The organism is Qipengyuania sp., from assembly GCF_964227205.1.
In the GTDB taxonomy this organism is placed as follows: Bacteria; Pseudomonadota; Alphaproteobacteria; order Sphingomonadales; family Sphingomonadaceae; genus Qipengyuania.
Map to the genome: position 1 here is coordinate 54524 of NZ_CAXQVB010000005.1, position 109020 is coordinate 163543.

At 65.8% G+C, this 109020-nt stretch carries 113 protein-coding genes and 2 tRNA genes (1 of these 115 running past the window's edge); 62 read left to right on the plus strand and 53 right to left on the minus strand.

From position 1 onward, the window contains the following. Positions 1-87: 87 nt before the first annotated feature. Positions 88-1575: a glycerol-3-phosphate dehydrogenase gene (glpD, locus tag ACEQZ0_RS11975; RefSeq protein ID WP_370191035.1), complete on the minus strand. Its 1488-nt coding sequence runs from the start codon at positions 1573-1575 to the stop codon at positions 88-90. Then, positions 1572-2444 carry an S-methyl-5'-thioadenosine phosphorylase gene (mtnP, locus tag ACEQZ0_RS11980; RefSeq protein ID WP_370191036.1) on the minus strand — a complete coding sequence of 291 codons (873 nt, stop codon included), beginning with the start codon at positions 2442-2444 and terminating at the stop codon, positions 1572-1574. The genes glpD and mtnP overlap by 4 nt, the downstream gene beginning before the upstream one ends. Before the next feature lie 213 nt (positions 2445-2657). Between mtnP and ACEQZ0_RS11985 the strand changes: the two genes are divergently transcribed. Then, entirely contained in the window at positions 2658-5438 is a 2781-nt protein-coding gene (locus ACEQZ0_RS11985; protein ID WP_370191037.1) for a phosphoenolpyruvate carboxylase, read from the plus strand. A gap of 61 nt (positions 5439-5499) precedes the next feature. After that, complete coding sequence (locus ACEQZ0_RS11990) at positions 5500-6849, plus strand: patatin-like phospholipase family protein (RefSeq protein ID WP_370191038.1); 1350 nt, start codon at positions 5500-5502, stop codon at positions 6847-6849. Between the two features lie 81 nt (positions 6850-6930). On the opposite strand, the gene ACEQZ0_RS11995 is transcribed toward ACEQZ0_RS11990, so the two are convergent. The 5 genes from ACEQZ0_RS11995 to ACEQZ0_RS12015 all read right to left on the minus strand — a co-directional run bounded on the left by ACEQZ0_RS11995 (position 6931) and on the right by ACEQZ0_RS12015 (position 11791). Further along, positions 6931-8457: an oligosaccharide flippase family protein gene (locus ACEQZ0_RS11995; RefSeq protein ID WP_370191039.1), complete on the minus strand. Its 1527-nt coding sequence runs from the start codon at positions 8455-8457 to the stop codon at positions 6931-6933. A 78-nt stretch (positions 8458-8535) separates the two neighbouring features. Further along, on the minus strand, positions 8536-9378 hold the full coding sequence (locus tag ACEQZ0_RS12000) for a cupin-like domain-containing protein (RefSeq protein WP_370191040.1): 843 nt from the start codon (positions 9376-9378) through the stop codon (positions 8536-8538). Between the two features lie 2 nt (positions 9379-9380). After that, positions 9381-10496: a GNAT family N-acetyltransferase gene (locus ACEQZ0_RS12005; protein WP_370191041.1), complete on the minus strand. Its 1116-nt coding sequence runs from the start codon at positions 10494-10496 to the stop codon at positions 9381-9383. A 268-nt stretch (positions 10497-10764) separates the two neighbouring features. Continuing rightward, positions 10765-10851: transfer RNA gene (locus tag ACEQZ0_RS12010), tRNA-Leu, on the minus strand. Positions 10852-10963: 112 nt separating this feature from the next. Next, positions 10964-11791, minus strand: coding sequence for a zinc-ribbon domain-containing protein (locus ACEQZ0_RS12015; RefSeq protein WP_370191042.1), 828 nt, complete (start codon positions 11789-11791; stop codon positions 10964-10966). Positions 11792-11946: 155 nt separating this feature from the next. On the opposite strand from ACEQZ0_RS12015, the gene ftsE reads away from it, so the two are divergent. The 5 genes from ftsE (at position 11947) to ACEQZ0_RS12040 (ending at position 15567) form a co-directional block, all read left to right on the plus strand. After that, complete coding sequence (ftsE, locus tag ACEQZ0_RS12020) at positions 11947-12672, plus strand: cell division ATP-binding protein FtsE (protein WP_370191044.1); 726 nt, start codon at positions 11947-11949, stop codon at positions 12670-12672. Continuing rightward, positions 12669-13601: a cell division protein FtsX gene (locus ACEQZ0_RS12025; RefSeq protein ID WP_370191045.1), complete on the plus strand. Its 933-nt coding sequence runs from the start codon at positions 12669-12671 to the stop codon at positions 13599-13601. Before ftsE ends, ACEQZ0_RS12025 begins: the two co-directional genes overlap by 4 nt. Then, positions 13598-14128, plus strand: coding sequence for a YdcF family protein (locus ACEQZ0_RS12030; protein WP_370191046.1), 531 nt, complete (start codon positions 13598-13600; stop codon positions 14126-14128). Before ACEQZ0_RS12025 ends, ACEQZ0_RS12030 begins: the two co-directional genes overlap by 4 nt. Positions 14129-14136: 8 nt before the next feature. After that, on the plus strand, positions 14137-14817 hold the full coding sequence (locus ACEQZ0_RS12035; RefSeq protein ID WP_370191047.1) for a lysophospholipid acyltransferase family protein: 681 nt from the start codon (positions 14137-14139) through the stop codon (positions 14815-14817). Between the two features lie 102 nt (positions 14818-14919). Then, the gene (locus ACEQZ0_RS12040) at positions 14920-15567 is read left to right on the plus strand and encodes a hypothetical protein (RefSeq protein ID WP_370191048.1); all 648 of its coding nucleotides are present in this window, start codon (positions 14920-14922) and stop codon (positions 15565-15567) included. A 34-nt stretch (positions 15568-15601) separates the two neighbouring features. Here ACEQZ0_RS12040 and ACEQZ0_RS12045 read toward each other — a convergent pair whose 3' ends face one another. Both ACEQZ0_RS12045 and hisC read right to left on the minus strand, forming a co-directional pair. Next, the gene (locus ACEQZ0_RS12045) at positions 15602-16507 is read right to left on the minus strand and encodes a prephenate/arogenate dehydrogenase family protein (RefSeq protein ID WP_370191049.1); all 906 of its coding nucleotides are present in this window, start codon (positions 16505-16507) and stop codon (positions 15602-15604) included. After that, the gene (hisC, locus tag ACEQZ0_RS12050; protein WP_370191050.1) at positions 16504-17619 is read right to left on the minus strand and encodes a histidinol-phosphate transaminase; all 1116 of its coding nucleotides are present in this window, start codon (positions 17617-17619) and stop codon (positions 16504-16506) included. The genes ACEQZ0_RS12045 and hisC overlap by 4 nt, the downstream gene beginning before the upstream one ends. 131 nt (positions 17620-17750) lie before the next feature. Between hisC and ACEQZ0_RS12055 the strand changes: the two genes are divergently transcribed. Further along, positions 17751-18839 (plus strand): homoserine O-acetyltransferase, encoded by a 1089-nt coding sequence (locus ACEQZ0_RS12055; protein ID WP_370191051.1) that lies wholly within the window; start codon positions 17751-17753, stop codon positions 18837-18839. Further along, complete coding sequence (gene metW / locus ACEQZ0_RS12060; RefSeq protein WP_370191052.1) at positions 18836-19417, plus strand: methionine biosynthesis protein MetW; 582 nt, start codon at positions 18836-18838, stop codon at positions 19415-19417. Before ACEQZ0_RS12055 ends, metW begins: the two co-directional genes overlap by 4 nt. Here metW and ACEQZ0_RS12065 read toward each other — a convergent pair. Continuing rightward, a complete protein-coding gene (locus ACEQZ0_RS12065) occupies positions 19414-19914 on the minus strand; it encodes a prolyl-tRNA synthetase associated domain-containing protein (protein WP_370191053.1) in 501 nt (166 codons plus the stop codon). The two genes, metW and ACEQZ0_RS12065, sit on opposite strands and share 4 nt — an antisense overlap. Beyond that, entirely contained in the window at positions 19914-20306 is a 393-nt protein-coding gene (locus ACEQZ0_RS12070; protein WP_370191054.1) for a VOC family protein, read from the minus strand. Before ACEQZ0_RS12070 ends, ACEQZ0_RS12065 begins: the two co-directional genes overlap by 1 nt. Before the next feature lie 117 nt (positions 20307-20423). Here ACEQZ0_RS12070 and ACEQZ0_RS12075 point away from each other — a divergent pair, with 117 nt between their 5' ends. The 4 genes from ACEQZ0_RS12075 (at position 20424) to ACEQZ0_RS12090 (ending at position 22494) form a co-directional block, all read left to right on the plus strand. Then, positions 20424-20780 (plus strand): hypothetical protein, encoded by a 357-nt coding sequence (locus ACEQZ0_RS12075; protein ID WP_370191055.1) that lies wholly within the window; start codon positions 20424-20426, stop codon positions 20778-20780. 72 nt (positions 20781-20852) lie between these two features. Next, entirely contained in the window at positions 20853-21278 is a 426-nt protein-coding gene (locus ACEQZ0_RS12080) for a hypothetical protein (protein ID WP_370191056.1), read from the plus strand. A gap of 76 nt (positions 21279-21354) precedes the next feature. Continuing rightward, the gene (locus tag ACEQZ0_RS12085; protein WP_370191057.1) at positions 21355-22026 is read left to right on the plus strand and encodes a glutathione S-transferase family protein; all 672 of its coding nucleotides are present in this window, start codon (positions 21355-21357) and stop codon (positions 22024-22026) included. Positions 22027-22149: 123 nt separating this feature from the next. Next, complete coding sequence (locus ACEQZ0_RS12090) at positions 22150-22494, plus strand: hypothetical protein (protein WP_370191058.1); 345 nt, start codon at positions 22150-22152, stop codon at positions 22492-22494. Between the two features lie 55 nt (positions 22495-22549). Here the strand turns inward: ACEQZ0_RS12090 and mutM are convergent, their stop codons facing one another. Continuing rightward, the gene (gene mutM / locus ACEQZ0_RS12095; protein WP_370191059.1) at positions 22550-23365 is read right to left on the minus strand and encodes a bifunctional DNA-formamidopyrimidine glycosylase/DNA-(apurinic or apyrimidinic site) lyase; all 816 of its coding nucleotides are present in this window, start codon (positions 23363-23365) and stop codon (positions 22550-22552) included. Positions 23366-23650: 285 nt separating this feature from the next. Between mutM and ACEQZ0_RS12100 the strand changes: the two genes are divergently transcribed. The 4 genes from ACEQZ0_RS12100 to ACEQZ0_RS12115 are packed head-to-tail and all read left to right on the plus strand — an operon-like array spanning position 23651 to position 28152. Beyond that, a complete protein-coding gene (locus tag ACEQZ0_RS12100; protein ID WP_370191060.1) occupies positions 23651-24382 on the plus strand; it encodes a class I SAM-dependent methyltransferase in 732 nt (243 codons plus the stop codon). A 1-nt stretch (position 24383) separates the two neighbouring features. Continuing rightward, complete coding sequence (gene ubiB / locus ACEQZ0_RS12105) at positions 24384-25952, plus strand: 2-polyprenylphenol 6-hydroxylase (protein WP_370191061.1); 1569 nt, start codon at positions 24384-24386, stop codon at positions 25950-25952. Further along, a complete protein-coding gene (locus ACEQZ0_RS12110; protein ID WP_370191062.1) occupies positions 25919-27058 on the plus strand; it encodes a hypothetical protein in 1140 nt (379 codons plus the stop codon). The genes ubiB and ACEQZ0_RS12110 overlap by 34 nt, the downstream gene beginning before the upstream one ends. Next, positions 27055-28152, plus strand: a complete 1098-nt coding sequence (locus tag ACEQZ0_RS12115) for a hypothetical protein (RefSeq protein WP_370191063.1) — start codon at positions 27055-27057, stop codon at positions 28150-28152. Before ACEQZ0_RS12110 ends, ACEQZ0_RS12115 begins: the two co-directional genes overlap by 4 nt. Here the strand turns inward: ACEQZ0_RS12115 and ACEQZ0_RS12120 are convergent. Next, positions 28106-28495, minus strand: coding sequence for a hypothetical protein (locus ACEQZ0_RS12120; protein WP_370191064.1), 390 nt, complete (start codon positions 28493-28495; stop codon positions 28106-28108). The two genes, ACEQZ0_RS12115 and ACEQZ0_RS12120, sit on opposite strands and share 47 nt — an antisense overlap. 126 nt (positions 28496-28621) lie before the next feature. Here ACEQZ0_RS12120 and ACEQZ0_RS12125 point away from each other — a divergent pair, with 126 nt between their 5' ends. Together ACEQZ0_RS12125 and dut are read left to right on the plus strand one after the other, a co-directional pair. Continuing rightward, positions 28622-30307: a bifunctional phosphopantothenoylcysteine decarboxylase/phosphopantothenate synthase gene (locus tag ACEQZ0_RS12125; RefSeq protein ID WP_370191065.1), complete on the plus strand. Its 1686-nt coding sequence runs from the start codon at positions 28622-28624 to the stop codon at positions 30305-30307. After that, the gene (gene dut, locus ACEQZ0_RS12130) at positions 30300-30761 is read left to right on the plus strand and encodes a dUTP diphosphatase (protein WP_370191066.1); all 462 of its coding nucleotides are present in this window, start codon (positions 30300-30302) and stop codon (positions 30759-30761) included. Before ACEQZ0_RS12125 ends, dut begins: the two co-directional genes overlap by 8 nt. A gap of 64 nt (positions 30762-30825) precedes the next feature. Here dut and ACEQZ0_RS12135 read toward each other — a convergent pair whose 3' ends face one another. The 4 genes from ACEQZ0_RS12135 to secB form a co-directional block, all read right to left on the minus strand. Beyond that, positions 30826-31530 carry a DUF4136 domain-containing protein gene (locus ACEQZ0_RS12135; RefSeq protein WP_370191067.1) on the minus strand — a complete coding sequence of 235 codons (705 nt, stop codon included), beginning with the start codon at positions 31528-31530 and terminating at the stop codon, positions 30826-30828. Between the two features lie 165 nt (positions 31531-31695). Beyond that, a complete protein-coding gene (gene trpS, locus ACEQZ0_RS12140; protein ID WP_370191068.1) occupies positions 31696-32748 on the minus strand; it encodes a tryptophan--tRNA ligase in 1053 nt (350 codons plus the stop codon). 4 nt (positions 32749-32752) lie between these two features. Continuing rightward, the gene (gene murJ / locus ACEQZ0_RS12145; protein WP_370191069.1) at positions 32753-34324 is read right to left on the minus strand and encodes a murein biosynthesis integral membrane protein MurJ; all 1572 of its coding nucleotides are present in this window, start codon (positions 34322-34324) and stop codon (positions 32753-32755) included. A 30-nt stretch (positions 34325-34354) separates the two neighbouring features. Beyond that, the gene (secB, locus tag ACEQZ0_RS12150; protein ID WP_370191070.1) at positions 34355-34888 is read right to left on the minus strand and encodes a protein-export chaperone SecB; all 534 of its coding nucleotides are present in this window, start codon (positions 34886-34888) and stop codon (positions 34355-34357) included. Between the two features lie 256 nt (positions 34889-35144). On the opposite strand from secB, the gene ACEQZ0_RS12155 reads away from it, so the two are divergent. From ACEQZ0_RS12155 to ACEQZ0_RS12165, 3 genes are read left to right on the plus strand one after another with little or no spacing between them, the layout of a single operon-like run. Further along, on the plus strand, positions 35145-35798 hold the full coding sequence (locus ACEQZ0_RS12155; RefSeq protein ID WP_370191071.1) for a Tim44/TimA family putative adaptor protein: 654 nt from the start codon (positions 35145-35147) through the stop codon (positions 35796-35798). Positions 35799-35827: 29 nt separating this feature from the next. Then, positions 35828-37012: a murein transglycosylase A gene (locus tag ACEQZ0_RS12160; RefSeq protein ID WP_370191072.1), complete on the plus strand. Its 1185-nt coding sequence runs from the start codon at positions 35828-35830 to the stop codon at positions 37010-37012. Further along, positions 37009-37578 carry a Smr/MutS family protein gene (locus ACEQZ0_RS12165; RefSeq protein ID WP_370191073.1) on the plus strand — a complete coding sequence of 190 codons (570 nt, stop codon included), beginning with the start codon at positions 37009-37011 and terminating at the stop codon, positions 37576-37578. Before ACEQZ0_RS12160 ends, ACEQZ0_RS12165 begins: the two co-directional genes overlap by 4 nt. A 69-nt stretch (positions 37579-37647) precedes the next feature. Here the strand turns inward: ACEQZ0_RS12165 and katG are convergent, their stop codons facing one another. Further along, a complete protein-coding gene (gene katG, locus ACEQZ0_RS12170; RefSeq protein WP_370191074.1) occupies positions 37648-39864 on the minus strand; it encodes a catalase/peroxidase HPI in 2217 nt (738 codons plus the stop codon). A 421-nt stretch (positions 39865-40285) separates the two neighbouring features. On the opposite strand from katG, the gene ACEQZ0_RS12175 reads away from it, so the two are divergent. Further along, the gene (locus ACEQZ0_RS12175; protein ID WP_370191075.1) at positions 40286-41140 is read left to right on the plus strand and encodes a questin oxidase family protein; all 855 of its coding nucleotides are present in this window, start codon (positions 40286-40288) and stop codon (positions 41138-41140) included. 32 nt (positions 41141-41172) lie between these two features. Here ACEQZ0_RS12175 and ahpF read toward each other — a convergent pair whose 3' ends face one another. From ahpF to ACEQZ0_RS12190, 3 genes are all read right to left on the minus strand, one after another. Continuing rightward, positions 41173-42762 carry an alkyl hydroperoxide reductase subunit F gene (gene ahpF, locus ACEQZ0_RS12180; protein WP_370191076.1) on the minus strand — a complete coding sequence of 530 codons (1590 nt, stop codon included), beginning with the start codon at positions 42760-42762 and terminating at the stop codon, positions 41173-41175. Positions 42763-43027: 265 nt separating this feature from the next. Then, on the minus strand, positions 43028-43594 hold the full coding sequence (ahpC, locus tag ACEQZ0_RS12185) for an alkyl hydroperoxide reductase subunit C (protein ID WP_370191077.1): 567 nt from the start codon (positions 43592-43594) through the stop codon (positions 43028-43030). Between the two features lie 296 nt (positions 43595-43890). Further along, a complete protein-coding gene (locus ACEQZ0_RS12190; RefSeq protein WP_370191079.1) occupies positions 43891-44274 on the minus strand; it encodes a winged helix-turn-helix transcriptional regulator in 384 nt (127 codons plus the stop codon). Between the two features lie 109 nt (positions 44275-44383). Between ACEQZ0_RS12190 and ACEQZ0_RS12195 the strand changes: the two genes are divergently transcribed. Beyond that, positions 44384-44824, plus strand: coding sequence for a GFA family protein (locus ACEQZ0_RS12195; protein ID WP_370191080.1), 441 nt, complete (start codon positions 44384-44386; stop codon positions 44822-44824). Positions 44825-44826: 2 nt separating this feature from the next. Here ACEQZ0_RS12195 and aroC read toward each other — a convergent pair whose 3' ends face one another. Next, entirely contained in the window at positions 44827-45924 is a 1098-nt protein-coding gene (aroC, locus tag ACEQZ0_RS12200; RefSeq protein ID WP_370191081.1) for a chorismate synthase, read from the minus strand. 156 nt (positions 45925-46080) lie between these two features. Here aroC and ACEQZ0_RS12205 point away from each other — a divergent pair, with 156 nt between their 5' ends. The 6 genes from ACEQZ0_RS12205 to ruvB are packed head-to-tail and all read left to right on the plus strand — an operon-like array spanning position 46081 to position 49341. Further along, complete coding sequence (locus ACEQZ0_RS12205; protein ID WP_370191082.1) at positions 46081-46251, plus strand: hypothetical protein; 171 nt, start codon at positions 46081-46083, stop codon at positions 46249-46251. 16 nt (positions 46252-46267) lie between these two features. Then, entirely contained in the window at positions 46268-46867 is a 600-nt protein-coding gene (gene ruvA, locus ACEQZ0_RS12210) for a Holliday junction branch migration protein RuvA (RefSeq protein WP_370191083.1), read from the plus strand. Then, on the plus strand, positions 46864-47262 hold the full coding sequence (locus ACEQZ0_RS12215) for a GFA family protein (RefSeq protein ID WP_370191084.1): 399 nt from the start codon (positions 46864-46866) through the stop codon (positions 47260-47262). The genes ruvA and ACEQZ0_RS12215 overlap by 4 nt, the downstream gene beginning before the upstream one ends. A gap of 13 nt (positions 47263-47275) precedes the next feature. Further along, positions 47276-47809: a DsrE family protein gene (locus ACEQZ0_RS12220; RefSeq protein ID WP_370191085.1), complete on the plus strand. Its 534-nt coding sequence runs from the start codon at positions 47276-47278 to the stop codon at positions 47807-47809. A gap of 58 nt (positions 47810-47867) precedes the next feature. Then, positions 47868-48263 (plus strand): hypothetical protein, encoded by a 396-nt coding sequence (locus tag ACEQZ0_RS12225; RefSeq protein ID WP_370191086.1) that lies wholly within the window; start codon positions 47868-47870, stop codon positions 48261-48263. Positions 48264-48315: 52 nt separating this feature from the next. After that, a complete protein-coding gene (gene ruvB / locus ACEQZ0_RS12230; RefSeq protein ID WP_370191087.1) occupies positions 48316-49341 on the plus strand; it encodes a Holliday junction branch migration DNA helicase RuvB in 1026 nt (341 codons plus the stop codon). Positions 49342-49936: 595 nt separating this feature from the next. Here ruvB and ACEQZ0_RS12235 read toward each other — a convergent pair. The 5 genes from ACEQZ0_RS12235 to ACEQZ0_RS12255 all read right to left on the minus strand — a co-directional run bounded on the left by ACEQZ0_RS12235 (position 49937) and on the right by ACEQZ0_RS12255 (position 55606). Further along, complete coding sequence (locus tag ACEQZ0_RS12235; protein ID WP_370191088.1) at positions 49937-50458, minus strand: hypothetical protein; 522 nt, start codon at positions 50456-50458, stop codon at positions 49937-49939. A gap of 75 nt (positions 50459-50533) precedes the next feature. Then, the gene (locus tag ACEQZ0_RS12240) at positions 50534-51253 is read right to left on the minus strand and encodes a prolyl hydroxylase family protein (RefSeq protein WP_370191089.1); all 720 of its coding nucleotides are present in this window, start codon (positions 51251-51253) and stop codon (positions 50534-50536) included. 32 nt (positions 51254-51285) lie between these two features. After that, the gene (locus tag ACEQZ0_RS12245; RefSeq protein ID WP_370191090.1) at positions 51286-51705 is read right to left on the minus strand and encodes a rhodanese-like domain-containing protein; all 420 of its coding nucleotides are present in this window, start codon (positions 51703-51705) and stop codon (positions 51286-51288) included. Beyond that, positions 51702-54377, minus strand: coding sequence for an aconitate hydratase AcnA (acnA, locus tag ACEQZ0_RS12250; RefSeq protein ID WP_370191091.1), 2676 nt, complete (start codon positions 54375-54377; stop codon positions 51702-51704). Before acnA ends, ACEQZ0_RS12245 begins: the two co-directional genes overlap by 4 nt. A gap of 359 nt (positions 54378-54736) precedes the next feature. Next, on the minus strand, positions 54737-55606 hold the full coding sequence (locus tag ACEQZ0_RS12255) for a DMT family transporter (RefSeq protein WP_370191092.1): 870 nt from the start codon (positions 55604-55606) through the stop codon (positions 54737-54739). Positions 55607-55763: 157 nt separating this feature from the next. Here ACEQZ0_RS12255 and ACEQZ0_RS12260 point away from each other — a divergent pair, with 157 nt between their 5' ends. Next, positions 55764-57185, plus strand: a complete 1422-nt coding sequence (locus ACEQZ0_RS12260) for a L,D-transpeptidase family protein (protein WP_370191093.1) — start codon at positions 55764-55766, stop codon at positions 57183-57185. 10 nt (positions 57186-57195) lie between these two features. On the opposite strand, the gene ACEQZ0_RS12265 is transcribed toward ACEQZ0_RS12260, so the two are convergent. Genes ACEQZ0_RS12265 through ispG form a run of 3 tightly spaced genes read right to left on the minus strand, consistent with a single transcriptional unit; the run spans position 57196 to position 59692 of the window. Then, positions 57196-57903, minus strand: a complete 708-nt coding sequence (locus tag ACEQZ0_RS12265; RefSeq protein WP_370191094.1) for a murein L,D-transpeptidase catalytic domain-containing protein — start codon at positions 57901-57903, stop codon at positions 57196-57198. A 60-nt stretch (positions 57904-57963) separates the two neighbouring features. Further along, a complete protein-coding gene (locus ACEQZ0_RS12270; RefSeq protein ID WP_370191095.1) occupies positions 57964-58500 on the minus strand; it encodes a TIGR02281 family clan AA aspartic protease in 537 nt (178 codons plus the stop codon). 43 nt (positions 58501-58543) lie between these two features. Further along, positions 58544-59692, minus strand: a complete 1149-nt coding sequence (ispG, locus tag ACEQZ0_RS12275; protein ID WP_370191096.1) for a flavodoxin-dependent (E)-4-hydroxy-3-methylbut-2-enyl-diphosphate synthase — start codon at positions 59690-59692, stop codon at positions 58544-58546. Positions 59693-59798: 106 nt separating this feature from the next. On the opposite strand from ispG, the gene ACEQZ0_RS12280 reads away from it, so the two are divergent. Beyond that, on the plus strand, positions 59799-60800 hold the full coding sequence (locus ACEQZ0_RS12280; RefSeq protein ID WP_370191097.1) for a zinc transporter ZntB: 1002 nt from the start codon (positions 59799-59801) through the stop codon (positions 60798-60800). Positions 60801-60812: 12 nt separating this feature from the next. Here ACEQZ0_RS12280 and ACEQZ0_RS12285 read toward each other — a convergent pair whose 3' ends face one another. The 5 genes from ACEQZ0_RS12285 to ACEQZ0_RS12305 form a co-directional block, all read right to left on the minus strand. After that, entirely contained in the window at positions 60813-62579 is a 1767-nt protein-coding gene (locus tag ACEQZ0_RS12285; RefSeq protein ID WP_370191098.1) for a DUF885 domain-containing protein, read from the minus strand. Positions 62580-62658: 79 nt separating this feature from the next. Beyond that, complete coding sequence (locus tag ACEQZ0_RS12290; RefSeq protein WP_370191099.1) at positions 62659-63300, minus strand: DUF1109 domain-containing protein; 642 nt, start codon at positions 63298-63300, stop codon at positions 62659-62661. Position 63301: 1 nt separating this feature from the next. Further along, positions 63302-63832 (minus strand): sigma-70 family RNA polymerase sigma factor, encoded by a 531-nt coding sequence (locus tag ACEQZ0_RS12295; RefSeq protein ID WP_370191100.1) that lies wholly within the window; start codon positions 63830-63832, stop codon positions 63302-63304. 24 nt (positions 63833-63856) lie between these two features. Continuing rightward, a complete protein-coding gene (locus ACEQZ0_RS12300) occupies positions 63857-64315 on the minus strand; it encodes a DoxX family protein (RefSeq protein WP_370191101.1) in 459 nt (152 codons plus the stop codon). A 21-nt stretch (positions 64316-64336) separates the two neighbouring features. Beyond that, positions 64337-64624 (minus strand): DUF2282 domain-containing protein, encoded by a 288-nt coding sequence (locus ACEQZ0_RS12305; RefSeq protein ID WP_370191102.1) that lies wholly within the window; start codon positions 64622-64624, stop codon positions 64337-64339. 188 nt (positions 64625-64812) lie between these two features. Between ACEQZ0_RS12305 and ACEQZ0_RS12310 the strand changes: the two genes are divergently transcribed. The 3 genes from ACEQZ0_RS12310 (at position 64813) to ACEQZ0_RS12320 (ending at position 66775) form a co-directional block, all read left to right on the plus strand. Beyond that, positions 64813-65097 (plus strand): hypothetical protein, encoded by a 285-nt coding sequence (locus ACEQZ0_RS12310; RefSeq protein ID WP_370191103.1) that lies wholly within the window; start codon positions 64813-64815, stop codon positions 65095-65097. 74 nt (positions 65098-65171) lie between these two features. Further along, positions 65172-66008, plus strand: coding sequence for a DUF692 domain-containing protein (locus ACEQZ0_RS12315; RefSeq protein WP_370191104.1), 837 nt, complete (start codon positions 65172-65174; stop codon positions 66006-66008). Continuing rightward, on the plus strand, positions 66005-66775 hold the full coding sequence (locus tag ACEQZ0_RS12320; RefSeq protein ID WP_370191105.1) for a putative DNA-binding domain-containing protein: 771 nt from the start codon (positions 66005-66007) through the stop codon (positions 66773-66775). The genes ACEQZ0_RS12315 and ACEQZ0_RS12320 overlap by 4 nt, the downstream gene beginning before the upstream one ends. Here the strand turns inward: ACEQZ0_RS12320 and ACEQZ0_RS12325 are convergent. Beyond that, positions 66769-67731, minus strand: coding sequence for an SDR family NAD(P)-dependent oxidoreductase (locus tag ACEQZ0_RS12325; RefSeq protein ID WP_370191106.1), 963 nt, complete (start codon positions 67729-67731; stop codon positions 66769-66771). The genes ACEQZ0_RS12320 and ACEQZ0_RS12325 overlap by 7 nt on opposite strands. A gap of 97 nt (positions 67732-67828) precedes the next feature. Then, positions 67829-69076: a mechanosensitive ion channel gene (locus ACEQZ0_RS12330; RefSeq protein ID WP_370191107.1), complete on the minus strand. Its 1248-nt coding sequence runs from the start codon at positions 69074-69076 to the stop codon at positions 67829-67831. 108 nt (positions 69077-69184) lie between these two features. Between ACEQZ0_RS12330 and ACEQZ0_RS12335 the strand changes: the two genes are divergently transcribed. Continuing rightward, the gene (locus ACEQZ0_RS12335; RefSeq protein ID WP_370191108.1) at positions 69185-70285 is read left to right on the plus strand and encodes an isoaspartyl peptidase/L-asparaginase family protein; all 1101 of its coding nucleotides are present in this window, start codon (positions 69185-69187) and stop codon (positions 70283-70285) included. A 41-nt stretch (positions 70286-70326) separates the two neighbouring features. Here ACEQZ0_RS12335 and ACEQZ0_RS12340 read toward each other — a convergent pair whose 3' ends face one another. Continuing rightward, positions 70327-71220, minus strand: coding sequence for a prephenate dehydratase (locus tag ACEQZ0_RS12340; protein ID WP_370191109.1), 894 nt, complete (start codon positions 71218-71220; stop codon positions 70327-70329). 136 nt (positions 71221-71356) lie between these two features. Between ACEQZ0_RS12340 and ACEQZ0_RS12345 the strand changes: the two genes are divergently transcribed. Further along, on the plus strand, positions 71357-72061 hold the full coding sequence (locus tag ACEQZ0_RS12345) for a cytochrome c family protein (RefSeq protein ID WP_370191110.1): 705 nt from the start codon (positions 71357-71359) through the stop codon (positions 72059-72061). A gap of 72 nt (positions 72062-72133) precedes the next feature. On the opposite strand, the gene ACEQZ0_RS12350 is transcribed toward ACEQZ0_RS12345, so the two are convergent. Next, the gene (locus tag ACEQZ0_RS12350) at positions 72134-72793 is read right to left on the minus strand and encodes an RlmE family RNA methyltransferase (protein ID WP_370191111.1); all 660 of its coding nucleotides are present in this window, start codon (positions 72791-72793) and stop codon (positions 72134-72136) included. Positions 72794-72907: 114 nt separating this feature from the next. Beyond that, positions 72908-74125 carry a Ppx/GppA phosphatase family protein gene (locus tag ACEQZ0_RS12355; protein ID WP_370191112.1) on the minus strand — a complete coding sequence of 406 codons (1218 nt, stop codon included), beginning with the start codon at positions 74123-74125 and terminating at the stop codon, positions 72908-72910. 191 nt (positions 74126-74316) lie between these two features. On the opposite strand from ACEQZ0_RS12355, the gene ACEQZ0_RS12360 reads away from it, so the two are divergent. The 11 genes from ACEQZ0_RS12360 to ACEQZ0_RS12410 all read left to right on the plus strand — a co-directional run bounded on the left by ACEQZ0_RS12360 (position 74317) and on the right by ACEQZ0_RS12410 (position 86058). Then, positions 74317-74390 (plus strand) — tRNA-Gln (locus ACEQZ0_RS12360). Positions 74391-74456: 66 nt separating this feature from the next. After that, positions 74457-75608, plus strand: coding sequence for an acyl-CoA dehydrogenase family protein (locus ACEQZ0_RS12365; protein WP_370191113.1), 1152 nt, complete (start codon positions 74457-74459; stop codon positions 75606-75608). A gap of 13 nt (positions 75609-75621) precedes the next feature. Beyond that, positions 75622-76701 (plus strand): CaiB/BaiF CoA transferase family protein, encoded by a 1080-nt coding sequence (locus ACEQZ0_RS12370; RefSeq protein ID WP_370191114.1) that lies wholly within the window; start codon positions 75622-75624, stop codon positions 76699-76701. A gap of 25 nt (positions 76702-76726) precedes the next feature. Continuing rightward, a complete protein-coding gene (locus ACEQZ0_RS12375) occupies positions 76727-78145 on the plus strand; it encodes an aldehyde dehydrogenase family protein (protein ID WP_370191115.1) in 1419 nt (472 codons plus the stop codon). Continuing rightward, complete coding sequence (locus ACEQZ0_RS12380) at positions 78145-78597, plus strand: MaoC family dehydratase (RefSeq protein WP_370191116.1); 453 nt, start codon at positions 78145-78147, stop codon at positions 78595-78597. The genes ACEQZ0_RS12375 and ACEQZ0_RS12380 overlap by 1 nt, the downstream gene beginning before the upstream one ends. Before the next feature lie 57 nt (positions 78598-78654). Further along, positions 78655-79281: an exopolysaccharide biosynthesis protein gene (locus ACEQZ0_RS12385; protein ID WP_370191117.1), complete on the plus strand. Its 627-nt coding sequence runs from the start codon at positions 78655-78657 to the stop codon at positions 79279-79281. A 71-nt stretch (positions 79282-79352) separates the two neighbouring features. Beyond that, positions 79353-81296 carry a DUF3604 domain-containing protein gene (locus tag ACEQZ0_RS12390; protein WP_370191118.1) on the plus strand — a complete coding sequence of 648 codons (1944 nt, stop codon included), beginning with the start codon at positions 79353-79355 and terminating at the stop codon, positions 81294-81296. Continuing rightward, positions 81293-82078, plus strand: a complete 786-nt coding sequence (locus tag ACEQZ0_RS12395) for a peptidyl-prolyl cis-trans isomerase (protein ID WP_370191119.1) — start codon at positions 81293-81295, stop codon at positions 82076-82078. The genes ACEQZ0_RS12390 and ACEQZ0_RS12395 overlap by 4 nt, the downstream gene beginning before the upstream one ends. Beyond that, positions 82075-83046 (plus strand): HupE/UreJ family protein, encoded by a 972-nt coding sequence (locus ACEQZ0_RS12400; RefSeq protein ID WP_370191120.1) that lies wholly within the window; start codon positions 82075-82077, stop codon positions 83044-83046. Before ACEQZ0_RS12395 ends, ACEQZ0_RS12400 begins: the two co-directional genes overlap by 4 nt. A gap of 80 nt (positions 83047-83126) precedes the next feature. Further along, on the plus strand, positions 83127-85085 hold the full coding sequence (ftsH, locus tag ACEQZ0_RS12405; protein WP_370191121.1) for an ATP-dependent zinc metalloprotease FtsH: 1959 nt from the start codon (positions 83127-83129) through the stop codon (positions 85083-85085). 64 nt (positions 85086-85149) lie between these two features. Further along, positions 85150-86058, plus strand: coding sequence for an aspartyl protease family protein (locus ACEQZ0_RS12410; protein WP_370191122.1), 909 nt, complete (start codon positions 85150-85152; stop codon positions 86056-86058). Positions 86059-86063: 5 nt separating this feature from the next. Here ACEQZ0_RS12410 and ACEQZ0_RS12415 read toward each other — a convergent pair whose 3' ends face one another. Both ACEQZ0_RS12415 and rpoZ read right to left on the minus strand, forming a co-directional pair. Further along, positions 86064-87149 (minus strand): DUF3667 domain-containing protein, encoded by a 1086-nt coding sequence (locus ACEQZ0_RS12415; protein WP_370191123.1) that lies wholly within the window; start codon positions 87147-87149, stop codon positions 86064-86066. A 106-nt stretch (positions 87150-87255) separates the two neighbouring features. Continuing rightward, the gene (rpoZ, locus tag ACEQZ0_RS12420) at positions 87256-87600 is read right to left on the minus strand and encodes a DNA-directed RNA polymerase subunit omega (protein ID WP_370191124.1); all 345 of its coding nucleotides are present in this window, start codon (positions 87598-87600) and stop codon (positions 87256-87258) included. Between the two features lie 111 nt (positions 87601-87711). On the opposite strand from rpoZ, the gene ACEQZ0_RS12425 reads away from it, so the two are divergent. After that, positions 87712-88899: a phosphatidylserine/phosphatidylglycerophosphate/cardiolipin synthase family protein gene (locus ACEQZ0_RS12425; protein WP_370191125.1), complete on the plus strand. Its 1188-nt coding sequence runs from the start codon at positions 87712-87714 to the stop codon at positions 88897-88899. 1 nt (position 88900) lies between these two features. Here ACEQZ0_RS12425 and ACEQZ0_RS12430 read toward each other — a convergent pair whose 3' ends face one another. Further along, positions 88901-90421 carry a replicative DNA helicase gene (locus tag ACEQZ0_RS12430; protein WP_370191127.1) on the minus strand — a complete coding sequence of 507 codons (1521 nt, stop codon included), beginning with the start codon at positions 90419-90421 and terminating at the stop codon, positions 88901-88903. 166 nt (positions 90422-90587) lie between these two features. On the opposite strand from ACEQZ0_RS12430, the gene ACEQZ0_RS12435 reads away from it, so the two are divergent. Genes ACEQZ0_RS12435 through ACEQZ0_RS12450 form a run of 4 tightly spaced genes read left to right on the plus strand, consistent with a single transcriptional unit; the run spans position 90588 to position 93264 of the window. Further along, positions 90588-91091: a UPF0262 family protein gene (locus tag ACEQZ0_RS12435; RefSeq protein ID WP_370191129.1), complete on the plus strand. Its 504-nt coding sequence runs from the start codon at positions 90588-90590 to the stop codon at positions 91089-91091. 13 nt (positions 91092-91104) lie between these two features. After that, on the plus strand, positions 91105-91833 hold the full coding sequence (locus tag ACEQZ0_RS12440; RefSeq protein ID WP_370191131.1) for a glycoside hydrolase family 25 protein: 729 nt from the start codon (positions 91105-91107) through the stop codon (positions 91831-91833). A gap of 10 nt (positions 91834-91843) precedes the next feature. Next, positions 91844-92248, plus strand: a complete 405-nt coding sequence (locus ACEQZ0_RS12445; protein ID WP_370191423.1) for a cytidine deaminase — start codon at positions 91844-91846, stop codon at positions 92246-92248. Then, the gene (locus ACEQZ0_RS12450; RefSeq protein WP_370191134.1) at positions 92245-93264 is read left to right on the plus strand and encodes an LD-carboxypeptidase; all 1020 of its coding nucleotides are present in this window, start codon (positions 92245-92247) and stop codon (positions 93262-93264) included. Before ACEQZ0_RS12445 ends, ACEQZ0_RS12450 begins: the two co-directional genes overlap by 4 nt. Positions 93265-93392: 128 nt before the next feature. On the opposite strand, the gene ACEQZ0_RS12455 is transcribed toward ACEQZ0_RS12450, so the two are convergent. Next, positions 93393-94532: a M14-type cytosolic carboxypeptidase gene (locus ACEQZ0_RS12455; protein WP_370191136.1), complete on the minus strand. Its 1140-nt coding sequence runs from the start codon at positions 94530-94532 to the stop codon at positions 93393-93395. Next, positions 94529-95134, minus strand: a complete 606-nt coding sequence (locus tag ACEQZ0_RS12460) for a hypothetical protein (RefSeq protein WP_370191138.1) — start codon at positions 95132-95134, stop codon at positions 94529-94531. The genes ACEQZ0_RS12455 and ACEQZ0_RS12460 overlap by 4 nt, the downstream gene beginning before the upstream one ends. A 142-nt stretch (positions 95135-95276) precedes the next feature. On the opposite strand from ACEQZ0_RS12460, the gene galE reads away from it, so the two are divergent. From galE to pal, 7 genes are all read left to right on the plus strand, one after another. Then, positions 95277-96287 carry a UDP-glucose 4-epimerase GalE gene (gene galE / locus ACEQZ0_RS12465; protein WP_370191140.1) on the plus strand — a complete coding sequence of 337 codons (1011 nt, stop codon included), beginning with the start codon at positions 95277-95279 and terminating at the stop codon, positions 96285-96287. Between the two features lie 88 nt (positions 96288-96375). Next, positions 96376-96840, plus strand: a complete 465-nt coding sequence (locus ACEQZ0_RS12470; RefSeq protein ID WP_370191142.1) for a YbgC/FadM family acyl-CoA thioesterase — start codon at positions 96376-96378, stop codon at positions 96838-96840. Further along, entirely contained in the window at positions 96837-97541 is a 705-nt protein-coding gene (tolQ, locus tag ACEQZ0_RS12475) for a protein TolQ (RefSeq protein ID WP_370191144.1), read from the plus strand. Before ACEQZ0_RS12470 ends, tolQ begins: the two co-directional genes overlap by 4 nt. Positions 97542-97659: 118 nt before the next feature. Continuing rightward, the gene (locus ACEQZ0_RS12480; RefSeq protein ID WP_370191147.1) at positions 97660-98136 is read left to right on the plus strand and encodes an ExbD/TolR family protein; all 477 of its coding nucleotides are present in this window, start codon (positions 97660-97662) and stop codon (positions 98134-98136) included. A gap of 9 nt (positions 98137-98145) precedes the next feature. Beyond that, positions 98146-99015, plus strand: a complete 870-nt coding sequence (locus ACEQZ0_RS12485) for an energy transducer TonB (protein ID WP_370191149.1) — start codon at positions 98146-98148, stop codon at positions 99013-99015. After that, complete coding sequence (gene tolB / locus ACEQZ0_RS12490) at positions 99012-100394, plus strand: Tol-Pal system beta propeller repeat protein TolB (RefSeq protein ID WP_370191151.1); 1383 nt, start codon at positions 99012-99014, stop codon at positions 100392-100394. Before ACEQZ0_RS12485 ends, tolB begins: the two co-directional genes overlap by 4 nt. A gap of 75 nt (positions 100395-100469) precedes the next feature. After that, positions 100470-100979 carry a peptidoglycan-associated lipoprotein Pal gene (gene pal / locus ACEQZ0_RS12495; protein ID WP_370191153.1) on the plus strand — a complete coding sequence of 170 codons (510 nt, stop codon included), beginning with the start codon at positions 100470-100472 and terminating at the stop codon, positions 100977-100979. An 82-nt stretch (positions 100980-101061) separates the two neighbouring features. Here the strand turns inward: pal and ACEQZ0_RS12500 are convergent, their stop codons facing one another. Continuing rightward, positions 101062-101211 carry a hypothetical protein gene (locus ACEQZ0_RS12500; RefSeq protein ID WP_370191155.1) on the minus strand — a complete coding sequence of 50 codons (150 nt, stop codon included), beginning with the start codon at positions 101209-101211 and terminating at the stop codon, positions 101062-101064. Between the two features lie 153 nt (positions 101212-101364). Between ACEQZ0_RS12500 and ACEQZ0_RS12505 the strand changes: the two genes are divergently transcribed. Beyond that, on the plus strand, positions 101365-101898 hold the full coding sequence (locus ACEQZ0_RS12505) for a J domain-containing protein (protein ID WP_370191157.1): 534 nt from the start codon (positions 101365-101367) through the stop codon (positions 101896-101898). On the opposite strand, the gene ACEQZ0_RS12510 is transcribed toward ACEQZ0_RS12505, so the two are convergent. The 6 genes from ACEQZ0_RS12510 to pdeM all read right to left on the minus strand — a co-directional run bounded on the left by ACEQZ0_RS12510 (position 101899) and on the right by pdeM (position 108096). Then, positions 101899-102699: an SDR family NAD(P)-dependent oxidoreductase gene (locus ACEQZ0_RS12510; protein ID WP_370191160.1), complete on the minus strand. Its 801-nt coding sequence runs from the start codon at positions 102697-102699 to the stop codon at positions 101899-101901. It lies immediately after the preceding gene. A gap of 1 nt (position 102700) precedes the next feature. Next, positions 102701-103411 carry a RimK family alpha-L-glutamate ligase gene (locus ACEQZ0_RS12515; protein WP_370191162.1) on the minus strand — a complete coding sequence of 237 codons (711 nt, stop codon included), beginning with the start codon at positions 103409-103411 and terminating at the stop codon, positions 102701-102703. Positions 103412-103590: 179 nt separating this feature from the next. Further along, positions 103591-104898 carry a cystathionine gamma-synthase family protein gene (locus ACEQZ0_RS12520; RefSeq protein ID WP_370191165.1) on the minus strand — a complete coding sequence of 436 codons (1308 nt, stop codon included), beginning with the start codon at positions 104896-104898 and terminating at the stop codon, positions 103591-103593. A gap of 297 nt (positions 104899-105195) precedes the next feature. Further along, positions 105196-106608, minus strand: a complete 1413-nt coding sequence (locus ACEQZ0_RS12525; protein WP_370191168.1) for a DASS family sodium-coupled anion symporter — start codon at positions 106606-106608, stop codon at positions 105196-105198. Between the two features lie 128 nt (positions 106609-106736). Beyond that, positions 106737-107255 carry a translation initiation factor IF-3 gene (infC, locus tag ACEQZ0_RS12530; RefSeq protein WP_370191171.1) on the minus strand — a complete coding sequence of 173 codons (519 nt, stop codon included), beginning with the start codon at positions 107253-107255 and terminating at the stop codon, positions 106737-106739. Positions 107256-107391: 136 nt separating this feature from the next. Further along, entirely contained in the window at positions 107392-108096 is a 705-nt protein-coding gene (gene pdeM / locus ACEQZ0_RS12535) for a ligase-associated DNA damage response endonuclease PdeM (protein ID WP_370191174.1), read from the minus strand. Between the two features lie 45 nt (positions 108097-108141). Here pdeM and hemF point away from each other — a divergent pair, with 45 nt between their 5' ends. After that, positions 108142-108999 carry an oxygen-dependent coproporphyrinogen oxidase gene (hemF, locus tag ACEQZ0_RS12540; RefSeq protein ID WP_370191177.1) on the plus strand — a complete coding sequence of 286 codons (858 nt, stop codon included), beginning with the start codon at positions 108142-108144 and terminating at the stop codon, positions 108997-108999. Here the strand turns inward: hemF and ACEQZ0_RS12545 are convergent, their stop codons facing one another. After that, positions 109000-109020: the 3' end of a family 16 glycosylhydrolase gene (locus ACEQZ0_RS12545; RefSeq protein WP_370191180.1), read on the minus strand. The gene runs 843 nt beyond the window's last position; 21 of the gene's 864 nt are visible here — the last part of the coding sequence; its start codon lies beyond the right edge, outside the window; it ends in the stop codon at positions 109000-109002.

Below are 109020 nucleotides of genomic sequence, written 5' to 3' on the forward strand. Positions count from 1 at the left end.
GTTAGGCAGGTAAGTATTTGCGGGCCCCTTGGACCCGGGCGTCTATCCTTTCAAGCTTTGTGAAAGGCGCTTGTTCCGTACGGTCGCCTAGGCGCGCGCGGCGAACCAGTCGGCCACCGCCTTTTGCGACTCCTCGGCAAGATGCATGCCCAGCTTGCTGCGCCGCCACAACACATCCTCGGCGGTGCGCGCATACTCGTTGGCAACGAGATAGCGCAGCTCCGCCTCGTAGAGCGTGCCGCCGAAGTCCTCGCCCAGTTCGGACAGGGCGGTCGCCTCGCCCAGCAGGTCGACGATGCGCGTGCCGTAGGCCCGGGCAAGGCGCTGGAGCATCTCGGGCGGAACCCAGGGCCAGCGTTCGCTCGCGCCCCACAAGAAGCCGGCGAAATCGCCGTCGACGTCTCCACCGGTCAGCGGGGTGCCCGCGGTCCAGGGCTTGCCCGGCACGGTCATCGCCTTGCCCAGCCGCTCGAGGGCATGCTCGGCGAGCCGGCGATAGGTTGTCAGCTTGCCGCCGTATACCGACAGGATCGGCGCGCCGCCCTCGGTCTCCAGCTCGAAGACGTAATCGCGGGTGACGGTCGAATTGCTCTTCGCATTGTCCTCGTAGAGCGGTCGGACCCCCGAATAGCTGGAGACGATCTCGTCCTCGGTCACCGCGCTGGCGAAATAGCGCGAAGCGGCAGCGCACAGATAGGCTGTTTCTTCGGGAGCGATCGCGACGTGGTCGAGATCGCCATCGTAGCGGACATCGGTCGTGCCGATCAGCGTGAAGTCGCGTTCGTACGGTATGGCAAAGACGATGCGCCCGTCGGGCTGCTGGAAGATATAGGCATGTTCGCCCGGATACGCGCGGCGCACGATGATATGGCTGCCCTTGACAAGCCGGAGATGCGCGGGCGTTCCGGCGCCCAGTGCCAGCCGCGCGACGCGGTCGACGAAGGGGCCGGTGGCGTTGACGATCGCGCGCGCGACCACTTGCTCTTCGCCGCCCTCGCCACGGAGCATCGCGCGCCAGTGGTCGCTGTGGCGTTCGAGCGCCGTGCATTCGCAGCGGGTGCGGATGGTCGCGCCGCGGTGCTCCGCATCCATGGCGCTCAGCACGACCAGTCGCGCATCCTCGACCCAGCAGTCCGAATATTCGAAGCCGCGCACGAAGCGGCCCTGCAGGATCGAGCGATGGGGGGCGTGGCGCAGGTCGATCGCGGTCGAGCCCGGCAGGCTGCGTGACCGCCCCCCCAGCCGGTCGTAAAGCATCAGGCCGAGCCTGAGCATCCACCGCGGCCGCATGCTCGGTTCGTGCGGGAGGACGAAGCGCAGCGGCCGGATGATGTGGGGCGCTGCGGCGAGCAGGATTTCGCGTTCGTGCAGGCTCTCGGCGACAAGCCGGAAGTCGTATTGTTCGAGATAGCGCAATCCGCCGTGGATCAGCTTGGTGCTGGCCGAGGAAGTGTGCGAGGCGAGATCGTCTTTCTCGACCAGCAGTACCTTTATGCCGCGGCCAGCGGCGTCGCGGGCGATCCCCGCGCCGTTGATGCCGCCGCCGACGACGAGCAGGTCGTAGTCCGCGTTCATTCCTGCCGGAACAGCCGCCCGGCGACGGCATCGAGCTTGGTCAGGACCGCCTTGTCATGCTTGGCAGGGGCGGTGATCACCGCATCGTCCAGCGCCCGGTCGATGGGCGATGGAGTACGCTTTTCGGGCAGGCCCTTGCAGAAGGCTTCCACCGCCTTGCGAGCGAGCTGCGAATTCGCCTCCATCTGCGTGACGACATGCGCAACGTCGACCGCCTCTCCCTCTTCGCGCCAGCAATCGTAATCGGTGACCATGGCAAGCAGGGCGTAGGGCAGTTCCGCCTCGCGCGCCAATTTGGCCTCGGGCATACCGGTCATCCCGATGACCTCCGCCCCCCAGTGCCGATAGAGCCGGCTTTCCGCGCGTGAGGAGAACTGGGGTCCTTCCATCGCGAGATAGGTCGCACCCTCGGCGCATTCGCCGCCGGCCTCGACAACTGCCCTGGCAGCATATTTCGAAAGGCGTTCGCAAACCGGATCTGCCATCGAGACATGCACGACGAAGCCATCGCCGAAGAAGCTCGAAGGGCGTCCCCTGGTGTTGTCGATGAACTGGTCGACGCTGACGAAGCGTCCGGGCGGCAGGTCCTCGGCCAGCGAGCCCACCGCGCTGATCGCCAGAATGTCCGTGCAGCCTGCGCGCTTCAAGGCATCGATGTTGGCGCGCGCGTTGAGCGTCGAAGGCGCGATCCGGTGTCCGCGGCCGTGACGGGGCAGAAAGCGCACGCGGACATGGCCGATGGTCCCGCACAGGATTTCGTCCGACGGTTCGCCCCAGGGTGATTGTACGGCAATCCATTGCGCATCCTCCAGCGCATCGATGGCGTAGAGCCCCGATCCTCCGATGATGCCGATGGTCCATTCGCTCATGTGCAGTATCTCGCAAACCCGGGCAGCTAACGTGTGACGAGGGGTGGCCGTTGGCGCTAAGGCTGTCCACCCCCGAGTGCATGATGACCGCAGCCGATCGCTGCGAATGCGCTGCCCGCATGCGTATTCACGCTCGCCCAGTCGACGCTCGTCTTGACAGAATTGCCCATTTGTCGCGGAACCGAGACCTTTGGCGGGGCATAAGGTAGAGTGATGACCGAAACGACAATCGAACCGACGCTGGCGAGCCTGAGCGAACGGCTCCGCGTGCTCCACCGCCAGACCCGCGAGACACCGCTGTTCAACCCGGTCTTCCAGCTTTCGTTGGATATCTCGCGCAAGCTCGAGAGCGGCGAACTCGATATCGGCGCGCTCGCCGGGCTGGTCGACGAACTCGAGGCGCAATCGCTCGACGCGCGCGCCGCGCGGCTCCGCAATCTGCTCCGCCCCGACGCCGCGAGAGAGCGGTTGTCGAAGCTCGCCGAGGAGGGCGAGGATTTCGAGGCCTTCCGCTCCTTCTGGGAACAGCCGCACATGCATGCGGTGTTTACCGCCCACCCCACCTTCCTGCTGTCGCCGCAGCAGAGCGCGGTCGTGGCCGAGGAAGTGGCCAGCGGGGATAGGGCCGCGACGCAGCAGCCGAGCGAGAAGCCCGAGATCACGCTGCGCTACGAACACGAATGCGCCATGGAGGCGCTCGTCAACGCGCAGGATGCGCGCGACCGGATCGTGAGTAGCGTCCTGCGCCGCGCCCGCGACGCCTTTCCCGATCGCTGGACCGAACTGAAGCCGCTGCCCTTCCGTTTTGCCAGCTGGGTGGGTTACGACATGGACGGGCGCACCGATATTACCTGGTACACCTCGATCGCGTTCCGCCTCGCCGAGAAGGCGCAGCGGCTGGCGCGTTATGCCGCCACGCTCGAGGCGATCGATCCCGCGCATGCGATGCTCGATACGCTGCGCGGCGCCCGGCAGCGCGCGCAGGCCAGCGCGGAGGAGTTTGCCGGCGACCTGTCCGACCCTTCCGATCTGTCGGCCGCCGCCAACCGGCTGACCGCCGACCATCCCGACAAGCTGCTCTCGCTTGCCCCGCTGATCGACCAGCTCGAAGACGAGGCGGCCGGGAGCGATGCCGATCGGGCCATCGCGCTGCGGACGCTCGCCGCGGCGATGCGTGCCGACGGGCTCGGCATGGGCTGGATCCATTTCCGCGTGAACGCCAAGCAATTGCACAATGCGATCCGCGCGCGGCTCGGCGATGCGGCGGATATCGATCTCTCCAGCCGCGGCGCGATCGCCGCCCTGCGCGAACTGCTCGCCGAGGTCACGCCGCAGAGCGCCAATTTCGCCAGCCTTGCTGTCGAGAGCTCGACCGCTGTGCGCCAGTTCCTCGTCATGGACCAGATCCTCAAGCACGTGGATGGCGATGCGCCGATCCGCATGCTGGTGGCCGAATGCGAACAGCCGGCGACGGTGCTCGCCGCGCTCTATTTCGCGCGCGCTTTCGGTATCGCCGACAAGGTCGATGTGTCGCCGCTGTTCGAAACCGAGACTGCGCTCGAACACGGCGGGCGGTTCCTCGACCTGCTGCTCGCAGAACCCGACTATCAGGCCTACGCCAAGCAACGCGGGCGGGTGGCCATCCAGACCGGCTTTTCCGATGCCGGGCGCTTTGTCGGGCAAATCCCCGCGAGCCTCGCAATCGAACGCCTGCAGGGCCGCCTCGCGGAGGCCATGGCCGAAAACGGGCTCGGCGACGTGTCGGCGCTGATCTTCAACACGCATGGCGAGGGCATGGGGCGCGGCGCGCACCCATCGAGCTTCGAAGACCGGATCGAATGGGCGCTCAGCCCATGGGCGCAGCGCCGCTTCGCGCGCGCCGGCATCACGCTCGAGCCCGAGGCGAGCTTCCAGGGCGGGGACGGCTATTTGCTCTTCGCCACGCCCGATATCGCGCTCGCCACGCTGACGCAGATCGTCGCGCACAGCCCGGCGCATACCGATCCCGACGTGCCCACCGATCCTTTCTATCGCCGCACCGATATCAGCCTCGATTTCTACCGTGCGATCAAGGAGCACCAGCGCGACCATCTCGAAAGCCGCACCTACAGCCGTGCGATCACCGCCTTCGGGCTGGGCCTGCTCAACGAGACCGGCAGCCGCAAGTCGCGTCGTCAGAGCGACCTTTCGGCCGACCGCGAGATGAGCCTGCGCCAGATTCGCGCGATCCCGCACAACGCCATCCTCCAGCAGCTGGGCTATCCGGTGAACATCATCGCCGGCGTCGGCAGCGCGGCGGAGAGCCAGATCGAGGAAGTCGGCGCCCTGCTCGCCGAAAGCCCGCGCGGGCGCCAGATCATGCGGCTGGTGCGGGCTTCGAACGCGCTTGCCAGTATCAAGACGGTCGCGGCTTTCGGCGAGCTGTTCAATTCGGCCTATTGGGCGAGCCGCACCTATCGCGGCACCGAAGAGCATCTGGCACAGGCCTGCGAGGCGCTCGCCGAGTACCTCATCAAGGATGATCGCAACGGCGTCTTCCGCCGGCTCGCCTCGCGTCTGCGCGTCGATGCCTTGAAGCTGCACCGCCTGTTCGAGTTCGTCCCCGACGAGGATCCCCATCCCGAGCGCGAGAGCACGCGTCGCGCGATCGGCGTGCTGCAGGCGGTACGCCTTGCACTGCTGCAGCACATGTTCCTCAAGATCGTCTCGGTTCCCGCCTTCAGCCGGGCCAACGATATCAGCCGGACCGATGTCATCGAAATGGTCTTCACGCTGCGCGTGGACGAGGCATTGGCGCAACTGCGTCGTGCCTTCCCCACCAGTTTCCCGCGCAAGGAGGATTTCACGCTCGACGAGCCGGGCGAATACCCGGTTGGCGTGGGCGAGGGCTATGCCGCGATCCGGGCAAACTATATCGACCCGATCGAGCAGGCCCATGCCCTGTGCTTGCGCATCTCCACTGCGATTGCCAACGAGTTCGGCGCACACGGCTGATTGAATTTACAGCCTTTTGCGCGCAAGGTCCCGCCCTGTTCGACCGGGGGAGGACGAGTCGATGGACAATTTCCTGTGGGGCGTCGCAGCCGGGATTCTGGGCGTGGCGGCATTGGTATTCTTTGCCTTCACGGTATTTCGGCGCGGGCCGCTCGCCTTCCGGGTCGACGGGTTCTACACCCATGTCGTCGACGGCGATGTGGGGCCATTCATCCGCGACGTGCAGGCCGACGTGCCCGATGGCGAAATCTGTCGGCTGGACGATCGCATGTCGTGCTCGATCCGCGATGCGGTCCAGCATCACAACCAGGCTGACCGGCCCGATTGCAACGTCCTGTTGCTCTCGGGCGGGGGGCAGTGGGGTGCCTATGGCGCCGGACTGTTCGATACGCTGAGCCGCAACAGCCCCGACGAACTCGCATTGCCCGGTCTCGGCGTCATCACCGGCATTTCGACCGGTTCGCTCCAGGCGCTGATGCTGATGGTCGCGCTCGATCCCAAGCAGGCGCCCGCCATGCGCCGTTTTGCGCTCGACCGGCTGGTGTGGGGGTATTCGCCCCGGCGAGAGCGCGACGTGGTCAACAACACCGGGCTGATCAGCGTGCCGCTGTTCGGTTCGGCCGCGGGCACTGCGCCGCTGCGCCGACGGGTGATCGAGGCGCTGATGCCCGGAGGCGACGAAAGCCTGATCGAGGCGATCGGGCAGTCGAGTATCGACGGCTTCGTCGGCTTCGTCGAAGCCGAGCGCGGCGTGTTCCGCTATGCCGAGGTCAAGGAGCTGGTGAACAGCGCCCCCAGCGCCGCCGCTGCGGCAGAGGCGCTGGCGGCAGCCACCATGGCCTCGTCCGCCATGCCGGTGTTCCACCAGCAGCTGCGGGTTGCGGGCAGCGACGGCAAGGCCCTGTCGCTCTACGATGGCGGGGTGCGCCGCTCGGTCTTCTTCGACCGTGCGATGGCCGCCGTCGACCAGGAGGTGCGCGCAATGATGACCAGTGCGCACAGCGGCGAAACGGCGCTGGCAAGCATGGAGCAGGCGAGCTTCGCGCAGGAATACGAGGGTATGGCGCCGACCGTCTATGTCGTGCGCAATGGGCCAACCGCACGCAAGAAGGATAGCCGTCTCAACGCCAGTTCGGGCCCGCTCAAGAATGGCCAGCGCGGATACGACCTGCTCGTCAACGAAAGCGAAATCGGCGCGATTGCGGGCCTGCGGCTCAACAACCCCTATGGCCGGATACTGCTGACCAGCGCCGACCGCTACGACACTTTTCCCAGCGATGTGGGCGAGAATTTCAAGAAGGACGAGATGTTCAAGCCCGCATTTATGGCCCGGCTGCGCGATCTCGGACGCCACAAGGCCGAAAGGCCCGAGGGGCCATGGTGGCCGCTCAGCCCGATTGACAGCATCTGACGGAATCGGGTCCCAAGTTCGGGCTGCGGGCCGCGCTTGCTCCGCGACAGTGGGTAGGGCTGGCCGCTGGCCTACCCGTTGTTAACGGGCGAAATGGTCGAGAAAGATCTTCCTCGATCGCTCGAGTAAGGTCGCAACCATGATCTTCTCGGCGCCATCGGGACTTCCACTGACGAGCCACAGTGCGATGGCAGCGATTCCGAAAATTGCTGCGCCCGCCGGTGCCTTGATCGCCATGGATGCCAGCGGTCCCAAGGAACCCGAATCGATGGCTTGCACCGCCACCATCATGAGCGCAGCAGCGGCGAATGGTCTCGCGACTGCGGCGAGCAAGCCTGCAAGGCGGGTTTCAGCCTTATGCGAAAGCAATAGCAGCCCGCTCGTAAGAAGCGCGGCGGTGGTGATGAGGGCACCCACGGCCACGTTGCCAGCGCCATAGCCGTTCACGCCAAGCGTCGCCGCGACCGTGACCATTGCCGCTGCGCCGGCCAACGAGAGAAATGCAGAAGCGCGGGCGTCTCCGGCAGCTTGGAGCGTAATGATGATCAGCTTGTAGACGGCGTAGAGCGCGCAGGTCGGGGCGATGATCGCAAGCAGCGGTGCCGCGGCCGTCCATTGCGAGCCTAGCAGTAGCGGCAGGACCTCGTTCGCCGTTGCGGCCAGTCCGAAGCCGAGCGGGGCGGCAATGAGGCCGTAGGCGCCCAGCATCGCCGGCAACCGTTCCGGATCAGCGCTGAGTGGCCGCCCCGTCCGCGCAGTCGTCACGAACGATACGCGGTTGAGCGCGGTTCCGATCTCATCGGTGAATATCGACGAGAGATCCCTCGAAACCGAATAGAAGCCCACGGTGTTGCGGCTTGAGATGCGGCCCACCACGATCTTTTCGATCTGGTTGTGCACCGTCTGGCCTGCCGAGGCAAGGAACATCCACAGGGAGACGCCGAGCAATTCCCTGCGCTTGGCTAGCGAAAAGCGGGGTCGGAAGGGGTGGAAGACATAAGATGCTACCGCGTTAAGCACCGACTGCAGCACCGTGCCGATGACCAGTGCCCAGTAGTTCCGAAGAATCAGCGCGGCCGCCAGCGTGACGACGAATGCCGTCAGCCGCACGCTGAGCCGCATCCTCAGGTCCCGCCCAAAATCGAAATGCCGTTCGAAATCGACGACCCCGATGTTGGCGAGCCCGTCGATGACGAAGCAGCTCGCCAGCACAGCGATCAGAAGGCCGAGCGCGGGCTCCTCGTAAAACCAGGCCGCCACGGGGGCTATGACGACGAGAACACCGGCCAGCACGGCGAGGACCAGTAGCTGGATCGTCCAGGCGGTATCGTAATGGGCGCGTTCCGGCACGGCGATCCTCAGCAGCGCCTGCCGCAGCCCGAGCGCGGAGAAGATGTCGACCAGCGCGAGCACCGAAGTGGCCAACGCTACGATCCCGAAGTCTTTCGGCGTGAGCACGCGTGCCAGCACGAGCACCGACATCAGCCCGATCAGGCGGAGGGACCAGGCAAGGGCGATGGCGGTCGCGGCGCTGCGGTATACGCCCCTGACCGGCGGAGGTTGCCCTTCGGGTGGCAGGGATCCGGAAGGAGGATAGTCGACCGTCACTTTATGGCCCGGAATACTCGATGGTTTGTAGAATCACTGGTGCAGACTGGCGCGCGGCCTGCTGTCGCAGCGTTCCGCTCAGCTGGCAAACTCGCGTAGCTTGCGAACCATTCTCCAGCCATAGGCTTTTGCAAGGTTTCGTCCCGGCCAACGCTCGGGTGCCTTGGGCTTGATGCCCAGCCGCCGCACCATGCCATTGAAACAGCGGGCATCGGATTCGATGTAACTCCATTCGGAACGCCAGGTAATCGATGCCGAGATCGATATTTCCGGCCCGTTAGTGACGTAGTGGGGTGCCATGACGGGGACATAGACCGCCTCGCCGGCACCGATCTCGAAATCGGTGCCGTGCTGCGCCATTTCGTCTTTCCACGGCAGTTCGGGCCTTCCGCCGGCGTGAAATGTCTCGTGGATTTCATCGGGTGCGCAAACCGGATTTCCTGCCGGAAACACGGTCATCACCTTCGACCCGCGCAGCTGCAAAAGGATATTGTGCTCGGGGTCGAAATGATAGGGTGTCACACCGCCGGGGGAGGTCGCGAATAAAAAGCTCTGCAGGTTGATCATCGGCCCCGTCTTGGCCTCGATCTCCGGGCGCAATTCGGCGAGCAACTGCTCCAGCAGCTCCGCATATTCGGGTTGCTGCTCGACATTGCGGAGGCAGACCCAGCGCCCTGCTTCCGCGATGTCGAGAATGGTATCGGCGGCCTGTTCGCGCAATTGCTCGGGTACCTGGTCCACCCCGATCGGTTGGTCCCCGCTGTTGCATTCGATCGACCCAAGCGGAAGGCGTCTGGCAAGGTCGGCGAGCGCATCGAGTTCGAGCAGGGGATGATGGTCGAGGCCATGCTGCAAAATATGCGGGACCTCGGGATAGTTCTCGGCGAACTTTTCATGGGTGGATTGCGGAAATATCGCCATCGCTAGACTCCTGAAGGGGCGTTGGCCATTTCGCGTCGCAGGACCTGGCCAAATGTTGTGCGGCGCAGCGGGCCGCCGATAGAGATCGAGATCCGACCAAGCCGTCGGCGTTCCTGCCACATGCGGTTCATGACACTGTGGTTCGGGGCGGCGCAGCTGTCGCACCAATCGATATCGAAACGTTTCAAGGCGTTGAGGAATTCGCGTTCCAGCAACAGACCCGGAGAAAAACGCGCATAGTTTTCATCGAAGGCGGTCTTGAAACCGAATGCGCCGGGCGGCGTCAGAAAGGTGGAAAGCATGGCGATCGGCTTGCCATCTACCCTGAGCGACAGGCGCACCAGCCGCTCACTTTCGGCTGCACCGATGAGACTCTTGCGAAACATCTGGTTGGTCGAGCTGTCGCATGCCAGCGCCGAAGACGCCTGACCCTTCCAGCCCGAGGCCTCGAGCGCGAGGAACTCGTCGGTCCATCGCTCGATGCCGGCGATGCCGGTTTTCCATTCGAATGAATATGGCCCGATCTCGGACAGCCGGCGCGCGCGCCGGTTGAGATCCTTGCGGGTCCGGGCCGAGACCGATCGCGCCAGATAATCGGTCGCAGGCAAATCGGATGCCAGCAGCGCGCGCTCCTTGTCTTCCACGACACCCCAGTTGCGCTCCTCGCTGGCGAGGACCGCTGTCAGGCCTTCAAAGACCGGCCCCGAAAGTGCGAACTCCTGCAGATGCAGGAACAGCGACATCCTTGTCTGCCGGTCAGCCCACTCGAGCATGGCGCGCCAGAACTGGGTTTCCATGCCCTTGGCGATCAAGGGCGTGCCGAAGAAGATATTCGAATGGAGCCAGTTGCGTACATGGACAAGCGGCCAGCGCTCGTACTTCGACTGCCGGACGATCGGCATAAGCGCGTGCAACTTCCCGTTCCGCTTGAGCCGGAGGATGGTAACGGTGTTGTCCCGGTCGAAGCTGGCAAGTGAGGGCAGCAGGTACCAGCCCTCGTAGAACGGATTGGGTTCTGTCGCGCAGCGAGCCAGCTCCTCCCACGCCGCGGTTTCTGCGGACATGGCACGCCAAGGCACGCAGTCCAGCTCCGCGCGAGAGACCGGCTGCTCGAACATTCTCGATTTTGATCGTGCCCTGTTGCCCACGACCTCCCCCAGCTTGAATCGTACGATGTGGGAAGGATCCTAGCAAGCAGACCTCAGTTTATGGTTAATGCCGGACGGGCGCGTAGATGCGCATTCATCCAGAGGGTCGCGGGGCAGGCAGGTGGAGCTGGCCGTGCATGTCCGGCCGACAGGGCGTGCTGCGCGGGCAGTACCGAGGAACCGGCCATATCTCGGGCCGTCTCATCCGCCGTGCTGGAGATGCCACATTTCAGAAGATTGGTGCGGTCGAGAAGACTCGAACTTCCACGGCCTTGCGGCCACAACGACCTCAACGTTGCGCGTCTACCAGTTCCGCCACGACCGCACACAGTCTGCACCGGGAGCGAATCCGCGAAGGGCGGCTCCCGTCGGTAGGAGCGCGCCACTAGCAGCGAGGCTGCGCCCCCGCAAGCATCTTTATTGCGCGAATGGGAAAGCTAGCGCGGGGCCCAGCCGATATCGGCGAATACCGCCGATTTGGGGACGTCGGTGACCGCCTCGTTGATGGTCAGTTCCTCGCCCGGAGCGAGGCTCGACTGCGGCGGCTGGACCACCCAGCTGTAGACCTGCCGCTCGCGCTGGTCGCGTAGCACGATCAGGATCGGCGGTATGGCGCGCGATTCGCGCGCGGTGTTCTTGACGATGATCCGCGCCCCGAAAAACTCCGTACCGTTGGGCAGCGTGCGCCGTTCCTGCTGTTCGACCGGAAAGCTCAGCTCGAGGTCGGGCTGGGCCGCGCCGAACAGCGGGCGCGAGACCGGGACCCAGTCCGGCAGGCCGACAAAATTGACCGCCGCCACTGTCGCGAGCGCGACCACCGCGAAGACCGTTGCCGCCCAGGTCCACAGCCGGGTGAGGTTGCGTCGCGGGCGGAAGGGTGGCGCGTGGTCGAAGCGCGATGGCCCAACGTCTTCCTGCGGCTCGGGCGGGGGCGGGAGATCGTCCTGGACCTCGCCATAGGGAGGCGCGGCCTCATCGAAATCGGGCCCGTCGCGCCGCGCATCTGCAGGAGCGGTATCGTCGTAGGTGAAGCCGGGCTTGGCGTGCGGCGCAGGCTGCTCCGGTGCCGGAGGCGGTACCGGCGGGGGCGGCGGCGGAGCGGGAGTGACCGGCACCTCTTCGAGCGCGGCGAGCCGTTCGGCATCGGGCCCATCCTGAAACCAGCTGTGCTTGCATTTCGCGCAGCGCACGGTGCGCCCTTCGATTCCGATGGCGCTGTCGGGCACGACATAACGCGTGGAACAGGCGGGGCAGGCAATGATCATGGTGACCCAAGGCCTTAGGCTGCGCCGCGAATCACGACAAGCGACAGCCCTGTTCGCAAACCCCGAGAGCGGCTTTTTTCCACATGCAAGCGCGGTTATAGGCTGTTCGCGACGATGACGGGCGCCTCTTTCCTCTTGATCCACCGGGCCGGGCGATGAGCGTGTCCGAAGAGGAGATCGTCCGCTTCGACAATGTCGGCCTGCGTTACGGCACCGAGCGCGAGGTGCTGTCGAACATCTCTTTTACACTGTTTCCCGGGCGGTTCTATTTCCTCACCGGCGCCAGCGGCGCGGGCAAGACCTCGCTGCTCAAGCTGCTCTATCTTGCCCAGCGCCCCTCGCGCGGGGCGATCCGCATGTTCGGCACCGATGTGATCACGCAACCGCGCGAGCGGCTGCCGGCCTATCGCCGGCGTATGGGAGTCGTGTTCCAGGACTTCCGGCTGGTCGACCACCTCTCGGCCTTCGACAATGTCGCCCTGCCCCTGCGCGTGTCGGGTGTGCGCGAGGCCGACCTGCTCGGCCCGGTCGCCGACATGCTCGAATGGGTCGGACTCGCACACCGCGCCGATGCCCGTCCGGCGACGCTGTCGGGCGGCGAGCAGCAGCGCGTCGCCATCGCTCGCGCGGTCATCGGGCGGCCCGACATGCTGGTGGCCGACGAACCGACCGGCAACGTCGACCCGGAAATGGCGCTCAAGCTCATTCGCCTGTTCGAGGCGCTCAACCGGCTGGGAACCACGGTGGTGGTGGCGACGCACGATGTCCACCTGCTGCGCAAGGTGCCCGATTCGCTGATCATGCGGCTCGACAAGGGGGTGCTCTCCGATCCCACCGGCGCGCTGCGCTATCCGCCGCGCCGGGTGGGGGCGGGCGAATGAAGAAGCCACCGGTGCTGAGCCGCCGGGCGGCCCGCGGTCCCGCTCCGCTGCGCGGCAAGCGCGCGGCGCACCTGCTGCCGCAGACCCGCCTCGGCGGACCCATGCCCTGGGTGATCGCGATCATGGTCGCGCTGACCGTGCTGGCGGCGGGAGGCGGGCTGGCGCTGGATAACCTGGCCGATCGGGCGCGTGGCGAGCTCGCCGGCAGCGCGACCGTGCAGATCCTCGCCGTCGATCCGGAAAACCGCGCTCGGCAGGCCGAGGCGGTGGCGGAGATTCTGGTCCAGGACCCGGACGTCGCCGGGCTCGCGCTGGTACCGCAGGATACGGTCGAGAGGCTGCTCGAACCCTGGCTCGGGTCCGGCAATCCCGAAGATGCGGTGCCGATCCCGGCGCTGATCGACCTGCGTCTGCGCGGCGGTGCCGACCAGGCGACGCTCGATCGATTGCGCGGCCTCCTCGCCGAGCGTGCACCCGACGCGCGCATCGATGCGCAGGGCAAATGGCTCGCTCCGGTCCTCGCCGCATTGTCGGCACTGGGTTGGATGGCGCTGGGGCTGATCGCGCTGCTCGCCTTCACCGGCGCGGCGGCGGTGTGGCTCGCGGCGCGCAATGCGCTGGGCAGCAATCGTGACACGATCGAAATCGTCCACCTGCTCGGCGGCAGCGACCACCAGATCGCGCGGATCTTCCAGCGCTCGATCCTCTTCGATGCGCTGCTCGGCGGCGTGCTCGGCCTGGTCCTCGGAATGGCCGCGGTGTGGTTGATGGGAGCGCAGTTCTCGGCGCTGGATTCGGGCCTGGTTTCGGGCGGCGGGCTCGAAAGTAGCGACTGGCTGGTCTTGGCCCTTGTCCCGGCGGGGGCGGTTGTTCTAGCGGTCTTCACGGCGCGGTTCACCGTCCTCGCGTCGCTCAGGAAAATGCTGTGATCCTCCGCTTCTTCGCCGCCGTCGTGCTGATCTATGCGCTGGGCTTCCTCGGCTTTGCGGTTGCCCTGCCCAAGCCCGCCGCCGACGAGAAGACCGATGCGGTGGTGGTGCTGACCGGCGGACCCGGACGGATTTCGCGCGGGCTCGAGGTGGTCGGGCAAGGGCTGGCCAGGGAAATGTTCGTTTCGGGAGTCGATCCCGAGGTCAAACCGGCCGAATTCGCCGCCGAATTCGACGTCTCGCGGCGGACGATGGAATGCTGCGTCAAGCTCGGCTACCTCGCGGTCGACACCCGCAGCAATGCGGGCGAGGCGGCGCAATGGCTCAAGGAAAACGACTTTACTACCGTGCGATTGGTGACGACGGACTGGCACATGGCGCGCGCGGCATCCGAGTTCAGCGAGACGCTGCCTTCCGATGTCGAGGTGATCAAGGACGCGGTTCCCTCGCACCCCGACCTCGCCACGCTCTATCTCGAATATAACAAGCTGCTGGCGGCGGCGGTTTCGCAGGGACTGCCGCGGTGAGGGGGCCGATGCGTCTGCTGCGAAACCTCGCCTTCTATCTCGCCTTCTATCTCGGAAGCCTGCTGATCACCACGGCCTCGCTGATCGCATTGCCCTTCAGCGTCACGGCATTTCGCGCGCGGGTCCGCAACTGGGCGCAATGGCAACGCTGGTGCCTGACCCGCCTGCTCGGCTGCGAAATCGTGCACGAGGGCATGCCGCTGGCCGAGCCGGTGCTCTACGCGATCAAGCATGAAAGCTTCTTCGAGGCGATCGATGCGCCGGCGCTGTTCGATACGCCCAGCGTCTTTGCCAAGCAGGAACTGTTCAACATCCCGCTGTGGGGCCGCGCGGCGGCCGCATTCGGGCTGGTCCCGGTCGAACGCGATGCAGGCGCCAGGGCGCTGATGAAAATGATCCGGTCGGCCAAGGCGCTGGTAGCCGACGGACGCCCGCTGGTGATTTTCCCCGAAGGCACCCGCGTCCCGCATGGCGAGAAGCGCGAGCTGCAATCGGGCTTTGCCGGGCTATACAAGATGCTCGGCCTGCCGGTGGTGCCGGTCGCGGTAGATAGCGGCCCGGTCTACCACCGGCGGCTCAAGAAGCCGGGACGGATCACCTACCGCTTCGGCGAACCGATCCCGCCGGGCCTGCCGCGCCCCGAGGTGGAGGAGCGGGTGCTGACCGCGATCAACGCGCTGAACGACTGAGCGGCTCGCAGTGGCGAAGTCGCGCCAGGCCGCAAGCCGCCTGTGTGGCACCTGACCGGGATATTCAGCCTGCAGCTAGCCGACATAAAGTAACAAGGCGCCATGAACCGTCGCCATTTCCTCGCCTCGAGCACGGCTTTCGCCTGTGTCGCCGCAGCCCCGTTGCGCGCCGGCGGCAGGCCCGTGCCGATGTGGGAAATCGGCCCCGTCATCAACGGCCGCAACTTCTCCGTTGGCATGCCGCGCTTTCCCGAACCTTCGGCCGAGGGCTGGTTCTTCGACTTCCCCGGACCGCGCCGCAGCGACGGCCATGTCCATTATCTCACACGCCGCACCGGGCGGCTCGACCAGGCGCGCGGCCTTCGCCTGCGCTATCGTATCGATGCCAGCCCGGCGACGCGCTTCGTGCCGCAGGAGTTTCCCGACCGGACCGCCACCCTGTCGCTATTCATTCAGCGCGCCGGCGATGATTGGACGGCGCGTGGTCGCACGCGATTTCATCGGTGGTATTCGCCCGAGGAACGCGTGATCGCGCTCGAACCGGGCGAGCACGAGCTGGCTATACTGTTCGACGAGAACTGGATCAGCGTGATGGGTTCCGATCAGGCACGCAGCCCGCGCGCTTTCGAAGACACGCTGGTCGAAGCCTCGCGGATCGGCTTCACGCTCGGCAGCGCGGGCGGCCGCGGGCACGGCGTCTACGCCACGGGTCCCGCGCGCTTTACCGTGCTCGATTTTTCGGTGTTGTGAGCGCGCGCCGGCGGCACTTCGTCCCGCTTGCCCTTCAGTGGTCCTTGCGCCCGAAGTCGGGGCGCGCGTCGTCCTGGCCTTGCTCGATGATCGAGCGGCGGATGGTACGGGTCCGCTCGAACAGGTCGAACAGCGTGTCGCCGTCGCCATTGCGGATCGCGCGCTGGAGGAGGCTGAGGTCTTCGGTGAAGCGGCCGAGCACTTCGAGCACGGCGTCGCGATTGGCCAGGAAGACGTCGCGCCACATGGTCGGATTGCTCGCCGCGATACGGGTGAAATCGCGGAAACCGCCGGCCGAATATTTGATCACCTCGCCGCGGGTCACGTCTTCCAGATCCGATGCGGTGCCGACGATCGTATAGGCGATGAGATGCGGGATATGGCTGGTCACCGCGAGCACGACATCGTGGTGATCGGCATCCATTATCTCGACCTTGGCGCCGAGCCCTTCCCAGAAAGCCGCTAGCGCATCGACAGCCTCCTGCGGCGCATCCGCACCCGGGGTGATTATGCACCAGCGGTGGCGGAAGAGCTCGGCAAAGCCCGCGTCCGGCCCGCTGTTCTCGGTCCCCGCCACGGGGTGCGCGGGGATCACCACCGCCTCGGGCAGCGCGGCGCGCAAAGCCTCGCCGACGCTGCGCTTGGACGAGCCGACGTCGCTGACGATCGTGCCGGGCTGCAGATGCGGGGCGATCGCCTCGGCAGCATATCCCATCGCGCCGACGGGGACGCAGAGGATAACGAGGTCGGCCTCGCGCACGGCATCGGCAATCGTGTCGCAGACCTCGCCGGCGAGGTCTCGCTCGGCAGCGCGGCTGCGCACGTCGGCGTCGGCATCCCAGCCGGTGGTCGCGACATCGGGAAGCATGTCGCGCACCGCCAGCCCGATCGATCCGCCGATCAGGCCGAGGCCGACGATCGCGACGCGCGCGATGCTCATCCTGTTACCCCGCAGAGCGCGCGCAGCACGGCGGTGATTTCGTCCATCTGCTTGGCGGTTCCGATGGTGATGCGCAGGCCGTGCGGCAGGCCCTGCCCGGGCAGGTGGCGCACGGCATATCCCGCCTCGCCGATCGCGGCTAGCGCGGTCTCGGCGCTGACAGCGCCCTCGAACAGCACGAGCACGAAATTCGCCTTGCTCGGAACGGCACGCAGGCCGTGGTTGCCGAGCGCTTCGATCGCATCGGCGAAGCGAGCCCGCTCGATCCGGTTGGCTTCGCGCGAGCGCGCCAGGAAGACATGGTCAGCCAGCGCCGCCAGCGCCGCGCGCTGTCCGCTGGCGGTGACGTTGAACGGCCCGCGAATGCGGTTGAGCACATCGATCAGATGCGGCGCACCCGTCGCCCAGCCGATCCGTTCGCCCGCCAGACCGTAGATCTTGGAAAAGGTGCGCGTGACCAGCACGTTTTCGTGACGCGCCGCGAGCTCGAGCCCGCCATCGTCCTCGTCCGCCTCGAGATATTCGGCATAGGCCTGGTCGACCACCAGCAGTACATCGTCCGGCAGTCCGGCGTGCAGCCGCGCCACCTCCTCGCGCGGAAGATAGGTGCCGGTGGGATTGTTCGGATTGGCGAGGAAGACGACGCGCGTCCGCTCGGTCACCGCGGCGAGCAGCGCGTCGACATCAGTGGCATAGTCGCTGTCGGCCGCCTCGACCGGGGTCGCGCCGCAGCGCCGCGCGGCGATATCGTAGACCGCGAAGCTGAAGCGGCTGAACAGCACCTCGTCGCCCGGCCCGGCGAAGCCCTGCGCGGCAAGATTGAGCAATTCGTCCGATCCCGTCCCGCAGACGATCCGCGCCGGGTCGATCCCGTGCTGCCGGCCGAGCGCGGCGCGCAGCGCGCTTGCGTCGGGATCGGGATAGGCGGCGGGCGCATGATCGGTGGCCAGCGCAGCGAGAGCGGAAGCGCTGCAGCCGAGGGGATTTTCGTTCGCCGAGAGCTTGACGAGCGAGCGCCCGTCCTTGCCGGTAGACTTGCCGGGCACATAGGCATGTATGCCCTCGATCCAGGGCTTCATGGTCGGGCGGTTCATCGTATCGTCTGCTGCCATCTCAGCTTCGTCGCATGAAAGAAATACGGCCCTTCGACAAGCTCGGGGCGAACGGATAGGGAGGTTGGCTCTAAACCCGTTTGTGCTGAGCTTGTCGAAGCACCGTACTTTCTTGATGGCCAAGGCGTAGTTTGAGCACGAGTTCGCACAAGATCGTATTGACCGCCCCGCTGCCGCTCGACGGTGGCGGCGAGCTGGCGCGCGTCGAAGTGGCCTACGAGACCTATGGGGCGCTCAATGAAGATCGCTCGAACGCGATCCTGCTATGCCATGCGCTGACCGGCGACCAATATGTCGCCTCGCCCCACCCGATCACCGGGAAGCCCGGCTGGTGGGAACGGATGGTGGGGCCGGGCAAGCCGATCGACACGGGCCGCTTCCACGTCATCTGCGCCAATGTCATCGGCAGCTGCATGGGGTCGAGCGGCCCGGCCAGCCTTGCCGAGGACGGCCAGCCCTACGCGATGCGCTTCCCGGTCATTACGATCCGCGACATGGTTCGCGCGCATGTCGGCCTGCTCGATGCGCTGGGGATCGCGCAGCTGCATGCGGTCGTCGGCGGGTCGATGGGCGGGATGCAGGCACTCAGCCTCGCGGCGAACTGGCCCGAGCGGGCTGAGCGCGTGCTTGTCATCGCCTCGACCAGCCGCCACTCGGCACAGAACATCGCCTTTCACGAACTCGGCCGGCAGGCTATCATGGCCGATCCGCGCTGGAACGGGGGCGAGTATTACGGCGGCGAGGCGCCCGACAACGGGCTCGCCGTGGCGCGCATGGCAGCGCATATCACCTACCTCTCCGAAGAGGCGCTGACCGAGAAATTCGGGAGGAATTTGCAGGACCGGGCGGCGAAGAGCTTCGGCTTCGATGCCGATTTCCAGGTCGAGAGCTATCTGCGCTACCAGGGCAGCGGCTTCACCCGCCGCTTCGACGCCAACAGCTATCTCTATATCACCCGTGCGATGGACTATTTCGACCTCGCCGAGGAGCATGGCGGCAGGCTGGCCGATGCTTTTGCCGGAACACCCGCGCGTTTCTGCCTCGTCAGCTTCGACAGCGACTGGCTCTATCCCACGAGCGAGAGCCGCCACGTGGTCCATGCGCTCAACGCCGCCGGCGCGGCAGTGAGTTTCGTCGAGCTCTCGGCCCCGCATGGCCACGACAGCTTCCTGCTCGACGTGCCCGCGCTCGACCGGGTTGTCGGGGGATTTCTCGGATGAGCTTGCGACCGGACCTCGCGGTGATTGCGCATCACGTGCTGCCCGACAGCCGCGTGCTCGATATCGGCTGCGGCGACGGTGCGCTGATGCTCGCGCTGCGCGATACCGGCTGCGACGTGCGCGGGATCGAGATCGATCCGGACAGCGTCGAGCGCTGCGTCAGCCAGGGGCTCTCGGTGGTGCAGGGTGATGCCGATCGCGACCTCGCCGATTATCCCGACAAGGGTTTCGACTACGCCGTGCTCAGCCAGACGCTGCAGACCGCCGCGCGCCCCGACCGCATGCTCGACGAGCTCCTCCGCGTCGGCACGCGCGCCTTCGTCAGCTTCCCAAATTTCGCGCATTGGCGCACGCGCGCCGCGCTGATGTTCGGCGGGCGCATGCCGGTGACGCGCAGCATCCCGGTGAGCTGGTACGAGACGCAGAACATCCACCACGTGACGGTGAAGGACTTTCGCGAACTGGCGCGCGAGAAAGGCGCGCGGATCGAGCGCGAATGGTTCTTCGCCGGCGAGCGGCCCTTGGCGGGCGCGGCAAACTGGCGCGCCGAATTCGCGGTGTTCGAACTGTCGCGCTAGCTCGCTTTCGGCGGGATATCTGCCACCACCGGCCGATGGCCCCAATGGCGCAGGAGCCGCAGCACCGCTGCTCCCGCCAGCCCGAGCGTGCCGGTGTTGCGCAGCGGGTGGACGTTCACGCGTTCGGCCGCGGCGAGACGGGCGTCGATCACCACCGTCACGCTGCCCGGCTCGGCATCGATCATCGCCAGCGGCGTGACCGACCCCGGCGCAATGCCGAGTAGCCGTTCCATGTCCTCTGCCTTGCCGAAGCTCACGCGCCTGCAGCCGATGGCGCCGGGCAGCGCCTTGAGGTCGACGCGCGCCTCGGCCGGGACGGTCACCAGCCAGAAGGTGCCGCGGGAGTCCTTGAGGAACAGGTTCTTGGTATGCGCACCGGGCATGTCGGCATCGATCCTGCGGCTTTCCTCGACCGTGAACACCGCCGCATGCTCATACGTCTCGAACGGGATTGCCAGCGCGCGCAGATCGGCCAGCAATCCCGCTTCGCCGCGCATCAGGCGGGGCGGTGGATGCCGCAGATCTTGTGGCCGTCGAGGTCGCGGAAATAGCACAGGTGGATCGCACCCATGGTGGTTTCGCGCAGGCCCGGCGGGTCTTCGATACTGGTGCCGCCCGCCGCGACCGCGACATCGTGCAGTTCCTTCACCTGTTCGGGCGAATCGCACTTGAAGCCGATGGTCATCCCGTTGGCGCAGGTTGCAGGCTCGCCGTCGATCGGCTGCGACAGGGCGAGCACGTCACCATCGTGCATGAAGAACACGCGCTTGGTGCCGCTGTCGGTGGTGTTGTCCATCGACCCTTCGACGCCCACGACCTTGAGCACCTTCTCGTAGAAGGCCTTCGCCTTGTCGATGTCGTTGGTGCCGATCATGATGTGATTGAACATCGGATACTCTCTCCTTTGGGTTTCGATTCGCCACCTTAAGCGCGACGGGGGGGCTGGCAAGCGGCGATTGGCGCTTCGTCGCTTGCGGTTCAGCCTGGCCGGTCTAGAAACGGCGCAATGCTCGCAATCCTCGCTCCGCTCGCCCTTACGCTCGCGCAGGCCACCACTGCGCCAGCGCTGCCCGCGCTCACCCTCGAACAGGCCAGCGCATTGCGCTGTTCGGTCGCCTTCGGGCTGGTTCACATGGGCCAGAGGCAGGGCGTGCCCGCCTTCGACGAATACCCGGCCATGGACAAGCGCGGGCAGGAGTTCTTCGTCCGCACCGCGGCGCAGCTGATGGATGAACTCGGTGCCGACCGCGAGACGATCGTGGCGCTGGTGAAGCGCGAATCGGAAGATCTGGGAGCCTCGCCTGAGCGCGTGGGCGAGGTCATGCCCGCCTGCCTCATGATGCTCGACGCCTCGGCGCTCTAGCTGCGTTCAGGATCGGGTCACGGATTGCGCGCTAGTCAGGCGCCCGATTCGAAATCCGACCGGGGATTGTCCATGCGTATATTCGTTCTGCCCGCCGCGCTTGCGGCTTTTGCGCTCCCGGTGCCAGCCCTGGCGCAGGATGCAGCACCCGCTACGCCGCCGCTCGCCGAGCTGGCCGACCAGATGCGCGATCCCGCCAGCCAGCGCGAGATGGCGCTGATGCTCCAGGCGATGACCGAAGTCCTGCTCGACATGCCGATCGCCCCGCTGGCGCAGGCTGCCGCCGAGATGGCGGGCGAGAAGGCCGAGGCCATCGATCCCGACACGACGCTGCGCAGCATGGCGCCCGATGCGGGCCGCGTGAGCGAAGAGGTCGCGCGCAATGTTCCGCGCGCCATGCAGGCCGCAGGGGCGATGGCCGAGGGAGTGGCCGCGATGACCCCGATGCTGCGCGAAATGGCCAGGCGCATGCGCGAGGCCATGCCCGCACGCGACTGATCCACCGCTAAATTCGCCTCTTGTGTCCGCGCGCCAGTGGACGCGCGCCCGGCGTGTGTGGCAAGGCGGACTATCCATGTGGCAGCTTTACCAATTCCCCCTGTGCCCCTTCAGCCGCAAGCTGCGTCTGCTGATGGGCGAGAAGAACATCGCCTACGAGCTCGTGCGCGAGAACCCGTGGGAGGGGCGTGACGAATTCTGGCATCTCAATCCGGCGGGGCGCACTCCGGTGCTGCACGATCCGGCGCGCCATGCCGCGCTGTCCGACAGCCAGGCGATCTGCGAATTCCTCGAGGAAACGGTCGATCGCAATCCGATGATCAACGGATCGGCGCTGCAACGCGCCGAGATTCGCCGGCTGGTCGCGCTGTTCGACGAGAATTTCCACGCCGACGTCACCGGGCCGCTGCTGCACGAGCGGATGAAGAAGCGCCTCGTGCTGCGCCAGCCGCCCGATTCGCGGATGCTGCGCGAGGCGATGAAGAATGCGCATGCGCATCTCGACTATGTCGACTGGCTGATCGACAACCGCCAATGGCTCGCCGGGCCCACGCTGAGCCTCGCCGATCTCGCCTGCGCGGCGCAGCTCTCGGTGGCCGACTATCTCGGCGGGATCGACTGGAAGGGGCACGACCAGACGCGCCACTGGTATTCGGTGATGAAAAGCCGCCCGAGTTTTCGCCCGCTGCTCAGCGAGAAGATGGAAGGCCTACCCCCGCCGCCGCATTACGCGCTGGTGGATGCGTAACTGGCGACGGCACCATTTATCCGCAGAAAAACGCATTTAAGCACTTGTAAATAATTGAATAAATGTAGCTTGGGCGATCGCTGTTGAGCCAACTTCTCGGCGGCGCGCATCAAGGAAAATCGTATGTTGCAAATCATTGGCTGGATGGGGTGCCTCTATCTCGTCGTTAAGGCGTTCGAACTGTGGAGCCTTGGCAAGGCCCGTCGGGATGAGCGGGGTTTGCACGATGTCCCCGCCACGATCGGCGCAGGTCTGGCAGTTTTGGGAGCCTTCGGGTTCTTGGTGACGATCAACGCGCAGTCGGCAGCTTCGGACCACCTTTTCGGAAGCGCATCCACCCCCGGCAGCGATCCCTTGGGATACGAGGCCGAAGCCACAATGGAAGAAATCGCTGGAGAGATGGAGGCTGCGACAGGCGAATGGGACGCCGAGCTCGACTCTCTCGAGTCTGACCCTTCGACCGAGTAGTGTTATTGCGCGCCTGATTGACCGGCAGATCGTCTTCTGTCGGTATCCACGCCTGCTACCGCTGACAAACCGGGCAGAACCAGGTGCTGCGTCCGCCCTGGATGATACGGCGGATCGTGCCGCCGTCCTCATGGTGGCACGCCTCGCCCTCGCGGCCGTAGACGTGGAAGCGGGTGGCGAAATAGCCGAGTTCGCCGTCGGGCTGGGCGAAATCGCGCAAGGTGCTGCCGCCGTCGCGGATCGAGCGCTCCAAGACGTCCTTGATCGCGGGGACGAGGCGGCGAAGCTGCGGCATGGTCACCTTGCCGCCAGGTTTTCGCGGATGGATGCCGGCGTGCCACAGCGCTTCGCAGACATATATATTGCCGAGGCCCGCCACGATCCGCTGGTCCAGTAACAGCAGCTTGATCGCCTGCTTGCGCTCGCGCGTGGCTGCGCGCAGGTGCTCCGGGGTGAGGTCATCGCCCAAGGGCTCCGGTCCCAGCGCGGCAAAGGGCGGCCACAGATCGAGTTCGGGCGCGAGCAGCAGGTCGACCGAGCCGAAGCGCCGCGGGTCGTTGAGCGCGAAGACATGGGCCTCTGTCGCCAGCACCAGATGATCGTGCTTGTCGGATTCTTCGGGATCGATCCGCCAGCGCCCGCTCATGCCGAGGTGGAACACCATCGCGTGACCGCGGTCGGTGTGGAGGATGCCGTATTTCGCCCGCCGCGACAGCCCCGAAACGGTCGCGCCGGTCAGCGCCTGGACGAGATCGGGCGGGAAGGGCCGCCGCATGTCGGGCCGGTTCACGCGCACACTGACGATCCGCTCGCCCTCGAGAAAGCGCGCGAGGCCTCGGACGGTGGTTTCGACTTCGGGCAGCTCGGGCAATTCTTGGTTTTCCGGCGAGTGGCAAGGTGTCGCAGGTGGAAATGGCAGATCGCCGGACGCCGCACCAGCCCTCACCCCCACCCGGCCACCCATCAGTATAATTCCGTGGGTGGCCGGGTGGGGGTGAGGGCTGGTGCCGAAGGGACGGACGGATGTCCGGCACGCACGCAACAAGGACTTCGGGTGGGGGAGCGGGACGGCACAGCAAGCGTTCGACGGATGTCGAAGGCGCACGCAGCAAGGACTCATGGACTGCGCTGAAAACATTCCCTAACGCCACCTCCCATGAACGACACCGTATCCTTCGGCTACGAAGACATCGACGCCTCGGAGAAAACAGGCCGCGTGGGCGAAGTCTTTTCGAGCGTTGCCGCCAAGTACGACATCATGAACGATGCCATGTCGGGCGGCATGCATCGCCTGTGGAAGAACCGCTTCGTCGCCCGCGTGAAGCCGCAGCCGGGCGAGGCCATCCTCGACATGGCGGGCGGTACGGGCGACATCGCCTTCCGCATGGCGGCCAAGGGCGCGAGCGTCACCGTCTCGGACATCAACCAGGACATGCTCGATGTCGGCATCGAACGCGCGATGGAGCGCGGGATCGACGGGCTCGTGTGGAGCCGCCAGAATGCCGAGGAATTGACCTTTTCGAGCCGGATTTTCGATGCCTACACCATCGTCTTCGGCATCCGGAACGTCACCTTCATCGACAAGGCGCTGAAGGAAGCGCACCGTGTGCTGAAGTTCGGCGGGCGCTTTTACTGCATGGAATTCAGCCAGACCGACTGGCCGGGGTTCAAGGAGATCTACGACCTCTATTCGCACAAGGTCATGCCGCAGATCGGCAAAGCGATTGCGGGCGACGAGGACAGCTATCGCTACCTCGCAGAATCGATCCGCCGCTTCCCCAAGCCGCCCGAATTCGAAGCGATGATCCGCAATGCGGGCTTCGAGAACACGCGGGTGGAGAAGATCCTCGGCGGCGCGGTGAATATCCACTCGGGGTGGAAGGTCTAGGGTGGCACGCCCTGCAACGCATATCTGGCGCCTCTTCAAATGGGGCATCACGCTGGCGCGGCACCGTGCGCTGGTGGGGATCGAGCAGGACCCGAACGCCCCTGTCCCGGTGAAAAGGCTGGTCAAGCTCGCGCGCTGGGTCTCCTTCACCGGCACGAAGGGTGAGCGCGATTACGCAGGGGCTTTCCGCGATATAGGCCCGGCGGCGATCAAGCTGGGCCAGACGCTTGCGACGCGACCCGATCTTGTGGGTGAGGAACCGGCGCGCAACCTGCTGAAGCTGCAGGACGACCTTCCGCCGGTCGGCTTCGAGCAGATCAGGCAGAGCATCGAGGCAAGTTTCGAGGCGCCGCTCGAGAGCCTCTATGCCGAATTCGATCCCGTGCCCGTGGGCGCGGCCTCGATCGCGCAGGTCCACCGCGCGGTGACCACCGAGGGCCGCCGGGTCGCGGTCAAGGTGCTGCGCCCCGGCGTGCGCGAGCAGTTTGCGCGCGATATCGACACCTACGAATGGGCCGCCGCGCATGTCGAGGCGATGGGCGGCGAGGCTGCGCGCCTGCGCCCGCGGCTGGTCATCGCCAATTTCAAGCGCTGGACCAATCGCGAACTCGACCTGCGGCGCGAGGCGGCCAGTGCCTCGGAACTCGCCGAACATATGGTCGGCACCGAAGGCTACGAGATTCCCGGTATCGACTGGGACCGCACCAATGGCCGGGTGATGACGGTCGACTGGATCGACGGTATCAAGATCAGCAATGTCGAGGCGCTCAGGGCCGCCGGGCACGATACCGAAGAGCTGGCGAGCCGCCTTGTCCTCGCCTTCCTCAAGCAGGCGATCGCGGCTGGTTTCTTCCACGCCGACATGCACCAGGGGAACCTGTTCGTGAAGGCGGACGGGACCATCGCCGCGATCGACTTCGGCATCATGGGCCGGATCGACCGCCGTGCGCGGATGTGGCTGGCGGAAATCCTCTACGGGCTGACGACGGGCAATTACAAACGCGTCGCCGAGATCCATTTCGAGGCGCAATATGTGCCGAGCTATCACAATGTCGACGAGTTCGCGACGGCGCTGAGGGCGGTGGGCGAGCCGATGCGCGGCAAGCCGGTGAGCGAGCTGTCGGTCGGCCAGATGCTCGACGGGCTGTTCGCCATCACCCGCGACTTCGACATGCAGACGCAGCCGCATCTGCTGCTGCTGCAGAAGACCATGGTGATGGTCGAAGGCATCGCCACCCAGCTCAATCCCAGCATCAACATGTGGGATACCAGCGCGCCCTATGTGCGCAGCTGGATCCGCGACGAACTGGGGCCGGAAGCCGCCATCGCCGACCGCATCCGCGAGGATACCGAAACGCTGCTGCGCATTCCCGAACTGGTGCGCCGGATAGAGGATCGCTTCCCGGCCAAGGGCGGAGCCCCCGAACCGCCGCCGTTGCCAAAGGTCGAATTGATGTGGGAAAGGCGCCGCCGCAGGGCGCGCGGCTCCGGGCTGCTCGGCTATATCGGCGCGGCAGTGGCAGGGGGGCTCGCGGCATGGGCAGCGTTGACGCAGGGGTGGATCGGCTAGCCGACCCCGCAGCGGCGCCCGGCTGGGACCGCTTCGCCCATTGGCGCCCATGGCCCGCGCGCCTGCTGCTGGCAGCGCTCGCCGCGCTGCTGGTGCTTGCCGCCCTCGCGCCGCTCACCGCCAGCATGGACGGAGCATCCGCCGATGTGCCCGCGCTGGTTGGCGATGACGTGAAGGCGGTCGAGACCGAACGCGACGACGACCTCGCCTTTTACGACAGGGTGATCGCCCGGATCGCGGGGGGCGAGCGCTATTACGACTTCATCGTCGAGGAACAGCGCGCGAGCGACTATCCGGTGCGTCCGGGCCTCGCGGTGAGGTTGCCGACGCTCGCCTATCTCCATGCCTGGCTGGGCGAAGCTGGGATGCTGGTGCTCGCGGTGCTGCTTCTCGGAGCCTGCGTCTGGGCATGGTGGAAGCGGCTGGGCGAGGAGCCGGGCGGTCCGCCCCGGCAGCGGATCGGCGCTGCGCTGATGCTGATGGGCGGATCGCTCGGCCTCAACCGCTATTACTTCGTACTCCACGAACTGTGGGCGGGGATGCTGCTTGCGCTCGCCTTTGCGCTGCACCGGCCGGGGCGCTGGGGGGCCTCGCTGGCCGTTGCCGCGCTGGCGCTGGCGGTCCGCGAACATGCGCTGCCCTTCGTTCTGCTGATGGGCGCGATGGCGGCCTGGCGTCGCGACTGGAAAGAGGCGGCGGCATGGGCGGCGCTCGCGCTCGCCTTCCTCGCGGCCCTAACCTGGCACCTTGCACTGATCGCGCCGTACGTGCTGCCGACCGATCCCGCGAGCCCCGACTGGCTGGTGCTGCGCGGGCTTTCGGGCTGGCTCGGCAATGTGGTGCTCAGTTCGAACCTGCGCTTCCTGCCGCATGAAGTGGCCGGACCGCTGGTGCTGCTGATGGTGCTCGGCTGGGCCGGCTGGAAATCGCCTGCCGGGGCCACCGGAACGCTGCTCTACCTCGGCTATGGGCTGGCCTTCATGCTCGCGGGGCGGGCGAACAATTTCTACTGGGGCGCGGTGGTCGCCCCGGCGCTGTTCATCGGGCTGGCCTTCGTGCCTCTGGCGCTCTCATCTCTCGTGCGATCCGCGCGGGGGCGCGGATGATGCTGCCCGAGCGCCCCCTGCGCCTGCTGCCGCGCTGGGCCGCGGTGCTGCTCCTGCTGCTGACGGCGGTGGCCTGCGTCTGGAGCGCGCCTGCGATCACCCACCGCCATGTCCAGCACGAGGCCGATATCGCCAAACGCACCAAGCTGGGCGAGCGTCCCGATATGGACCTCTACAGCACCATCGATGCGCGCGTTGCCGCGGGAGAGGACTATTACGAGGTCGCTGCCGAATTGCAGCGCGAACGCGGGTTTCCGACCTCGCCCTTCGTCACCGTGCGTACGCCTGTGCTGGCGTGGACCACCGCGCTGTGGGGTGCGCAGGGATGGCGCCTGATCGCCGTACTGCTGTGGGCGGCCAATATTCTCGCCTGGTTCACCGTGTTGCGCGAGCGGGTCGGCAGGCCCGAACGCTATGCCGCGGCGGCGCTCGCGGGCTATTTCGGCATGCTGACCTTCTTCGAGAAGATCGCGTTCAGTCACGAGGCGCTAGCAGGCCTGATGCTGTCCCTTGCGCTGGCGCTGTCGTTTCGCAAGGCATGGTGGGCGGCGCTGGCGCTGGCGGGCTTCGCCATCGCCCTGCGCGAACTGGCACTGCCCTTCCTGCTGGCCTGGGGCGCCGTCGCCCTTCTGGCAGGAGATCGGAAACGCCTCGCAGGCATTGTCGGCGCGATCGCGCTGATTGCGGCGGGGCTCGCACTCCACGCCGGTGCGGTGGCGGCGGTGCGGCTTCCCGGCGATCTCCATTCGGAGGGGTGGCACGGCATGCTGGGGTTGTCGCTCCCCTTCTACGGCATCGACGTGACGACGCTGCTGGTCCTGCTGCCGCACTGGATCGCAGGCCCGCTGATCGTGCTCGCGCTGCTCGGCTGGCTCTCGCTCGGCGGGCGGCTGGGCGCCTTCGCGAGCCTGTGGTTCGCCGGCTTCATCGCCGCTGCGGCGATCTTCGCCCGGCTGGAGAACTTCTACTGGATGGGGCTCTTCGTCCCCGCCTATGGCGTCGGTCTCGCTTTCGTGCCCCGCGCCGCGAGCGATCTCGCGGCTGCGCTCAGGCGTCCGGCCGCGCCAGGCCCCAGGCCCGGATCGCCACGATGATCAGGAGGCAATGGAAGGCCTCGACGCTCATCGGAACCATCCAGCCCGCATAGGGGCCCTGCGCCACGACGTTGATGAAGCGACCTGTAAAGGCGATGGCGAACAAGCCAAGCGCGGGCAGCAGCGCGTCGCCGCGGCGGCGCCACGCGCCCCAGGCGAGCGACAGCGCCCCGACGTAGAAGAAGGCGGTCATGTCGCCGCGCAGCGTCGATTCGCCGTGACGCGAGACGATCGCGAGACCGAAATCGCTCGCTCCGCCGGCCGGATCGACCAGGAAGCTGGTTCCCAGTACCAGGTCGACGATCGCCAGCGCCAGCAGCACCGCGCTCAGGATCACGTGCATCGAATTTCCCCCCGTTTCCCCTTTTTTCACCACGCAAGGTTAGGGCGAAACGGGAAAAACGCCAGCGCTCGATGCTGGCATTGCCACACGGGGGGCGCTAGCAAGCGCAGCGATGATCGGTATCGAATGCATTTGCCGCCGCGCGCACACCTGCGCCGGCTGGGCGCGTACGAGCGGGGCGGCGGCGTGAGCGGGCCGAAGATCCTGCTCGTCATCGGCGGTGGCATCGCCGCCTACAAGTCGTGCGAGCTCGTCCGGCTGATCCGCAGGGCGGGGGGCGAGGTAACCTGCGTGCTGACCGATGGCGGGCAGCAGTTCGTCACCCCGATGGCGCTCGCCGCGCTGTCCGAAAACAAGGTCTATACCTCTCTCTTCGATCTCAAGGACGAGGTCGAGATGGGGCATATCCAGCTGAGCCGCGAGGCCGACCTCGTGGTCGTGTGCCCGGCGACGGCCGACCTGCTCGCCAAGATGGCAGCGGGCATTGCCGACGATCTGGCCACCACGCTGATCCTCGCCACCGACAAACCGGTGCTGACGGTGCCCGCGATGAATGTGCGGATGTGGGAGCATGCGGCGACGCAGCGCAATGTCGACTGGCTGCGGCAGGCGGGGGTGGCGGTGATGGAGCCCGACGAGGGGCCGATGGCCTGCGGCGAGTTCGGCCCCGGCCGATTGCCCGAACCGCCCGCGGTGATGAACCGGATCGCCGGGGCGCTCGATCTCGACCTCGATCTGCCCGAGCTGGCTGCCGCGCCGGCGCAATTGTCCGCCCCCGAGGAGATCGAGCCGGAACCCGGGGAAGAGGAAGAGCCGGAGAAGAGTGGCGGTGGCCTTGGCGGGCTTCTGGCGATGATCATCCCGCGATCGACCCCGCAGCGCAGCCACGAGGACATCGAGGCCGAACTCGGCGATCAGCCCGAGCCCGAGCAGCCTTACGAGGCCGACTTTCCGGCTCCCACCGAACAGCCCACTGATGCCGGTGCGATCCTGGCGACCAAGGGCAAGGCCTCGGCTGCACCGCCCACCGATCCCAGCGCGCTGGCCTATGATGCGGACGATGCGCAGGCGCGCGCTGCCGCCTTCGCCGCCTCGCCGCTCGCGGGGCAGGCGGCATTCGATCCCGATCCCGCGCATCGCCCGCTCTACGGCAAGCACGTGCTGATCACCGCAGGGCCGACGCATGAGCCGATCGACCCGGTGCGCTATATCGCCAACCGGTCGAGCGGGAAGCAGGGCTTCGCCATCGCGGGCATGGCCGCCGCCGCGGGCGCGCGCGTGACGCTGGTCGCCGGTCCGGTCAACCTGCCGACACCGGTCGGGGTCGATCGCGTCGATGTCGAGACCGCCGACGACATGGCCGAGGAAGTGCGCAAGGCGCTCCCTGCCGATATCGCCTTCATGGTTGCCGCCGTGGCCGACTGGAAGAGCCGCCATGTCGCGGGCGAGAAGATGAAGAAGCGCGGCAGCGCGCCGCCCGCGCTGATCCTCGCCGAGAATCCCGACATCCTCGCCGGCACCGCGGCGGGGCGCAATCGCCCGACCTTGCTGGTCGGCTTTGCCGCCGAGACCGAGAACGTGGTCGAGAACGCCAAGACCAAGCGCAAGCGCAAGGGCGCCGACTGGATCATTGCCAACAATGTCTCGGTTGCCGAGGGCGACGGTGTGATGGGGGGTGATCTCAACCAGGTGCATATCGTCACGTCGGCAGGTATCGAAAGCCTGCCCGAAATGCCCAAGGAAGACGTTGCACGCGAACTGGTGGCACGCGCCGCCGCAGCGCTGCAAGCGATAGAGGAACAGCATGACTGAGCGTATCGGCGTGCAGGTGAAACGCCTGCCGCATGGACAGGATCTCGCCCTGCCCGCCTATGCCACCGAAGGCGCTGCGGGGATGGATGTACTCGCAGCGGAGGACGTCACGCTCGCGCCGGGCCAGCGCCATGCGGTGGCGACCGGCCTCGCGCTTGCGATACCGCAGGGATACGAGATCCAGGTCCGGCCGCGCTCGGGCCTCGCGCTCAAGCACGGCATCACCGTGCCCAATACGCCCGGGACGATCGACAGCGATTATCGCGGCGAGCTGAAGGTGATCCTGATCAACCACGGCGCGGAGGAATTTGCCATCGCGCGCGGCGATCGTGTGGCGCAGCTGGTGCTGGCGCCGGTCACGCAAGCCGCTTGGGAAGAAGTCGAGGCGCTCGACGCGACCGAACGCGGCGCCGGCGGGTTCGGATCGACGGGCGGCCACGCCAAGCTTGCCTGAAACAGAAGGGGCCGCCCGCAGCGCGGACGGCCCCTTCGCTTTATTCCTTGGTCGAAGCCGCGCGTCAGTCGATGCGGCGCACGGTGGTCTTTTCGGGCGCGATCGAAATACGCAGCGTCTCGCCCGAATTGCCGGGGAAGTCGGTGAACATCGCTTCGACCAGATTGGGCACCAGATACTGCAGCCGGTTCGAGGTCGACATCGCCTGCGCCTTGCCCTCGAACAGCCGCTCGCCAGTCGCGGCGCGGTCGATCTTCAGGTCGATCCCGCTGGTGTAGACGGTGTAGCTGCGCACGTCGGGCCCATCGAACCAGGGATCGTAGAAGCCGAAGCCCCAGCTGCTGCCGTAATAGTGCGGGCGATAATATCCCCGGCGGGTGCGGTAGCCCCAGTAAGGGCGATAGCCGTACCACGGGTCGTAGAACGGGTCGCGGAACCCGCTCGACCGCACGCGCTCGCGGCCCTTGTCGACGCCATAGTCGAACCGCACCAGCAGGCTCGCCTGATCGGGCGCGGCGGCCTCGGCATAGCCGAGCCGGTTCATCTGCGCTTCGACGAGGTCGGCATATTGCGCAAATTCGAGACCCCCGGCGAGCGCCGGATCGTCCGCGACGACGTAATAGCTCTCGCCCTGAGGCGCGGGCATTTGCGTCTGGAACCGCGAAACATCGGCCCGAAACGGTGTGGCGCAGGCTGCAAGGCCGGCGAGAAGGATGGGAATGGAGGCGAGCTTGAGTTTGCGCCCCCAACCCTGTGGCAGGTTGGTCATGCTCAGTCCCTTTCGAATACCGGCGTGTCTATCAGATATACGCCAGATTGCGCAGCCTGCCGCTTCCCCGAGGCACACTGCCAGTTACCGTGCATGGCTATAGACGAACCGCCATGAACCCGGATTGAATATCCCGATTCACATTTGTTTCAGCGCCCGCTGTGCCTAGCGGACGAGGCCGAGCGCCCGATAGGTCGCATCGAGCGTCGGGCGGGCCAGATCGCGCGCCTGCGCCGCACCCCGTGCGAGGATCGCGTCGATCGCCTCGCGGTCGTTGAGCAGTTCGGTGAAGCGCGCCGAAATGGGGGCAAGCGTCTCGACCAGCAGTTCGCCCAGCGCGGGCTTGAACTTGCCGAACCCCTCGCCGCCGAATTCGCCGAGGATGTCCTCGACGCTCCGATCGGACAGTGCGGCGTAGATGGTCACGAGATTGAGTGCCTCGGGCCGGCCTTCGAGCCCCTCGGCCTCGCTGGGCAGCGGCTCGGGATCGGTCTTGGCCTTCTTGACCTTCTTCATGATCTCGTCGGCCCCGTCGGCCAGGTTGATGCGGCTCATGTCCGAAGGGTCGGACTTGCTCATCTTGGCACTGCCGTCGCGCAGCGACATGATCCGCGCGGCCTGCGGCGGCACGATCGGATCGGGCAGGGTGAAGACCGGCGCATTCTCCGACGCGAAATCGTTGTTGAACTTCTGCGCGATGTCGCGGGCGAGCTCAAGATGCTGCTTCTGGTCCTCGCCCACCGGGACATGCGTCGCCTGGTAGAGCAGCACGTCGGCGGCCTGCAGCACGGGATAGGCGAACAGCGCGACCGACTGGCCTTCGCGGTTCTTGCCTGCCTTGTCCTTCCACTGCGTCATGCGGTTGAGCCAGCCCATCCGCGCGGTGCCGTTGAGCAGCCACTGCAATTCGGCATGCGCGGGAACCTGCGCCTGGTTGAACAAGATGCTGCGCTGCGGATCGATACCGCAGGCAACCAGCGCCGCGGCCATCTCGAGCGTGCCCTTCCTCAACTCCGCCGGATCGTGCGGCAGCGAGATCGCGTGGAGATCGGCAAGGAAGAACAGGCATTGGTTCCTGTCTGCGCTACCGCCTGCGGCTGCTTGAGCGCGGTTGTCCTCCTCCATCTCGTCCTGCATCCGCACCCAGTTGCGGATCGCACCCAGGTAATTGCCGAGGTGGAGATTGCCGGTGGGCTGGATGCCGGAGACGACGCGCATGGGATTAGGGATCTTTCCTCTTGGTCAGGGCAGCGATGCGCTGCCGGTCGATGGCACCGACCGCGAAGGCGACACCGAAATAGACGATGGCCGAACAGCCGACGAGCACTGCGAGAGCGCCCAGTCGGGCGACGAGCCCGGCCGAGTACCAGCCGGTTAGCAAATCGCGCGCATAGAACAAGGCAAGGCCCATTGCAGCGGCGGCCACCAGCTGGCGTGCGATCCGGCCGATCAGGGCAAGCGGGATGGTATAATACCCGCGCCGGACGAGCACGGCATAGAGGTAGCCGACATTTATCCATGCCCCGATCACGCTGGCATAGGCGACCCCCACCACACCGAAGTCGGTCAGGATCGCGAAATTCAAGCCGACGAAGACCACCAGCGAGATGAAGGCCGCATAGACCGGCGTCCGTGTGTCGGCTCTCGCGTAGAAATTGGGCACGAGCACTTTCACCAGCACATAGGCGGGCAGTCCGAGGACCAGCGCCGCCAGCACGCCGCCGGAGATGGCCGCGTCCTCGGCGCTGAAGCGTCCACCCTGGAAGATCATGGTGACGAAGGGCGTGGCGCAGATAGCCAGCGCCACCGCTGCGGGAATCGTCAGCAGCATCGACAATTCGATCGCGTCCGACTGGATCCGGTCGGCGCCTTGCTTGTTCTTGCCACCGACGAATTTGGACAGCGTCGGCAGGATCGCGGTCGACAGGGCGATGCCGATGATGCCCAGCGGCAGCTGGTTGAGCCGGTCGGCGTAGTTCATGTAGCTGACCGAGCCTTCCGCGAGCTGGTTGAGGAAGTAAAGCTGGACCAGCGTGTTGATCTGGTATGCTCCGCCGCCGATCGCCGCGGGCAGGGCGATGATCGACAGGCGCTTCACCTCGGGTGTGATGCGCGGCCACAGGAGGCGCGGGCGAAAGCCCTCGACGCGGCTCCAGTAGTAGAGCCAGGCGAGTTGCAGCACGCCGGCGCCGGTCACCGCCCAGGCGACGCCATAGGCGACCTGTTCGGTGCTCCAGCCGAGCGAGCCCATGGCGTAATCGCCCGTCAGCAGCGCGCAGATCAGCACCAGGTTGAGGATGATCGGGAAGCTTGCGCCCGGGGCGAACCGGCTGACCGAATTGAGCATGCCGGTGAACAGCGTGACCAGGCTCACCAGCAGGATGTAAGGGAACATGATCCGCGCGAAGGTCACCGCCATGTCGAATGTCGCGGGGTCGACCGGCTTGTCGGACAGCAGCCAGATGACCCCGGGCATGGCCAGCATCATCACGGCGCATAGCGCGATCAGCACTGGCAGGAAGACGCTCAGCACATCGTTGGAAAAGCTGCGCGCATCGTCGATGCCGCCCTCGCCGTTGAGGCGCTTGGAAAACATCGGCACGAAGGCGGCCGAAAAGGCACCTTCCGCGAACAGGCGGCGGAAGACGTTGGGGATGATGAAGGCCTGGAACCAGGCATCGGTCACCGCGCTGGCGCCGAGGACGCGCGAGAAGATCATCTCGCGCGCCATCCCGGCGAGGCGGCTGACCATGGTCAGCCCGCCAATGGTTCCGACGTGCTTGAGCAGGCTCATTGCCCGAGCCCTGCCTGCGGCGTCAGCGCCTTACGCCTCGCCTGCGGGCGGGGTCGCGCCCTCGCCCTGCATTTCCTGCGCGCGGGCGGCCAGCTGCTGTTGGTAGAGCGCGCCGAAATCCATCGGGTCGAGCATCAGCGGCGGGAAGCCGGCATCGCGGCTGGCGTCGGCGATGACGCGGCGCGCGAAGGGAAACAGGATGCGCGGAGCTTCGGCGAAGAGGAAGGCGTGCGCCGCCTCGTCGGGCAGGTTGCGCATGCCCATGAGCCCGCAATAGGCGAGGTCGACGAGGTAGAGGTTGCCCTGGCTGGTCTGCGCGGTGCAGGTGATCTTGAGCGTGACCTCGTGCACCTCGTCGGAGATCTTGTCGGCAGCGATGTTGAACTGAACGTCGATCTGCGGCTGCTCGGTCCACTGGAAGCACTGCGGCGCGTTCGGGTTCTCGACCGACAGGTCCTTGATATATTGCGAGATCACGCCGGCGCTGGGCTGCGTGTCCGCGCCATTGGCGCCCGCCGCGGGATCCGGGTTGAGGTCGGTGAGAACGTCGCCTTCGTCGGCCATGAGAATTCGCTTTCCAGTAATTCGATGGTGCGCCCCGAAGCTGCGGCCCTGGGGCCGTGCCGGGGTTTCGGTGCGCGCGCCTAGCACTGTCGGGCGTGCGTAGCAATCCGCTCTCCTCGGCCGGTCGCGGGCATGGCGGTGGTTCATCGCAGGAACATTGTCGGTTTGTAATTCGTCCCTATCTAGGGCAGGACATCAGTCGGACTGTCGGAGTGCGAAGCGCCTCCGCGATGGAAGTTGGAAGCAGGTTACCCAAGTGATCACCGAGATCGTTATCCTCGCCATGATTGCCGCCTTTCTCGGATTGCGGCTCTATTCGGTGCTCGGCCGCCGGTCGGAGCACGAGGAGGAGGTGATCCCGCACCGTTTCGAGCGGAGCGAAGCGCCGCCGCCGGCGGATCATGCGCCGCGTGCCCTGCGCCACCCGGTCGTGAGTTTTGCAGGCGAAGACCGTGCTCCGGTGAACGAGGCGGGGATCCGCGCAATCGCCGCGGCCGATTCGGGTTTCGACCTGCTCGGTTTCCTCGAAGGCGCCAAGGGTGCCTATGGGATGATCCTCGAGGCCTTCTGGAAGGGCGACAAGGAAACGCTGCGTGAGCTTACCGACGCCGACGTCTATGCGAGCTTCGCGCAGGCGATCGACGCGCGCGAGGAAGCGGGCGAGACGCTCGACAACCGCCTCATCCGGATCGAGGACGCGACCGTCCGTTCGGCCGAACTCGACGGGCGCATCGCGCGGATCAGTGTGCTGTTCGTTGCCGATATCGCCGCCGTAACGCGCGATGCCGATGGCAATGTCGTCGCCGGTTCGCTCGACGATGCGATCGAGAGCCGCGACGTGTGGACCTTCCGCCGCAATGTCGGGGCGGCCGATCCCAACTGGGTGCTCGACGAGACCGACGAAGGCTGACGTTCCGCGCTACCCGAGGGGGAGGGATCATGCGCAAGCTTCTGGCAATAGCTGCAACCATGGCGCTGGGCGCCTGCGTCCGCATGGTGCCTGACACCGAACCAGTACGTCCCGTTCCGCTACCGCCCGGCACGGTGAACAGCGCCGCCTTCGCACCGATCGCACGCGGTGCGAGCGTCGACTCGCTCGGGATCGCCCCCGACGATGCCGGGACCGCGCTCGTCTCCTTCCTCGAATCATGCCCCGCGATCCTCAAACGCGAGGATGTCAGCGGGCTGACTTTCGCCGAGGACTGGCGTCCCGCCTGCGAGGCTGCGGCAACCTGGCCCGTGTCGGACGCGCGGCGGTTCTTCACCAGCTATTTCGAGACCGCGCGGGTCGGCGACGGGGCCGCCTTCGCTACCGGATATTTCGAGCCCGAAATCCGTGGCAGCCGCACCCGCGCGCCGGGTTACGACGTGCCGGTCTATGGCATGCCGCCCGACCTGACGCGGGCCTGGCCTGCCGACATGCCCGAAAGCGAGCGTGAAGGTCGCCCGCCGCTCGGCCGCTATGATGCGAGCGGCAAGTTCGTCCCCTATTACGAACGGACCGAGATCGAGCTCGGCGCGCTCGCCAATCGCGGGCTCGAAATCGCCTGGGCGGCCGACCCGGTCGAATTCTTCTTCCTCCAGATCCAGGGATCGGGCCTGCTGCGCCTGCCCGATGGTTCGGTGATGCGGATCGGCTATGCCGGGCAGAACGGCCGCGAATATGTCGGGGTCGGGCGCGTCATGCGCGAGCGCGGCCTGATTGGCGATGGTACGCCCTACGCCACCTCGATGCAGGGGATCATGGCGTATTTCCACGACCATCCCGCCGAAGGGCGTGACATCATGCGGCTCAACAAGAGCTGGATATTCTTCCGCGAACTGAACACCGATGGCCCGCTTGGCTCGCTCGGCGTACCCGTGCGGCGCGAAGCCTCGGTGGCGGTCGATCCGCTGTTCGTCCCGTATGGCGCGCCGGTGTTCCTCGATCTCGACCGCGATGTCGCCGACGGCTTGTGGATCGCGCAGGACACGGGCGGGGCGATCAAGGGCGCCAACCGTTTCGACACTTTCTGGGGCAATGGCGGCGATGCGCGCGAGGTTGCCGGCACGATGAGCGCGCGCGGATCGGCGCTGGTCCTGCTGCCGCGCGGCACGCTCGACCGTCTCGAATCGCGCAAGTGACCAGTCCGCGCGGCCTGTCGGCCGAGGAAGCGGCGGCGTGGGAGAGGCTTGCCGCGACGGTGGAGCCGCTGCATCCGCTCAAGCCTGTCCAGCCGCAACCGCCGCATCCGGCCAAACCGTCCGCTCCGCCCAAGCCGAGGCGCACGGAGACTGCCGCGCCCAAGCCGCGGACCGTCGCCGCTCCGCCGCCACCCCGACCCAAGGATATCGCGGCGCCCGGTCGCGGGCTCGATTCGCATTGGGACCGGCGTCTCAAATCGGGCGCGCTCCAGCCCGAACTCACGCTCGACCTGCACGGCCACAATCTCGATGCAGCCTACGACCGGCTGATGAGCGGGGTGGCGCAGGCGCGTGCGATGGGCGTGCGCACGATCCTGCTTGTAACCGGCAAGCCGCGCCCGGTGGCCGCCGCCGATCGTGCCGCAAGGCGCGGCGCAATCCGCGCCAAGGTGCTCGACTGGCTCGCCGCATCGAGCCACCATTCGGCCATTGCCGCCGTGCGCCGTGCGCACCAGCGGCACGGCGGCGACGGCGCGCTCTACATTGTCCTGCGACGCGAGGGCTAGGCAAAGAAAAAGGCCCCCGACGCAAGGTCGGGGGCCCCTCGGTGGACGACCGGATCGGCCGTCTAACCGTTATGCGTGGTATTTGCGGTATTCGATGTCGAAGCGGTCAGCATCCATGACCTTGGTCCAAGCCTTGACGAAATCGTCGACGAACTTCTGCTCGTTGCCGTTTTCGGCATAGACTTCGGCCACGGCGCGCAGCTGCGAGTTCGAACCGAACACCAGGTCGGTGCGCGTGGCGTGCCATTTGACGTCGCCCTTGAGGCGACATCTGCCGACGAATTCCTCGTCGCCGCTCTCCTCGACCACGTCCCACACCGTGCCCATTTCCAGCAGGTTGACGAAGAAGTCGTTCGACAGGACGCCGGGGCGATCGGTGAGGACGCCGATCGAATTGCCATGCTGCGTATGCTTCGAAACCGCGCCGAGCGCGCGCATCCCGCCGAGCAGCACGGTCATCTCGGGCATCGAAAGGCCGAGCAGGTGGGCCTTGTCGACCAGCATGTCCTCGGTCTTCACCGAAGCCTTGGTCTTGAGGTAATTGCGGAAGCCGTCGGCGAAGGGCTCCAGAGGCTCCCAGCTCTCGGCATCGAACTGGTCCTCGGTCGCATCGCCGCGGCCGGTGGTTACGTCGACGCTGACGTCGAAGCCGCCATCCTTGGCCGCCTTCTCGACCGCAGCCGCACCGCCGAGCACGATGGCATCGGCCATCGAGATGTCGCCGCGCAGCTCGTCGAGCTTGGCCAGCACCTTGCCCAGTTCCTCGGGATCGTTGACCTTCCAGTTGCGGATCGCATCGAAGCGGATATGCGCGCCATTGGCACCGCCGCGATGGTCCGAATTGCGATAGGTCGATGCCGAGGCCCAGGCCGCCTTGACCAGTTCGCTGACCGTCAGGCCGCTATCGAGCACTTTCCGCTTGAATTCGGCCACCGCACTGTCGGACGGCGTGGTGCCGGCGGGTATCGGGTCCTGCCAGATGAGGTCTTCCAAGGGCACTTCGGGGCCCAGGTAACGGGCCTTGGGGCCCATGTCGCGGTGGGTCAGCTTGAACCATGCGCGGGCGAAGGCATCGTCGAGCGCGGCCTGATCGTTGAGGAAGCGTTCGGAAATCTTGCGGTATTCCGGATCGCGCTTCAGCGCCATGTCGGCGGTGGTCATGATCGTCGGGACCTTCTTGTTCGGGTCGCGCGCATCGGGGGCCATGTCCTCGGGGTCCGGATCGATCGGGGTCCACTGGTTGGCACCGGCGGGGCTCTGCGTCAGTTCGTATTCGTATTTGAACAGCAGGCGGAAATAGTCGTTGCCCCACTGCGTCGGGTTGGGCGTCCAGGCGCCTTCGATCCCGCTGGTGGTGATGTGGCCCTTGCCGATTTCCTCGGGGTCGGTCAGCCAGCCGAAGCCCATCCGGTGCAGGCCTTCACCTTCGGGCGCCGTACCGAAGGTGTCCGAAGGCTTGGCGCCATGGCATTTGCCGAAGGCGTGACCGCCGGCGGTGAGCGCGACGGTTTCCTCGTCGTTCATCGCCATGCGGGCGAAGGTCTCGCGCATGTCGCGCGCCATGCCTTCGGCATCGTGCGGATTGCCGCCCGGGCCTTCGGGGTTGACGTAGATCAGGCCCATCTGGATCGCGGCGAGCGGGTTTTCGAGCGCCTTGCCCTCATCGGGAATGATGCGCGTCTCGACGCCTTCGTTGACCCATTGCTCTTCCGAGCCCCAATAGACCATTTCGGGTTCGAACACGTCCTTGCGGCCGCCGCCGAAACCGAACACCGGGCCGCCCATCGATTCGATCGCGACATTGCCGGTGAGGATGAAGAGGTCGGCCCAGCTGATATGCTTGCCGTATTTCTGCTTGATCGGCCACAGCAGACGCCGCGCCTTGTCGAGATTGCCGTTGTCGGGCCAGCTGTTGAGCGGGGCGAAACGCTGCTGCCCGCTGCTGGCGCCGCCGCGGCCGTCGCCCGTGCGATAGGTGCCCGCTGCGTGCCACGCCATGCGGATGAAGAAGGGGCCGTAATGGCCATAGTCCGCCGGCCACCATTCCTGGCTATCGGTCATCAGCGCCCTGAGGTCATCCTTCAGCGCCTTGTAGTCGAGCGCGTTGAATGCTTCGCAATAGTCGAAGTCGGGCCCCATCGGATCGGGGTTGCGGCCTTCGGTCTGGAGGATGTCGACCTGCAGCTGGTCGGGCCACCAGTCGCGATTGGTACGGCCGAGCAGGTGGCGCGTCCCGCCATCGCCATGGAAGGGGCAGCCGCTCATTTCACCGGTTTTGGCGTCCATTGTGTCTCTCTCCACTCTCTAAGACTCAGAGGAAATCTCGTCAGCGATGGAATGCGCCTTTGCCGGTGATGCGTCCAATCGATTAAATGCGTCGATTTGATTGACTTAGGCGATTGTGAAACGGCGGTGAATCTCGTGCAGAAATGCAATCGGCCCATTTCGGGACTGGGCCAGGCCGGACTTGCCAAGCCCGCTCGGGTTGGGAAGGGACGGCGTCGATCCCGTCGGTTCGCGACGGCGGCGAAATGAGAGGTGTGCGTGCTGACTTTCGATCCGGAAACCCATGGTGCACGATACAGTCCCGAATATGGGCCGGCCAGGCTGAGCGATCACCTGCCCATGGCGTGCCACGCTCTGGCCTGCCTCGGCGCATCGGAAGAGAGGGGTGCAGGCCTTTGCCGGGAATTCTCTGGCGAGACTGGTGCCGGTCACCGCTTCGGGTGAGGGCGGGGGCGTATTGCCTACGTCCTGCTTCGGGACGTGCGGGTGCTATGCGGCCTTCCGCAGCACAATAGCCGAATCGATCGGGTGCAGCGGTTCGCACGAGGTGCTGCGCGAGTTGCTCCCCCGGCTTCTTCCCGGGATTGCCAGGGCTGCCTTCCACGGTCTTATCCGAACGGCATACGGGATCGACAGCGGCTGCGAGCCCGAAATCGCGGCCGGGCTGGCGTATTGGGCGGATGCGTTCGAGCCTGTCGCCATCGACATCGAGGACGAGGGTGCGATCTCCCTCGCGAGTTCGGCAAGCCACCAGCTTCTGGATGCCACGCGCCAGTTCGCCCGATTGAAGAAGGATGATCCGCAAGGCAATTCGATCCATGCACAGATGCTGTCGCTGCTCGGCGATGCGGAGGTCCGCGCCATCCTCTCGCGCTGCCGGTTGGGCGATACGCAGGACCTCGCCGATATCGCCCGTGTCGCATTTGCCATATTCTTCGCCACGGACGGTGACTTTACCGCGCTTCACTGCGTCACGGGAACACATGCGGCTCGCATCATTGCGCCCTATGTCGATGACAAACGGGCCCTCTACCAACATCTGTGGACCGGGATCGTGCTTGCCTATCTGACCACGGGAAAAGCGGATCCGGGGCGTCTGCAGGCGATTCTCGACCGGACGGCAGGAGGCGGGCCCGAGACTTGGGAAACGCTGCGCGAAGCGGCGCAAGCTTCCAGCGATGCCCACGACATCAAATTCGTGTTCACCTGCGAACGAGAGGCGCAGGCCTACGGAAATCCGCACTATCTCGAGGCAGCCACGCTGCAGATGCGGTAACCGCGCTCGGAGACGACTGCAGGCCCGGGCCGTCAGGCGGCTTGCGCGGTGTCCTCGGCAGGCTCGGTGCGGATGAGGTAGTCGAAGGCCGAGAGGCCGGCTTTCGAGCCTTCGCCCATCGCCACCACGATCTGCTTGTAGGGCACATCGGTCACGTCGCCCGCGCCGAATACGCCGGGCAGATTGGTGCGGCCTTCCTCGTCGGTGACGATCTCGCCGAACTTGGTCAGCTCGAGCCCCGAACCTTGCAGCCATTCGGTGTTGGGCACGAGCCCGATCTGGACGAACACGCCTTCGAGTTCGATGCGGCGTTCTTCCCCGCTCTTGCGGTCCTTGAGGACGAGGCCGTTGACCTTGCCTTGCGCGCCGGTGATCTCGGTCGTCTGCCCGCTGGTGACGATCTCGACATTGCCCATGCTGCGCAGCTTGGCCTGCAACACCTCGTCGGCGCGCAGCTTGCTGTCGAATTCGATCAGCGTGACATGGCCGACGATCTTGGCAAGATCGATCGCCGCCTCGACGCCCGAATTGCCGCCGCCGATCACCGCGATGCGCTTGCCCTTGAACAGCGGTCCGTCGCAGTGCGGGCAATAGGCGACGCCCTTGTTGCGGTATTCCGCCTCGCCCGGGACGCCGAGATTGCGCCAGCGCGCGCCGGTGGCGAGGATCAGGCTGCGCGCCTTGAGGCTCGCGCCATTGCCGAGCTCGACGGTGTGGAGGCCGCCCTCTTCCTTGGCCGGGACGAGCTTCACCGCCTTGGCGAGGTCCATCAGGTCGATCTCGTATTCGCCGACATGGCGCTTCAATTCGCCGGCCAGCTTGGGGCCTTCGGTGTAGGACGTGCCGGGCAGGTTCTCGATGCCGAGCGTGTCGTGCAGCTGGCCACCGAATCGTTCGGCGGCGATACCGGTGCGAAAGCCCTTGCGCGCGGTATAGATCGCGCTTGCGGCACCGGCGGGGCCGCCGCCGATCACCAGCACTTCGAAGGGCTCCTTGGCCGAAAGTTTTTCGGCGGCCTTCTCTTCGCTGCCGGTGTCGAGCCGGGCGAGGATTTCGGCCAGTTCCATCTTGCCGTTGTAGAAGGGTTCGCCGTTGAGGAAGGTCGCGGGCACGGCCATGACCTCGCGTGCGTCGACCTCGTCCTGGAAGGCGCCGCCCTCGATCAGCGTGGCGGTGATGCGCGGGTTTTCGAGCGCCATCAGCGTCAGCGCCTGCACCACGTCGGGGCAATTGTGGCAGCTGAGCGAGAAATACATCTCGAAATTGAAGTCGCCCTCCAGCCCGCGGACCTGCTCGAGGAGGTCGGCATCGACCTTGGGCGGATGGCCGCCGGCCCACAGCAGCGCGAGCACCAGCGAGGTGAATTCATGCCCCATCGGCAGGCCGGCAAAGCGGACCCATTTTTCCGCATCGCTCGCGCGGCGGATGACGAAGCTCGCCCGCCTCGCATCGGTCCCGTCGAAACTGGCGCTGACGAACTCGTGCAGCGCGGCAATCTCCTCGAGCAGCTCGCGCGTTTGCGCGCTCTTGGCGTCGTCGCCGAGCGAGGCGACCAGTTCGACCGGTTCGCGCAAATTCGCGAGATAGGTGGTGAGCTGCTGGGTCATCGTTGCGTCGAGCATCGTCATTTCCTCAAGTCATTGCGAGGAGCCCCGGCGGGGCGACGTGGCAATCCAGAGCGGCCAAGCACGACCGGTCTCTGGATTGCAGCGTCGCCTTCGGCTCCTCGCAAAGACGAGGAGAGGGGCTGGCGGTGGCGGGAGGATGGAAAAGACCCGGGGCTTGGGGGAGGGGGATGCCCCGGGTCTTCCAGCGACCCGAGTCTTAGGGCTCGGGCTGTTGTACGGGCGCCGCTAGGCGTCCCGATCTTTCGCTTGCCTTAACGGCTCAGATCTTGCCGACGAGGTCGAGCGAGGGAGCCAGCGTATCGCTGCCTTCTTCCCATGCAGCCGGGCAAACCTGGCCGGGGTTGGCGCGGACATACTGGGCAGCCTTGATCTTGCGCGCGAGTTCGTTGGCATTGCGGCCGACGCCTTCGCAGGTCTGTTCCATGATCTGGATCACGCCGTCGGGATCGACCACGAAGGTCGCGCGGTCGGCGAGGCCGACGCCTTCGCGCAGCACGTCGAAGTTGCGGGCGAGGACGTGGTTCTGGTCGCCCAGGAACGGGAAGTTCAGCTTGCCGATCTTCTCGCTGGTGTCGTGCCAGGCCTTGTGGCTGAAGTGCGTATCGGTCGACACGGCATAGACTTCGACGTCCATCTTCTGGAGCATGTTGTACTGCTCGCCGAGGTCTTCGAGTTCAGTCGGGCAGACGAAGGTGAAGTCGGCCGGATAGAAAAAGAACACGGCCCACTTGCCCTTCACGTCCTCGTCGGTGACCTCGAAGAAGTCCTTGCCGGCCTGGAAGGCGGTGGCGCTGAACGGTTTGATCTGCGATCCGATGATACCCATGGTTTTCTCCGTTGTTCGGGTTGAAACTCGTGGGTGTCAGATAGGCGCTGTTGCGATGCACAAAAGCGATATGTTGCGATTGCGAGCATCGGAATAATCGATCATTCCGATGGAACTTTCAGAAAGCGCAACGAAGAGGTGATTTCGTTGCGCTTGGCGCAACTGATCGTGAAGGACAGGATGTCACCTGGGCTTGGGTCTTTTATCTCGGGAGCCAAGCAAATGCTCAGAGTTCTGCCCCACCGCCCTGCGCGGAGGGGTGCGATTTGCGGCCTAGCAGCATATCATGCCGCCGCTCATCTTTCCTCGTCGCTCACGCCGGGCTTGCGGCGCATGAAGGCGTCCGGCGCCACCCAGGTGCCGTCGATGAAGCGATTCCCCCAGCGGCATATTTCCTGCAGCACCGGCAGCAGGCCCCAGCCTTTCTCGGTCAGCCCGTATTCGAACCGCTGCGGGCGGCGCTGATAGGGCTCGCTGGCGATGATCCCCTGCCGCTCGAGCATGGCCAGCCGGTCGGCCAGCACATTGGTGGTGATGCCTTCGGGCGAGGCGAGAAAATCCGAATAGCGCCGTTTGCCGTTGACCATGTCGCGCAGGATGACGAGCGACCAGCGATCGCCGACGATCTCGAGCGTATTGGCGATCGGGCATCCGGATCGGGGTGACGAAAGGCGAGGCATTAATCAAAAGTAGATGGTAACTTGCAAGTTACAAGTAATACCGTATACTTATCCGCAGGTCGATTCGGGCCGAAGGTTGTTTCGCAGCGGCAGCGGGGGGGTGTGTGCCATGAGTGATCGGATCAGGGGCAGCTGCCTATGCGGGGCGGTGCATTACACGATTTGCGGAGCGCCGCAGCTCGTCGGCAAATGCTATTGCGTCGACTGCCGCAAAGCGAGCGGCACGGGGCATTGCACCCATGTCGCGCTGGCCGAGGAGCAGGTCGAGCTGACCGGCGAAACGGCCTGTTTCGAGAGCCCGGCCGATAGCGGCAACATGATCGCGCGCAGCTTTTGCCCGACCTGTGGCAGCGCGCTGTTTTCGCGCAATAGCTCTATGCCCGGCATGATCTTCGTGCGCGCCTCGAGCCTCGACGATGTCGATGCCATCAGCGCGGCCATGTCGGTTTACACCAGCCGCGCGCCGGGGTGGGATCGTCCCGACCCGGCGCTGCCTGGTTTCGTCGAAATGCCCGAAGGCGGCCCGCAGGCGGTGCTGCCCGGCGACTGACGCTATGCCGTGCCCGTGGCGCCGCACTGCGCCCGGTGGAGCAACTTGTGGTCGGCCAGCACCAGCGCCATCATCGCTTCGACCACCGGGGTGCCGCGGATGCCGACGCAGGGGTCGTGGCGGCCCCGGGTGCGGACCTCGGTCGCCTCGGAAATTCCTTGCGCGTTTGGGCGCGTCACGCTTTCGACGGGCGTGAGGATCGAACTGGTCGGCTTGAAGGCCACGCGGCAGGTGACCGGCTGGCCGGTGCTGATCCCGCCCGCAATCCCGCCTGCGTGGTTCGCCTCGAAGCGCGGGCCGTCATTTCCGGGGCGCATCGGATCGGCATTCTGCTCGCCGGTCAGCCGTGCGGCCTCGAAGCCGTCGCCGATCTCGACGCCCTTCACCGCGTTGATGCTCATCATGCCCGCGGCAAGATCGGCGTCGAGCTTGGCATAGACGGGGGCGCCCCATCCCACTGGCACGCCCGACGCCACGCACTCGACCACCGCGCCGAGCGAGGAGCCGGCCTTGCGGGCCTCGTCGACCAGCTTTTCCCAGCGCTTGGCGGCTGCCGCGTCGGGGCACCAGAAGGGATTGCGCGCGATTTCCCCGGCATCGAAATGCGCCGGGTCGACCGCGTCGCCGCCGATCTCGGCGACATAGGCCAGGACGCTCACTTCGGGGATGACCAGCCGCGCCACTGCCCCCGCCGCGACGCGCATTGCGGTTTCGCGCGCGCTCGACCGGCCGCCGCCGCGATAATCGCGAAAGCCGTATTTCGCGTCATAGGCATAGTCGGCATGGCCGGGGCGATAGCTATTGGCGATCTCCGAATAGTCCTTGCTGCGCTGGTCGGTATTCTCGATCAGCAGGCCGATCGGCGTGCCCGTCGTCCTGCCCTCGAACACGCCCGAGAGGATCCGCACCGCATCGGGCTCCTGCCGCTGCGTGGTGAACTTGTTCTGCCCGGGCCTGCGCGCATCGAGGTAGGGCTGGATGTCCTCTTCCGATAGCGCGATCCCTGGCGGGCACCCGTCGACCACCGCGCCGATCGCGGGGCCGTGGCTTTCGCCCCAGGTGGTGAAGCGCAAGCTTCGTCCGAATGTGTTCCAGCTCATGGCGCAATCCATGTCGCAAGCGCCCGGCACTGTCCACTTCGGCTTTTCTCCGCCACGGTGAAGCAGGATTTTCCTACAGCGCGGCGATCTGCGATATCGGGAAGGATGCGGGGCGGGTTTCCGCCCGCCATCACGTCCGTCACCCGCCGATTTCGCGTGGAAAAGCCAAGTATTCGCAAGGCCATGCGCTTCTTCGCTGAAGGTGACGCGGTGTCACCTTTGTCACCCGCCTGCGGATACCGGCTTGGCGATAAGCCGCGCGGCGCACTGGCCAAACCGGATCGGGTGGGGCAGGAACAAAACGCGCTCAAGCAGCGATCGCGCTAGCGCGGAAGGACAGTTGATGATTGCGAAGCTGAAGGGCCTGCTCGACGAGACAGGAGTGGACTGGGCGGTGATCGACGTCGCGGGCGTCGGCTATCTGGTCCACTGCTCGACCAAGACGCTCGCCGCATTGGGCGAGGTCGGCGAGGCGTGCGTCCTCTATACCGACCTCCAGGTGTCCGAGAACGACATGCGCCTGCTGGGCTTTGCCGATGGCGCCGAACGCGAATGGTTCCGCCTGCTTACCCATGTCCAGGGGGTCGGGTCCAAGGTCGCGCTGGCGATCCTCTCGGCGCTGTCGACGGGCGAGCTGCAGCAGGCCTGCGCCAAGGGCGATGCGGCCATGGTCGCGCGCGCCAATGGCGTCGGGCCCAAGCTCGCCGGGCGGATCGTCAACGAGCTGAAGGACAAGGCCGGCGCGCTCCCGGGCGGGGCGGTGCCGGGCGTCGTCGCGACACCCGCGGGCGGGGCCAGCGCCGATGCCGTCAGCGCGCTCGAGAACCTCGGCTTCAAGCCTGCGGTCGCCGCACGCGCGGTCGCCGCGGCGCAGGGCGAACTCGGCGAAGGGGCGAGCGAGGGCGACCTGATCCGCGTCGCGCTGAAAAAGGCGGCGGGATGAGCACACGCACCGCAACCTGCATGTGCGGCCGCCTGTCGGTGACCTGCGAGGGTGAGCCCTTTCGTATCTCGGTGTGCCACTGCCTCGACTGCCAGCGGCGCAGCGGCTCGTCCTTCGCCGCGCAGGTGCGCTTCCCGCGGGACCAGGTCACGGTGTCGGGCGAGGCCAGGGTGTTCACGCGCACGGCCGAAAGCGGCAATACGAGCGAACACCACTTCTGCCCCGATTGCGGCTGCGAGATGTGGTACGTCGCAGGGCCTTTCCGCGAGACGCTGGCGATCCCGATCGGGCGCTTCGCCGACCCGTCCTTCCCGCCTCCGGGATATTCGGTCTATGAGAGCCGCAAGCATGCCTGGGTCGCGATTGTCGACGCGAGCGTCGAGCACCATGAATGACGAGGAGAAAACCATGCCCCGCCTGTTCCTGATCCCCCTGCTGTTTGCCGCCGCACCGCTCGCCGCGCAGGATATGAGCGCTTTCACAACCGGTCCCGTGTTCGAGGATTTCGGCCCGCATGCCGCAATCGAGGGCATCGCGCAGGTTCCCGCCGACACCGAATTCTCGGTCGCCTTCGACGCCACCGAGCCGGCCAAGGATGGCGAGCGCAACAAGAGCATCGAAAGCGCCGCGCGCTTCATCAACATGCATGTCGCCGCCGGCGTGCCCGAGGACAATATCCGCGTCGCGGTGGTGGTCCATGGCAAGGCCGTGTTCGACCTGCTCGACGCCGAAGCCCGCGCCGCCCACGAACTGGCGGAGAACGGCAGCGCGGCGATGATTCGCGAAATGCTCGACCAGGGCGTCCGCATCATCGTCTGCGGCCAGAGCGCCACCGCGCATGGGGTCAGCCAGGACCAGTTGATCCCGGGCGTCGAAATGGCGCTCTCCGCCATGACCGCCCACGCCCTGCTCCAGCAAGCGGGCTATACGGTGAACCCGTAATGAGCGGAGAACGATCTTGCTAAGGCGCGTTGCAGACAAGTGGGCGCATGCCATAGCAATGCGAGAGCTCGAAGGGCTGCTGATCAAGCGCACTATCACGGCTGAGGAGGCCGAAGGTCAGTGGAATTTGATCTCGGATGGTGAGGTATGCATCCATGTGTCGAGTTGGCGCCTGGTTGGCGACAATAACATAGTAGTGACAAGTGAAGACCACGGACACCGTTTCGGCCTGCCCAAACCCATCGATGCCGTCGAGATACTTAACACCGTGCTCGCCGGTGCCCCTGTCGCGAAAGTTGAAGTGAGTTCTACAACTGGTGATTTGATCATCCTTTTCGCGGGCGGGGTACGCCTTGAGATACTGACCCTCTCGGCTGGCTACGAAAGTTGGTCAGTGGGGCGAAAGGAGGACTTCGCCACCTTGTTTGTCGGGGTGAACGGAGGCTTCTTGTGATTGCCGAGAGATGGAAGCTGAAACAAGTTCAGCATGACGGTATGGGGCAGGTGTGACCGAACCCGTCCCCCTCCATACACCCGACCGGCAGCCGGAAGACCCCGACGCCGCGCTGCGGCCGAAATCGCTTGCCGAATTCGTCGGGCAGCAGGCGGCGCGCGAGAATTTGCGCGTCTTCATCGAGGCGGCGCGCGGGCGCGGCGAGGCGATGGACCATGTGCTGTTCTTCGGCCCGCCCGGCCTCGGCAAGACCACGCTGGCGCAGATCGTTTCGAAGGAGCTGGGCGTGGGCTTCCGCGCCACCAGCGGGCCGGTGATCGCCAAGGCGGGCGATCTGGCCGCGCTGCTGACCAATCTCGAGCCCAATGACGTGCTCTTCATCGACGAGATCCACCGATTGAATCCGGTGGTCGAGGAGGTGCTTTATCCGGCGATGGAGGATCGCGCGCTCGACATCATCATCGGCGAGGGGCCTTCTGCGCGCAGCGTGCGGATCGACCTGCCGCCCTTCACGCTGGTCGGCGCGACCACCCGGCAGGGCTTGCTGACCACGCCGCTGCGCGACCGCTTCGGCATCCCGGTGCGACTGAATTTCTACACCGAGGACGAGCTGCTCAAGGTCGTCACCCGCGGGGCGGGGCTGCTCGGCATGGGGATCGACGAGGGCGGGGCGCGCGAGATCGCCCGCCGCAGCCGCGGGACGCCGCGCGTCGCCGGGCGGCTGATGCGCCGCGTGCGCGATTTCGCGCATGTGCTGGGAGAGGCGACGGTCACGACGCGCGTGGCCGACGAGGCGCTGACGCGGCTCGAGGTCGATTCGCTCGGCCTCGACGCGATGGACCGGCGGTATCTCACCATGATCGCCAGCACCTACAAGGGCGGCCCTGTCGGGGTAGAGACGCTTGCCGCGGGCCTCAGCGAACCGCGCGACACGGTCGAGGAAGTGATCGAGCCCTACCTCATCCAGCTCGGCCTGATCGCGCGCACCGCGCGCGGGCGCTGCCTCAACGATGGCGGCTGGGCGCATCTCGGGCTGACGCCGCCCTCGCGCCCGCAGGGCGACATGTTCGACAAATGACCTTTCCGGTGTGGTAAGATTAGGCCGCAGATCGGTCCCGAAACGGGACGGGGCTTGCGCAACCCTCGCATTTCCGCGAAAAATTTACTTTCTGAGGGTACCCGCGATCGATAACCATATGCGAGTCCCGCGGGAGGGATTGGCGACAGGATACGCAGGATCGCAATAAGTAGCGGATATACTTCGCCTTTGCGCGGTCGCAACAGGAAGTCAGAACGATGTCGGTTAAGTCAGCTCTTGCCAAACTCTCGGCCACCGCGGCGGGTGGCGCATTGCTTGCAGGCGGTGCGGTGCATGTCGCCGAGAAGCCGATCACCGACAATCCGCAGTACAAGGCAAAGCAGGTCAAATACGTCAAGCAGGCCAAGCCGCGCGCCGTGCCTCGGCCGACCGTGCCGCGCGCCCGCTCCATCCCGCGCCAGGTCGAATGCGTACCGGCCGAATCGCCCGAAGCGGTCAACAACCCGAACAATATCTGCCCGCCGGTCTACCGCCAGGCGATGGCCGCCGTCCCGGTTCCGCCGCTGCCCGCAGCGGCCCCGGTCGGCGGTGGCGGTTCGGCACGCTCGATCCCGAGCGCCGGCGGAGGCGGCGGCTATGGCGGCGGGTTCGGTGGCGGCTTCTTCGGCGGCTTCTTCACTGGCTCGAGCGGCGGTGGCAGCGTGGTGGTCAACTCGACCACGACCACCGGCGGCGAACCGCCCGTCGTAGACGTCGACGTCACGACCACGACCTCGACCGGCGGCACTTCGACCTCGACCTCCACCGGCGGATCGTCGACCTCGACCTCGACCGGCGAAGTATCGACCACCACCAGCTCGAGCAGCAGCACGGGCGAAGTCTCGACCTCCACAGGCGAGGTCTCTACGTCGACCGGCGAGGTGTCGACCTCTACCGGCGAGGTGTCGACCTCGACCGGCGAGGTTTCGACATCGACAGGCGAGGTCACGACCACGAGCGGCAATATCACCACGAGCACCAGCTCGTCGTCCTCGACCAGCACCTCGAGCTCGACGTCCAGCTCGACCTCGACGTCGAGCAGCACTTCGAGCTCGACCTCGGGCAGCAGCAGCGGCACCGATGTGCCCGCGCCGCCGATGATGGCGCTGTTCGGCATGGCTGCCGCAGCGGTGCTCGGCCGTCGCAAGTTCCGCATCAAGCGGGGTGCGTGAGTGACAGCCGACGGGCAGCGCTAGCCGCGCTGCCTGAGGCTCCATTCGCCCTGGCGATACCACTGCGTCACGACGTATTTCTCGCCTGCGAGCACGGGTAGGGCGGCATGCCGCGTAGCGCGGTTGGGGCGCCCCTTGCGGTCCATGTTGTCCCACAGCACCAGCATGCCCGGTTCGGGCACGATCCGCAGGTCGAGTTCGGGAAACTCGGTCTCGCCGCCTTCCTCGACCGCGTTGAGATAGACCATCGCGGTCCAGCTGCGTTGGCCGCCGCGGTTGCGTTCAACCTGCCAGTGCGGCCGGTCGAGGCGGAAATGGTCGCGGTGGTGGCGATATTCCTCGCCGACGAGGTAACGCTGGCCCTGCAGCGGCTCGGCATGGATGCGGTCGATCCCGGTGACTGCCGCGATCCTGTCCGCCATCGCGCGCGTTTCGGGCATGTCTTCGGAAAAGAAGTGCGTCGAGCTGGTCCGCCCGCACGGCGATGACCTTTCGGAAAACAGCACTGAGGGCTGGATCCGGCTGTCGACGATCGCGATCAGCTTGCGGCATTGCTGCGCGCTCAGCAGGTCGCGCATCAGGAACAGGTCCGCCTTGCCCCCGCCGCGCGGTTCGACGCGGGGATCGGCCAGCAACCGCTCGCGTACGTTTTCGCCGATCGTGCGGAGGACGGCGGGATCGGCTTGCGGGTCGGTACGACCTCGACCCAGCATTTCGGTCAGGCGAGAGAAGAAAATCACGCTAGCTACGCCGCCCCGACGCAAGCAGCGGGCTAGTCACGGACGACCGGCAGGCCACCGGATTCCCAGGCGAGAATCCCCCCCTCCAGATGAACCGCTTCGGTGCCGCTCGCGGCGAGGCGCTCGGCGGCGATGCCCGAGCGGCGACCGGAGCGGCAGTAGAGTATGCGCTGGGCACCGTTCGTATCGGGCAGGGCCTGCGGCTCGAATTCGTCGAGCGGGATGTTGATCGCCCCGGCCAGATGACCCTCTGCATATTCCTCGGGCGTGCGTACGTCGATCAGCTGGATCGCCTCGCCCGCGTCGAGCCGGAGAGCCAGTGCCCGTGGCTCGATGGTCAGCACGCCGGCCTCGCGGCCGACCGGATCCGTTTCATTGGCCGGTTGCGCCCCCGCCGAACAGGCGGCGAGCAGGCCCGCCGCCACACCGGTGAAAAGCGTGCCGCGGATCACGCCGCGGCCAGTTTGCGCAGCACGTAGTGGAGGATGCCGCCGTTGCGATAGTACTCCATCTCATTCGCGGTATCGATGCGGCAGAGCGCGGTGAAGGTAAAGCTCGAGCCGTCCTCGCGGGTCACTTCCACTTCGATGTCCTGGCCCGGCGTAAGGTCGGCGAGGCCCTTGATCGAGAAGCTGTCGGTTGCGGTCAGGCCCAGGTTCTGGCGGGTATCGCCGTCCTTGAACTGGACCGGCAGCACGCCCATGCCGACGAGGTTCGAGCGGTGGATACGTTCGAAGCTTTCGACGATGACCGCGCGCACACCGAGCAGGATGGTGCCCTTCGCCGCCCAGTCGCGGCTCGAGCCAGTACCGTATTCCTTGCCCGCGACGACCACCAGCGGGGTGCCGTCTTCCTTGTGCTTCATGGCGGCGTCGTAGATCGCCATCTGCTCGCCCTTGTAGGTGGTGTAACCACCCTCGACGCCGGGGACCATTTCGTTACGGATGCGGATGTTGGCGAAGGTGCCGCGCATCATCACGTCATGGTTGCCGCGGCGCGAGCCGTAGCTGTTGAAGTCCGCCTTCGCGACCTGGTGGCTCTTGAGGTACTCGCCGGCGGGGCTGTCTTCCTTGATCGAACCGGCGGGCGATATGTGGTCGGTGGTGACCGAATCGCCGAGGATCGCGAGCGGCTTGGCACCGGTGATGTCGGTGACCGGTGCCGGCTCCATGCCCATGCCTTCGAAATAGGGCGGGCTGGCGACGTAGGTGCTGGTCGGGTTCCAGCGATAGGTGTCGCTGGCCTCGACATTGATCGCCTGCCAGTGCTCGTCGCCCTTGTAGACGTCGGCATAGCGGGTTTCGAACATCTGGCGGTCGATATTGGCAGCGCGGTGCTGGCGCACTTCCTCGTTGCTCGGCCAGACGTCGGCCAGCATCACGTCATTGCCCGCCTGGTCCTGGCCGAGCGGGGTCTCGGTGATGTCCTGCGTTACCGTGCCGAGGATCGAATAGGCGACCACGAGCGGGGGCGAAGCGAGGAAGTTGGCGCGCACGTCGGGCGACACGCGGCCTTCGAAGTTGCGGTTACCCGACAGCACCGAGGCGGCGACGATATCGTTGTTGTTGATCGCATTGCTGATCGGCGGGGCGAGCGGGCCCGAGTTGCCGATGCAGGTGGTGCAGCCATACCCGACAAGGTCGAAGCCCATAGCGTCGAGATCGTCCTGCAGGCCCGATTTCACGAGGTAATCGGTGACCACCTGCGAGCCCGGCGCGAGGCTGGTCTTGACCCACGGCTTGGGCGCGAGGCCCTTTTCGCGCGCCTTCTTGGCGACGAGTCCGGCGGCGATCAGCACATCGGGGTTGGAGGTATTGGTGCAGCTGGTGATCGCGGCGATCACGACGTCGCCGTCGCCCACGTCGTGGTCCTTGCCGTCGACTTCGACGCGTACCGGGGCATCCTTCTTGTAGATCGACTTGAGTTCGGTGTTGAACAGCTCGTCGACCTGCGGCAGCGCGACGCGATCCTGCGGGCGCTTGGGACCGGCGAGCGAGGGTACCACCTTGGAGATGTCGAGTTCGAGCGTCTTGGTGAAGACAGGCTCGTTCTCGGGCGTGAACCACATGCCCTGTTCTTTCGAATAGGCTTCGACCAGCGCGATCGTGTCTTCGTCGCGGCCGGTCAGGCGCATGTATTCGAGCGTCTTGTCGTCGATGCCGAAGAAGCCGCAGGTGGCGCCGTATTCGGGCGCCATGTTGGCGATCGTCGCGCGATCGGCGAGCGTGAGGTTGGCAACGCCTTCGCCGTAGAATTCGACGAAACGGCCGACGACGCCGACTTCGCGCAGCATCTGCACGCAGGTCAGCACGAGGTCGGTGGCGGTGACGCCTTCCGCCATTGCGCCGGTCAGCTTGAAGCCGACCACCTCGGGGATCAGCATCGAGACCGGCTGGCCGAGCATTGCGGCTTCGGCTTCGATCCCGCCGACGCCCCAGCCGAGAACGCCGAGGCCGTTGATCATGGTGGTGTGGCTGTCGGTACCGACGCAGGTGTCGGGATAGGCGACCGGCTTGCCGTCTTCACCGGCCGAGGACCACACGCCCTTGCCGAGATATTCGAGGTTGACCTGGTGGCAGATGCCCGTGCCCGGCGGCACGGCGGTGAAGTTCTGGAAGCTCTTCGAACCCCATTTGAGAAAGTCGTAGCGCTCGGCATTGCGCGCATATTCGAGCTCGACGTTCTTCTCGAACGCCTTGGGGTGGCCGAATTCGTCGACCATGACCGAGTGGTCGATCACGAGGTTCACGGGAACCTGCGGGTTGATCTTGGCCGTGTCGCCGCCGAGCTTCGAAATCGCATCGCGCATGGCGGCGAGATCGACCACGCAGGGTACGCCGGTGAAATCCTGCAGCAGCACGCGCGCAGGGCGATACTGGATTTCCTTGCCGGTGGCGGGATTCTTCTGCCAGTCGGCGATCGCCTGCGCATCGTCGGTCGAGACGGTGAAGCCGCCGTCCTCGAAACGCAGCATGTTTTCGAGCAGGACCTTGAGGCTGAAGGGCAGCTTCGACACGTCGCCGATCGTCTTCTCCGCCTTGGCGAAGGAATAATAGGCGTAATCCTTGCCGTTCACGGTAAGGGTGGAGCGGGTTCCGAGCGTGTCCTTGCCGACCTGGGTCATGCGCGCATCTGTCCTTTCGTTAGGGAGCCGTCACCCGACCAATGGACGGGGCGGTAGAATGTGCCGCGCACCTGCGCCGGAACGTCGCAAAAATCAAGTCTGCGGCAGTGCAGCATGGCGGGAGGCGGGAACCCGCGCCCGGGTGTGTGGTTGATTTTGCAATAACAGGGTCGGCGCGCCGGACGGACTGCGCGGCCTCGAGGAGGAATTGTCAAGGCTTCGCGCAACGCGCAGATGCGCTCGCACCATTCGCTACGTCTCGCAGTTCTCGCTGCCGCACTTGGTGTGGCTGGCTGTTTTACCGCTGCTTTCACCTTCGCCGACCAGCCTGCCCAGGCCTCTGAAGTGACGCAGCAGCGCTAAAGCGCGCTCTGTTCGGTGTGCTTGCCGGTCGTCGCGATCCAGCAGCCGAACACGATCAGCGCGGCGCCCGCCGCTGCGGTCCAGGTCACTGCTTCGCCCAGCAGCAGCCAGCCGAAGAGCGAGGCCCACACGAAACCCGAATATTCGAGCGGGACCAGAACCTGGGCTTCTGCGCGGGCGTAAGCCCAGGCCATCGTTAGCGCACCGGCGACCGTCAGCGCAGCCCCGATCGCGACATAACGAAGCCCGTCTGTCCCGGGAAATTCGAACAAGAAAGGCGCGGCGAGACAGTAGGTCAGCCCGGCAATGCCCATGTAGAAGGTGGCTACTTCAGTCGGCCTCGCAACAAGCGCCTGCTGGCGCTGGAGCACGAGGTTCCAGGCGTAGAGCAGCGCCGAGCTCACGATCGCCCCGAGCCCGAGCAGCGTATCCTCGTTCAGATTGCCGCGCCCGAACTTGCCGCCCACGATCACCAAAACGCCCGACAGTCCCAGCAGGGCGCCCCACACCGCGCGCGGGCGCACCGTCTCGCCCAACAGGATCGCGGCAAGGTACAGCGAGATGATCGGCGCAACGAAGCTGATTGCGATGGTTTCTGCCAGCGGCAGCTTGGTCAGCGCAAAAAAGAAAGTCAGCGCCATGAAAGCGCCGACTACGCCGCGAACGGCGTGGATCTTCATCACAGCTGGTGCCGGCCAGGACGGGCGCCCCGCGAGCCACAGCGGGGCGACTATCGCGAAGGCGATCCCGGCCCGCAGTAGCGCTGCCATATAGGCACCGAGCGCGAGCGAGGCGGTCTTCATGACCGCGTCCATCGCCGAGAGGATCGCGATTCCCCCTGCCGTCGCAAGAATCGGCCCGATCACGGATGGCGTGGTCTTCACAAAATCGCGCATAGAAGCCGAACGCATCCGCGTCACCAATTCAGCCATGCGAAAGCAGGGATATTGGAAAGCACCCGTGCATTGGGCTAATATACGGCCCGACGCGCCGCTTGGGCGCGGGGCGCATCTGGTAGGACTTATGACACGCTTTCGTCTGATTCTCGGTTCCGCAATGGGAGCGGCGCTGTGTGCAACCTCGGTACTGGCGCAGGACAATGCGCCCGAAGACCTGCTGCCGCCCGAACCGGCCAAGGTCACCGAGAAGCTCCCCGACTATACTGCCGATGCACCCCGGCCGCAGCCGAGCGTGGACGACAGCTTCGCCGATATTCGCATGAGTTCGGGCGAAGTGGTGCAGGATTTGCCTGTGCTGGTACGCGAGTGGAGCGTGCCGCAGGCGAAGCAGCTGCTCGCCTTCATTCCCACGGTCGCAGCCGAGGGCCTGGTCCCGGCGGATTACCGTGCGGGCGAACTGGCCGCTGCGATCACCGGGGGCGAGAGTGCCGGGCTCAACGAGCTCGCCAGCGAAATCTTCGTCTGGCTGGTCGAAGATTTGCGCGACGGTCGCACGCCGATGGAGGCGCGTCGCCAGTGGTTCGTGGTCGATCCGGACCCCGACCTGCTGCCGTCGCATAGCCTGCTCGAACAGGCGGTTACCACCGGCGACATCGCCGGGACGCTAACGGCGCTCAATCCGGTTTCGCCCGATTATGCCCGCCTGAGGGAAGAGCTGGCCAAGACGACCGATCCGGCCCAGCGCAAACTGATCCGCGCCAATATGGACCGCTGGCGCTGGCTCGCGCGCGATCTCGGCAAGCAGTACCTGCTGACCAATGTGCCGGAATACCAGCTGCGCCTGACGGTCAACGACAAGATCATCAAGAATTACCGCGTGGTCGTAGGCAAGCCCGGTCGCACCGCGACACCGCAGCTCGCCGAAACGGTCGAAGCGGTGATCTTCAACCCGACCTGGACGGTGCCGCAATCGATCGTCAAGGGCGAGGGGCTGGGCGCCAAGGTACTCGGCAATCCCGCCTGGGCCCGCGCCAATGGCTACAAGGCAACCAAGGGCGCCAATGGCTGGGTCAGCGTGGTCCAGCAGCCGGGGCCGGGCAATTCGCTCGGGCTGATGAAGCTCGACATGCCCAACGAGCACGCGATCTTCCTCCACGATACACCGGCCAAGGCGCTGTTCAACCAGGACGATCGTGCGCTCAGCCATGGCTGCATCCGAGTGCAGGGTGCGCGAGAACTGGCCATGACGATGTCGATGCTCGGAAATGCCAAGAGCCGCGAAGATCTTCCGAAGATCCAGCAGGAAGTGTCCGAAATCACCGCCAGCCGCGAATACACGCGCTATCCGATGGCCAAGCAGTGGCCGGTCTACATCACCTATTTCACCTATGGCGTCGATGTGAATGGCAACCTGCGGAAGTTCGCCGACATCTACGACCGCGACGCGCCGGTGCTTGCCGCACTCGATGCGCCGCGCCAGCGCAACAGGGCCCGGCAGACGAGCGAGGAAGTGGTCGAGATCGTCGACGACCTCCAGACCAGCTGAACCGGCGGTCTCAGGCGGGCGGCGGGCTCATCTGTTCGATCGTCCCGCCCTGGGGCGTGCGTAGAAGGTCATATTGCGCCACCGGTGGGGCAGCGTGGCTGCCGCTTTCGGTGATGCCATAGCTTCCCGCGACCAGCAGGCGCCCGCCCGATAGGTCTATCAGCGCGCGGTCGAACTGTTCGGGCCCCATGGCGAAACAGCCGTTCGAACGACCGAGACGCCCGAATCGCGCGACATGTTCGGGCGTGGCATAGCGCGCCTTGTGCATCACGATCGCGCGCGGCAGCGCGTTCGAATTGGTCGGGTCGAGCCCGTCGAGCCGGATCGAGGTGCCGTATTTCCCCTTGTACCAGCTGCGCGTCATGAAGGCGCCGCGGCTCGATGCCTCGCTGCCCTCGATGTTCGAATAACGCTTGAGCCAGCCGTCATGCTCGCTGTCGGACCCCGTTCCGTGGCTGACATGATAGCTTGCCACGCGTTCGTTCTCGAGGTCGACGAAGTGAAAGCGCTTCTCTGCAGAATGCAGCCCGAAATCGGCGATGCCGACGATATCCCTGCGCCATATGTTCGAGCCGAGCCGCGCCAGTTCGTCGCGCGCGATCGTAAAGAGCTTCGCATCGCGGGCTGCGGTCGGATTGACCTGCGCGAAGACGCGTGCGGGCAGGGCCAGCGCCGCCCCGGCGGCGAGCGAGCCCCTGAGAAGATTACGACGGTTCATATCCTGTAGTTACCATGGTCGGCCCGGCCTTGCCACGCAGATTGCGGCGGGACGGGCATGCTATTCGCCCAGTACCATGCGATCCTGCTCGATGCGGACCGGGTGGATGGTCGACAGGAAGCTCTGGCCGAGCAGCGAGACGGGCAGGCCGTCGGGCACGATCACCGCGGCGACATTGCGCGCCTCGTGACCGCCGAGCGTGACATTGTCGAGCGTGACGGAAACGCCCGAAACCGGGCCCGAGGCACCCTGCGCCACCGGCCGGATGTCGGCTGCGGACCAGGCCAGCCCGGCCGCGCGCGCATCCGCGCCGGTCAAGGCGACCACGCTGGCACCGGTATCGACCAGGAAGCCGATCCGCGACCCGTTCACTTCGGCATCGGCGTAGAAATGTCCGTCCGCCGCGCGCGGCACTTCGGTCGTGCCTGCGACCCATGCAGCGTAGCTGTCGCGCTGGGCATTCTTCCGGCCGGCAACGGTATCGCCCGCTGCGACAGTTTCGGCGCCGTCGGTCACCCGATCGGGCGCTTCGCCGGGCATGGCGGTGATGCCGACGAAGACCGCAACGACAAGGGCAAAGAGGACAGCCTCGCGCATGGCGCGATAATGCCCCGGCCTGCCTTAAGGCAAGGTAAAGCGCCTACTCCGCGGCCTCCGCTGGCTGCGCGTGCGGATCGAAGGCAACCGCTTCGCCGGCTTCGATCTGGGCGGCCTTGGCTTCGACGAGCGCCACGATATGGTCGAGCATGTCGTCCGACTTCACATGGTGATCGGTCACGCCCGAGAGATAGACCATGTGCTTGCCATTGCCGCCGCCGGTAATGCCGATGTCGGTCTCGCGCGCTTCGCCGGGGCCGTTGACGACGCAGCCGAGCACCGAAAGGCTCATCGGCGTCTTGATGTGTTCGAGCCGCTTCTCGAGCGTTTCCACGGTGCGGATCACGTCGAAGCCCTGGCGCGAACAGCTGGGACAGGAGACCACGCGCACGCCCCGGGTGCGCAAGCCGAGCGCTTTCAAAATCTCGTAGCCGACCTTCACTTCCTGCTCGGGTTCCGCCGAAAGCGAAACGCGGATCGTGTCGCCGATCCCCGCCCACAGCAGGCTGCCGATGCCGATCGAGCTCTTCACCGTCCCGCCGACGAGGCCACCCGCCTCGGTGATGCCGAGGTGCAGCGGGCAGTCCACCGCCTCGGCCAGCCCGTGATAGGCGGCCACCGCAAGGAACACGTCGCTAGCCTTCACCGCAACCTTGTATTCGTGAAAATCGTGGTCCTGCAGCAGCTTGATATGGTCGAGCGCACTTTCGATCAGCGCTTCGGGGCAGGGCTCGCCATATTTTTCCAGCAGATCCTTCTCGAGGCTCCCGGCATTCACCCCGATACGTATCGCGCAGCCATTGGCCTTGGCCGCGCGGACCACTTCGGCAACGCGTTCGGAGGAACCGATATTGCCCGGATTGATACGCAGGCAGGCCGCGCCCTTGTCCGCCGCTTCGAGCGCACGCTTGTAGTGGAAGTGGATGTCGGCGACGATCGGGACGTTTGCGGCCTTGGTGATGCGGTCGAAATGCTCGGTCGCCTCCGCGGTCGGGCACGAGACCCGGATGATGTCGGCGCCCGCTTCCTCACAGCGGCGGATCTGGTCGATCGTCGCACCCACATCCTCGGTCGGCGTATTGGTCATGGTCTGCACGGTAATCGGCGCGTCGCCCCCGACGGGGACGCTGCCGACCAAGATCTGGCGGGACTGACGGCGCTCGATGTCGCGCCACGGGCGTACGGAAGACATGGGGTGCGATATAGTCCCCCCGATATGAAGGGGCAATGACGCTGCGTATCGACGGCTGGCGCATTCCCTCTTTCCCGAAGCGCGGCGATGCGGCATCCAGTGCGGCATGCCCGAGCCGACCGACGCCGCCGATACAGATACGCCGCTGCTGTTCGGCCGGGTGCTCGACGGGAAGGGTGGCGCCCGCCCAGTCGGCTGGGACGAGGCACAGGGCTGGCAGCCCTGTGCCGAGGGAGAGGTGCTGTGGCTGCATATCTGCCGCACCCGCCCGGGCGTGCAGCAATGGCTCGAGGACAATTTCGGCATTCCCGAGCCGACCGCCGAATTGCTGACCAGCGACCAGACCCGCCCGCGCGCTTTCCGCGAGGGCATGACTTTGGTCGGAACCCTGCGCGGGATCAACTTCAATCCCGGGGCCGAACCCGAAGACATGATATCCATGCAGTTCTGGAGCGACGGGCGGCGGCTGGTAACCTTGCGGCGCCACCCGTTGCAGACCCCGCGCGCGGTGGTGGCGCAGCTCGACGAGGGGGAAGGACCGCCCGATGCCGGGGCGACGATCACCCAGCTGGCCGAACTCATGATCGCGCGAATGAGCCAGTCGATCGTCGACATGAACGACGTGCTCGACGCGCTGGAGGATGACGACCCCGACGAACACGCCGAAAGCATGCTCAAGCGGATATCGACGATCCGCCGCAACTGCCTTGCGCTGAAGCGGCACATGGCGCCCCAGCACGAAGCGCTCGAACAGATCAGCCGTGATGCGCCAGCCTGGTTCGACGCGAGCGACCGCCGCGAGATCGCCGAGAGCATCGCGCGGTTGCGCCGCTATCTCGACGATATCGACATCAGCAAGGAAAGCGCGCTGGTGCTGCAGGACGAAATCCGCGCGCGCAGCCTCGCGAGCAGCGAACAGGCGACCTACATGCTGACCATCGTCGCGGGCATCTTCCTGCCCCTATCCTTCCTCACCGGCCTGCTCGGCATCAATGTCGGGGGCATGCCCGGTATGGACGACCCCGACGCCTTTTGGGCCGTGGTCGCCCTGTGCGGACTGCTGTTCATCGGCCTGATCGTGGCCTTCCGCCGGCTGCGCTGGCTCTAGCGCGGCGGCGCCTCAGCGCTGCGAGGGGATGAATTCCTCGCGCACTGCCTTGGCCATCAGCTCGAGCGGGATGATTCCCTGGCCGAGCAGGAAGTCGTTGAACGTCTTCTCGTCGAACTTGTCACCCAGCGCCACCTCGGCCTCGATCCGCAAGTCGATCAGCTTGCGATAACCGTAATAGTAGCTGCCGGCCTGGCCGGGCATGCGATACTGGTAGCGGTCGAGTTCCTGCTTGACCATTCCGGGAGAGAACAGCGCCTCTTCGCGCAGCACGCGCTCGGCGTCCTCGCGGCTGATCAGCCCGAGGTTGAGCATCGGGTCGAGGAAGGCGCGGGCGGTGCGCAGCAGGCGGAACTGCTGGGCGATGAACTGGCCTTCGATCGGCTCGTAGGGCAGCATTTCGGCTTCGGCATAAAGCGCCCAGCCTTCGACGTTGACGCTGTTGAAGGCGTAGAGAAGCCGGGCGAGGCTGACGCCCTGCTCGACCAGCGCGGCGAATTGCATCTCGTGCCCCGGTCGTGCCTCGTGCGCGCTCAGCGTCCAGCTCGCGGCGGGGAAGTTGAAATCGTCGTAGGCCTCGCCTTCGCCTGCGGTCGGGTTGGCCACGGTGAGCACGAAGGTGCCCTGCTCACCCGTATTGCCGATCAGGCGCGGGGGGCGCATATGCGGCGCGGGCTGGGCGGCGCTTTCGGCGGCGGAGGCCACCCGCATGGCAAGCGGATAGTCAGGCAGGCTGACGATGTCGTGCTCGCGGATTTTCGCCTCGAGCTCTCCATTCACGCCGCGATAGAATTCCTCGATCTCGTCATTGGGGATCGTGCTTTCCTTGAGCTTCTTCATGACCGAGGCATAGTCGGTCTCGGCCCAGCCGTGCTTTTCGGCGATCTGCGGGGCAAGCGCCTCCATCTGTGCACGGATCTCGTAGAAACCGCGCCGCGCCTGGCTCATCGCCTCGCGCGGGTCGGCATCGATCCCCCAGTTCTTCAGCGCAAGAGCATAGAGTTCCTCGGGCAGGCGCGGATTGTCGCGCGCGGCGGGAAGGACCACCTCTTCGGTCCATTTTGCATAATCTGCGAATTGCGCGTCCATCGCGTCGAGCGCTTCGTCGGCGCCATCGATCCCGTATGTGTCGAAGAGTTCGCGGATGCCGGTGGCGAAAGTCGGGATCTTGTCGATAGATTCGCGGACCTCGACCGCATAGGGCCCCATCTTGTCCTGCCCGCGGCTGGCCTCGAAGCGGCGCTTCGCCAATTCGGTCAACGGCTCGCTGTCGGGCCAGATGCCGGTGTAGCGTTGCAGCAGCTCAAGCGCCTTCGCGCGGCGGCCAGGTGCGGTCTGTTCGGACAGCAGCGTCCCGATGGTTTGGAACATGCCCTGCGGCACTTCGGCGAATTCGAGCATGTAGCGGCGCTCGAGCTCGAGCCCCTCGATCCGCAGGTCGAGCGCATCGATCAGGATCTGGAGGTCCTGCTTGACGTAGGTGTTGGGCTCGACTGCCATTGCGGCGGCGAATTCGGAGCGCAGCTTGCGGGCTCCGGCGAGGTAGCGCTCGTCGCGATCGAGCGCCATGTCGTTAACCAGCCCGTCGTACTGCTCGTAGCCGGCGGAGCTGGCGCCGGTCGGGAAGAAGCCTGCCTCGAAGGTGATGAGCTTTTGGGTATAGGCATTGCTCGTCTCGACCCACTGCGGATTGGCGGGTGCCGTCGCTTCTTCCTGTGCGGCGAGCGGAACGGCGGGCAGCGCCACGGCGAGCGCGATGGCGGCGGCAAAGGTCTTCATCTGGCTTCCCCTCTGGATGTCGCCGCTAGGGGTGCCGCCTGTTGCGAAGCTTGACAAGCACGGGCCGGACGAACGTCGCTCACCAGCGGACGAGCGACGGGACCGCAATCCGGCCGATCACGCCGCCGAGGACGACCGGCAGGACATGCCAGCTCCCCAGGTGTGCCAGCGTATCGACCGGGCAGGCGAGGCCATGGGCGAAGGTGCCCAGCGCGCCTGCCGCGATCCCGGCATAGGTACCTGCCAGCGGAGGCGACACCGGTGCTCCCTGCCGCAACCAGGCGATGAGAGCGACGAAGGTGATGCCGCCAAACTCCGCCCCGGCAAGGAAGCATCCGAGCCCGTAGGGATCGTGTACGATCTCGGCCAGCCCTCCCTGCAGGCCGAGCACGGCAATCGCGGCCGCAGGCAGCAGAGCGGCCATTGCCAAGGCCCAGCGCGCGCCGTCATGATGATTGCCGACTCGCGGCGACGCCATGCGGATCGCCGCCAGCGCGGTGGCTGCGCCGAGCAGGCCGAACATGCCGTTGGCGATGAAGAACAGCGCCGATGCCTCGCCCGTGGCGATCCCGCGCCAAAGCCCCTCGATCAGGGCGACCAGAACCACGCTCGCAAGCGCGGCCGCACCGACCAGCGCGATGCCGCGACCAGGCTTCATCGGGCGGACGGGGGAAAGGTCCGCGGCAAGTTCCTCGATCAGCGATTGGGGCACGCGATTCATGTCAGTCTGCTTTCTCTACGAGCGCGGAAAGCTTCTTCAATCCGCGATGGATATTCACCTTGACCAGGCTCTCGCTCTGGCCCGTTCGTGCCGATGCTTCGGCGATCGTCAGCCCCTCGATCTTGACCAGTTCGATGGCTTCGCTTTGTCCTGCAGACAGGTGCACGAACAATCGCTCGAGGCTCATCCGTGCCATGACCGCCTCCTCGTCGCTGTCGGCGATCGCATCGTGGTCGCCCAGCTCGCCCTCGGCCTTGCGATAGACCTTGCGCAAATGGTCGATCCAGCGATAGCGCGCGATCGCCGCGAGCCAGGGAAGGAAGGCCCGGCCCGGGTCCCAGCTCGCGCGCTTGGCATGGATCGCCAGCATCACCTCCTGCACCAGATCGTCGAGTTGTGCGGGGGCGACCCGGCGGCGGAAATAGCGTTCGAGCCACAGCCGGACTTCGGCCAGCAGCACACGATAGGCCGCTGCATCGCCCTTTTGCGAGGCGGCCATCAACCGTGCGAGGCTGGCTTCGTCGGCGATCATCGCGGGGCTCCCATGGTGAGCCTATCACTCGGCGCGGGCACGCGCGAGCAGCGCGTCGGCCGCCAGAGGGCCCCCGCCGCGCGACAGCAGCACACTCGCCAGCGCGACCCACACTATATGCGTCTGCCACCAGGCCTCGGGATAGACGAAGACCTGGATCACCAGCGTCATCGCCAGCAGGGCCAGCGCGGAAAGCCGGGTGAACAGGCCCACCACCAGCAGGATCGGGAAAAGATGCTCGGCATAGGTCGCCATCGGGGCGGCGATGGCCGGGGGTAGCGGCAGGCCGGTATATTCGTATTCGAACAGGAAGCGCGCCTGCTCGCCGATTGTCAGCAATGTCCCTTCGGCCACCTTGGTGCGTCCCGAGCGCCAGAAGATGCCCGCCAGCGCCACCCGGGTGAGCAACAGCGCCAGACCCTCGGGCCATCGCGAGGCGAGCCATGCGGCGAGACTGTCGTAGCGGGCGAGGAAGGTGTGCATCGGAATGGGCCGCAATGCCGCTCAGCGCTGGACCGGGGTCAGCGATCCCTTGCCCTTGGGCGTCTTGGTCTTCTCGCAGGTGCCCTTGGGGACCAGCTTCCAGGCATTGCCCTGATAGTCGCGGGTCGAAGTGCCAGCGCAGCTGGTTCCGGGACCAGCCGCGCAGTCGTTCTCGCCCGCCTTGGCGACGCCGTAGCACTTTTCCATCGCGGGCTTCTTCTGCGCCGCGGCGGGGCTGGCGGCGAGGCCGGCGGCCGCGCTGGCGGCAAGTGCGATACGGGCAAGGTGGGTCAGGGGCTTTGCGGTCATGAAATCTCTCCCGGATGGGTTTGCCAATGGGACCCGGCGTCGGGCCGGGGTCAGGGAGACATTCGCCGGGTCGGGGCGGCGCGTTACAGCACAGGCGAATTTTCGGGTCGTGTAACCGGTGCGGCAGGGCGAGCGAAGAAGGCCCTGTGCGCATCTTCGCGCAGCACGACAGGAGAGGATTCGACATCATGACCGCCATCCGCAAACCCGCCAGTGCCGCCGCCGCGGCCGCTTTCGCGCTGTCCTCCATGGCCGCATTCGCCGCCGAACCGCCCGCCGGCAGCAGTGGTCGCGCGCTTGGCGCCGAGGACATGGTCCACTGCTACGGCGTCAACAGCTGCAAGGGCACCGCCGACTGCGCCACGACGCAGCACGAGTGCAAGGGGCAGAACGAATGCAAGGGTCACGGTTTCAAGGCGATGAAGGCGGGTGACTGCCTAGCCAAAGGCGGTACGATCGGCGACCTCGGCTGAAGCCCCGGCGGCCCGGCTGCCCCATTCGCCCCCCGATCGGGCATGCCGGGTCGCCACCTATCGCATCACCTTCCATGGAGGACATCCCCCCGTTTTACGGCTTCGGCCTGGGTCTCAGACGCCCGCACTACGCCGACTTCCTCGAGGGCGCGGTGCCGGTAGATTTCGTCGAAGTCATTTCGGAAAACTACATGGTCGATGGGGGCAAACCGCTGCGCATCCTCGAGAGCGTACGGCAGGAGCACCCGGTCATCCTCCACGGCGTTTCGCTTTCGGTCGGTTCTGCCCAAGGGCTCGACGCGGACTATCTCGTCCGCCTGCGCAGGCTGGTCGAGCGGATCGAACCTTTGTGGGTCTCCGATCACCTGTGCTGGACCCGTACAAGCGCGCACAACAGCCACGACCTCCTGCCGCTGCCGTTGACGCGCGAGGCGCTCGCAATCGTCTGCGAAAATATCGACAGAGCGCAGGAGGCGCTCGGTCGGGCGATGCTGTTCGAAAACCCCTCGAGTTACCTTACCTTTCCCGAGGACGAGATGCCCGAATGGGAATTTCTTGACGCAATGACGCGGCGAACGGGCTGTCACCTGCTGCTCGACGTCAACAATCTCTATGTGAGCGCGCGGAACCACGATTTTTCCGCCGCCGATTATCTCGCCGGTCTCCCACTGGATCGCGTCCGGCAGATTCACCTTGCCGGGCACCAGCCGGGCGAGATCATCATCGATACGCATGATCGCGCGGTGTGCGATGATGTCTGGGCGCTCTATGCGAAGGTCATCGCCCGAACCGGCCCCGTCGCCACGATGATCGAGCGTGACGACGCCATCCCGCCTCTCGCCGAGCTGCTGCACGAGCTCGATCGCGCCCGAACCATTGCAGGCTCGTGCGAGAGGAGCGCCGCGGCATGAGCGCGCTGGCGCAGCGGCAGGCGGCGGTTCTCGGCGCGATTCTCGACGAAGACGCGGCGCTGCCTGAAGGCTGGGGGGAGCGGCAAGCGCGCGGGCTGGCGATCTATCGCAACAATTACCGCAGCGCGCTGGTCGAGGCGCTGCGCTCGACCTTCGAGCGGACCGAGCGGCTGGTTGGCGATACCGCCTTCGCCCGCGCCGCTGCGCATCACTGCATCACGCATCCGCCGAATGGCTGGACGCTCGACCTGGCCGGCGAAGGCTTCGCCGAAACCTGCGCCGCGCTCATTGCAGGCGATCCCGACGTTGCCGAACTCGCCGCGCTCGAATGGGCGATGCATCTTGCCTTCACGGCGCGCGATGCCGCGGCGCTGACCCCCGAAGGCTTTGCCGCCGCCACCGCAAAATTCGGCGAGCATGACTGGGAGCGATTCACGCTCGACCTCATGCCCTCGCTCCGTTGTCTTCCCGCGACATACGATCTCTTGCGCCTCTGGTCCTCGCTCGCCGGGGAAGGCGAAGCGGATCTCGTATCGCTCGACGTCCCGCAGATTGCGGTGGTCTGGCGCGAGGGCGAGTGCCCGGCCTTCGTGCTGCGTCCGGAACGGGAAGGTCGGGCGCTCGAATCCTTCCGCGCCGGTGCCCGTTGGGGCGAGGTCTGCGGCACACTCGCCGCGGCGCTGGGCGAAGAGAAGGGCATTGCCGAAGCGGGTGCAATGCTCGCCCGCTGGGTGGCCGAAGGGTGGATCGAAGAGGTCGGTCAGTAGGCGAAGGTTTCGCCCACCAGCTTCTCGCTCAGCGTCCACAGCCTCTCGGCGTTGCCCTCGTCCACGGCATAGCTGCGGACACCGCCCATCGGATCGTCGTCGTTGCGCTCGGCGACATGGCAATCTTCGCAGTAGAGCCCGCCCGTGCCGGCCAGCTCGTCGGCGGTGGCGACCCAGCAAGTGGTCGCCGCGCCCTGCGGAATGGACTTGAAGCCCTGGCCCTGCTGGCCGGTTTCCTCGGCCGCTTTGCGCATGCGCTCCATCATCCACTGGCGGTCTTCCTCGGTCATGTGGCGTCCGAGATTGGTCATTATCCCGCCGGGATGGAGCGCGTAGGCATGGATGCCCTTGGCGGCGAGCCGCTTTTCCAGCCCCACCGAAAAGAGAATGTTGGCGGTCTTCGACTGACCATAGGCCTGCCATTTATCGTAGTCGCGGCTCTCGTAATTCGGATCGTCGAAATGGAGTTGGTCGATGTGGTGACCGCGGCTCGAGAGGTTGACGATACGCGGCTCGCTGCCCTTTTCTATCAGCGGCATCAGCAGGTTGGTGAGCAGGAAATGGCCCAGGTGATTGGTGCCGAACTGCATCTCGAATCCGTCCGCCGTGCGGCCGAGCGGGCAGGCCATGACGCCGGCATTGTTGATCAGCAGGTCGATCTTCTCGAAACGCTCGTTGGCGTCCTTGGCCGCCGCGCGCACGCTATCGAGCGAGGCAAGGTCGCAGACCAGCGTATCGACCCTGGCGCCGGTTGTCTCGGCGATCTCGTCCGCTGCGGCGGCCAGCTTGGTGGCGTCGCGGCCCGAAAGGATCACATGCGCGCCCTTGGCGGCCATCGCCCGAGCGGTTTCCATGCCGAGGCCAGAATAGCCGCCGGTGATCAGCGCGGTCCGCCCGCTCAGGTCCTTGCCCTCGAGGACTTCGTCGGCAGTGCTCTCGAATCCGAATGTGCTCATGCGCTGTCTCCCTTCGGGCTGGGGCCTAGCACAGAAAAAGGGGCGCGGGAGGGTTATTCCCGCGCCCCGATGTGCGTTCCCCGGAGGGCTTTCCGGGTCAGCTGCCCGGCGGCAGTGGTGCATCCGATTTCGGCGCTGCCTTGGGATTGGCCCGGGGCGTCGGCGGGCTTGCAGTCCCGCCGCCCAGGTCGTTGTCCATTTCCTCCAGCTTGCGCGCCGCCCAGTCGCGACCGCCAAGACCGAAGGCGAGCGCGCCGGCCACAGCGATGCCGGCGATCAGGATCGTCAACGCATTGGCCGGGATCATCCCGCCGATACCGGTGAACTGCAGCCCCATGAATACGAACAGGATGATCGTCGCCCAGCGGACGATGGTTGCCGCCGTGGTCCCTCCGGCATCGCCGGCGATGAGCCGCGCAAGCAGGTTGGCGATGAGGAAGCCGAAGGCGATGACCACCGCGCCGAAGATCACCCGGCCGCCCAGCTCGAGCAGCTGGTCGAGGATAGCGGTCAGCTCGGGAAAGCCGAGCAGCCGTGTCGCGGCGATGGCGAAGAACAGGATGATCGCCACCTGCGTCACCCGGGCGATGATCCCCGATGCGGTCGTCCCCTCGGTTACCAGCCCGCTTTCCTCGAGCGCCCGATCGACGCCGAGCCCGGGCAGGATTTCCTTGACGATCTGCACCACGAACTTGCTGATGAGATAGCCGATGCCGAGCAGCACCGCCGCGGCGATGATGTTCGGGATAGCGGCGAAGATCATTTCGAGCATGCGCGAGGCGGGGCCGCTGATCGAATCGATGCCCAGCTGTTCGAGCGCTGCGATCGCCACGGGTATCGCGATCAGGACATAGACGATCGTGCCGATGGTCCGGCTGATCGCGGTGTTGCCGGTGACATTGTCGACCCCGCCGCGATTGGCCCATTTGTCGAAATCGACCGTTTGCAGCGTGGTCACCACGAGGTCGCGCGCAATCCGTGCGACCATCATGCCGATGAAGAAGATGAGGCCGGCCCACAGCAGGTTGGGCAGGAAGGCGACGACGTTTTCGAGCAGGCTGTCGATCGGGCCCGCGACCCCGCCCAGTTCGAGAATGTTGAGCACGATCAGCAGGCCGAACAGCCAGATCAGCAAGGACACGATCTTGCCCAGCGATTCGCCCAGCGACTGGCCGCTGCCGGTCCCGCGCTTGAAGAAATCGACGGTGTCGACGAGTTTGGCGAAGGCCCATTTGGCGGCCTTCGCCGCGAGCCAGGTGACGACCAGCGCGACGATGGCAAAAAGGATCTTTTCCCCCAGGTCCATCGCCAGCTGTTCGTCGAAACGATAGCGGTCGAACATCATGAAACCTCTCCCCATTGGTTCCGTAGCGTCAGGGCTATCATGCGTGTCGGAAATCTACAAAGCGCATTCGCGCGTGAAGTGGATAAGTCTGTGTGCTATCGCCTTCGAATGAGAGGATTTTCAGTGCCCTTCGTCCGCGCGCTCGCTGCGCTTTGCGTCGCATTCGCCTTGCCCGCCACGGCACAGGAGGCCGATCCGCGCTGGTCGATCGCCATCCATGGCGGGGCCGGCACGATCGCGCGCGAGAACATGACCGCCGAGCAGGATGCGGCCTATCGCGCGGCGCTGCAGCAGGCGCTCGATGCGGGCAAGGCGGTGCTGGCGGGCGGGGGAGATGCGCTCGATGCGGTCGAAGCGGTGATCACAAGGCTCGAGGACGACGAAAAGTTCAATGCCGGGCGCGGCGCGGTGTTCACCTGGGACGGGACGCACGAACTCGACGCCTCGATCATGGACGGTCGCACGCGCGACGCCGGCGCAGTTGCGGGCGTCACCGGCATCCGCCACCCGATCCTCCTGGCGCGCAAGGTGATGACCGACAGCCCGCACGTCATGCTGGCAGGCAAGGGGGCCGAAGCCTTTGCCGCCGAGCAGGGGCTCGAGCTCATGCCGCCAGAATGGTTCGATACCGACGCACGGCGCGAGGCGCTCGAGCGGATGAAAGCAGAGAGGCTCTCCGCGCTCGATGTCGACATCAAGTTCGGAACGGTCGGCGCGGTTGCGCTCGACAGCCACGGCAATCTGGCCGCGGGCACCTCTACCGGGGGAATGACCGGCAAGCGCTGGGGCCGGATCGGCGACAGCCCGCTGATCGGCGCGGGCACCTACGCCGACAACCGCAGCTGCGCTATCTCGGCGACGGGCTGGGGCGAGTATTTCATCCGCGTCGGCGTTGCCCACGAAATATGCGCGCGCTTGCGCTATGATTTCCGCATCGCGGCTCTCGAAGAACAGCTAGGCGTTCCGCGCGATGCCGACGGCTTGCCGGAATACATCATCCACGCATCGGAATTGGCTCTTGATGCCGAGATCGCGCAGCGGGCGGCCGACGACGTCATGGATGAGGTCAAGGCGCTCGGCGGCGATGGCGGGATTATCCTCGTCACGCCCGAAGGCCACGCGCTCTTCAGCTTCAACACCAGCGGCATGTATCGCGGGCGCGCGACCAGCGACGGCGTCGACGAAGTCGCGATCTACGCTGACGAGTAAGGCCCGGCCTTTCGCAGCGAAGCGGGAAGGCCGCTCGGGGATCAGCCGCGCTTGCGCGCCTGCGCATAGCTGCCGAGAAGGCGAACGCCATTGGTCTGGAAGGCGAGTTCCTCGAGCGCGGTATCGACCCGCGGCTCGCCCGGGGCGCCCTCGATATCGGCGAAGAACTGCGTCGCGGCGAAGCTCGCGCCCTTCTGGTAGCTTTCGAGCTTGGTCATGTTGACGCCGTTGGTCGCGAAGCAGCCGAGCGCCTTGTAGAGCGCGGCGGGGATGTTCTTCACCTCGAAGACGAAGGTGGTCATCGCCTGCGCGCCGTCGAGCGCGGCGGGATCGAGCGCTTCCTTGGCCAGCACCACGAAGCGCGTGGTGTTGTCATGCGCATCCTCGACCTCGCGCTCGACGATCTCGAGGCCGTAGAGATCGGCGGCGAGCGCGGGGGCGATGGCGGCGACGTCCATCTTGCCCATCTCCGCGACATAGGCCGCTGCGCCCGCCGTATCGGCATGGCTCAACCCGACGATCCCGCGTTCGGAGAGGAACTTGTGCGACTGGCCGAGCGCCTGGGGGTGGCTGTAGGCCGCCTCGAACGGGCCCTGCCCCAGCGCCATCAGGCAATGCGTGATGCGCATGAAATGTTCGGCCACGATGAACAGCCCGCTTTCGGGCAGCAGGAAATGTATATCCGCAACTCGCCCGTGCTGCGAATTCTCGATCGGGATCATCGCGCAGCCTGCGGCGCCGCTTTCGACCGCCGCGAGGGCATCTTCGAAGCTGAAACAGGGTAGCGGCAGCGCGTCGGGCGCGAACTGCATTGCGGCCTGGTGCGAGTTCGAGCCCGGCGCTCCGCCGAAGGCGATCGCGCGCAGCGGGTCCTCGGCGGCGGCTTCGCGCATCGAATCGACGAGAGCAAGGGCGGGCTTGGCAAATTGGCGCATGATGTCCTGCGCGTTACGGGGGGCGTCCCCCGCCATCAAGCGCTATTGCCGCCTGCACTCTTGCGAAAGCCCGCCGTGCGCACTAGAGCGGCGCCCAACCATCCGACCAACCGATTTCTGCCGGGTATTTTACGCAATGGACGATCGTTTCAACACCGCTGCTGGCTGGGTCCTTTTCGCCGGGATCGTGGCGCTGGGCGGCTCCATCGTTTCGGGCATGTATTTCGCTGCCGACAAGCATCCGCATGTCGAAGAGCCGGGCTTCTTCATCGAAGGCGCGGCCGAAGAGGGTGGCGAAGACGCCGGCCCCGATCTCGGCACTCTGCTCGCTGCGGCCGATCCTGCGGCCGGCGAGAAGGTCTTTGCCAAGTGCACCGCATGTCACACGGTCAACCAAGGCGGGGCCGACGGCATCGGCCCCAATCTCTATGGTGTGCTCGGCAAGCCGATCGGCAAGCATGCCGCGGGCTTCGCCTACAGTTCTGCGCTGTCGGGCCACGGCGGCACCTGGACCTATGAGGACATGGATGCCTGGCTCGCCAATCCGCGCGGTTTCGCCAATGGCACGAAGATGAGCTTCGCAGGTCTGTCGAAGCCGGAAGACCGCGCCAATGTGATCGCCTATCTCAAGGCGAATGGCGGCGGGCCCGACTATCCGGCACCCGCAGCTCCCGAAGCCGAGACCGCCGAGAGCGCGGATGCGCCTGGCGCCGGCCCGGGTCCGGTCGAGGGTGCCGAAGCGAGTGCGGCCGAAGCCGCGGGCGCGATGGGCGCCGACCAGCCGGTGGCCGAAAGTGGCGCGGCGGCCAGCAATGACGGCGGTGCCAAGACCGGCGCCTGACGCCCGCCTTGGTTCGCAAGGTTCGAGGGGCTCCGCTGCGGCGGGGCCCTTTTCGTATCAGCCCCAGGGGGATTACCCCTTGAACCCCTGCGCTATTACGTACCATTCGCTCGATCCCTTGCGGCTAGCGGGCGGCTTGGCATGTTTGACCGTCTTGAAGTGCTTCTTGAGCAGGGCGAGGAGATCGCTGTCGGTTCCGCCGGCAAGTACCTTGGCGAGGAAGGTGCCGCCGGGCGCAAGGTTCTCGATGGCGAACCAGGCGCCCGCCTCGACCAGCCCCATGGTGCGCAAATGGTCGGTCTGCTTGTGGCCGACCGTGTTGGCGGCCATGTCGCTCATCACCAGTTCGGCCTTGCCGCCGAGCGCTTCCTCGAGCACGCGCGGCGCATCGTCGTCCATGAAATCCATCTGGAAGATGGTCACACCGTCGATCGGCTCGACCTCGAGCAGGTCGATGCCCACGACATGCGCCTTGGGTTTCAGTTTGCGGACCACCTGGCTCCATCCGCCCGGCGCGATGCCGAGATCGACCACGCGGGTGACGCCCTTCAACAGGTCGAATTTCTCGTCGAGTTCGATCAGCTTGTAGGCCGCGCGGCTGCGATAGCCCTCGGCCTTGGCCTGCTTGACATAGGGATCGTTGAGCTGGCGCTGCAGCCAGCGGGTCGAACTCGCGGTACGCTTCTTCGCAGTGCGCACCCGCGTATCGCGGTCCTTGCCCGAGCGTGACATCAGTTTTTCCTCATTGCGTGCGTGAAGCGCAGCCGCGCTTTCCTTGCGGCTGCTCCGGCCCACGCCGGTGCCGAAAGGGCAGGGCAGAGGTCCCGGCCGCACGTCACAGAAGACCTAAACATCCTGTTCTCGCATGCGCTGCAGCGCGGCCCGACTGCGCTCGCCTTCGGCATCGGCGGCAATCAGGCTACGCAGAATGCCTTCGCGAATGCCGCGATCGGCCACGCCGAGTTGCTGCGCCGGCCAGATGTCGAGGATCGATTCGAGGATCGCGCATCCGGCAATGACGAGGTTCGCACGATCGTCGCCGATGCAGGGCAGGCGCTTGCGATCGGGCGCGCTCATCCGCGAAAGTCGGCGCGAGATGTCGCGCATCGATTGCGAGGGCACGATCAGCCCGTCGACCGCGCGGCGGTCGTATTGCGGCAGTTCGAGATGGAGGCTGGCGAGCGTCGTCACGGTGCCGCTGGTTCCCAGCAGGCGGATCGGCTCGGGCGATTGCGTGTGCTCGCGGATGCGTTCTGCGAATTCGGCGAAACTGCGCCCGACGGTCCGGCGCATCGCGACATAGCGGTCGAGCCGCGTCGCTTCGCTTTCGTCGGATCCCTGGACGGTATCGGTCAGCGATACCACGCCCCAGGGAACGCTGAGCCAGTCGAGGATGCGGGGCACTTTCTCGCCCGGCTGTACCAGCACCAGCTCGGTCGACCCGCCGCCGATGTCGAATATGATCGCGGGGCCTGCTCCTTCCTCCAGCAGAACATGGCAGCCGAGCACGGCGAGCCGCGCCTCTTCCTGCGCCGAGATGATGTCGAGCATGATGCCGGTTTCGCGCCGGACCCGCTCGATGAAGGCGGCGCCGTTCGAGGCGCGGCGACAGGCCTCGGTCGCCACCGAACGTGCAAGGCGCACATTCCTGCGGCGCAGCTTCTCGGCACAGACATGCAGCGCGGCGAGCGTGCGCTCCATCGCTTCGTCGGACAGCCTGCCGCTCACGGCCAAGCCCTCGCCCAGCCGCACCACCCGGCTGAAAGCATCGATCACGGTGAAGTTCTCGCCCGAAGGCCGCGCGATCAGCAAACGACAGTTGTTTGTCCCGAGATCGAGTGCGGCATAGGCCTGCCGTCGCATCGGGGAGCCAGAGCGCGGGAGCGAAGTTGAACCGGAGGGAGGGGCGACGGCGCCATCGCGAGGCGGCGCCTTGCGCCGGTCGCTGCGCTTGCCATCGGGCCGGGAGGGGCGCTTGTAGCGGAAATCGGCTACCTTGCCGGACTTGCCGCCCCGTTGTGTCCCGTGCCCCCTTTTCGTGTCCGGCGGAGGATGGTCCGCCATGTGCGAGAGCTTTCTTTATTCCTCCCGCGCAAACCCTTGTGCGCGGGGACTTGTCGGCGACGCTAGCCGCGAAGCGGGGGCGGGGCAAGGGGTGGGCGCAGACGCGGGGTTGACCTTGTGCGGCGACGAAACTAGATGCGCGGCCTCCAATCCGGAGCGGCCATGCGATTCTCGCCCGCCCGGACGGCTGATGCCCCGTCGTCTAATGGTAAGACTACGGACTCTGACTCCGTCAATTGAGGTTCGAATCCTCACGGGGCATCCAGTTTCCTTACCCCCGTTGCCAAAGCCTCCTCCCCGCGCCAAACAGGTTGCAATGGGAGACGGAATTTTGAGCGAGACTTTTCCGGAAATCCGCGAGGCTGTGCGGCGGCTGTGCGCGAAGTTCCCCGGCGAATACTGGCGAGCGCTCGATCGCGAGCGGGCCTATCCGACCGAATTCGTGCGCGCACTGACCGAGGCGGGCTTCCTCTCGGTGCTGATCCCGGAAGAGTATGACGGGTCGGGCCTCGGGCTCGAGGCGGCCTGCGCGGTGCTGGAGGAAATCCATCGTTCGGGTTCCAACGGCGGCGCCTGCCACGCACAGATGTACACGATGGGCACACTGCTCAAGCACGGCAGCGAAGAACAGAAGCGCGAGTATTTGCCCAAGATCGCCAGCGGCGGGCTGCGCCTCCAGGCCTTCGGCGTGACCGAGCCGGGGGCGGGGACGGACACCACGCGCATTTCCACCTTCGCCAGGGACGCGGGCGACCACTATGTCGTCAACGGACAGAAGATCTGGATCAGCCGTGCCGAGCATTCGGACCTGATGGTGCTGCTTTGCCGGACGACCCCGCGCGAGGAATGCGCCAAGCCGTCCGAGGGCATGAGCGTGCTCTTGGTCGACATGCGCGAGGCGGTCGGCAACGGGCTCACCGTGCGGCCCGTGCGCACCATGCTCAACCACGCGACGACCGAGCTGTTCTTCGACGATCTCAGGGTGCCCAAGTCCGCGTTGATCGGCGAGGAAGGCAAGGGCTTCCGCTACATCCTGTCGGGCATGAATGCCGAGCGCATCCTGATTGCGTCCGAATGTATCGGCGACGGGCGCTTCTTCATCGACAAGGCCAGCGCCTATGCAAAGGAGCGCAATGTCTTCGGACGCGCGATCGGAGAAAACCAGGGCGTCCAGTTCCCCATCGCGCGCGCCTATGTCCAACTGACTGCCGCCGCCGAGATGGTGACCAAGGCGGCGCGCATGTTCGATGCGGGCGAGGGTGCGGGGACCGAGGCCAACATGGCCAAGATGCTGGCGAGCGAGGCCAGCTGGTTCGCCGCCGACATGTGCATCCAGACGCACGGCGGCTTCGGTTTTGCCGAGGAGTACGACGTCGAGCGCAAATTCCGCGAGACGCGGCTCTACCAGGTCGCGCCGATCAGCACGAATTTGATCCTCAGCCATGTGGCGACGCATGTGCTGGATCTGCCAAAGAGTTTCTGAGGAGAGAGAAGCAATGTCGAGCAACGGTCCGCTGACCGGCCTCAAGGTCGTCGAATTCCAGGGCATCGGCCCGGGTCCCCACGTGGCGATGATGCTCGCCGACATGGGCGCCGAAGTCGTGCGGATCGAGCGGGCCGGACACCAGCCGATGAACCCGGTGGTCGAGCGCGCGAGGCACCGTGTGGCGGTCGATCTCAAGAGCGAAGAGGGGCAGGCCTTCGTCAAGAAGGCGCTCGCCCATGCCGACGTGCTGGTCGAAGGATTCCGCCCCGGCGTGATGGAGCGCCTCGGACTTGGCCCCGACGAAATGCTCGCTGCCAACCCGCGCCTCGTCTATGCGCGCATGACCGGCTGGGGGCAGGACGGTCCGTTGGCGCAGGCGGCAGGGCACGACCTCAATTATATCGCGATCACGGGAGCGCTCGACGCCATCGGCAAGCGCGGCGAGCTGCCGGTACCGCCGCAGAACCTCGTCGGCGATTTCGGCGGTGGGTCGATGTATTGCGCGATGGGCATCCTTGCCGCGCTGTTCGAACGGCAGTCGAGCGGCAAGGGGCAGGTGGTCGATGCGGCGATCGTCGACGGCGTGACCAGCCTGATGAGCTTCTTCTACGGCCAGCCGCACAGCGCGCTGCGCACGGTCGAGCGCGGCGCGGGCCTGCTCGGCGGCGCGGCGCATTTCTACCGCTGCTACACCTGCAAGGACGGCAAGGAGGTCAGCGTCGGCGCAATCGAACCGCAGTTCTATGCCGAACTGCTGCAGCGCGCCGATGCACCCGAGCACCTGCGCGAGCGCCAGATGGATCCCGCCACGTGGGATGACTATGCCGAGGACCTCGCAGCACTCTTCGCCACGAAGACGCAGGACGAGTGGTGCGAGCTTCTCGAAGGTACCGATGCCTGCTTCGCGCCGGTCGTCCCACTCGACCATGCGAAGGACCATCCGCACATGAAGGCGCGCGGCGCATTCGTCGAACATGGCGGCCGCTGGCACACCGCTCCTGCCCCGCGTTTCGACCGCACGCCGAATACCATCCGCGACAGTGCGGAAGACGGCGATCAGGTAGTGGCGCGCTGGCAGCAAGAGAGCTAGGGCTGCGCGCAAAGGAGAGACTGAGATGCGCGATTGCACCAAATTCTACATCGACGGCCAGTGGGTCGACCCGGTCGAGCCGAACACCCAGCCGGTCGAGAACCCCGCCACGGAAGAAACCATCGGGCACATCAGCTTCGGCACCAAACCCGACGTCGACAAGGCCGTTGCTGCTGCGCGCCGCGCCTTCGAATCCTTCAGCCAGACGAGCAAGGAAGAACGGCTGACGCTGCTGCGCGCGATCCAGGCCGAAATCGAGAACCGCAAGGAAGATCTCGCAACCGCGGTCAGCGACGAAATGGGCGCGCCAATGAGTCTCGCCACCGGTCCGCACGTGGGCCTGCTCGCGGGCCACTGCCAGAAGGCGATCGAAGTGCTCGAGGCCTTCGAGTTCGAGCGCTTGGACGGCCCCACGCTGCACGTGTGGGAGCCGATCGGCGTGGTCGGCATGATCACCCCGTGGAACTGGCCGCTGAACCAGATCGCCTGCAAGGTTTTCCCCGCGCTGGCGACGGGCTGCACCATGGTGCTCAAGCCTAGTGAAATCGCGCCCTTCGACGCCTATGTTTTCGCCGAAATCATGGATGCGGCGGGCGTGCCGGCGGGCGTCTTCAACCTCGTCAATGGCGACGGGCCGGGCGTGGGCGAGGCGATCAGTGGCCATCCCGACATCGACATGGTCAGCTTCACCGGCTCGACCCGCGCGGGCATCCTCATCGCCAAGAACGCTGCCGATACGGTCAAGCGCGTGGCGCAGGAACTGGGCGGCAAGAGCCCGAACATCGTGCTCGACGACAGCGTTTTCGCACAGTCGGTTGCCAAGGGCACCGTCGCGATGATGGGCAATTCTGGCCAGACCTGCACCGCGCCCAGCCGCATGCTCGTGCCGCACAAGCGGATGGAAGAAGCCAAGGCCGCGGCGAAGGAAGCTGCCGAGGGCGTCATCCCCGGCGATCCCAAGGGCAATGCCACGATCGGCCCGGTGGTCAGCCGCGCGCAGTGGGACAAGATCCAGGGCCTGATCGAAAAGGGTATCGAGGAAGGCGCGACGCTCGTCGCGGGCGGCCCCGGCAAGCCCGAGGGGCTGGAGACCGGCCACTACGTCAAGCCGACCGTCTTCGCCGATGTGACTAATGACATGACCATTGCGCGCGAGGAGATCTTCGGTCCCGTGCTCTGCATCCTCGGTTACGAAGATTACGACGACGCCATCCGCATCGCCAACGACACCGAATACGGCCTTGCCAGCGCGATCACCGGCGAGGATATCGAACTCGCCCGCAGTCTCGCCAAGCGTATCCGCGCCGGTCGCGTCGCGATCAACGGCGGCTATGACCTCAACGCAGCCTTCGGCGGCTACAAGAAGTCGGGCAACGGCCGCGAGTGGGGCGAGTGGGGCTTCCACGACTTCCTCGAGGTGAAGGCGGTGATGGGTCACGGCTGATGGCGGGCAAGTTTTTCGACGAGTGGCAAGTCGGCGACAAGCTGGCACACGACATCCGCCGTACGGTGACCGAGACCGACAATCTTCTCTTCACCACCATGACGCACAACCCTCAGCCGCTCCACCTCGACGTGGAAGCGGCGAAGGAGAGCGAGTTCGGGCAGATCCTGGTCAACGGGACCTTCACTTTTTCGCTGATGGTAGGGCTGAGCGTCGGCGACACCACACTCGGCACGCTGGTTGCCAATCTGGGCTACGACAAGCTGGTCATGCCCAAGCCGGTATTCCTCGGCGATACGCTCAACGCGACGAGCGAGGTGATCGCCCTGCGCGAGAGCAAGTCGCGGCCCGATGCGGGAATCGTCACGTTCCTCCACGAAGCGGTCAACCAGCGCGGCGAGGTGGTATGTCGCTGCGAGCGCTCGGCGCTGCTCAGGAAGCGGCCGGATTGACCCGGCTGTAACCTTTTGCCGTCTGGAACGTTTCGGGGGCAAGGGGAGGCATGTTTGGTGCACAAGGAACCGACCAGCGTGAGCGAGGTGCTGGGTGAGCTCGACGAGCTCGCCTCGCATGGCGACACCGTCTGTGTCGGCGACGTGCTCGACGATTTCGGGGGGCGCAGCTTTGGCCCCTTCATCATGATCCCGGCATTGCTCGAGATCACTCCGGTCGGTGGCATTCCGGGCGTTCCGACTGCGCTCGCACTGTTCATCGCGCTCATCGCCGGCCAGATGCTGTTCGCGCGCGAGCACGTGTGGATGCCGCAATTCGTGCAGGACCGTGCCGTCGGATCGAGGAAGTTGCACAAGTCCATCCGCAAGTTGCGCGGACTTGGGGACTTCCTCGATCGGCACAGCGAGGGGCGGCTCGAAGGCTTGACTCGGGGCCCGGCGATCAAGGTCATCGCATTGACGATTCTCGCCCTGTGCGGCGCTGTGCCTCCGCTCGAATTCCTGCCTTTTGCCAGCTCGATCCCGATGCTGGCGATCGCCATCCTCGGCCTTGCGCTGACCGTCCGGGACGGGGCGCTGGTGCTGGGCTCGCTGATCTTCACCGCGATCGCCACGGCGATCGGCGTCGCGATGTACGTCAATTCCTCGGGCGGCGGCGATGGGGGCGGCCTGCCCTTCTTCTAGCGGCGGCCTTGACCGGATGGCGCGGAGTGGCGCACATTCGGTTGCAAATGGCAATCGGGAGGGGAGTGCCGGTGAAGAGGATCACAAGGAGCTGGGTCGCGCTGGCGGTTGTGGCACTGGCCGGCTGCGGCCTGGCGGGAGAGGGCGAGCCGACCGAGGCCCAGCGCGGCGATGGCAGCGACACCATCGAGCTGGCCGAATTTCCCGACCGGCCCTATTGGGGCGACACCCACCTCCACACGGACATTTCGGTCGACGCCTTCGGCTTCGGCGTCCGGCTGGGGGCGGAAGATGCCCTGAAGTTCGCACGAGGCGACAAGATCACCTCGACCACGGGAATCGAGGCGCAGCTCGACCGCCCGCTCGATTTCCTCGTCATCTCCGATCACTCCGACGCCATGGGCGCGACCCGGCGGCTCTACGATGCGCCGCGCATGCTGGTGCGCGACCCGACGCTCCGGCGCTGGTACGACATGATGCACGAGAGCCCCGAGCAATCGACCCGCGCGGTGGGTGAACTCATCACTGCCGCCGCGAGCGACGAGATCCCCGCGGCGTTGCGCGATCCGAAGCGGCAGGCGAAGGCGACGCGCGAGCTGTGGGACAACCATCTCGCCACGCTCGACCGCTACAACCGTCCGGGCGAATTCACCGCATTCGCCGGCTTCGAATGGACGCTGATGCCCGACGGCAACAATCTCCACCGCGTCGTGATGTTCAGGGACGGGAGCGTGAAGACCGGGCAAATCGTGCCCTTTCCCGGCCTCGATACCACACCCGAGCAGCTATGGGATTACATGGAAGCCTATGAGGCGAACACCGGGGGGCGCGTGCTGGCCATCCCGCACAATTCGAACCTTTCGAACGGGTTGATGTTCGACCTCATCGGCCCCGACGGCGGGCCGATGAGCGCCGATTATGCCCGGCGCCGCGCGCGCTGGGAGCCGGTGGTCGAGGCGACCCAGATCAAGGGCGACAGCGAGACGCATCCCTTCCTTTCGCCCAATGACGAATTCGCCGCTTTCGGGGTCGCCGGATGGGAACTCGGCAATCTCCCGCTGACGCAGAAGACGACGCCCGATATGTATGCCGGAAGCTATGTCCGCAGCGCGCTGATGCGCGGGCTGACGCTCGAACAGCGCATGGGAGTGAACCCCTATGCCTTCGGCCTGATCGGTTCGACCGACAGCCACACCGCGCTGGCCACCGGCGACGAGGACAATTTCTTCGGCAAGCATACCGGCGTCGAACCGCGCAAGGGGCGGGCAATGGAAAGCCAGAACCTCGGCACGCGGCAGGGGCGCTTCGGGTGGCACTATCTCGCAGGCGGCTATGCCGCAGCCTGGGCGCGCGGAAACACGCGGGCCGAGATATTCGACGCCTTCATGCGGCGCGAAGTCTATGCCACAACCGGCCCGCGGATGGTGTTGCGTCTCTTCGCGGGGCACGATTTCACCGATACCGACTGGGACGGCGACTGGGTGCGCGCGGGCTATGCGCGCGGCGTGCCGATGGGGGGTGACCTCAAAGATACGGGCAAGCCTCCGGTGTTCCTGATCTCCGCGCTCAAGGATCCCGAAGGCGCCAATCTCGACCGCGTCCAGGTGATCAAGGGTTGGGTCGATGCGAGCGGCAAGGCGCACGAGCGCATCTACGACGTTGCCTGGTCCGACATGGACGGCAAACGTCGCCGTGTCGGCGGGAAGGTGCCCCCGGTAGGCGACACGGTGGTTCGCCGCGAAGCGACTTACACAAATTCGGTCGGCGCTGCCGAACTGCGCGCGACGTGGCGCGATCCCGACTATCGTCCCGGCCAGCGCGCCTTCTATTACGTCCGCGTGATCGAGATTCCCACGCCGAGCTGGGTGTTGTTTGATTCGAAGCGTTTTGGCGTCGACCTTCCCCCCGAGGTTGTCGAAGCCAACGTGATCCAGGAACGCGCCTATTCCTCGCCTGTCTGGTTGCGTCCGCGCCGCGGCCCGGACGATGCGCCGCGCATCATGGACAAGGAATGATCCGCAAGGCGCTGCGCGATCCGCTCGCGCATTTCCTGCTGGCCGGGGCCGCGATCTGGGGCGCGCTGGCGCTGATCGGCGATCCGGTCGATCCGGCGAGCCGGACGATCCATCTCACGCGCGAGCGGCAGGCGGGCATCGCGCTGGGCTTCGAGCGGATGATGGGCCGCCCGCCGACCGATGCCGAGCTGGACGCCGCGATCGCGCGCTGGGTGCGCGAGGAAGTGCTCTATCGCGAAGCGCTGCGGCTGGGTCTCGACGAGGGCGACGCCGTGGTCCGGCGGCGACTGGCGACCAAGATGGACGAGCTGGCCGGGGCCGAGGCGGAAATGGCGCAGTCATCGGAAGCGGTGCTCGAACAATGGCGGGCCGATCACGCGGGCAAGTTTGAGCGGGGCGGAGTGGTGAGCTTCGAACAGGCCTATTTCACCACGCAGGCCGCCGCGCGCGCAGCCTTGAAACGGCCAGACCCGCAAGGCCAGCCGATCAGCCTGCCGCGCAGCGTGAATTGCAAGTCACCGGGCGAGGTCGCCGCAGTGTTCGGTCGCGAGTTTTCCGATGCACTCTCCGACGCGGAGGCGGGATCCGAATGGCAGGGGCCGTTCCTATCGGGCTACGGCTGGCACCTCGTCCGCTTTACCCGGCGCGAGGAAGGCCGTGTTCCGCCCCTTTCCGAAATCCGCGAGCGCGTCGAGGCCGACTGGCGCAGCGCGACCATCGCGGCACGGCGCGCGCGTGCCTACGACCTGCTGCGCGAGGCCTATAGGGTCGAGATCGAATGATCCGCTGGCTGGCCGCGCTGTTGATGCTGGGTCTGGCCGCGCCCGCATGGGCCGACGAAATGCGCCCGGTCGCGATCCAGTTCGAGCAGATGTCTCCCGACACATGGCAGCTTGGCTGGCGCCAACCGATCGCCAGCGCGGCCGATGATCGCCATCTCAGCCCGCTGCTACCCGCCAGCTGCCGCATCACCGGCGCGATAGCCCGCCGCGTCGCCCCGCTTGCGGTGACCGGCAATGCCAGGGTGGTCTGCGAAGGCCCGGTTGCCGGGCAGAGCCTCGGCTGGCCCGCACTCGTCGGCCAGAGCGAGGCGATCCTGCGGGTCGCTCCGCTCGACCGGCCCGTGCAGGTCTATCGCCTGACGCACGAGGAACCGCGCGCCACGATTGCCGCAAAACCATCCGCGACGCAGGTCTGGCGCAGTTACTTCGCCCTTGGCGTCGAGCATATTCTCGCCGGCTGGGACCATTTGCTGTTCGTCATCGCGCTGGTGCTGCTGGTCGGACGGGGCTGGCCGGTGGTGAAGGCAGCGACCGCCTTCACGCTCGCCCATTCGCTGACGCTGGCGGCGGTGACGCTCGGCTTCGCGGGGCTCCGGCAGGATGTGGTCGAAGCGCTGATCGCGCTGTCGATCGTCTTCCTCGCAGTCGAGATCGCGCGCGGTACGCGCGAAACCTTGACCCGGCGGCTGCCCTGGCTGGTCGCCTTTGCCTTCGGGCTGCTCCACGGTTTCGGCTTTGCCGGGGCCCTGCGCGAGATCGGCTTGCCCGAGGGCGAGGTGCCGGCGGCGTTGGTAAGCTTCAATCTCGGGGTCGAGGCCGGGCAGCTGCTGGTGATCTGTGCAGTCTTGGCGTTGCTCGGATTGCTGCGGCGGCTACGCCCGAAAGACGAGCCACTTGTCCTGCGGCTCGCCTCCTATCCGGTCGGGATCGTCGGCGCCTACTGGCTGATCGACCGGCTGTTTGCCTGAGAGCGGAAATTCCGGTCAGCGGGTCAACTTGCCATTCACCCGCGGCATCCTACATAATCGGGCATGAAAGGATCCCGTGCATGAGCGATCAGAATTCCCCGCCCGAGCCCGAGGGCAACGGGCCCAATCCCTGGGTCAAGAGCCTTATGGTATGGGGCGGCATCTTCCTCGCCCTGCTGATGGTCGTTTCCTTCTTCGGCGGCGGGTCGACCAATGGCGGCGCGCAGATCCTCTATTCCGACTTCCGCGACAAGGTGGCCGAAGGCTCGGTCGCGACGGTGCAGATCTCCGAAAAGCAGATCGTCGGCGAAATGAAGAATGGCGAGAAGTTCTCGACCATTCCCGTGGCCAATGACACCACGCTCCCGCAACTGCTCGAAAACAACGGTGTGCGCTATTCGGGCGTCGAGGCCGATAGCGGGAACATCCTGCTTTATGCGCTGATCCAGATCCTCCCCTTCGTGCTGATCCTCGGCATCGCGTTCTTTGCGCTGCGCCAGGTGCAAAAGGGCGGTGGGGCCGGCGGGGCGATGGGCTTCGGCAAATCGAAAGCCAAGCTGCTGACCGAACGCCAGGGCAAGGTCACCTTTGCCGATGTCGCGGGTATCGACGAGGCGCGCGAGGAGCTTGAGGAAATTGTCGAATTCCTCAAGGATCCGCAGCGCTTTTCCAAGCTTGGCGGACAGATCCCCAAGGGCGCGCTGCTGGTCGGCTCCCCCGGTACCGGTAAGACATTGCTCGCGCGCGCGATTGCGGGCGAAGCAGGCGTCCCCTTCTTCACCATTTCGGGTTCGGACTTCGTCGAGATGTTCGTCGGCGTCGGCGCGAGCCGCGTGCGCGACATGTTCGAACAGGCCAAGAAGAATGCGCCGTGCATCCTGTTCATCGACGAGATCGACGCGGTCGGCCGTTCGCGCGGCCATGGCCTGGGCAATTCGAATGACGAGCGCGAGCAGACGCTCAACCAGTTGCTGGTCGAGATGGACGGTTTCGAGGCCAATGAAGGCATTATCATCATCGCCGCCACCAACCGGCCCGACGTGCTCGATCCCGCGCTGCTGCGCCCGGGCCGTTTCGACCGTCAGGTTGTCGTTCCGGTCCCCGATATCGACGGGCGCGAGAAGATCCTTGCCGTGCACATGAAGAAAGTGCCGTTGGCGCCCGATGTGAACCCGCGCACGATCGCGCGCGGCACGCCGGGCTTCTCGGGTGCGGATCTCGCCAACCTCGTCAACGAAGCGGCGCTGCTGGCGGCGCGCCGCAACAAGCGCCTCGTCGCGATGCAGGAATTCGAGGATGCCAAGGACAAGGTCATGATGGGCGCCGAGCGCCGCAGCATGGTCATGACCGAGGACGAGAAAAAGATGACCGCCTATCACGAGGCGGGCCACGCGCTGGTCAGCCTCAACGAGCCGGCCTCGGATCCGATCCACAAGGCCACGATCATTCCGCGTGGCCGCGCGCTGGGCATGGTGATGCGCCTGCCCGAACGCGACAATTACTCCTACCACCGGGACAAGATGCACGCGAATCTTGCCGTCGCCATGGGCGGCCGCGTGGCCGAGGAAATCATCTTCGGGCACGATAAGGTCTCGAGCGGGGCCTCGGGCGATATTCAGTACGCCACCGACCTTGCGCGCAACATGGTCACCAAATGGGGCATGAGCGACAAGCTCGGGCCGCTGCAGTACGAGGCCAGCCAGGAAGGCTATCTCGGCATGCAGGGCACGCAGCGCACCATGGCAGGCGCCGAGACCAACAAGCTGATCGACGCCGAGATCAAGGCGCTGGTCGAAGGCGGTCTCAAGCGCGCGCAGGAAATCCTGACCAGCCAGGAGGACAAGCTCCACCTGCTGGCGCAGGCCATGCTCGAATACGAAACGCTGACTGGCGAGGAAATCGACCAGCTGATGAAGGACGGCAAGATCGATCGTCCCGACGAGCCCAAGGGCCCGGTCTCGGTCAAGCCGGTGGGCGGGGTCGCCGTACCCAAGGCCGGGCGGAAGCTCGGCGGGGGCCCCGCACCGCAGGGCGCCTGACCGCAGGATTGACGTCACCCTCCCTTGGTGTATTAATTGAATAACACACCAAGGGAGGTCGTTCTTGTTTGTTACCCGTTACTTCGCATCTGCCGTGGCTGCCTGCGTGCTGCCGCTTGCCACGACCCCGGCGGTCGCTGCTTCGGACGCAGATGACCAGGCATGCGCATTGGCGGTCGAAGCACCATCGGAGGCTCTGGTCAGCCTGCCTTTCCGTACGATCGACGGAAGGATCTATCTCGAGGCAATGGTCAATGGTGCCGGGCCCTATGTCTTCGCGCTCGATACCGGTGCCAGCGGCGTGGGCCGCGCAGATGCCAGCCTGGTGGATGAACTGGCCCTGCCACCGGATGGCCAGGACGAGACGTCCGATGGGGTCACCAGCGCAGTTGTCGACAAGGTGCGGATCGCCAGCCTCGCGCTTGGCGCACTTGAGCAGCACGACGTCTCGCTCATAGCGCGCGATTATCGCAGCAGGATGTCCGCCGAATCCGCCTTCTCGGGTATTCTAGGTCGTGAATTCTTCGCCGAAGGACTGCTGGCGATCGATTTTTCCGCAAAGCGACTGGCCTTCTACCGCAGCCGGGAAATGCGAGCATCGCAATCGGGCGCGATGACCTATGAACGCGCCTTTCGCATCCCCGTCACGCTGGGCGAACTCGAAACCACAGGCAATGTCGATACCGGGGCCAATGTGACCTTGGTCCTTCCCGGTGCAGTCTATGAGCAGGTGGAAGGTACTGCGCTGAAGCCCGCAGGAGAAGGCAGCCTCACCAATACGCGGATAGAGTCATCGAAGGCGCGAATTGCCGGGCCGGTGCAGATCGGCAGCGCGCGGCTCGAAGATGTTCCGGTGCGGGTGGCGGCCGATTACCCCGAAGTGCTCGTCGGCGCGCATGCCTTGCAGGATCATGTCCTGCTGATCGACCAGCGGCACAAGACGCTGGCGCTATGCCCGCCTGCGGCGCCCTAGGCGCTTCAGAACGCGCCGAGGATCAGCAGCAGCTGCAGGAACAGGCTCAGCACGATGGTAATGAAGACGCCGAGCACGCACAGGCGCCAGAAGGCGGAGAAGCGAGACAGGCCGTAGGCGCCGCGCAACTGCTTGTAGATGTGGATCGGCGGGATCAGGCCGAGCATCGATGCCCACACCGCCTCGGTGGCCCCGAGTTTCACGGCCACCGAGATGGCGATGAACAGCAGCGACATGAAGGCGATCGAATAGGTCACGAAGATCGCGTGGTCGTAGGCGCGAAACCGCCGCTTCCAGAAGAACAGCAACCACATGAAGGGCACCGACAGCGGGATCAGCAGCCAGCTGAACTTGTAGCTGTTCGATTGCAGCTTGTAGAGCATCAGCCCAGGGTTGGTGCGCCACTTTGCCAGCGCGGAATCGATGAAAGGCACCCCGATCGTGCTCACCGTGTAACCGGGTGCCGAAGTGTTTCCCGCGACGAGTTGCCGGGCCTTCCTGATCCCGTCCAATTCTTCCCGGAAGCTGCCGAGCCGCTCTACCTGCCTCGCGTAGTCTTCGTCGTCCCGCGCCATCTTGCCGACGCGCTCCTCCTGCGCGGTGACCTTCTCCTGTGCCTTCTGCTGCACCTCCTCCATATCCGCGCGGAGGCCGTCGGAAGTCTTGATGTCGGTCGGGGCCGTCAGACCGACCGCCTGGAACACCGCGAACATCAGGAAGATCGAGAACAGGAACAGCGCCATCGGACTGACGAAACGCGCGCGCTCGCCCTCGATATAGCGGCGCGTGAGTTGGCCGGGCTTGAACGCCAGCAGCGGGAGGGTCTTCCAGGTCTTGCCGTCGAGATGCAGCGCGCCGTGCACGAGATCGTGCCCAAAGGCGGCCAGCGTACGGTGGAGGTGCGCCTTCTGGCCGCAGGCATGGCAATGCTCGCCCACCAGCCGGGTGCCGCAATTGAGGCAGGCGCCTTCGGCGAAATGGCCACGTTCCAGCGGAACGCCATCGGGCGTCATGGACTTGCCGCGGCCGATCGCCTTGGCGAACAGCCCGCCTTCGACCGCCGTACCCAGTGCCTCGCCGAACTCGCTCATGCTTCCTCCCCTTGCGACTCGATTAGAGCGCTAGGGAGGGAGGCTGCAACGCAAAAAGGCCGCCTCTCGGGCGGCCTTTCCACGATTTGGCAATGTCGGTAATCGCTTAGCCGTCGTAATCGGCCCCGATCGAGGTCGAGCGGGTCGGCGCCGAGGCAGTGATACGCAGCGCTTCGGCCGACTGGCTGAGCGAGCCGACTTCGTCCATCTCGTCATCGTCGTCCGGCAGGATCTTCTGCAGATTGGTGACCGCGGCTTCGAGCAGGTCTTTGGGCTTGACCGTCTGTTCGGCGATTTCACGCAGGGCGACGACCGGGTTCTTGTCGCGATCGCGATCGACGGTCAGCTCCGCACCGCCGGAGATCTCGCGCGCCCGCTGGGCAGCCAGCAGGACGAGATCGAAACGGTTGGGGACCTTGTCTACGCAGTCTTCGACGGTAACGCGCGCCATGGGGCACTCCGATGCAAATCAAGTGATTCCGGGAAAGCGCGCCACTTAGGGCCTTGTACCCCGACAGTCAAGGATTTGCGCCCGGGGCAGGCGGCGCTAAGGCAGTCGGCAATGGGCGAGAGGCAAGTCTCCGAAACAACCGCATTCTACCGCGATCCCGAGCCGTTTGCGCTCGAGGCGCAGGGGCAGTCGCTGACCTTCTATCCGGGGGGCAAGGACCGCCGCCGCGCGTTGATGGACATGGTGCGCGGGGCGACGAGCAAGCTGGACGTGTGTTTCTACATCTTCGCCGAGGATGCCGTTTCGACCGAATTGCGCGATGCCTTGTGCGATGCGGCGAAACGCGGCGTCGACGTCACGCTGATCATCGACCGGTTCGGGGCATCGGCCTCGGACAGGTTCCTCCAGCCGCTCGTCGATGCGGGGGGGCGCTATTACTGTTTCAGCCCGCGCATCGGCCTCAGATACCTCATCCGCAACCACCAGAAGATGGTCATCGCCGACGGCAAGCGCGCCCTGTTCGGCGGCTTCAACATCGAGGACGATTACTTCGCCCCGCCCGAAGAGAATGGCTGGAACGACCTCGCGGTCGCCCTCGAGGGCGATGCGGTCGCAGGGCTGACCGACTGGTACGCCAAGCTTGTCGACTGGACCGACGACGAGGATGCGCATTTCCGTTCGATCCGCCGCGCGGTGGCGCAGTGGGAATGGCGATCCGCCGACGGCAAGGTGCGCTGGCTCGTCGGCGGTCCCACGCGCGGGCTGTCGAGCTGGGCGCGGTGCGTGACGCGCGACCTCGTCGAGGGCGAGAGGCTGGACATTTTCATGGCCTATTTCTCGCCTCCCTACCCGCTGCTGCGGCGGATCGCGCGGGTCGCGCGAAAAGGGCGCACGCGGCTGGTGATGGCGGCCAAGAGCGACAATGGCGCCACGCTGGGGGCGACGCGATCGCTCTACCACTACCTCTTGAAGCGCGGGGCGAAGATCTGGGAATTCAGCCCGTGCAAGCTGCACACGAAGCTGCTGGTGCTCGATGATACCACCTATGTCGGCAGCGCGAATTTCGACATGCGCAGCCTCTACCTCAATCTCGAAATCATGCTGCGGATCGAGGACCCTGCGCTCGCCGAGAGAATGCGAGACTTCGTCAGCCGCCATATCGCCGCATCGGAGGCGATCACGCCCCAGCTCCATGCGCGCCGACGGACATGGTTCAACCGGGTTCGCTGGGCGCTGGGCTGGGTGCTGGTCTCGGTGATCGACTACACGGTCACCCGCAGGCTGAACCTGGGTATCTGAGCTACTCGTAATCCTCGTAGTGCCGCACGTCGGGACTGCTGAACTTGGTGATCTCGCTGTGGAACAGCAGCGGAACGTTGCCGGTCGAGCCGTGACGCTGCTTGGCGACGATCAGCGTGGCCTTGTTGACCAGTTCCAGATGCCGCGCCTCCCACTCGGCATATTTCATCCGCACCTCTTCCGAACTGGTCTCGTCGGGCGTGTCGGGCTTCAGCGCATTGTGGTAATATTCGGCGCGGAAGATGAACCACACCATGTCGGCGTCCTGTTCGATCGAGCCCGATTCCCTGAGGTCGGCAAGCTGCGGGCGCTTGTCCTCGCGCTGTTCGACCTGACGGCTGAGCTGCGACAGTGCGATTACCGGCACGTGGAGCTCCTTGGCCAGCGTCTTCAGCCCGCGGCTGATCTCCGAAATCTCGTTGACGCGGTTGTCGCTGGCGCGGCCCGAACCCTGCAGCAGCTGGAGGTAGTCGACAATCACCAGGCCGATGTCGTGCCGCCGCTTGAGCCGCCGGGCGCGCGTGCGCAGCGCGCCGATGGTCAGCGCCGGGGTATCGTCGATATAGAGCGGCAGGTCGGTCAGCTCCTGGCTGGCGAAGGACAGGCGCTGGAACTCCTCGCGGCTCAGCTTGCCCGATCGCAGTTTCTCGCTCGAAATCTCGGCCTGTTCGGCGAGAATACGAGTCGCGAGCTGGTCGGCGCTCATCTCGAGGCTGAAGAAGGCGACGCCCGCGCCGGGAGATTTCTCCGGTTCGATGCCTGTCTTGAGGTCGTCCATCAGTCGCCGCGCGGCGTTGAAGGCGATATTGGTGGCAAGCGAGGTCTTGCCCATCGCCGGGCGCCCGGCGAGGATCACGAGGTCCGAATTGTGGAGGCCGCTGGTCTTGTCGTTGATCGTGTCGAGCCCGGTGGTCTTGCCCGAGAAACGCCCGCCCGAATTCATCGCCGCCTGGACGACTTCGAGCGCGCCGAAGGCGGCCTTGCGGAAGCTCTGCGCCTCGTTGCCCGTGCTCGCGCCCTCGGCAACGCGGTAGAGGTCGGCCTCGGCCTGTTCGATCTTGCGCAGCGGCTCGACCTCGTCCGAGGTGTCGAGCGCGCCCTCGACGAGGTTGCGCCCCACGCTGACCAGCTCGCGCAGCAGCGCAAGGTCGTAGATCTGTTCGGCCAGTTCGCGCGGGTGCAACAGGCCCTGACCGTCCGCCGTCAGTTGCGCGAGATAGGTGGTCCCGCCGAGCTGCTTGAGTGCCTCGTCGCTTTCGAAATAGGGCTTGAGCGTAACCGGCGTCGCCACCGAATTGCGCTCGAGCAGCTTCAGCACGCGCTCGTAGATGCGCTGGTGGACCGGCTCGTGGAAATGCTCCGCCATCAGCGGCGTGGTCAGTTCCTCGATCACCCGGTTGTCGATCAGCACCGCGCCGAGAAATGCCGCCTCGGCTTCGAGGTTGGCGGGCAGCACGGTGCCCTTCTCCGGCTTGGCATCGGTCGAATCGTCGGCGGGGAAGAGGAGATCGGTATCGGCCATCGCCCCACCATGCGGAATGCGGACTCGCCTGTGAAGGTCAATCAGAAGCAAGCTCGCGGACAGGTCTGTGGACTTCGCCCAAAAAATTTTTACGCGAAGCCGCGGAGAACAAATTCCCGATCTACCTTGCCCCGTTTGCTCGCACTTGCGAAAGCAGCGCGCAGGCATGACCGATTCCGCATCTTCTCCGGCCGATCACCGCATCGCGCATATCGAGCTCGACGAGGAGACGATCATCTGGCGCAATGCCGATATCGAACAGGAGCGCAGGATCGCGATCTTCGACCTGATCGAGGAGAACTGCTTCAAGCCGCTGCGCGCGGTCGAGCGCGGGGCCAACGGGCCCTATCGCCTCAAGCTTGCCGTGCGCGACGGGCGGCTGCTGATGAGCATTGCCGACGCGGAAGAGCAGCTGATCGAGGAACTGCTCCTCGGCCTCGCTCGCTTCCGCCGCCCGATCCGCGAATATTTTGCCATCTGCGACAGCTATTACCAGGCGATCCGCAAGGCGACGCCGATGGAGATCGAAACCATAGACATGGCCCGCCGCGGCATCCACAATCGCGCCGCCGAACTGCTGATGGAGCGGCTCGAGGGCAAGGTCGAGACCGATTTCGCCACCGCGCGGCGCCTGTTCACGCTGATCTGCGTGCTCCATATCAAGGGCTGAGGGGGGGATCGGCATGGCCAGGCGAACACGCAGGAGACGCAAGCTCCGCCTACCGCAGTTCCTGTCGCGCGCGGGCAAGACCGCGCTGTTCATGGTGGCGATCGTTGCCATCGGTGCCGCCTATGCCTGGCACGAAGGGCGCGACTGGCGCCCCGACGAGGAACTCTGGCCCGACCAGGGCGCGCTGGTCAGCGCGGCCGATGGCGCTGTCGACTTCGGCACTATTGCCGGATTGGGGGCCAAGTTCGTCTATCTCGAGGCGAGCGACGGAGCCGGACGCAAGGACCGCGCCTTTGCCCAGAACCTGGCCCGCGCGCGCCAGGCCGGGCTCGAGGTGGGGGCGGCGCATCGCTTCGATCCCTGCGCCGTGGCCGATGGCCAATCGGCCAATTTCGTCACCATGGTCCCGCGCGAGCCCGACCTGCTGCCGCCCGCCATCCTGCTCGAGACCACCGCCGACAATTGCCCCGCGCGGGTCTCCGACGCGGCGGTGCAGAGCGAACTGACCACGCTGGTCAACCAGATCGAGGCCCACACCGGCAAACCCGCGATCCTCGCCCCGACCGAGGAATTCGAAGAGGCCTACGCCCCCTCGCGCCGGTTCGAGAGGCAGTTGTGGCTGACGCGCAGCTGGTTCGAACCGGGTTACGCCACGCGACCCTGGCTGATGTGGACCGCCAATCGCTGGTACCAGACCGAAGCCGCGCAGACCCCGCTGCGCTGGGTCGTGGTGCGGCCCTGAGGATGACATGATGACCGACCAGAAGCTGATTGCCGCCGCCCGCGAGGCTGCGCGCCATTCCTACTCGCCCTATTCCAATTTCGCCGTCGGTGCGGCGCTGCGCTTCGCCGACGGCAGCGTGGTCACCGGGACCAATATCGAGAATGCAAGCTATGGCCTCGCCCTCTGCGCCGAAGCGGTGGCCGTATCCAAGGCCATGTCCGAAGGTGTGCGTGGCGGGCTCGTCGCGGTCGCGGTCACGGGGCCGGGAAGTGAGCCGATCACACCGTGCGGGCGTTGTCGGCAGGTGCTCAACGAATTGGCCCAGCTCGGCGGGACCGACCCCGAAATACTCTGCGTCGGTCCCGATGCGGTGACCAGGCTGCGCCTGTCCGACCTTCTGCCGCACGCCTTCGGCCCCGCCAGCCTCGCATGATCGCTCGCCGCGCCGCGCTCGGTCTCATCGGGGGCGCGGCCGGTGCCACACTGCTGCCGGCGGGCCTCGCCGCGAAGGCACGGCGCAAGCCGCCGCGGCTGCGACAGGGCGACACCGTCGGTCTCGTCGCGCCGGCGAGCGCGATCACCCTGCCCGGAGAACTCGACCGGGCGCTGCACTGGATCACCGGCATGGGGTTGGTGCCCAAGCTCGGCGCGCATGTGGCGGATCGCGACGGCTATCTCGCCGGGACTGACGCGGCGCGGGCGGCCGATCTCGATGCGATGTTTGCCGATCCCGAAGTGCGCGCGATCTTCGCGATACGTGGCGGCTGGGGCGGGGCGCGTATCCTGCCGCTGCTCGACTGGACGGCCATCGCCGCCAATCCCAAGCTGCTGATCGGCTATAGCGACAATACCGCGCTGCATTGCGCCATCGCCGCGCGCGCAGGCTTTCCGACGCTCCACGCGCCCAATGCGGCGAGCCGGTGGGAGCGGGCTAGCTGGGAAAGCCTGTGGCGAATCGCCTTTGCCGGTGCCACTCCGGTGCTCGGCGGCGAGGCGGTCGAGGCGGCGGTAGGGCGTCCGGCGCGCTCACTGGCGCCGGGTACGGCGCAGGGGCGCCTGATCGGCGGTAACCTCACCATCCTGTCAACGCTCATGGGAACCGGTTGGCTCCCCGATTTCGCGGGAGCGGTGTTGTTTCTCGAAGACATCAACGAGGAACCCTATCGCGTCGACCGGATGCTCCAGCAATTGCGGCTCGCTGGCGTGTTCGACCGTGTCGCGGGCGTGGTCTTCGGCCAGTGTACGCGCTGCGAAGTGCGCGATCCCGACTACGAGGGGTTCACGCTCGACGAGGTACTCGACCGCCATCTCGCGAGGTTGCAGGTGCCGGTCGTCGCCGGCTTCGATACCGGGCACGTCACCGACCAGCTGTGCCTGCCCGTGGGGGTAGGGGTCGAACTCGACGCTGCCGCGCGCACGCTGCGCATGCTCGAACCGGCGGTCGCCTGAGCTGGCGACATCGACTGCGGGCGCTGACGTGCGAGACTGTCCGGGCTGCTGCCGGCGATAGGAAAAGGGTCGGACATGACGCGCATGCCCGACCCTTGTCATTCCTGCGCCTGAGGCGCGATCGCTGGTCAGCCCTCGCGCGTGTCGAGCCATTCGAGCAGGCTCGCGAGGCAGTCGCGCGCCAGCATCTTGCTGCGCTCGGGGCTCCAGCCCTGCTCGGGTTCGGGATTGGCCTTGTTGTCCTTGTAGGGCATTTCGAGCGTCATCGCGACGGCGCCGAAACGTTCGGCGACCTGGTTGGTGCTCATGGTAAGATTGGCCTTGCCCGGCGCGGCCTTGGTATAGCCCTGCTCGGTCTGGAAATCGGGCGTGCGCCGATCGAGGATCGCCTCGTAGCGGTAATAGCCTTGGCCCTGCTCGTCGGTCCATCCGGGGATGCCCTCGAATCCGGCAAGGAAGGCGACGGGGATCGCCTCGTCGCCATGGACGTCCATCGCGAAGTCGACGCCGGTCTGGTCCATCCGGTTGCGGATGGCGAGCACTTCGGGTGAGCGCTCGGCCGTGGGTTCGGCCCATTCGCGGTTGAGATTGGCGCCTGCGGCATTGACGCGCAGATTGCCGCGCTTGGATCCGTCGGGATTGCAATTGGGTACGAGGTGCAGGCGGCAGCGCTTGCGCAGTTCGCGACCGACGCTGTCGGCGGGATCGGTCAGCACTTCCAATGCGCCTTCCATCCACCATTCGGCCTGCGTCTCGCCCGGATGCTGGCGGGCATAGAGCCAGACCTTGAAGGGGCCCTCGCCCATCTCGAGACAATCAAGCGGCTGCCCGTCGAGCGTGGTGCCGAGGTGAACGTAGTCGACGCCTTCGGTCGCCGCCGCCTCGGCGACGAGATCGTGATGCCGTTCCATCGAATAGGGCGCGAAATAGGCGAACCAGGCGACGTCGCTGGCCGGCGTGTAGCGGATCGTCAGCGTGCCGCCGTCGGCATCCTTGTCATAGGTTGAGGCAGCGCGTCCCCAATAGTCGCGATCTTCCGACACGCAGGCATCGTAATCGGGCCAGCCGCCGGGATAGGCGCTTTCCTCCAAGCCGGTGATCCTGAGCACGAGTTCACGCCCCGCCGCGCCTGCGACGCGGAAGTGGAACCACTGCTTGAAATCGCTGTTCGTGTCCTTCGGGATCGCCAGCCTGGCGCTGGCGCCGTCCACCGACAGCACTTCGATATTGCCGCTGTCGAAGGCGGAATCGATCCGGATATCGCTCACTCGGTAACCTCTACTTCTATCGTTTCGCCATTATTGCCGGGGAACTCCCGGAACAGCGCGGAGGCGACCGTCTGGGCGTTCGCCTGTCCGCGTGCAAGGGGAGAATTCTCGGGCGGCTGGAAATCGGCACGGCCTTCCCACAGGCTGTCGCCGCTGGCCTTGTCGCGAATGGTTACCGAAAGTTCCGTGCCCAGGCGGTCCTTCTCTCCGCCGCCGAGATTGATGCCGATGCCGACCCCAACGCCCGAGCCGTAGCTTCCGGTCGAGCCACCGACTCCCACGCTGACCGGGTTGCGCCGTCCGCCGGCGCCGATGACGTAATGCTGAACCGCGACCTGCGCGATCTGGCCTGCATTCGCGCGTTCGCTTTCGGCATAGCCGAGGCGGCGCAATTCCTCGGCAACTGCCGCCTTGTAGGGCGCGAGCGCGAGGCCTTCGGCCTGCGATCCCGGGCCGGTCTCGATGAAGATCTCACCTTGCCCCAACAAGGCGACGCGGTCGGGCGCGAGGAAACGGGTGACCTCGACCGGACCGGGGGGCGTAGCGCATCCGGAGAGAGCCAGGGCGGCGGCGAGGCCGAGGGCAAGGGAGAGGGGTTTCATCTTCTGCGATCCTTTGCGCGTCTTTCAAAGGCGAAAGTGCCTGTACTGCAAACGCATGGGGGACCAAATCCGCCCCCGCGGCGCCTGCATCGCACCGTGTAGGACGTTGCCCTTACCAATTCCTGTGCTAGGTCCGCGGTTCATGAGCGATGCTAACAGGGTACCGGTCCTCGTTACCGGGGGGGCGGGATATATCGGCAGCCATGCGGTGCTCGCGCTGCGTGATGCCGGCTGGCCGGTTACGGTGATCGACAATCTTTCGACCGGCTTTGCCTTTGCGGTCCCCGACGATGTGCCGTTCTACCAAGGCGATATTGCGGATACCATCCTGCTCGAACAGATCTTCGCCGAGCAGGGGGTCAAGGCCATCATGCATTTCGCCGGGTCGATCATCGTGCCCGAATCGGTCGAGAACCCGCTGAAATATTACGATAACAACACGGTGAAGAGCCGCGCGCTGATCGCCGCGGCGGTCGAGGGCGGGGTCGAGCACTTCATCTTCAGCTCGACCGCAGCGACATATGGCACGCCGGCGACCTCGCCGGTGTCGGAAGACAGCCCCAAACAGCCGATCAATCCCTATGGCTGGTCGAAGCTGATGACAGAACAGATGCTGGCCGATGCCAGCGCGGCGCATGGGTTCAATTTCTGCGCACTGCGCTATTTCAACGTTGCCGGTGCCGATCCGCAGGCACGCACCGGCCAGTCTACGGCTGGGGCGACGCATCTGATCAAGGTCGCCTGCGAGGCGGCCACCGGCAAGCGCGACGCCGTGGCGGTGTTCGGCACCGATTACGACACGCCCGACGGCACCGGCGTGCGCGATTACATCCACGTCAGCGACCTCGCCAATGCCCACCTGCTCGCGCTCGAGGCGCTGATCGAACGGCCCGACCGCTCGCTGACGATGAACTGCGGCTACGGGAAAGGCTTTTCGGTGCTCGAAGTCCTCGACGCGGTCGATCGGGTGACCAACCAGGCGATCACTCGGCGGATCGAGCCACGCCGCGCGGGCGATCCGGGCGAACTGGTGTCGGACCCTTCGCTGATTCGCGAAACACTGCCCTGGCAGCCCGAATATGCCGACCTCGACCAGATCATCCGCCACGCGCTACAGTGGGAGCGCAAGCTGTCCGAATTGCGGAGGGGGTGACACGCGCGGCATCGGTCGCTCGAAAGTATCGCTTGGTCGTTCCCCATTGCCGCCCGACTCGCGCCTCGGCTATGGGGCGCGCTGGCTTATGATCCTACCCAGTCTTCCCGACGGCACGCTCGACCGCGACCGGCATCTCTATGCCGTGCGCGTCTATTACGAAGACACCGACCTGTCGGGCATCACCTATCACGCCAATTACCTGCGCTGGTTTGAGCGTGCGCGAAGCGATCTGCTGCGCCAGCTCGAGATCGACCAGCGCGCGGCCATCGAGGCGGGCGAGGGTGCCTATGCCGTGTCCGAGATCAACCTCAAGTACCTGCGCCCGGCCAAGCTCGACGACGACGTCCTCATCGAAACGCGTTGCACCGAACTCAAGGCCGCTTCCTGCCGAATGCACCAGCTTGCGTTCAGGTTGGCGGGTGAAGAGCGCGAATTACTGGCCGAGGCACATTTGCGCGTCGGCTTCGTTTCACCCGAAGGCCGGCCCAAACGCCAGCCGGAGGAATGGCGCGCGGCCTTCGCGCGTTTTGCCGAGCAAGGGGACCAATGAGCTCGCTTCTACTACTCAGCGCCGCGGCACCGACCCGGCTCGATCCGATCCGCCTGTTCCTCGACGCCGACATTGTCGTCCAGCTGGTCATGGCTGGGCTGCTGCTCGCCAGCGTCTGGGTGTGGATGATCATCGTCAGCTTCAGCCTTCGAATGAGCAAGCTGCGCAGCCGCACGATCGCCTACGAAAACGAGTTCTGGCAGGCCGACAGCTTCGACCGTTTCACATCCGAACGCGGCAACAAGGACATTCCCGCCGCGCGCGTGGCGCAGGCTGCGGTGTCCGAGTATCGTCGTTCGACTTCCGCCGGAGGCGCGGTCCGCGATCCCGAGGCGCTGCGCGGGCGCATCGCGCTGGCGATGGACAGCCAGATCGCGCTTGAGGCCGATGATATCGCCGAGCGGCTCAACTTTCTCGCGACGGTCGGCTCGGTTGCACCATTTGTGGGCCTGTTCGGGACCGTTTGGGGCATCATGAACAGCTTTTTCCAGATCGGTGCGCAGGAAAGTTCCTCGCTTGCGGTGGTTGCGCCGGGCATTTCCGAGGCACTGTTCGCCACGGCGATCGGCCTTTTCGCCGCGATCCCCGCGGTGATCGCCTACAACCGCTTCGGTCATCGGGTCGATCGTTACGAGGCGCGCCTGCAGCGCTTCGCCGACCGGCTCAATTCGACCTTCAGCCGCCAGCTGGAATCGCGCTAGTGTTCGCGCCGATTTCGCCAGCCCACTCCCCGACCCGGCCTCCCACGGCACGGTATGTTTCGGGTGGCCGAGAGGGGGAGCGGGCCCGTGCCGCAACCCTCCTGAAGGGAGAGAAATAATGGCGATGGGGCTTGCCTCGGGCGGAGGGCGCAGGCGCCGTGGACGCGGTGGGCGTCGACCGATGTCCGAAATCAACGTCACCCCGCTGGTCGATGTCATGCTGGTGCTGCTGATCATCTTCATGGTCACTGCGCCGCTGCTGACCGCGGGCGTGCCGATCGACCTGCCCGACAGCCGCGCGGCGCAGCTGCCCAACGATCCGCAGCAGGTCACCATCAGCATCGACGAGGCGGGCTATGTCTATATCGACGATGTCCAGGTGCCGTTGGGCGGCTTGCCGCAGGCGCTCGAAAGCCTGCCGCGCAGTGGCGGCGAGGGGCCCGATATCACGCTACGGGCCGACCGCGCACTCGACTATGGCCGCGTGATGGCGGTGATGGGCGAGCTCAACCGGGCCGGGCTCAACCGTATTTCGCTGATCACCAACAGCGCGACCCCCGCGTCGGTCAACAACCGTTCATCGGTCGAGGAATAGCCGGCGCTCATGGAGAGGACAGCGATCAGGGCAGAGGAGCGGACCGGACTTGTCGTCGCGGTCGTCCTGCATCTCGCGCTGGTCGCCCTGCTCGTGGTGCAGGGCCTGTTTCCCGCTCCCGTCATCGAGCCGCCTCAGCGCATGACTGTCAGCCTTGCCGAGGACGTCGGCATGGCCGCGACCGCGCCCGATCCGGTGGCCGAAAGCCGCGCTTCGACCGCGCCGACGATGGAGCCCAACCCCGCGCCGGCCCCTGAGCAGGACCAACCGGCCCCGCCGCAGGTCGAGCGCCCCGTGCCGCCGCAGGTGCAATCGCCGGTGCCGGTGCCAAGGGCCGCCCCCGATCCACGCCCGCGCCGTCGCCCCGACCCGCCGCGCACGCAGGCTCAGCCGCAGCCCGCGCCCCCCGCACCCGCGACGCGGGCGGAGAGCGCGCCCAGAAACCCGCCGAAAAGCAGCGCGCGCAGCGGCGGCTCGCGCCTTGGAGACAATTTTCTCGAGGGGGCAGGGGCAAGCACGAGCACAAGCGAGACGCGCGTTCCCGCCTCGCAAATCGGAGCCAGCGCGAAGGCGTCGCTGGTGCAGGCGATCGCACGCAAGATCAAACCGCACTGGGAGCCGCCCAATGGGCCCGAGGTGGAAAAGATCACGACTTTCCTTCGGTTTCGTCTCAACGCCGATGGCAGCCTGGCCGGAAGGCCGGAAATGATCCGCCAGACCGGCGTCAACGACACCAACCGGGCGCAAGCAAGCCGACATGCCGAACAGGCTATTCGCGCTGTCCAGCTCGCCGCGCCATTCGACGATCTTCCCGCAGAGTATTACGAAGCGTGGAAACTCGTCGGACCCTTTAGTTTCGACTGGAGACTGGCCCAATGAAATATGTGATCTTTGCCTCTCTCACGCTGCTCGCAACCCCTCTGGCTGCGCAGAACCAGGATCTCGGGCAGCCCATTCCCGAAGGCGGCGAGGTCGAGACGATCGAGGAGGGCGAAGGCCTCTCCGGCTCGGTCAGCTTCGAAGGCAACCTCGACGATCTCGGCATTGCCATCCCTGGGTTCGCGACCGATCGCGATGTCGCGACCCCGGCCAATTCCTCGGGCACGGCGGCGCTGGGCAAGGAGCTGGCGCGGGTGATCACCTCGGACCTGCGCAACAACGGTCTGTTTAAGCCGACCGGCCCCGACGCGCTGCCCCAGCCGGGTTTTGCCGAGATCACCGCGCCGAACTGGTCGACCTGGTCCAACCGCGGCGCCGAAATGCTCGTCCACGGCTATGTCCGTGGACGCGCCGACAGCAAGCTGACGATCGGCTGCTATCTCTACGACATGGCGCTGAAACAGGAGCTGGTACGCGAAGGCTGGGTGGTCGAGCCTGCCGACTGGCGCCGCGCGGCGCATAAATGCGCCGACCTGGTCTATTCGCGCCTCACCGGCGAAAGCCCGTTCTTCGACAGCCGCATCGCCTATATCGCCGAGACGGGTCCGAAGGATAACCGCACCAAGCGGCTCGCGATCATGGACAGCGACGGGGCCAACCATCGCTTCATCACCACCGGCCGTTCGACCGCGCTGACGCCGCGCTATTCGCCCGACTACAAGAAGCTGTCCTATCTCAGCTATGTCGACGGCAATCCGCGCATCTATGTCTATGACATCGGCACCGGTCGCCAGACGCTCGTCACCCAGAGCAGCAATCCGACCTTCGCCCCGCGGTGGAGCCCCGACGGTCGCTGGCTGCTCTATTCGATGGCCGTCAATGGAAATACCGACATCTACCGCGTTTCGGCCAGTGGCGGTGAGCCGATCCGGCTGACCGATACGCCGGGGATCGACATCGGCGGCTCCTATTCGCCCGATGGCAGCCGGATTGTGTTCGAGAGCGATCGTTCGGGTGCGCAGCAATGCTACGTCATGGATGCCGACGGATCGAACCAGCGCCGCATCAGCTTCGGTGGCAGCCGTTGCGCGACGCCTGAATGGAGCCCGCGCGGCGACCAGATCGCCTTCACCAACGCGAGTTCGTTCAACATTTCGGTCATGTCGCCCTCGGGCGGCAATGTCCGCGTGCTGACCAACGGCTGGCAGGACGAGGCGCCGACCTGGGCGCCCAACGGACGGATCATCCAGTTCTTCCGCACCGAGCGAAACAGCGGCAAGACCGCACTCTACCAGGTCGACCTGACCGGCGAGAACCTGCGGCGCCTGCCGACGCCGGTCGACGCCTCGGACCCGGCCTGGGGACCCATCCTGCCGTAACTGCATTGGATCAGGATAAAGACGATCTCGGGGGGCAAAACCGACTTCACCACGCTGTTTGAAAGGGGACAGCCTATGAATACCCGTGTTGCTACCGGTCTGATGCTGGCATCGACCATCGCGCTTGCCGCTTGTTCGAAGAAGGCGCCGGAAGAACTTCCGCCGCCGCCGACGGAAACGGCGACGCCCGCTCCCACCGCGCCGACCGGCCCGTCGGTCGGCTCGCAGGCGCATTTCGTCAATGCCGTCGGGCAGGAGAACACGGTCGTCTATTTCGACACCGACCGCTTCAACATCGATGCCGAAGACCAGATGAAACTGCAGCGCCAGGCGCAGTATTTCAGCCAGTACCAGCAGGTCAATTTCACCATCGAGGGGCATGCCGACGAGCGTGGTACACGCGAATACAACCTCGCCCTCGGAGAACGCCGGGCCAACGCGGCGAAGAACTATCTCGTCTCGATCGGCGTTCCGGCGAATCGGATCCGCACGGTGAGCTACGGCAAGGAACGCCCGGTGGCGCTGGGCTCGAACGAGGCGGCCTGGGCGCAGAACCGCCGCGCCGCAACGATCACGATCAACTGATCGCGCCAGCGGCAAGGCCGAAAACGAAAAGGGCTCCCCGATCGGGGAGCCCTTACTCGTCAGGGAAGGCCTGATGTTTCGCCTAGCGAAGCGCGGTGAGCTCTACCAGCGGGGCTGCGCCGGACGCCAGGCCTCGCTGGTCACTCGAAATCCCGCCGAAGCCTGCGGTCAGAGCGAACACAGCCATCGACAGGACGGCGGCGGTGGCGGAAAGGGTCAGTTGCTTGCTCATGGTCTCTCTCGTGCGAGCCTGTTAATGGCAATGTCTTAAAGTATAGTTGCAATGCAACATTGCAGATTGAAACTGGTTCCCGGATGCTTGCACCTTTCGCCAGTCCGCCTAGATTGACCGCCATGCCCAGCCGACAAACGATACTCTCCCGCCATGGCTAAGGCGCGGCGCTCCAACGACTGGGGTTTCCCGCGCTGGCGCGGCTATGGCTCCTCGCGCGAGGCGACGACCGTGCGGCTGTGCGACCGGCACGGCTGCGAGGAACCGGGCGACTGCCCTGCGCCCAAGGCGCCCAACAGCCCCGAACGGTGGATGTTCTGCCAGAAGCATGCCGCCGATTACAACCAGAAGTGGGACTATTTCGAAGGGCTCGACAAGGCCGAAAAGGAAGCCCGCGCCAAGGCCGAGCGAAGCGAGAATGCCGGCTATGCCGAAGCCCAGCACTATGGCTGGAGCGGCAGCGGAGATGGTTCGCGCAGCGCCGACGAGATGCGCGCGCTCGAAGTGCTCGATCTCGAATCCGATGCCGATTTTACAGCGGTGAAGAAGGCCTGGCGCGACAAGGCCAAGACGGTCCATCCCGACGTAAAGCCGGGTGACAAGGAAGCCGCCGCCGAATTCCAGAAGCTCCAGCTCGCCTACGAGGTACTCAAGGCTGCCGAAGAGCGGCGCGAGTGGAAAGGCTAGTCAGTCGGTCTGCTTCGGTTTGGTATCGATGCCCGGGTTGGGATTGTCGTTCCACCAGGGCACATCGGTGAAGGGTCGCACATCGACCTCGTGCGTCCAGCAATTACGCGGCTGCTGCGCGAGGTGCCAATAGGTCTCGGCCAGCGCGCCAGGGTCGACCACCCCGTCCTCTCCCTTGGCTGCCTTGTAGGCCTCGAACCGGTCGCCGAGCAGCTTGCCCAGCGTGTCGGGCGCATCGACCGACCCGTCGACGACCACATGCGCGACATGAATGCCTTGCGGGGCGAATTCGGCGTTGAGCGTCTGGCACAGCATGCGCCGCGCGCCCATGGCCGCCGCGTGGCTGTGCTGCCCGGCATTGCCGCGCACCGCGGCGGTCGCCGAGGTGACGAGGATCGTCCCGCTGCCGCGCTCGACCATGTACGGCGTAACCGCATGGGCGAGGCGGAAAAGGCCGAAGCAGCCGAGCCGCCAGCCGAGTTCGAAGGTGCGATGCGGCGTGTCGGCGAGCGTGCGGTTGCCGATCTGGGCACCGAGGTTGTAGAGCACGGTGTCGATCGGTCCGATATCGCGCTCGACCCGTTCGACCAGCTCCTCGATCGTGCCGTCTGCAGCGGCATCGAGCAGTGTCCCCGAAGCTCTGCCGCCCGCCTTCTCGATAGCATCGACGAGTTTCGCCAGGCCTGCCTCATCGGAGCGCCGCGCAAGGACAGCGTGGTAGCCGCCCTGCGCGAACCGCATCGCGGCATGTCCGCCGATCCCCGCGCCAGCTCCGATCACGAGGAACACCTTTTCCGCCATGTCAGCCTCCCTGGATGCGGGCGAGGATAGCTTGCGCGAGACGTTCTCCCAAGTGCGGTCCTTGTACGGGATAGAGATAGGGTTCGATCAGCTCCGCCTCCATCACCGCCAGTTCGCCCGATGGCAGCCGCGCCATGTCGATCCGGGCATAGAGCAGGTCGTCGAAGGGCAGCGCTGCCACCACCGCTTCGGCGGTTGCAAGGTCAGCCGGCTGGGGGACGTAGGCGGCTTCGTAGCCGCCATAGAGCGATTGGATGCGATAGTCGCCAGCGCCCGCCCGCTTGAGCACCCCGTGGCTGAAGACTCCGTCGATGAAGACGAAGGTGTATTCGCCTTCATTTACGATGCTTGGGAGGAAGGGCTGGACCATGCAGGGGCAGCCCATCGTCCAGCCGTCTTCGGGCAGCGCATAGCGCGTGAAGCTGTGTTGCCCGAGCGCCCCCGCACCGACCTGCCGTTTCGCGACGATGCGGCCCGTGCCGAGCCGGTCCATTGCCGCGAGGACGCCCGACCCGTCCAGATCGTCCAGCCAGAGCGTCGGTACCGTGGCGACGCCGCTCACCGCCAGCCGCTTCAGATAGCGCTTGTTCGTATTCCATCGGACGACCTCGGGCGGGTTACAGACAGTGATGCCCCGCGCGGCAAGAGCATCGAGCCTGTCGAGGAAGTCCTCCGGATGGTCCTGATAGTCCCACGCGGTGCCGAGCAGCACCAGGCTGAGGCCCTCGAATTCCGCGAGCGGCGCGCGCCAGTCGATTTCGACCAGTTCGAGCCCGACCGCGGCGAAGGCCGGGCGCAGCGCGGCGACCTCGACATCATGCTCGAATGCGTCCCCCCGGCGAGGACCCTCGCCGGGCAGCGTGTCGGCACAGGCGAGGAAGCCGATCCGGCTCAGACCGCCTCCAGCGCCTGTTCGAAGTCGGCGATGAGATCGTCCGGGTCTTCGATGCCGATCGAGATGCGGATGAGGTTGTCGCCGATCCCCAGCGCCGCCTTGCGTTCGTCGGGAACCGAGAGGTGCGTCATCGAAGCCGGGTGGCTCGCCAGCGTCTCGGTCCCCCCGAGGCTGACTGCGAGCTTGGCGATCTTGAGGATGTCGAGGAAGCGGAAGCACTCGGCCTCGCCACCCTTCAGCAACAGCGAGAAGGTGCTGCCGGCACCCTTGCAGTGGCGATCGTAAATGTCCTGCTGGCGCGGATCCTTGATCATGCCGAGATAGCCGAGGCCTTCGACCTTGGGATGCCGGGCGAGGTATTCGCAGACCTTGGCGGCATTCTCGCCCGCGCGGCTCATCCGCAATTCGACGGTCTCGAGGCTACGCAGCAGCATCCAGGCGGTGTTCGGGTCGCAGATACCGCCCATGGTGTTGCGCAGCATGCGCACCGGATCCATCCACTTCTTCGCGCCGGCGATGCTGCCCGCGACAAGATCCGAATGACCGCCGACATATTTGGTCAGCGAATAGCAGACGATGTCCGCGCCCTGGTCGAGCGGGCGCTGCCACAGCGGGCCGAGGAAGGTGTTGTCGATCGCGATCGGGCATTCGAGGCCGCCATCGTCGACGGCGCCGCGTACCGCCTCGACGTCGACCAGAGCATTGGTCGGATTGCCCGGACTCTCGAGGTAAACCATGGCGACCTTGCCGCCCTGTTCGTCGGCCTTTGCCTTGGCCTTGGCCAGCACCGCGTCGATTTCCTCGCGCGTCGCGCCAGCCGGGAAGTCGACATAGCTGACGCCCCAGCGCGACATCCACTTGGCGACGAAGCCTTCGGTCGCGGCGTAGAGCGGGCCCGAATGGACCACGACGTCACCCTGCTGGGCATAGGTCAGCAGCAGGACGCAGATCGCGGTCATGCCGCTCGAGAAGCTGAGCGCGTCCTCGGCCCCGTCCCAGATCGCCAGGCGATCCTCGAGGATTTCCTGGTTGGGCGCGTTGAAGCGCGAATAGACGAGGCCGTCGGCACCACCCGGGCGCTTGCCGGTGATCCCTTCGAAATGGCGCTTGCCGTCGGCGGCGCTGGGAAAGGCGAAAGTCGAGGTGAGGAAGATCGGCGGCTTGAGGCTGCCTTCGGACAGGACCGGATCGTAACCATGGCCCATCATCAGCGTGCTGGGCTTCAATTCGCGACCGGCGATCTTGGTGACTTCCTGCTTGGGAGCCATGCGGGGCGACGTGGGGTCGATTTCGTGATCGCTCATGGGATGGGCATCCTTCCTGAATCATGCTCCCAGGAAGGCGGGAGCCGGGTGGGCTGGTCGGGGCGCCCGTTCCTAACCTCCGCAGGAACGCCTCTCCGCCGACAGCGCTTTCGGTTGCGGTCCATATGGCGGAGCGATGTTGGTTTCAACTGCGGCGAAGTCTGCAACATGGACCGCATGGACCACGGTCCTGCGCCAAAAATATCTGGACCGCGGTCGAGGCGGGAAATCGGACGCAGGAACAGGCGGGTGCATGGCCATTGCGTCCGTCTACAGCGTACGGGCAGTGTAGGAAAATCAACCGCCGATCAGCGCGTGCATACCCCAGACCACCGCGACGATCATCGCGATGCCGAACAGGTCGAGCAAAATGCCTGCCTTGACCATACGCTCGATGCGGATGCGGCCGGTCGCCCAGGCGATGGCATTGGGGCCGGTCCCGGCGGGCAGCATGAAGCCCCAACTCGCCGCCAATGCGGCGGGCATGGCAAGGAGAATTGGATCGACCCCGAGCGCGACTGCCAGGCTCGCGACCACCGGGATGATTCCGCTCGCTGTGGCGACATTGCTGGCGAATTCGGTGATCAGCACGACCATCGCCACCACCGCGAGGGCGACGAATACCAGCGGCCACGCCTCGAGCGGCAGAAGCGCCTGGCCGAGCCAGTCGGCCAGCCCGCTCGCACTCATTCCGGCCGCCAGCGCGAGCCCGCCGCCGAACATCATGATCACCCCCCAGGGCGCGCGATTGGCCTCCTCCCAGGTCAGCAACGGCCGCCCGGTGCCATCGGGAAGCAGGAACAGCGTCAGGCCCATGAGCACGGCGATGGTGCCGTCGGTCAGCGACCCTTCGGGAAGGTAGGGCGCGATCCACATCTGCCCCATCCACAGCAGAAAGGTGACGGCGACCACCGGCACCAGGCGCCGTTCGGCGCTGGTCCATGCATCATGCGTGTCGATCGCCGTTCGCGCGGATTCGGTGTCGAAGGGATGCGCGCGCACATTCTGGACCCAGCCGACCAGCAGCGCGGCGAGCGGCACGCCGATGATCACCACGGGAAAACCGTAGAAGGCCCATTGGGCGAAAGTGATCCGCGTGCCGGTGAGCGTATCCACCAGCCCTACGGCAATGGCGTTGGTGGGAGATCCGACCAGCGTGCCGAGCCCGCCGATGGAGGCGGCAAAGGCAATGCCGATGGGCAGGGCCCCGGCCAGCCCCTCGGTATCGCCGTCCTCCGACCCGCCGCCACGTAGAACGGCGAGCGCCATCGGCATCATGATCAGCGCGGTCGAGGTGTTGGAGATCAGCATCGAGAGGATCGCCGCAGTGACCATGAAGGCCAGCAGCACACCAGTCTGCCCACGGTGCCCGACGAGTTGAAGCAGCGCGAGCGCAAGGCGTCGATGGAGACCGGTACGCTCGATCGCGAGCGCGATGAAGGCGCCGCCAAGGATGAGGAACAGGATCGGGGAGTAATAGGCGCTTGCGGTCGCCTTGGCGTCCATCACCCCGGCAAAGGGCAGGACGAGGAAGGGCATCAGCGCGGTGGCCGTTAGCGGAAGCGCCTCGGTCATCCACCAGGCGGCCATCAGAACGACAAGGCCCGCAACGACAAACGCCTCGCGGCTCATGCCTGCGGGCGGCGCCAGGAAAATGCTCGCCAATAGCGCGAGCGCGCCCACCATAAATCCGATTTGGTTGGCCTTCATAGCGCAGCGATCCCCTCTCGCCGCCGTGCTACCAGCGCGAGTCGCGCTCGGCAACGCACAGCGGACCCAACCGAAAAGGGCAGCCCCGCAGGACTGCCCTTTCCATCAATACTGGATCGCCACAGCGCCTATTTGGGCGCGAGCACCATGATCATCTGGCGCCCTTCGAGACGCGGGAAGGCTTCGACCTTGGCGATTTCCTCGACGTCGTCGCGGACGCGGTTCAAAAGGTCCATGCCGAGCTGCTGGTGCGCCATCTCGCGACCGCGGAAACGCAGCGTGCATTTCACCTTGTCGCCGTGCTCAATGAACTTGACGACGTTCTTCATCTTCACGTCGTAATCGTGCGTGTCGATGTTCGGGCGCATCTTGACCTCTTTGATTTCCTGGGTCTTCTGCGTCTTGCGCGCGAGGTTCGCCTTCTTCTGCGCCTCGTAGCGATATTTGCCGACATCGAGGAACTTGCACACCGGCGGGTCCGCATTGGGCGACACTTCGACGAGGTTGAGACCCACGTCCTGGGCCTGCTCGATCGCTTCGCGGGTGAACATAACGCCGAGGTTCTCGCCTTCGTGATCGATCACGCGGACCTTCGGCACATTGATCATGTTATCGTAGCGCGGACCGCTTTTCACGGGCATTTGCATGCTGCGCCGGGGTGGACGGGCTATGGGGCAATCTCCTTTGGTAGCCGTATAATCAAAGGGCGCATGTAGGCATTGTTCCGCAGATTCGGAAGTGTGTTATGCGGACGGAGCGCAGATTTGCGCGCGACCGTTGCACCTAGGCAGCGCGATTCCACAGATTGAACCGCGCCAGCTTGCCCTTGGCGGGCACGACCGCGTCGATCCGGTCGGCGGGTTGGAGGGCTTGGAGGATTGCGGGATCGGCCGCATTCATCCCGCCGGTGAAGGCGCCGAAGGCCGGGAGGATCATGCGGCCCGTAGGCTTGCCGTCGGGCCCGTCGTTTGCGCTCACCACCGCGCAGGCGCGGCGGATCATCCGCTGGCGGACCTTCACCTGCAGGCGTGGGTGGAAGTGGCCGGAGAGTTCGGGGCGTGTCTCGCCCTTCCGGGCCTGGTGGCGCAGGACCACGCCGCCCAGTTCCATTTCCTCGGTCAGAGTGCCACCGCAGTGCGCCTCCATCTCGGGATCGTGGTTGCCGGTGATCCACACCCAGTCGACCGCGCGCGTCAGCGCATCGAGCATGCCTGCAGCATGCGGTTCCAGACGTGCGGAGCCGGCCGAATCGTGAAAATTGTCGCCCAAGGTGATTACCCGCCGCGCGCCCGTCTCGCGGATGGCGAGCGCCACGCGCTCGAGCGTCTCGCGGCTATCGTAGGGCGGGATCATCTGGCCGTGGCGCGCGAAGAAACTCCCCTTCTCGAGGTGCAGGTCGGCGACCAGCAGCGCGCGCTCGCGCGGCCAGTAAAGCGCGCGGCCCTCGGTCAGGAGCCATTCCTCGCCTGCGAACGAAAGGGGAACCATCGGTTGCTATTGCCGTAGGCAAATCGGGATGGCAAGGCCCTTCGCATGACCGACTGGACCCAGCAGACAGACACCGCCCGCACCTGGTTCGAAAGCCTGCGCGACCGCATCTGCGCCGAGTTCGAGGCGATCGAGCGCGAGGCGGGTTCCGAGGCTAGCTTCCAGTACGACAGCTGGAAGCGCGAGGAGGAGGGCAATCCCGATCCCGGTGGCGGCACGCGCGGGCTGATGAAGGGCACCGTGTTCGAGAAGGTCGGGGTCAATGTCTCCACCGTACGCGGCAATTTCGCGCCCGAATTCGCCGGATCAATCAACGGGGCGAGCGCGGAGAATCCCGGCTTCACCGCCACCGGCATCAGCCTCGTCGCGCATATGGCCAATCCGCATGTGCCCGCGGTGCACATGAACACGCGCTTCCTCACCACCGGCAAGGCCTGGTTCGGCGGCGGGGCCGATCTCAACCCGCCGATCCCTTATGCCGAGGATACCGAGGATTTTCACGCGCGCTTCCGCGCTACCTGCGCCGCGCACAATCCGACCTATTACGAACGCTTCAGGAAGTGGGCGGACGATTATTTCTACATCCCCCATCGCGGCGTGCATCGCGGGGTCGGCGGAATCTTCTACGACCACCTCGAATGCGCCGACGAGGCCGCGTTCGAGCGCAATCTCGCCTTCACCAAAGACGTGGGCGAGGCTTTCCTCGACATCTTCCCCAAGCTGGTACGCCGACGGATGGAGAGCGAGTTTACGCCGCAAGACAAGCAGACCCAGCTCGAATGGCGCGGTCGCTATGCCGAATTCAACCTCGTCTACGACCGCGGCACGCTGTTCGGCCTCAAGACCGGCGGCAATATCGACGCCATCCTTATGAGCTTACCGCCAGAGGCGACCTGGAGCTGATCACTCCTCCGGAGCGTACAC

Excerpts from the sequence above, each read along its gene's own strand:
- glpD (WP_370191035.1), bottom strand. The coding sequence starts at position 1,575 with ATGAACGCGGACTACGACCTGCTCGTCGTCGGCGGCGGCATCAACGGC.
- mtnP (WP_370191036.1), bottom strand. The coding sequence starts at position 2,444 with ATGAGCGAATGGACCATCGGCATCATCGGAGGATCGGGGCTCTACGCC.
- ACEQZ0_RS11985 (WP_370191037.1), top strand. The coding sequence starts at position 2,658 with ATGACCGAAACGACAATCGAACCGACGCTGGCGAGCCTGAGCGAACGG.
- ACEQZ0_RS11990 (WP_370191038.1), top strand. The coding sequence starts at position 5,500 with ATGGACAATTTCCTGTGGGGCGTCGCAGCCGGGATTCTGGGCGTGGCG.
- ACEQZ0_RS12000 (WP_370191040.1), bottom strand. The coding sequence starts at position 9,378 with ATGGCGATATTTCCGCAATCCACCCATGAAAAGTTCGCCGAGAACTAT.
- ACEQZ0_RS12005 (WP_370191041.1), bottom strand. The coding sequence starts at position 10,496 with ATGTTCGAGCAGCCGGTCTCTCGCGCGGAGCTGGACTGCGTGCCTTGG.
- ACEQZ0_RS12015 (WP_370191042.1), bottom strand. The coding sequence starts at position 11,791 with ATGATCATTGCCTGCCCCGCCTGTTCCACGCGTTATGTCGTGCCCGAC.
- ftsE (WP_370191044.1), top strand. The coding sequence starts at position 11,947 with ATGAGCGTGTCCGAAGAGGAGATCGTCCGCTTCGACAATGTCGGCCTG.
- ACEQZ0_RS12025 (WP_370191045.1), top strand. The coding sequence starts at position 12,669 with ATGAAGAAGCCACCGGTGCTGAGCCGCCGGGCGGCCCGCGGTCCCGCT.
- ACEQZ0_RS12035 (WP_370191047.1), top strand. The coding sequence starts at position 14,137 with ATGCGTCTGCTGCGAAACCTCGCCTTCTATCTCGCCTTCTATCTCGGA.
- ACEQZ0_RS12040 (WP_370191048.1), top strand. The coding sequence starts at position 14,920 with ATGAACCGTCGCCATTTCCTCGCCTCGAGCACGGCTTTCGCCTGTGTC.
- ACEQZ0_RS12045 (WP_370191049.1), bottom strand. The coding sequence starts at position 16,507 with ATGAGCATCGCGCGCGTCGCGATCGTCGGCCTCGGCCTGATCGGCGGA.
- hisC (WP_370191050.1), bottom strand. The coding sequence starts at position 17,619 with ATGGCAGCAGACGATACGATGAACCGCCCGACCATGAAGCCCTGGATC.
- metW (WP_370191052.1), top strand. The coding sequence starts at position 18,836 with ATGAGCTTGCGACCGGACCTCGCGGTGATTGCGCATCACGTGCTGCCC.
- ACEQZ0_RS12065 (WP_370191053.1), bottom strand. The coding sequence starts at position 19,914 with ATGCGCGGCGAAGCGGGATTGCTGGCCGATCTGCGCGCGCTGGCAATC.
- ACEQZ0_RS12070 (WP_370191054.1), bottom strand. The coding sequence starts at position 20,306 with ATGTTCAATCACATCATGATCGGCACCAACGACATCGACAAGGCGAAG.
- ACEQZ0_RS12075 (WP_370191055.1), top strand. The coding sequence starts at position 20,424 with ATGCTCGCAATCCTCGCTCCGCTCGCCCTTACGCTCGCGCAGGCCACC.
- ACEQZ0_RS12080 (WP_370191056.1), top strand. The coding sequence starts at position 20,853 with ATGCGTATATTCGTTCTGCCCGCCGCGCTTGCGGCTTTTGCGCTCCCG.
- ACEQZ0_RS12085 (WP_370191057.1), top strand. The coding sequence starts at position 21,355 with ATGTGGCAGCTTTACCAATTCCCCCTGTGCCCCTTCAGCCGCAAGCTG.
- ACEQZ0_RS12090 (WP_370191058.1), top strand. The coding sequence starts at position 22,150 with ATGTTGCAAATCATTGGCTGGATGGGGTGCCTCTATCTCGTCGTTAAG.
- ACEQZ0_RS12100 (WP_370191060.1), top strand. The coding sequence starts at position 23,651 with ATGAACGACACCGTATCCTTCGGCTACGAAGACATCGACGCCTCGGAG.
- ACEQZ0_RS12110 (WP_370191062.1), top strand. The coding sequence starts at position 25,919 with ATGGGCAGCGTTGACGCAGGGGTGGATCGGCTAGCCGACCCCGCAGCG.
- ACEQZ0_RS12115 (WP_370191063.1), top strand. The coding sequence starts at position 27,055 with ATGATGCTGCCCGAGCGCCCCCTGCGCCTGCTGCCGCGCTGGGCCGCG.
- ACEQZ0_RS12120 (WP_370191064.1), bottom strand. The coding sequence starts at position 28,495 with ATGCACGTGATCCTGAGCGCGGTGCTGCTGGCGCTGGCGATCGTCGAC.
- ACEQZ0_RS12125 (WP_370191065.1), top strand. The coding sequence starts at position 28,622 with ATGCATTTGCCGCCGCGCGCACACCTGCGCCGGCTGGGCGCGTACGAG.
- dut (WP_370191066.1), top strand. The coding sequence starts at position 30,300 with ATGACTGAGCGTATCGGCGTGCAGGTGAAACGCCTGCCGCATGGACAG.
- ACEQZ0_RS12135 (WP_370191067.1), bottom strand. The coding sequence starts at position 31,530 with ATGACCAACCTGCCACAGGGTTGGGGGCGCAAACTCAAGCTCGCCTCC.
- trpS (WP_370191068.1), bottom strand. The coding sequence starts at position 32,748 with ATGCGCGTCGTCTCCGGCATCCAGCCCACCGGCAATCTCCACCTCGGC.
- murJ (WP_370191069.1), bottom strand. The coding sequence starts at position 34,324 with ATGAGCCTGCTCAAGCACGTCGGAACCATTGGCGGGCTGACCATGGTC.
- secB (WP_370191070.1), bottom strand. The coding sequence starts at position 34,888 with ATGGCCGACGAAGGCGACGTTCTCACCGACCTCAACCCGGATCCCGCG.
- ACEQZ0_RS12160 (WP_370191072.1), top strand. The coding sequence starts at position 35,828 with ATGCGCAAGCTTCTGGCAATAGCTGCAACCATGGCGCTGGGCGCCTGC.
- katG (WP_370191074.1), bottom strand. The coding sequence starts at position 39,864 with ATGGACGCCAAAACCGGTGAAATGAGCGGCTGCCCCTTCCATGGCGAT.
- ahpF (WP_370191076.1), bottom strand. The coding sequence starts at position 42,762 with ATGCTCGACGCAACGATGACCCAGCAGCTCACCACCTATCTCGCGAAT.
- ahpC (WP_370191077.1), bottom strand. The coding sequence starts at position 43,594 with ATGGGTATCATCGGATCGCAGATCAAACCGTTCAGCGCCACCGCCTTC.
- ACEQZ0_RS12190 (WP_370191079.1), bottom strand. The coding sequence starts at position 44,274 with ATGCCTCGCCTTTCGTCACCCCGATCCGGATGCCCGATCGCCAATACG.
- ACEQZ0_RS12195 (WP_370191080.1), top strand. The coding sequence starts at position 44,384 with ATGAGTGATCGGATCAGGGGCAGCTGCCTATGCGGGGCGGTGCATTAC.
- aroC (WP_370191081.1), bottom strand. The coding sequence starts at position 45,924 with ATGAGCTGGAACACATTCGGACGAAGCTTGCGCTTCACCACCTGGGGC.
- ruvA (WP_370191083.1), top strand. The coding sequence starts at position 46,268 with ATGATTGCGAAGCTGAAGGGCCTGCTCGACGAGACAGGAGTGGACTGG.
- ACEQZ0_RS12215 (WP_370191084.1), top strand. The coding sequence starts at position 46,864 with ATGAGCACACGCACCGCAACCTGCATGTGCGGCCGCCTGTCGGTGACC.
- ACEQZ0_RS12220 (WP_370191085.1), top strand. The coding sequence starts at position 47,276 with ATGCCCCGCCTGTTCCTGATCCCCCTGCTGTTTGCCGCCGCACCGCTC.
- ACEQZ0_RS12225 (WP_370191086.1), top strand. The coding sequence starts at position 47,868 with ATGCGAGAGCTCGAAGGGCTGCTGATCAAGCGCACTATCACGGCTGAG.
- ACEQZ0_RS12235 (WP_370191088.1), bottom strand. The coding sequence starts at position 50,458 with ATGCCGAACAGCGCCATCATCGGCGGCGCGGGCACATCGGTGCCGCTG.
- acnA (WP_370191091.1), bottom strand. The coding sequence starts at position 54,377 with ATGACCCAGGTCGGCAAGGACACGCTCGGAACCCGCTCCACCCTTACC.
- ACEQZ0_RS12260 (WP_370191093.1), top strand. The coding sequence starts at position 55,764 with ATGACACGCTTTCGTCTGATTCTCGGTTCCGCAATGGGAGCGGCGCTG.
- ACEQZ0_RS12265 (WP_370191094.1), bottom strand. The coding sequence starts at position 57,903 with ATGAACCGTCGTAATCTTCTCAGGGGCTCGCTCGCCGCCGGGGCGGCG.
- ACEQZ0_RS12270 (WP_370191095.1), bottom strand. The coding sequence starts at position 58,500 with ATGCGCGAGGCTGTCCTCTTTGCCCTTGTCGTTGCGGTCTTCGTCGGC.
- ispG (WP_370191096.1), bottom strand. The coding sequence starts at position 59,692 with ATGTCTTCCGTACGCCCGTGGCGCGACATCGAGCGCCGTCAGTCCCGC.
- ACEQZ0_RS12280 (WP_370191097.1), top strand. The coding sequence starts at position 59,799 with ATGCCCGAGCCGACCGACGCCGCCGATACAGATACGCCGCTGCTGTTC.
- ACEQZ0_RS12285 (WP_370191098.1), bottom strand. The coding sequence starts at position 62,579 with ATGAAGACCTTTGCCGCCGCCATCGCGCTCGCCGTGGCGCTGCCCGCC.
- ACEQZ0_RS12290 (WP_370191099.1), bottom strand. The coding sequence starts at position 63,300 with ATGAATCGCGTGCCCCAATCGCTGATCGAGGAACTTGCCGCGGACCTT.
- ACEQZ0_RS12295 (WP_370191100.1), bottom strand. The coding sequence starts at position 63,832 with ATGATCGCCGACGAAGCCAGCCTCGCACGGTTGATGGCCGCCTCGCAA.
- ACEQZ0_RS12300 (WP_370191101.1), bottom strand. The coding sequence starts at position 64,315 with ATGCACACCTTCCTCGCCCGCTACGACAGTCTCGCCGCATGGCTCGCC.
- ACEQZ0_RS12305 (WP_370191102.1), bottom strand. The coding sequence starts at position 64,624 with ATGACCGCAAAGCCCCTGACCCACCTTGCCCGTATCGCACTTGCCGCC.
- ACEQZ0_RS12310 (WP_370191103.1), top strand. The coding sequence starts at position 64,813 with ATGACCGCCATCCGCAAACCCGCCAGTGCCGCCGCCGCGGCCGCTTTC.
- ACEQZ0_RS12315 (WP_370191104.1), top strand. The coding sequence starts at position 65,172 with ATGGAGGACATCCCCCCGTTTTACGGCTTCGGCCTGGGTCTCAGACGC.
- ACEQZ0_RS12320 (WP_370191105.1), top strand. The coding sequence starts at position 66,005 with ATGAGCGCGCTGGCGCAGCGGCAGGCGGCGGTTCTCGGCGCGATTCTC.
- ACEQZ0_RS12325 (WP_370191106.1), bottom strand. The coding sequence starts at position 67,731 with ATGAGCACATTCGGATTCGAGAGCACTGCCGACGAAGTCCTCGAGGGC.
- ACEQZ0_RS12330 (WP_370191107.1), bottom strand. The coding sequence starts at position 69,076 with ATGATGTTCGACCGCTATCGTTTCGACGAACAGCTGGCGATGGACCTG.
- ACEQZ0_RS12335 (WP_370191108.1), top strand. The coding sequence starts at position 69,185 with ATGAGAGGATTTTCAGTGCCCTTCGTCCGCGCGCTCGCTGCGCTTTGC.
- ACEQZ0_RS12340 (WP_370191109.1), bottom strand. The coding sequence starts at position 71,220 with ATGCGCCAATTTGCCAAGCCCGCCCTTGCTCTCGTCGATTCGATGCGC.
- ACEQZ0_RS12345 (WP_370191110.1), top strand. The coding sequence starts at position 71,357 with ATGGACGATCGTTTCAACACCGCTGCTGGCTGGGTCCTTTTCGCCGGG.
- ACEQZ0_RS12350 (WP_370191111.1), bottom strand. The coding sequence starts at position 72,793 with ATGTCACGCTCGGGCAAGGACCGCGATACGCGGGTGCGCACTGCGAAG.
- ACEQZ0_RS12355 (WP_370191112.1), bottom strand. The coding sequence starts at position 74,125 with ATGGCGGACCATCCTCCGCCGGACACGAAAAGGGGGCACGGGACACAA.
- ACEQZ0_RS12370 (WP_370191114.1), top strand. The coding sequence starts at position 75,622 with ATGTCGAGCAACGGTCCGCTGACCGGCCTCAAGGTCGTCGAATTCCAG.
- ACEQZ0_RS12375 (WP_370191115.1), top strand. The coding sequence starts at position 76,727 with ATGCGCGATTGCACCAAATTCTACATCGACGGCCAGTGGGTCGACCCG.
- ACEQZ0_RS12380 (WP_370191116.1), top strand. The coding sequence starts at position 78,145 with ATGGCGGGCAAGTTTTTCGACGAGTGGCAAGTCGGCGACAAGCTGGCA.
- ACEQZ0_RS12395 (WP_370191119.1), top strand. The coding sequence starts at position 81,293 with ATGATCCGCAAGGCGCTGCGCGATCCGCTCGCGCATTTCCTGCTGGCC.
- ACEQZ0_RS12400 (WP_370191120.1), top strand. The coding sequence starts at position 82,075 with ATGATCCGCTGGCTGGCCGCGCTGTTGATGCTGGGTCTGGCCGCGCCC.
- ftsH (WP_370191121.1), top strand. The coding sequence starts at position 83,127 with ATGAGCGATCAGAATTCCCCGCCCGAGCCCGAGGGCAACGGGCCCAAT.
- ACEQZ0_RS12415 (WP_370191123.1), bottom strand. The coding sequence starts at position 87,149 with ATGAGCGAGTTCGGCGAGGCACTGGGTACGGCGGTCGAAGGCGGGCTG.
- rpoZ (WP_370191124.1), bottom strand. The coding sequence starts at position 87,600 with ATGGCGCGCGTTACCGTCGAAGACTGCGTAGACAAGGTCCCCAACCGT.
- ACEQZ0_RS12425 (WP_370191125.1), top strand. The coding sequence starts at position 87,712 with ATGGGCGAGAGGCAAGTCTCCGAAACAACCGCATTCTACCGCGATCCC.
- ACEQZ0_RS12430 (WP_370191127.1), bottom strand. The coding sequence starts at position 90,421 with ATGGCCGATACCGATCTCCTCTTCCCCGCCGACGATTCGACCGATGCC.
- ACEQZ0_RS12435 (WP_370191129.1), top strand. The coding sequence starts at position 90,588 with ATGACCGATTCCGCATCTTCTCCGGCCGATCACCGCATCGCGCATATC.
- ACEQZ0_RS12440 (WP_370191131.1), top strand. The coding sequence starts at position 91,105 with ATGGCCAGGCGAACACGCAGGAGACGCAAGCTCCGCCTACCGCAGTTC.
- ACEQZ0_RS12445 (WP_370191423.1), top strand. The coding sequence starts at position 91,844 with ATGACCGACCAGAAGCTGATTGCCGCCGCCCGCGAGGCTGCGCGCCAT.
- ACEQZ0_RS12450 (WP_370191134.1), top strand. The coding sequence starts at position 92,245 with ATGATCGCTCGCCGCGCCGCGCTCGGTCTCATCGGGGGCGCGGCCGGT.
- ACEQZ0_RS12460 (WP_370191138.1), bottom strand. The coding sequence starts at position 95,134 with ATGAAACCCCTCTCCCTTGCCCTCGGCCTCGCCGCCGCCCTGGCTCTC.
- galE (WP_370191140.1), top strand. The coding sequence starts at position 95,277 with ATGAGCGATGCTAACAGGGTACCGGTCCTCGTTACCGGGGGGGCGGGA.
- ACEQZ0_RS12470 (WP_370191142.1), top strand. The coding sequence starts at position 96,376 with ATGATCCTACCCAGTCTTCCCGACGGCACGCTCGACCGCGACCGGCAT.
- tolQ (WP_370191144.1), top strand. The coding sequence starts at position 96,837 with ATGAGCTCGCTTCTACTACTCAGCGCCGCGGCACCGACCCGGCTCGAT.
- ACEQZ0_RS12480 (WP_370191147.1), top strand. The coding sequence starts at position 97,660 with ATGGCGATGGGGCTTGCCTCGGGCGGAGGGCGCAGGCGCCGTGGACGC.
- ACEQZ0_RS12485 (WP_370191149.1), top strand. The coding sequence starts at position 98,146 with ATGGAGAGGACAGCGATCAGGGCAGAGGAGCGGACCGGACTTGTCGTC.
- tolB (WP_370191151.1), top strand. The coding sequence starts at position 99,012 with ATGAAATATGTGATCTTTGCCTCTCTCACGCTGCTCGCAACCCCTCTG.
- pal (WP_370191153.1), top strand. The coding sequence starts at position 100,470 with ATGAATACCCGTGTTGCTACCGGTCTGATGCTGGCATCGACCATCGCG.
- ACEQZ0_RS12500 (WP_370191155.1), bottom strand. The coding sequence starts at position 101,211 with ATGAGCAAGCAACTGACCCTTTCCGCCACCGCCGCCGTCCTGTCGATG.
- ACEQZ0_RS12505 (WP_370191157.1), top strand. The coding sequence starts at position 101,365 with ATGGCTAAGGCGCGGCGCTCCAACGACTGGGGTTTCCCGCGCTGGCGC.
- ACEQZ0_RS12510 (WP_370191160.1), bottom strand. The coding sequence starts at position 102,699 with ATGGCGGAAAAGGTGTTCCTCGTGATCGGAGCTGGCGCGGGGATCGGC.
- ACEQZ0_RS12520 (WP_370191165.1), bottom strand. The coding sequence starts at position 104,898 with ATGAGCGATCACGAAATCGACCCCACGTCGCCCCGCATGGCTCCCAAG.
- ACEQZ0_RS12525 (WP_370191168.1), bottom strand. The coding sequence starts at position 106,608 with ATGAAGGCCAACCAAATCGGATTTATGGTGGGCGCGCTCGCGCTATTG.
- infC (WP_370191171.1), bottom strand. The coding sequence starts at position 107,255 with ATGCAAATGCCCGTGAAAAGCGGTCCGCGCTACGATAACATGATCAAT.
- pdeM (WP_370191174.1), bottom strand. The coding sequence starts at position 108,096 with ATGGTTCCCCTTTCGTTCGCAGGCGAGGAATGGCTCCTGACCGAGGGC.
- hemF (WP_370191177.1), top strand. The coding sequence starts at position 108,142 with ATGACCGACTGGACCCAGCAGACAGACACCGCCCGCACCTGGTTCGAA.